111 protein-coding genes (1 of these 111 running past the window's edge) are annotated in these 113,208 nt (G+C 65.9%); 51 read left to right on the forward strand and 60 right to left on the reverse strand.

Annotated elements, in window-relative coordinates; all coding sequences use genetic code 11:
- Together AC4ELS_RS17735 and AC4ELS_RS17740 are read left to right on the forward strand one after the other, a co-directional pair.
- Positions 1 to 209: the 3' portion of a phage holin family protein gene (locus AC4ELS_RS17735; protein WP_064882151.1), read on the forward strand. Its footprint begins 202 nt before the window's first position; 209 of the gene's 411 nt are visible here — the last part of the coding sequence; its start codon lies off the left edge, out of view; its stop codon occupies positions 207 to 209.
- On the forward strand, positions 196 to 489 hold the full coding sequence (locus AC4ELS_RS17740; protein WP_064957889.1) for a DUF3618 domain-containing protein: 294 nt from the start codon (positions 196 to 198) through the stop codon (positions 487 to 489). Before AC4ELS_RS17735 ends, AC4ELS_RS17740 begins: the two co-directional genes overlap by 14 nt.
- A 4-nt stretch (positions 490 to 493) precedes the next feature.
- Here AC4ELS_RS17740 and AC4ELS_RS17745 read toward each other — a convergent pair whose 3' ends face one another.
- Positions 494 to 1,120, reverse strand: coding sequence for a TetR/AcrR family transcriptional regulator (locus AC4ELS_RS17745; protein WP_463793995.1), 627 nt, complete (start codon positions 1,118 to 1,120; stop codon positions 494 to 496).
- Positions 1,121 to 1,257: 137 nt separating this feature from the next.
- Between AC4ELS_RS17745 and AC4ELS_RS17750 the strand changes: the two genes are divergently transcribed.
- Positions 1,258 to 1,704, forward strand: a complete 447-nt coding sequence (locus AC4ELS_RS17750; RefSeq protein ID WP_055119681.1) for an MmpS family transport accessory protein — start codon at positions 1,258 to 1,260, stop codon at positions 1,702 to 1,704.
- The gene (locus AC4ELS_RS17755; protein WP_499048451.1) at positions 1,701 to 4,604 is read left to right on the forward strand and encodes an MMPL/RND family transporter; all 2,904 of its coding nucleotides are present in this window, start codon (positions 1,701 to 1,703) and stop codon (positions 4,602 to 4,604) included. Before AC4ELS_RS17750 ends, AC4ELS_RS17755 begins: the two co-directional genes overlap by 4 nt.
- A gap of 10 nt (positions 4,605 to 4,614) precedes the next feature.
- On the opposite strand, the gene AC4ELS_RS17760 is transcribed toward AC4ELS_RS17755, so the two are convergent.
- From AC4ELS_RS17760 to AC4ELS_RS17770, 3 genes are all read right to left on the reverse strand, one after another.
- A complete protein-coding gene (locus AC4ELS_RS17760; RefSeq protein WP_499048455.1) occupies positions 4,615 to 5,553 on the reverse strand; it encodes an aromatic alcohol reductase in 939 nt (312 codons plus the stop codon).
- Positions 5,554 to 5,658: 105 nt separating this feature from the next.
- The gene (locus AC4ELS_RS17765) at positions 5,659 to 6,570 is read right to left on the reverse strand and encodes a TIGR03564 family F420-dependent LLM class oxidoreductase (protein WP_064882142.1); all 912 of its coding nucleotides are present in this window, start codon (positions 6,568 to 6,570) and stop codon (positions 5,659 to 5,661) included.
- A gap of 416 nt (positions 6,571 to 6,986) precedes the next feature.
- Positions 6,987 to 8,288 (reverse strand): acetyl-CoA C-acetyltransferase, encoded by a 1,302-nt coding sequence (locus AC4ELS_RS17770; protein WP_499048458.1) that lies wholly within the window; start codon positions 8,286 to 8,288, stop codon positions 6,987 to 6,989.
- A gap of 109 nt (positions 8,289 to 8,397) precedes the next feature.
- Between AC4ELS_RS17770 and AC4ELS_RS17775 the strand changes: the two genes are divergently transcribed.
- Together AC4ELS_RS17775 and AC4ELS_RS17780 are read left to right on the forward strand one after the other, a co-directional pair.
- Complete coding sequence (locus AC4ELS_RS17775) at positions 8,398 to 9,750, forward strand: 3-oxoacyl-ACP reductase (protein WP_499048462.1); 1,353 nt, start codon at positions 8,398 to 8,400, stop codon at positions 9,748 to 9,750.
- On the forward strand, positions 9,695 to 10,579 hold the full coding sequence (locus AC4ELS_RS17780) for a MaoC/PaaZ C-terminal domain-containing protein (protein WP_499048466.1): 885 nt from the start codon (positions 9,695 to 9,697) through the stop codon (positions 10,577 to 10,579). The genes AC4ELS_RS17775 and AC4ELS_RS17780 overlap by 56 nt, the downstream gene beginning before the upstream one ends.
- 18 nt (positions 10,580 to 10,597) lie before the next feature.
- Here the strand turns inward: AC4ELS_RS17780 and AC4ELS_RS17785 are convergent, their stop codons facing one another.
- From AC4ELS_RS17785 to AC4ELS_RS17810, 6 genes are all read right to left on the reverse strand, one after another.
- Positions 10,598 to 11,044: a lipoprotein LppJ family protein gene (locus AC4ELS_RS17785; RefSeq protein ID WP_499048469.1), complete on the reverse strand. Its 447-nt coding sequence runs from the start codon at positions 11,042 to 11,044 to the stop codon at positions 10,598 to 10,600.
- A 110-nt stretch (positions 11,045 to 11,154) separates the two neighbouring features.
- Positions 11,155 to 12,996: an alpha/beta hydrolase gene (locus AC4ELS_RS17790; protein ID WP_499048472.1), complete on the reverse strand. Its 1,842-nt coding sequence runs from the start codon at positions 12,994 to 12,996 to the stop codon at positions 11,155 to 11,157.
- Complete coding sequence (locus tag AC4ELS_RS17795) at positions 12,993 to 13,292, reverse strand: type VII secretion target (RefSeq protein WP_499048475.1); 300 nt, start codon at positions 13,290 to 13,292, stop codon at positions 12,993 to 12,995. The genes AC4ELS_RS17790 and AC4ELS_RS17795 overlap by 4 nt, the downstream gene beginning before the upstream one ends.
- Positions 13,293 to 13,363: 71 nt before the next feature.
- Positions 13,364 to 16,726, reverse strand: coding sequence for an ATP-binding protein (locus AC4ELS_RS17800; protein WP_064882134.1), 3,363 nt, complete (start codon positions 16,724 to 16,726; stop codon positions 13,364 to 13,366).
- On the reverse strand, positions 16,719 to 17,483 hold the full coding sequence (locus AC4ELS_RS17805) for a DUF4194 domain-containing protein (protein WP_448444826.1): 765 nt from the start codon (positions 17,481 to 17,483) through the stop codon (positions 16,719 to 16,721). Before AC4ELS_RS17805 ends, AC4ELS_RS17800 begins: the two co-directional genes overlap by 8 nt.
- On the reverse strand, positions 17,480 to 18,952 hold the full coding sequence (locus AC4ELS_RS17810; RefSeq protein ID WP_448444824.1) for a DUF3375 domain-containing protein: 1,473 nt from the start codon (positions 18,950 to 18,952) through the stop codon (positions 17,480 to 17,482). The genes AC4ELS_RS17805 and AC4ELS_RS17810 overlap by 4 nt, the downstream gene beginning before the upstream one ends.
- Before the next feature lie 143 nt (positions 18,953 to 19,095).
- Here AC4ELS_RS17810 and AC4ELS_RS17815 point away from each other — a divergent pair, with 143 nt between their 5' ends.
- On the forward strand, positions 19,096 to 20,184 hold the full coding sequence (locus tag AC4ELS_RS17815) for a methyltransferase (RefSeq protein WP_448444822.1): 1,089 nt from the start codon (positions 19,096 to 19,098) through the stop codon (positions 20,182 to 20,184).
- 21 nt (positions 20,185 to 20,205) lie between these two features.
- Here the strand turns inward: AC4ELS_RS17815 and AC4ELS_RS17820 are convergent, their stop codons facing one another.
- Entirely contained in the window at positions 20,206 to 20,829 is a 624-nt protein-coding gene (locus tag AC4ELS_RS17820; protein ID WP_064933861.1) for a TetR/AcrR family transcriptional regulator, read from the reverse strand.
- Between the two features lie 52 nt (positions 20,830 to 20,881).
- Entirely contained in the window at positions 20,882 to 22,018 is a 1,137-nt protein-coding gene (locus AC4ELS_RS17825; RefSeq protein WP_064882123.1) for a glycoside hydrolase family 3 N-terminal domain-containing protein, read from the reverse strand.
- Positions 22,019 to 22,121: 103 nt separating this feature from the next.
- Here AC4ELS_RS17825 and AC4ELS_RS17830 point away from each other — a divergent pair, with 103 nt between their 5' ends.
- Together AC4ELS_RS17830 and AC4ELS_RS17835 are read left to right on the forward strand one after the other, a co-directional pair.
- Positions 22,122 to 22,295: a DUF2613 domain-containing protein gene (locus AC4ELS_RS17830; protein ID WP_003881739.1), complete on the forward strand. Its 174-nt coding sequence runs from the start codon at positions 22,122 to 22,124 to the stop codon at positions 22,293 to 22,295.
- Between the two features lies 1 nt (position 22,296).
- Positions 22,297 to 26,568, forward strand: a complete 4,272-nt coding sequence (locus tag AC4ELS_RS17835; protein ID WP_499048479.1) for an alpha-(1->3)-arabinofuranosyltransferase — start codon at positions 22,297 to 22,299, stop codon at positions 26,566 to 26,568.
- A 295-nt stretch (positions 26,569 to 26,863) separates the two neighbouring features.
- On the opposite strand, the gene AC4ELS_RS17840 is transcribed toward AC4ELS_RS17835, so the two are convergent.
- From AC4ELS_RS17840 to AC4ELS_RS17850, 3 genes are read right to left on the reverse strand one after another with little or no spacing between them, the layout of a single operon-like run.
- On the reverse strand, positions 26,864 to 27,805 hold the full coding sequence (locus tag AC4ELS_RS17840; RefSeq protein ID WP_055119657.1) for a R2-like ligand-binding oxidase: 942 nt from the start codon (positions 27,803 to 27,805) through the stop codon (positions 26,864 to 26,866).
- A 9-nt stretch (positions 27,806 to 27,814) separates the two neighbouring features.
- The gene (locus AC4ELS_RS17845) at positions 27,815 to 28,495 is read right to left on the reverse strand and encodes a TetR/AcrR family transcriptional regulator (RefSeq protein WP_064882121.1); all 681 of its coding nucleotides are present in this window, start codon (positions 28,493 to 28,495) and stop codon (positions 27,815 to 27,817) included.
- A gap of 54 nt (positions 28,496 to 28,549) precedes the next feature.
- The gene (locus tag AC4ELS_RS17850; RefSeq protein ID WP_064882120.1) at positions 28,550 to 30,142 is read right to left on the reverse strand and encodes an MFS transporter; all 1,593 of its coding nucleotides are present in this window, start codon (positions 30,140 to 30,142) and stop codon (positions 28,550 to 28,552) included.
- A 34-nt stretch (positions 30,143 to 30,176) separates the two neighbouring features.
- Here AC4ELS_RS17850 and AC4ELS_RS17855 point away from each other — a divergent pair, with 34 nt between their 5' ends.
- Entirely contained in the window at positions 30,177 to 30,497 is a 321-nt protein-coding gene (locus AC4ELS_RS17855) for a GNAT family N-acetyltransferase (protein ID WP_064882187.1), read from the forward strand.
- A 3-nt stretch (positions 30,498 to 30,500) separates the two neighbouring features.
- Here the strand turns inward: AC4ELS_RS17855 and AC4ELS_RS17860 are convergent, their stop codons facing one another.
- A complete protein-coding gene (locus AC4ELS_RS17860) occupies positions 30,501 to 31,115 on the reverse strand; it encodes a class I SAM-dependent methyltransferase (protein ID WP_499048483.1) in 615 nt (204 codons plus the stop codon).
- 130 nt (positions 31,116 to 31,245) lie between these two features.
- On the opposite strand from AC4ELS_RS17860, the gene AC4ELS_RS17865 reads away from it, so the two are divergent.
- Genes AC4ELS_RS17865 through AC4ELS_RS17880 form a run of 4 tightly spaced genes read left to right on the forward strand, consistent with a single transcriptional unit; the run spans position 31,246 to position 34,612 of the window.
- Positions 31,246 to 31,722 (forward strand): MarR family winged helix-turn-helix transcriptional regulator, encoded by a 477-nt coding sequence (locus tag AC4ELS_RS17865; protein ID WP_499048840.1) that lies wholly within the window; start codon positions 31,246 to 31,248, stop codon positions 31,720 to 31,722.
- Complete coding sequence (locus AC4ELS_RS17870; protein ID WP_064957875.1) at positions 31,719 to 32,135, forward strand: PPOX class F420-dependent oxidoreductase; 417 nt, start codon at positions 31,719 to 31,721, stop codon at positions 32,133 to 32,135. The genes AC4ELS_RS17865 and AC4ELS_RS17870 overlap by 4 nt, the downstream gene beginning before the upstream one ends.
- 19 nt (positions 32,136 to 32,154) lie before the next feature.
- A complete protein-coding gene (locus AC4ELS_RS17875) occupies positions 32,155 to 33,126 on the forward strand; it encodes a phosphotriesterase family protein (protein WP_499048487.1) in 972 nt (323 codons plus the stop codon).
- 1 nt (position 33,127) lies between these two features.
- Positions 33,128 to 34,612 carry an AMP-binding protein gene (locus tag AC4ELS_RS17880; RefSeq protein ID WP_499048490.1) on the forward strand — a complete coding sequence of 495 codons (1,485 nt, stop codon included), beginning with the start codon at positions 33,128 to 33,130 and terminating at the stop codon, positions 34,610 to 34,612.
- On the opposite strand, the gene AC4ELS_RS17885 is transcribed toward AC4ELS_RS17880, so the two are convergent.
- The gene (locus tag AC4ELS_RS17885) at positions 34,575 to 35,693 is read right to left on the reverse strand and encodes an acyltransferase family protein (RefSeq protein ID WP_207549069.1); all 1,119 of its coding nucleotides are present in this window, start codon (positions 35,691 to 35,693) and stop codon (positions 34,575 to 34,577) included. The genes AC4ELS_RS17880 and AC4ELS_RS17885 overlap by 38 nt on opposite strands.
- 238 nt (positions 35,694 to 35,931) lie before the next feature.
- Between AC4ELS_RS17885 and pgfA the strand changes: the two genes are divergently transcribed.
- Complete coding sequence (pgfA, locus tag AC4ELS_RS17890; protein ID WP_064957871.1) at positions 35,932 to 37,122, forward strand: cell envelope lipid trafficking protein PgfA; 1,191 nt, start codon at positions 35,932 to 35,934, stop codon at positions 37,120 to 37,122.
- Between the two features lie 19 nt (positions 37,123 to 37,141).
- Complete coding sequence (locus AC4ELS_RS17895; protein ID WP_499048843.1) at positions 37,142 to 38,794, forward strand: MmpA family trehalose lipid delivery protein; 1,653 nt, start codon at positions 37,142 to 37,144, stop codon at positions 38,792 to 38,794.
- Positions 38,795 to 38,886: 92 nt separating this feature from the next.
- Here the strand turns inward: AC4ELS_RS17895 and AC4ELS_RS17900 are convergent, their stop codons facing one another.
- On the reverse strand, positions 38,887 to 40,056 hold the full coding sequence (locus AC4ELS_RS17900; protein WP_499048493.1) for a glycosyltransferase family 4 protein: 1,170 nt from the start codon (positions 40,054 to 40,056) through the stop codon (positions 38,887 to 38,889).
- 48 nt (positions 40,057 to 40,104) lie between these two features.
- Between AC4ELS_RS17900 and AC4ELS_RS17905 the strand changes: the two genes are divergently transcribed.
- The 3 genes from AC4ELS_RS17905 to AC4ELS_RS17915 all read left to right on the forward strand — a co-directional run bounded on the left by AC4ELS_RS17905 (position 40,105) and on the right by AC4ELS_RS17915 (position 42,790).
- A complete protein-coding gene (locus AC4ELS_RS17905) occupies positions 40,105 to 40,863 on the forward strand; it encodes a class I SAM-dependent methyltransferase (protein WP_499048846.1) in 759 nt (252 codons plus the stop codon).
- 56 nt (positions 40,864 to 40,919) lie between these two features.
- The gene (locus AC4ELS_RS17910; RefSeq protein WP_064882183.1) at positions 40,920 to 42,395 is read left to right on the forward strand and encodes an aldehyde dehydrogenase; all 1,476 of its coding nucleotides are present in this window, start codon (positions 40,920 to 40,922) and stop codon (positions 42,393 to 42,395) included.
- Between the two features lie 173 nt (positions 42,396 to 42,568).
- Positions 42,569 to 42,790, forward strand: coding sequence for a hypothetical protein (locus tag AC4ELS_RS17915; RefSeq protein WP_064933829.1), 222 nt, complete (start codon positions 42,569 to 42,571; stop codon positions 42,788 to 42,790).
- Between the two features lie 79 nt (positions 42,791 to 42,869).
- On the opposite strand, the gene AC4ELS_RS17920 is transcribed toward AC4ELS_RS17915, so the two are convergent.
- A complete protein-coding gene (locus AC4ELS_RS17920; RefSeq protein WP_499048497.1) occupies positions 42,870 to 43,667 on the reverse strand; it encodes a crotonase/enoyl-CoA hydratase family protein in 798 nt (265 codons plus the stop codon).
- Between the two features lie 315 nt (positions 43,668 to 43,982).
- Here AC4ELS_RS17920 and AC4ELS_RS17925 point away from each other — a divergent pair, with 315 nt between their 5' ends.
- A complete protein-coding gene (locus AC4ELS_RS17925; protein WP_499048500.1) occupies positions 43,983 to 44,633 on the forward strand; it encodes a TetR/AcrR family transcriptional regulator in 651 nt (216 codons plus the stop codon).
- On the opposite strand, the gene AC4ELS_RS17930 is transcribed toward AC4ELS_RS17925, so the two are convergent.
- Genes AC4ELS_RS17930 through AC4ELS_RS17940 form a run of 3 tightly spaced genes read right to left on the reverse strand, consistent with a single transcriptional unit; the run spans position 44,611 to position 46,971 of the window.
- On the reverse strand, positions 44,611 to 45,144 hold the full coding sequence (locus AC4ELS_RS17930) for a dihydrofolate reductase family protein (RefSeq protein ID WP_499048503.1): 534 nt from the start codon (positions 45,142 to 45,144) through the stop codon (positions 44,611 to 44,613). The genes AC4ELS_RS17925 and AC4ELS_RS17930 overlap by 23 nt on opposite strands.
- 3 nt (positions 45,145 to 45,147) lie before the next feature.
- Positions 45,148 to 46,071, reverse strand: a complete 924-nt coding sequence (locus AC4ELS_RS17935; protein ID WP_499048506.1) for a helix-turn-helix domain-containing protein — start codon at positions 46,069 to 46,071, stop codon at positions 45,148 to 45,150.
- A 60-nt stretch (positions 46,072 to 46,131) separates the two neighbouring features.
- Positions 46,132 to 46,971 carry an arylamine N-acetyltransferase family protein gene (locus AC4ELS_RS17940; RefSeq protein ID WP_499048509.1) on the reverse strand — a complete coding sequence of 280 codons (840 nt, stop codon included), beginning with the start codon at positions 46,969 to 46,971 and terminating at the stop codon, positions 46,132 to 46,134.
- 55 nt (positions 46,972 to 47,026) lie between these two features.
- Between AC4ELS_RS17940 and AC4ELS_RS17945 the strand changes: the two genes are divergently transcribed.
- The 5 genes from AC4ELS_RS17945 to AC4ELS_RS17965 all read left to right on the forward strand — a co-directional run bounded on the left by AC4ELS_RS17945 (position 47,027) and on the right by AC4ELS_RS17965 (position 52,821).
- On the forward strand, positions 47,027 to 47,599 hold the full coding sequence (locus AC4ELS_RS17945; RefSeq protein WP_064882083.1) for an HD domain-containing protein: 573 nt from the start codon (positions 47,027 to 47,029) through the stop codon (positions 47,597 to 47,599).
- Between the two features lie 147 nt (positions 47,600 to 47,746).
- The gene (locus tag AC4ELS_RS17950) at positions 47,747 to 48,556 is read left to right on the forward strand and encodes a 1-acyl-sn-glycerol-3-phosphate acyltransferase (RefSeq protein ID WP_064882081.1); all 810 of its coding nucleotides are present in this window, start codon (positions 47,747 to 47,749) and stop codon (positions 48,554 to 48,556) included.
- 36 nt (positions 48,557 to 48,592) lie between these two features.
- Complete coding sequence (gene fadD12, locus AC4ELS_RS17955; protein ID WP_499048849.1) at positions 48,593 to 50,200, forward strand: acyl-CoA ligase FadD12; 1,608 nt, start codon at positions 48,593 to 48,595, stop codon at positions 50,198 to 50,200.
- Positions 50,193 to 51,437, forward strand: coding sequence for an alpha/beta hydrolase (locus AC4ELS_RS17960; protein ID WP_448448143.1), 1,245 nt, complete (start codon positions 50,193 to 50,195; stop codon positions 51,435 to 51,437). The genes fadD12 and AC4ELS_RS17960 overlap by 8 nt, the downstream gene beginning before the upstream one ends.
- Before the next feature lie 10 nt (positions 51,438 to 51,447).
- On the forward strand, positions 51,448 to 52,821 hold the full coding sequence (locus AC4ELS_RS17965; protein ID WP_064957859.1) for an FAD-binding oxidoreductase: 1,374 nt from the start codon (positions 51,448 to 51,450) through the stop codon (positions 52,819 to 52,821).
- 77 nt (positions 52,822 to 52,898) lie between these two features.
- On the opposite strand, the gene AC4ELS_RS17970 is transcribed toward AC4ELS_RS17965, so the two are convergent.
- Positions 52,899 to 53,510 carry a hypothetical protein gene (locus tag AC4ELS_RS17970; RefSeq protein WP_064882075.1) on the reverse strand — a complete coding sequence of 204 codons (612 nt, stop codon included), beginning with the start codon at positions 53,508 to 53,510 and terminating at the stop codon, positions 52,899 to 52,901.
- Between the two features lie 188 nt (positions 53,511 to 53,698).
- On the opposite strand from AC4ELS_RS17970, the gene AC4ELS_RS17975 reads away from it, so the two are divergent.
- Positions 53,699 to 54,133, forward strand: a complete 435-nt coding sequence (locus AC4ELS_RS17975) for a MarR family winged helix-turn-helix transcriptional regulator (protein ID WP_082941657.1) — start codon at positions 53,699 to 53,701, stop codon at positions 54,131 to 54,133.
- Positions 54,134 to 54,150: 17 nt separating this feature from the next.
- Here AC4ELS_RS17975 and AC4ELS_RS17980 read toward each other — a convergent pair whose 3' ends face one another.
- The 3 genes from AC4ELS_RS17980 to AC4ELS_RS17990 are packed head-to-tail and all read right to left on the reverse strand — an operon-like array spanning position 54,151 to position 57,820.
- Positions 54,151 to 55,836 (reverse strand): nitric oxide reductase activation protein NorD, encoded by a 1,686-nt coding sequence (locus AC4ELS_RS17980; RefSeq protein WP_448448140.1) that lies wholly within the window; start codon positions 55,834 to 55,836, stop codon positions 54,151 to 54,153.
- Positions 55,833 to 56,657, reverse strand: a complete 825-nt coding sequence (locus AC4ELS_RS17985; RefSeq protein WP_448448138.1) for a CbbQ/NirQ/NorQ/GpvN family protein — start codon at positions 56,655 to 56,657, stop codon at positions 55,833 to 55,835. The genes AC4ELS_RS17980 and AC4ELS_RS17985 overlap by 4 nt, the downstream gene beginning before the upstream one ends.
- The gene (locus tag AC4ELS_RS17990) at positions 56,654 to 57,820 is read right to left on the reverse strand and encodes a spirocyclase AveC family protein (protein WP_064882177.1); all 1,167 of its coding nucleotides are present in this window, start codon (positions 57,818 to 57,820) and stop codon (positions 56,654 to 56,656) included. Before AC4ELS_RS17990 ends, AC4ELS_RS17985 begins: the two co-directional genes overlap by 4 nt.
- A 124-nt stretch (positions 57,821 to 57,944) precedes the next feature.
- Here AC4ELS_RS17990 and AC4ELS_RS17995 point away from each other — a divergent pair, with 124 nt between their 5' ends.
- Complete coding sequence (locus tag AC4ELS_RS17995) at positions 57,945 to 58,547, forward strand: TetR/AcrR family transcriptional regulator (protein WP_448448135.1); 603 nt, start codon at positions 57,945 to 57,947, stop codon at positions 58,545 to 58,547.
- Between the two features lie 18 nt (positions 58,548 to 58,565).
- Here the strand turns inward: AC4ELS_RS17995 and AC4ELS_RS18000 are convergent, their stop codons facing one another.
- Positions 58,566 to 59,708, reverse strand: coding sequence for an amidohydrolase family protein (locus AC4ELS_RS18000; protein ID WP_064882173.1), 1,143 nt, complete (start codon positions 59,706 to 59,708; stop codon positions 58,566 to 58,568).
- A 16-nt stretch (positions 59,709 to 59,724) separates the two neighbouring features.
- Positions 59,725 to 61,185 (reverse strand): aldehyde dehydrogenase, encoded by a 1,461-nt coding sequence (locus AC4ELS_RS18005; RefSeq protein ID WP_165609139.1) that lies wholly within the window; start codon positions 61,183 to 61,185, stop codon positions 59,725 to 59,727.
- 146 nt (positions 61,186 to 61,331) lie between these two features.
- Between AC4ELS_RS18005 and AC4ELS_RS18010 the strand changes: the two genes are divergently transcribed.
- The 4 genes from AC4ELS_RS18010 to AC4ELS_RS18025 all read left to right on the forward strand — a co-directional run bounded on the left by AC4ELS_RS18010 (position 61,332) and on the right by AC4ELS_RS18025 (position 64,711).
- Complete coding sequence (locus AC4ELS_RS18010; RefSeq protein WP_064882062.1) at positions 61,332 to 62,597, forward strand: aromatic ring-hydroxylating oxygenase subunit alpha; 1,266 nt, start codon at positions 61,332 to 61,334, stop codon at positions 62,595 to 62,597.
- A 4-nt stretch (positions 62,598 to 62,601) separates the two neighbouring features.
- Positions 62,602 to 62,931, forward strand: coding sequence for a hypothetical protein (locus tag AC4ELS_RS18015; RefSeq protein ID WP_064882060.1), 330 nt, complete (start codon positions 62,602 to 62,604; stop codon positions 62,929 to 62,931).
- 14 nt (positions 62,932 to 62,945) lie between these two features.
- Positions 62,946 to 64,190: a metal-dependent hydrolase family protein gene (locus tag AC4ELS_RS18020; RefSeq protein ID WP_448448130.1), complete on the forward strand. Its 1,245-nt coding sequence runs from the start codon at positions 62,946 to 62,948 to the stop codon at positions 64,188 to 64,190.
- A gap of 68 nt (positions 64,191 to 64,258) precedes the next feature.
- A complete protein-coding gene (locus AC4ELS_RS18025) occupies positions 64,259 to 64,711 on the forward strand; it encodes a MarR family winged helix-turn-helix transcriptional regulator (RefSeq protein WP_064882058.1) in 453 nt (150 codons plus the stop codon).
- A gap of 28 nt (positions 64,712 to 64,739) precedes the next feature.
- Here the strand turns inward: AC4ELS_RS18025 and AC4ELS_RS18030 are convergent, their stop codons facing one another.
- Positions 64,740 to 65,837, reverse strand: coding sequence for a fatty acid desaturase family protein (locus AC4ELS_RS18030; RefSeq protein ID WP_064882056.1), 1,098 nt, complete (start codon positions 65,835 to 65,837; stop codon positions 64,740 to 64,742).
- 232 nt (positions 65,838 to 66,069) lie between these two features.
- Here AC4ELS_RS18030 and AC4ELS_RS18035 point away from each other — a divergent pair, with 232 nt between their 5' ends.
- From AC4ELS_RS18035 to AC4ELS_RS18055, 5 genes are read left to right on the forward strand one after another with little or no spacing between them, the layout of a single operon-like run.
- Positions 66,070 to 67,134 carry a 2Fe-2S iron-sulfur cluster-binding protein gene (locus AC4ELS_RS18035; protein ID WP_448448127.1) on the forward strand — a complete coding sequence of 355 codons (1,065 nt, stop codon included), beginning with the start codon at positions 66,070 to 66,072 and terminating at the stop codon, positions 67,132 to 67,134.
- Entirely contained in the window at positions 67,127 to 67,885 is a 759-nt protein-coding gene (locus tag AC4ELS_RS18040; RefSeq protein ID WP_448448125.1) for an SDR family NAD(P)-dependent oxidoreductase, read from the forward strand. Before AC4ELS_RS18035 ends, AC4ELS_RS18040 begins: the two co-directional genes overlap by 8 nt.
- Before the next feature lie 56 nt (positions 67,886 to 67,941).
- Positions 67,942 to 69,216, forward strand: coding sequence for an aromatic ring-hydroxylating oxygenase subunit alpha (locus AC4ELS_RS18045; protein ID WP_499048519.1), 1,275 nt, complete (start codon positions 67,942 to 67,944; stop codon positions 69,214 to 69,216).
- Positions 69,213 to 69,548: a hypothetical protein gene (locus AC4ELS_RS18050; protein ID WP_448448121.1), complete on the forward strand. Its 336-nt coding sequence runs from the start codon at positions 69,213 to 69,215 to the stop codon at positions 69,546 to 69,548. The genes AC4ELS_RS18045 and AC4ELS_RS18050 overlap by 4 nt, the downstream gene beginning before the upstream one ends.
- A 29-nt stretch (positions 69,549 to 69,577) precedes the next feature.
- Complete coding sequence (locus AC4ELS_RS18055) at positions 69,578 to 70,423, forward strand: TauD/TfdA dioxygenase family protein (protein ID WP_448448119.1); 846 nt, start codon at positions 69,578 to 69,580, stop codon at positions 70,421 to 70,423.
- Positions 70,424 to 70,512: 89 nt separating this feature from the next.
- Here the strand turns inward: AC4ELS_RS18055 and AC4ELS_RS18060 are convergent, their stop codons facing one another.
- Both AC4ELS_RS18060 and AC4ELS_RS18065 read right to left on the reverse strand, forming a co-directional pair.
- Complete coding sequence (locus AC4ELS_RS18060; RefSeq protein ID WP_064957850.1) at positions 70,513 to 71,436, reverse strand: NADP-dependent oxidoreductase; 924 nt, start codon at positions 71,434 to 71,436, stop codon at positions 70,513 to 70,515.
- Positions 71,437 to 71,457: 21 nt separating this feature from the next.
- Entirely contained in the window at positions 71,458 to 71,871 is a 414-nt protein-coding gene (locus AC4ELS_RS18065; protein ID WP_064934231.1) for a cupin domain-containing protein, read from the reverse strand.
- A gap of 108 nt (positions 71,872 to 71,979) precedes the next feature.
- Between AC4ELS_RS18065 and AC4ELS_RS18070 the strand changes: the two genes are divergently transcribed.
- Positions 71,980 to 72,867 (forward strand): LysR substrate-binding domain-containing protein, encoded by an 888-nt coding sequence (locus tag AC4ELS_RS18070; RefSeq protein ID WP_448448116.1) that lies wholly within the window; start codon positions 71,980 to 71,982, stop codon positions 72,865 to 72,867.
- A 13-nt stretch (positions 72,868 to 72,880) separates the two neighbouring features.
- Here AC4ELS_RS18070 and AC4ELS_RS18075 read toward each other — a convergent pair whose 3' ends face one another.
- The 5 genes from AC4ELS_RS18075 to AC4ELS_RS18095 all read right to left on the reverse strand — a co-directional run bounded on the left by AC4ELS_RS18075 (position 72,881) and on the right by AC4ELS_RS18095 (position 78,278).
- A complete protein-coding gene (locus tag AC4ELS_RS18075; protein ID WP_499048524.1) occupies positions 72,881 to 74,386 on the reverse strand; it encodes a GMC family oxidoreductase in 1,506 nt (501 codons plus the stop codon).
- 77 nt (positions 74,387 to 74,463) lie between these two features.
- On the reverse strand, positions 74,464 to 74,652 hold the full coding sequence (locus AC4ELS_RS18080; RefSeq protein ID WP_064957848.1) for a ferredoxin: 189 nt from the start codon (positions 74,650 to 74,652) through the stop codon (positions 74,464 to 74,466).
- Between the two features lie 69 nt (positions 74,653 to 74,721).
- Complete coding sequence (locus tag AC4ELS_RS18085) at positions 74,722 to 75,477, reverse strand: DUF6891 domain-containing protein (protein WP_448448112.1); 756 nt, start codon at positions 75,475 to 75,477, stop codon at positions 74,722 to 74,724.
- A gap of 128 nt (positions 75,478 to 75,605) precedes the next feature.
- Positions 75,606 to 77,024, reverse strand: a complete 1,419-nt coding sequence (locus tag AC4ELS_RS18090; RefSeq protein ID WP_064882033.1) for a WS/DGAT/MGAT family O-acyltransferase — start codon at positions 77,022 to 77,024, stop codon at positions 75,606 to 75,608.
- Between the two features lie 27 nt (positions 77,025 to 77,051).
- Complete coding sequence (locus AC4ELS_RS18095) at positions 77,052 to 78,278, reverse strand: alpha/beta hydrolase fold domain-containing protein (protein WP_448448109.1); 1,227 nt, start codon at positions 78,276 to 78,278, stop codon at positions 77,052 to 77,054.
- A gap of 124 nt (positions 78,279 to 78,402) precedes the next feature.
- On the opposite strand from AC4ELS_RS18095, the gene AC4ELS_RS18100 reads away from it, so the two are divergent.
- A complete protein-coding gene (locus tag AC4ELS_RS18100; RefSeq protein WP_448448107.1) occupies positions 78,403 to 80,565 on the forward strand; it encodes an acyl-CoA dehydrogenase family protein in 2,163 nt (720 codons plus the stop codon).
- A 13-nt stretch (positions 80,566 to 80,578) separates the two neighbouring features.
- Here AC4ELS_RS18100 and AC4ELS_RS18105 read toward each other — a convergent pair whose 3' ends face one another.
- Together AC4ELS_RS18105 and AC4ELS_RS18110 are read right to left on the reverse strand one after the other, a co-directional pair.
- Positions 80,579 to 81,394 (reverse strand): SDR family oxidoreductase, encoded by an 816-nt coding sequence (locus tag AC4ELS_RS18105; RefSeq protein WP_448448106.1) that lies wholly within the window; start codon positions 81,392 to 81,394, stop codon positions 80,579 to 80,581.
- Positions 81,349 to 82,167, reverse strand: a complete 819-nt coding sequence (locus AC4ELS_RS18110; RefSeq protein WP_448448104.1) for a MerR family transcriptional regulator — start codon at positions 82,165 to 82,167, stop codon at positions 81,349 to 81,351. The genes AC4ELS_RS18105 and AC4ELS_RS18110 overlap by 46 nt, the downstream gene beginning before the upstream one ends.
- A gap of 88 nt (positions 82,168 to 82,255) precedes the next feature.
- On the opposite strand from AC4ELS_RS18110, the gene AC4ELS_RS18115 reads away from it, so the two are divergent.
- Both AC4ELS_RS18115 and AC4ELS_RS18120 read left to right on the forward strand, forming a co-directional pair.
- Positions 82,256 to 82,618, forward strand: a complete 363-nt coding sequence (locus tag AC4ELS_RS18115; RefSeq protein ID WP_448448102.1) for a nuclear transport factor 2 family protein — start codon at positions 82,256 to 82,258, stop codon at positions 82,616 to 82,618.
- Positions 82,619 to 82,645: 27 nt separating this feature from the next.
- Positions 82,646 to 83,536, forward strand: coding sequence for an alpha/beta hydrolase (locus tag AC4ELS_RS18120; protein ID WP_064882024.1), 891 nt, complete (start codon positions 82,646 to 82,648; stop codon positions 83,534 to 83,536).
- Between the two features lie 241 nt (positions 83,537 to 83,777).
- On the opposite strand, the gene AC4ELS_RS18125 is transcribed toward AC4ELS_RS18120, so the two are convergent.
- Positions 83,778 to 85,313, reverse strand: a complete 1,536-nt coding sequence (locus AC4ELS_RS18125; protein WP_064882020.1) for an APC family permease — start codon at positions 85,311 to 85,313, stop codon at positions 83,778 to 83,780.
- Positions 85,314 to 85,498: 185 nt separating this feature from the next.
- Between AC4ELS_RS18125 and AC4ELS_RS18130 the strand changes: the two genes are divergently transcribed.
- The 10 genes from AC4ELS_RS18130 to AC4ELS_RS18175 are packed head-to-tail and all read left to right on the forward strand — an operon-like array spanning position 85,499 to position 93,315.
- Positions 85,499 to 86,779 carry a class-III pyridoxal-phosphate-dependent aminotransferase gene (locus tag AC4ELS_RS18130; protein ID WP_064957843.1) on the forward strand — a complete coding sequence of 427 codons (1,281 nt, stop codon included), beginning with the start codon at positions 85,499 to 85,501 and terminating at the stop codon, positions 86,777 to 86,779.
- Complete coding sequence (locus AC4ELS_RS18135; RefSeq protein ID WP_448448099.1) at positions 86,776 to 88,323, forward strand: aldehyde dehydrogenase family protein; 1,548 nt, start codon at positions 86,776 to 86,778, stop codon at positions 88,321 to 88,323. Before AC4ELS_RS18130 ends, AC4ELS_RS18135 begins: the two co-directional genes overlap by 4 nt.
- Before the next feature lie 4 nt (positions 88,324 to 88,327).
- Positions 88,328 to 88,933 carry a BMC domain-containing protein gene (locus AC4ELS_RS18140; protein ID WP_064957841.1) on the forward strand — a complete coding sequence of 202 codons (606 nt, stop codon included), beginning with the start codon at positions 88,328 to 88,330 and terminating at the stop codon, positions 88,931 to 88,933.
- A complete protein-coding gene (locus AC4ELS_RS18145; RefSeq protein ID WP_448448096.1) occupies positions 88,930 to 89,466 on the forward strand; it encodes a hypothetical protein in 537 nt (178 codons plus the stop codon). The genes AC4ELS_RS18140 and AC4ELS_RS18145 overlap by 4 nt, the downstream gene beginning before the upstream one ends.
- Positions 89,460 to 89,717, forward strand: a complete 258-nt coding sequence (locus AC4ELS_RS18150) for a EutN/CcmL family microcompartment protein (RefSeq protein ID WP_064882011.1) — start codon at positions 89,460 to 89,462, stop codon at positions 89,715 to 89,717. Before AC4ELS_RS18145 ends, AC4ELS_RS18150 begins: the two co-directional genes overlap by 7 nt.
- A gap of 31 nt (positions 89,718 to 89,748) precedes the next feature.
- Positions 89,749 to 90,030, forward strand: a complete 282-nt coding sequence (locus AC4ELS_RS18155) for a BMC domain-containing protein (protein WP_019347921.1) — start codon at positions 89,749 to 89,751, stop codon at positions 90,028 to 90,030.
- A gap of 2 nt (positions 90,031 to 90,032) precedes the next feature.
- Entirely contained in the window at positions 90,033 to 90,695 is a 663-nt protein-coding gene (locus tag AC4ELS_RS18160) for a hypothetical protein (protein ID WP_064882009.1), read from the forward strand.
- Positions 90,695 to 91,699 carry a phosphotransferase enzyme family protein gene (locus tag AC4ELS_RS18165; RefSeq protein WP_448448093.1) on the forward strand — a complete coding sequence of 335 codons (1,005 nt, stop codon included), beginning with the start codon at positions 90,695 to 90,697 and terminating at the stop codon, positions 91,697 to 91,699. The genes AC4ELS_RS18160 and AC4ELS_RS18165 overlap by 1 nt, the downstream gene beginning before the upstream one ends.
- A 19-nt stretch (positions 91,700 to 91,718) precedes the next feature.
- Positions 91,719 to 92,498 carry a 3-oxoacyl-ACP reductase FabG gene (gene fabG, locus AC4ELS_RS18170; RefSeq protein WP_064913152.1) on the forward strand — a complete coding sequence of 260 codons (780 nt, stop codon included), beginning with the start codon at positions 91,719 to 91,721 and terminating at the stop codon, positions 92,496 to 92,498.
- Positions 92,499 to 92,547: 49 nt separating this feature from the next.
- Positions 92,548 to 93,315: a GntR family transcriptional regulator gene (locus tag AC4ELS_RS18175; RefSeq protein ID WP_064882003.1), complete on the forward strand. Its 768-nt coding sequence runs from the start codon at positions 92,548 to 92,550 to the stop codon at positions 93,313 to 93,315.
- A 55-nt stretch (positions 93,316 to 93,370) separates the two neighbouring features.
- Here the strand turns inward: AC4ELS_RS18175 and AC4ELS_RS18180 are convergent, their stop codons facing one another.
- Together AC4ELS_RS18180 and AC4ELS_RS18185 are read right to left on the reverse strand one after the other, a co-directional pair.
- Entirely contained in the window at positions 93,371 to 93,652 is a 282-nt protein-coding gene (locus AC4ELS_RS18180) for a hypothetical protein (RefSeq protein ID WP_448448091.1), read from the reverse strand.
- A gap of 48 nt (positions 93,653 to 93,700) precedes the next feature.
- Complete coding sequence (locus AC4ELS_RS18185) at positions 93,701 to 94,693, reverse strand: alpha/beta hydrolase (protein ID WP_498884516.1); 993 nt, start codon at positions 94,691 to 94,693, stop codon at positions 93,701 to 93,703.
- A 69-nt stretch (positions 94,694 to 94,762) separates the two neighbouring features.
- On the opposite strand from AC4ELS_RS18185, the gene AC4ELS_RS18190 reads away from it, so the two are divergent.
- Positions 94,763 to 95,464 carry a UdgX family uracil-DNA binding protein gene (locus tag AC4ELS_RS18190; RefSeq protein WP_448448087.1) on the forward strand — a complete coding sequence of 234 codons (702 nt, stop codon included), beginning with the start codon at positions 94,763 to 94,765 and terminating at the stop codon, positions 95,462 to 95,464.
- 545 nt (positions 95,465 to 96,009) lie between these two features.
- Here the strand turns inward: AC4ELS_RS18190 and mceG are convergent.
- The 19 genes from mceG to AC4ELS_RS18285 all read right to left on the reverse strand — a co-directional run bounded on the left by mceG (position 96,010) and on the right by AC4ELS_RS18285 (position 113,104).
- The gene (gene mceG, locus AC4ELS_RS18195) at positions 96,010 to 97,092 is read right to left on the reverse strand and encodes an ABC transporter ATP-binding protein MceG (protein WP_418009076.1); all 1,083 of its coding nucleotides are present in this window, start codon (positions 97,090 to 97,092) and stop codon (positions 96,010 to 96,012) included.
- A gap of 75 nt (positions 97,093 to 97,167) precedes the next feature.
- Positions 97,168 to 98,127, reverse strand: coding sequence for an alpha/beta hydrolase-fold protein (locus AC4ELS_RS18200; protein ID WP_448448084.1), 960 nt, complete (start codon positions 98,125 to 98,127; stop codon positions 97,168 to 97,170).
- 6 nt (positions 98,128 to 98,133) lie between these two features.
- Complete coding sequence (locus AC4ELS_RS18205) at positions 98,134 to 98,244, reverse strand: hypothetical protein (protein WP_109757068.1); 111 nt, start codon at positions 98,242 to 98,244, stop codon at positions 98,134 to 98,136.
- A gap of 21 nt (positions 98,245 to 98,265) precedes the next feature.
- Complete coding sequence (locus tag AC4ELS_RS18210) at positions 98,266 to 98,739, reverse strand: CAP domain-containing protein (RefSeq protein ID WP_418009077.1); 474 nt, start codon at positions 98,737 to 98,739, stop codon at positions 98,266 to 98,268.
- 45 nt (positions 98,740 to 98,784) lie between these two features.
- Complete coding sequence (locus AC4ELS_RS18215; protein ID WP_418009078.1) at positions 98,785 to 99,222, reverse strand: lipoprotein LpqH; 438 nt, start codon at positions 99,220 to 99,222, stop codon at positions 98,785 to 98,787.
- 24 nt (positions 99,223 to 99,246) lie between these two features.
- Entirely contained in the window at positions 99,247 to 99,900 is a 654-nt protein-coding gene (locus AC4ELS_RS18220) for an Rv1363c family protein (protein WP_418009079.1), read from the reverse strand.
- Complete coding sequence (locus AC4ELS_RS18225; protein ID WP_418009080.1) at positions 99,897 to 100,505, reverse strand: Rv1363c family protein; 609 nt, start codon at positions 100,503 to 100,505, stop codon at positions 99,897 to 99,899. The genes AC4ELS_RS18220 and AC4ELS_RS18225 overlap by 4 nt, the downstream gene beginning before the upstream one ends.
- Complete coding sequence (locus AC4ELS_RS18230) at positions 100,469 to 101,926, reverse strand: MCE family protein (protein ID WP_448448081.1); 1,458 nt, start codon at positions 101,924 to 101,926, stop codon at positions 100,469 to 100,471. The genes AC4ELS_RS18225 and AC4ELS_RS18230 overlap by 37 nt, the downstream gene beginning before the upstream one ends.
- Position 101,927: 1 nt before the next feature.
- Complete coding sequence (locus tag AC4ELS_RS18235; protein WP_448448079.1) at positions 101,928 to 103,064, reverse strand: MCE family protein; 1,137 nt, start codon at positions 103,062 to 103,064, stop codon at positions 101,928 to 101,930.
- The gene (locus tag AC4ELS_RS18240; protein ID WP_448401344.1) at positions 103,061 to 104,365 is read right to left on the reverse strand and encodes an MCE family protein; all 1,305 of its coding nucleotides are present in this window, start codon (positions 104,363 to 104,365) and stop codon (positions 103,061 to 103,063) included. Before AC4ELS_RS18240 ends, AC4ELS_RS18235 begins: the two co-directional genes overlap by 4 nt.
- A 23-nt stretch (positions 104,366 to 104,388) precedes the next feature.
- Positions 104,389 to 105,681, reverse strand: a complete 1,293-nt coding sequence (locus tag AC4ELS_RS18245) for an MCE family protein (RefSeq protein WP_499048531.1) — start codon at positions 105,679 to 105,681, stop codon at positions 104,389 to 104,391.
- Positions 105,678 to 106,706: an MCE family protein gene (locus AC4ELS_RS18250; protein ID WP_448401076.1), complete on the reverse strand. Its 1,029-nt coding sequence runs from the start codon at positions 106,704 to 106,706 to the stop codon at positions 105,678 to 105,680. The genes AC4ELS_RS18245 and AC4ELS_RS18250 overlap by 4 nt, the downstream gene beginning before the upstream one ends.
- Positions 106,707 to 106,727: 21 nt before the next feature.
- Positions 106,728 to 108,170: an MCE family protein gene (locus AC4ELS_RS18255; RefSeq protein WP_448401074.1), complete on the reverse strand. Its 1,443-nt coding sequence runs from the start codon at positions 108,168 to 108,170 to the stop codon at positions 106,728 to 106,730.
- A 2-nt stretch (positions 108,171 to 108,172) separates the two neighbouring features.
- On the reverse strand, positions 108,173 to 109,024 hold the full coding sequence (locus AC4ELS_RS18260; protein ID WP_448401072.1) for an ABC transporter permease: 852 nt from the start codon (positions 109,022 to 109,024) through the stop codon (positions 108,173 to 108,175).
- Entirely contained in the window at positions 109,021 to 109,824 is an 804-nt protein-coding gene (locus tag AC4ELS_RS18265; protein ID WP_065072675.1) for an MlaE family ABC transporter permease, read from the reverse strand. Before AC4ELS_RS18265 ends, AC4ELS_RS18260 begins: the two co-directional genes overlap by 4 nt.
- 438 nt (positions 109,825 to 110,262) lie before the next feature.
- Entirely contained in the window at positions 110,263 to 110,625 is a 363-nt protein-coding gene (locus tag AC4ELS_RS18270) for a DUF732 domain-containing protein (RefSeq protein ID WP_171512257.1), read from the reverse strand.
- 282 nt (positions 110,626 to 110,907) lie between these two features.
- Entirely contained in the window at positions 110,908 to 111,675 is a 768-nt protein-coding gene (locus AC4ELS_RS18275; RefSeq protein ID WP_171512258.1) for a glucose 1-dehydrogenase, read from the reverse strand.
- Positions 111,672 to 112,886, reverse strand: a complete 1,215-nt coding sequence (locus tag AC4ELS_RS18280; protein WP_448401071.1) for a cytochrome P450 — start codon at positions 112,884 to 112,886, stop codon at positions 111,672 to 111,674. Before AC4ELS_RS18280 ends, AC4ELS_RS18275 begins: the two co-directional genes overlap by 4 nt.
- The gene (locus AC4ELS_RS18285; RefSeq protein WP_171512260.1) at positions 112,883 to 113,104 is read right to left on the reverse strand and encodes a ferredoxin; all 222 of its coding nucleotides are present in this window, start codon (positions 113,102 to 113,104) and stop codon (positions 112,883 to 112,885) included. The genes AC4ELS_RS18280 and AC4ELS_RS18285 overlap by 4 nt, the downstream gene beginning before the upstream one ends.
- Between the last annotated feature and the right edge of the window lie 104 nt (positions 113,105 to 113,208).

A 113,208-nucleotide genomic window follows, 5' to 3' on the forward strand; every position in this document is an offset into this window, starting at 1 on the left:
TCGCCGCCGCCGTGGCGGCGATCGCGCTGGCCCTGCCGGTATGGGCGGCCGCGCTCATCGTCGCCGCAGTGCTGTTCCTCGGCGCCGGGGTGGCCGCGCTGGTCAGCCGCAGCCAAGCCAAACAGGTACCGCCGCCGGCGAGCCAATCGGTCGACAGCGTCAAGCAGGATCTCGACGAGCTCAAGGAGGCACGACATGGCCACCGCTGATCGCCTTCCGCCCGAACCGGGGCCGGACGCCGGCATCGACGAACTCCAGTCCGATATCGACAAGACGCGCAGCGAGCTGGGTGAGACGGTGGCTGCGCTGTCGGACAAACTCGACGTCAAGGGCCGGGCACAGGACAAGGCAGTCGAGACCAAGGAAGCCTTCGTCGACCGGGCCCACGCCGCAACCGAGGCCGCGCGGTCCAAACCGGCGGTTCCGGTGGCCGCTGTGCTCGCCGTGCTCGCGGCAGTAGGCCTGCTCGTGTGGTGGCGCCGCCGCTGACAGCTCAGAACCGGGTCAGGCTGGGCATCAACACGTCGTCCACGAGCGCCCGAACCGTCTCCTCGGTCGGCGGACGTCCCGGGATCAGGGACCGGAACACCAGATACCCGGGCATCACATCCCACAACTCGTTGTGCACCGCCGCGGCGGCGATCTCACCCCGGTTGACCGCATCCGTCAGCACTTCGGTCATCAGCTTCTTGCGCTGCAGAACGAACTGATTCTGCAGCGCCGCACTCAATTCCGGGCTGTGCGCCACCTCGGACATGATCGCGCTCATCGTGCTGCCGTGCTCGCGTGCCTGTGCGCACACCGACGAGCCGATGCTCAGCAGATCGGTCCGCAGCGCGCCCGTGCGAGGCGGCACCAACTGGATCCGGGTGCCCTCGATGAAGGCTGCCAGGACCAGCTCGGTCTTCGAGGGCCACCGGCGGTAGATGGTGGCCTTGCTCGACTTCGCTTCGGTCGCGACGGCTTCCACCGTCAGCCGGTCGTATCCGTGCTGCTGCAACAGACGCAGGGTGACCGCCAACAACTCCGATTCGCGCTCGGTCCACTGCGTCGCCGGGGCCGGCGGTGAGACGTCATGCGACGAGGCGGTCGAAGCGGGTGACACTGAAAACCTTTCCATAGCGGGCAACCACGGCCACTTGCCTGTAGGCCTTGCCCTGCAATCGACTGTACCGTACGGTACCGTTCAGGTGCTTGGAACGGCCAAAGACTCTCGCCTCACGGCGCGCAGAGCGCCCGTTGTCGAAAGGCTCTGAGATGCAGGGGATCTCGGTAGGCAGCCTGATAAGGCGGCGCTGGACGGTGATCGTGGCCGTGCTCGTGGTGGCGGTCGTCGCGTTCACCGTCAGCCGACTACACGGCATATTCGGTTCCGACAACGAGGTGTCACGCCCCAGTGCCGACGCCCTGGAGAACACCGGATACAACCCGAAACGGGTTCTCTTCGAAGTATTCGGATCACCGGGCTCGGTAGCCACCATCAATTACCTGGACATCGACGCACAACCCCAGCGGGCCGAGGACGTGACGCTGCCCTGGTCGCAGACCCTGGTCACCGATGACCCGACCATGTTCGCCGACCTGCGGGCGCAAGGCGACGGCGAATACATCGGCTGCCGCATCACCGTCAACGGTGTCGTCAAGGACGAAAGGTCCACCGATAACGTGAACGGCTACATCGCATGCTTGGACAAGTCGGCATGAGCGGGCAGCACGCCGAAGGCGCAGACGTCCGCTCCAGGACGTCGCGGACCATCCGCATGCTCGCGGTACCGATCGTGCTCGTGTGGGTGGCCATCGCCGCATTGACGAACATCCTTGTGCCACAACTGGAGGTCGTCGGCGCAGCACGTTCGGTGGGGCTCAACGCGCCCGATGCACCGTCGACCATGGCGATGCGCCACATCGGCCAGGTCTTCGACGAGTTCAACTCCGACAGCGCAGCCATGATCGTGCTCGAAGGTGATCGGCCGCTCGGCGATGATGCCCACCGCTTCTACGACACCCTGGTGAAAAAGCTTGCCGAGGACACCGAGCACGTCGAGCACATCCAGGACTTCTGGGGAGACCCGCTCACCGCGGGCGGCTCACAGAGCAAGGACGGCAAGGCCGCTCTGGTGCAGGCGTACCTGGCCGGCAACCAGGGCGAGGCATTGTCCAACCAGTCCGTCGACGCCATCCGCGAGATCGTGGCGAGTGTCCCACCACCGCCCGGGGTCAAGGCCTACGTCACCGGCGCCGCGCCGCTCATCACCGACAACTTCGAGGTGGGTAGCGAGGGCACCGAAAAGGTCACCGGCATAACCTTCTTGGTCATCGCGGTGATGCTGCTCGTGGTCTACCGATCCCTGGTCACGATGCTCCTCATGCTCGTCACCGTCCTCATCGAACTGGCGGCCGCGCGCGGTGTCGTCGCCGCGCTCGCGCACTCCGGGGTCATCGGTCTGTCCACCTATTCGACGAACCTGCTGACGCTGTTGGCGATCGCTGCGGGTACGGACTACGGCATCTTCATCGTCGGCCGCTATCACGAGGCGCGTAGCCGTGGCATGGACCGCGAAGCCGCGTACTACGACATGTTTCGCGGCACCGTCCACGTCATCGTCGGCTCCGGGCTGACCATCGCCGGAGCCGTGGCCTGCCTGCACTTCACCCGACTCCCCTACTTCCAGACCCTGGGCGTTCCCGCCGCCATCGGCGTGCTGGTGACGCTGGTGGCCGCACTGACGCTCGGGCCCGCCGTACTGACCATCGGGAGCCGATTCGGACTCCTCGAGCCGAAACGCAATCCACGGGCACCGCGCTGGCGGCGCATCGGCACCGCGATAGTGCGGTGGCCCGGTCCCATCCTGGTGGTGTCGTGTCTGATCGCGCTCGTCGGCCTACTCGCCCTGCCGGGCTACAAGACCAGCTACGACGGCCGCCCCTACCTACCGGAATCAGCACCGGCCAACATCGGCTACACCGCCGCCACCCGCCACTTCTCCGAAGCCCGGCTGAACCCCGAGCTGCTGATGATCGAAACCGATCACGACATGCGCAACCCCGCGGACATGCTGGTGCTCGAACGCGTTGCCAAGGCCGTTCTGCACACCCGCGGCATTGCCCTGGTCCAGTCGATCACCCGACCACTGGGCACACCGATCAAGCACAGCTCCATCCCATTTCAGATCAGCGCGCAAAGCGCCAGCCAGATCATGAATCTGGGTTACCAGCAGGACCGCGCCGCCGATCTGCTCAAGCAGGCAGGCGAGCTGTCCAACACGATCAACATCCTCAAGCAGCAGGTCTCCTTGCAGCAGGCCAGTGCCGCCGCCACCCATGAGCAGACGCAGGCGTTCCACGACACCGTCGCGATCGTGAACGACCTGCGCGACAAGATCGCCAACTTTGACGATCAGTTCCGCCCCTTGCGCAACTACTTCTACTGGGAACCACACTGTTTCGACATCCCCATGTGCGCGGCGTTGAGGTCGGTTTTCGATGCGCTCGACGGGATCGACAAGCTCAGCGACCAGTTCGGTCAGATCACCGCGAGCCTGGACAAGCTCGACGCCCTCCAGCCGAAACTCGTGGCGCTGCTGCCGCCGCAGATCGCCATCCAGGAGCGCAACCGTGATCTGACCCTGTCCAACTACGCCACCACGGCCGGCACCAACTCGCAGTCCCAGGAAGCCCTCGAGAATTCGACTGCGATGGGCCAGGCCTTCGACTCCGCGAAGAATGACGACTCGTTCTATCTGCCGCCGGAAGCCTTCGACAACCCCGACTTCAAACGTGGCCTGAAACTGTTCATGTCACCCGACGGCAAGGCCGCCCGCATGATCATCACGCATGAGGGCACTCCCGCCACACCCGAGGGTATTTCGCACATCGATGCGCTCAAGGACTCCGCCTTCGACGCGATCAAGGCCACGCCGCTGTCGGACGCCAAGATCTACGTGGCCGGAACTGCTTCTGCGTACAAGGACATTCAGGACGGCGCCAAGTACGACCTGCTGATCGCCGCGTTGGCAGCCATCAGCCTGATCTTGCTCATCATGATGTTCATCACCCGCAGCCTGGTCGCCGCGATGGTCATCGTCGGCACGGTCGTGCTGTCGTTGGGAGCGTCGTTCGGTCTGTCAGTTCTGGTGTGGCAGTACATCTTCGGCATCCAGCTGTACTGGATCGTGTTGGCTCTGGCCATCATCCTGCTGCTGGCGGTCGGAGCGGACTACAACCTGCTGCTGATATCCCGATTCCAGGAAGAGATCGGGGCCGGTCTCAAGACCGGCGTCATCCGCGCCATGGCCGGGACCGGCCGGGTGGTGACCGCGGCCGGCCTGGTGTTCGCCGCCACCATGTCCTCGTTCATCTTCAGCGATCTCATCGTGCTCGGGCAGATCGGTACCACCATCGGCCTCGGTCTGCTCTTCGACACCTTGATCGTGCGGTCGTTCATGACGCCGTCCATCGCGGCGCTGCTCGGCCGGTGGTTCTGGTGGCCGCAGATCGTGCGGCCCCGCCCGGCCAGTCGCATGTTGCGCCCGTACGGATCTCGCACCTCGGTTCGCAAACTGCTCGAGCCGGAATCCGAGCCCGAGCCGACCACATCGACTTAGCCGCCGGACATCACGCCAGGTTCGTCCGCGCCCATTCCTCGGCGGTCGTGGTGGTGATCCCGCGAACAGCGTTGTAGGACTGGTCTTTCGGCCAGGCAACACCGTTGGTGCGGGCGAACACCGCCCGGTACTTGCTCATCGTGGACTCTGGGTGCTGCCGCAACTGCTCGGCCAGGAAGTCATCGGTCCACAGCGTGCGGTTCACCGCACTCCCACGGAGCCGTTCGACGATATCGGCGAGTTCGCGGTAGCTGATGGTGTCCCCGGCGAGATAGACAACAGTGTCGCGAAGTCGCGGTTCGGCGAAGACGATATCGGCGGTCAGTGCCCCGATATCTTCGGGAGTGGTGAGGGTGACTTGGTTGTCCCAACTTCCGAGCGCATGCACGGTACCGGCAGGCAGATCCACGACGCCGAACTCGGGTTCGAACAGGAAACTGGTGAACATGCCGGTGGAGACGATCACCCACTCCGTGGTGTGCTGGCCTCGCAGCAGGTCACGCACGTCGAGCTGCTCATCGAACAGCGGCTGCGCGCTACCGCGGCCTATCTCGTCGTAGTCGACACCGAACTGCCATGGGAAGAACCGCGGCACTCCGGCCGCGAGGGCCGATCGAGCGAGTTTGCGCTGTGTGCCCGGCCCCGCCGCGAAACCGACACAGCTGATGACGGTGTGGTACCGCCCCATTACGGCCGCAAGCTCTGCCACCGACGCCGTCGCGACGTCGGCATGTTCTACCGTGATTCCCCACTCGACCAGTTCCCTACGGCGAGCATCACTTTTCGCCGCCTCGGCACCTGCTGCCGGCGGCCGCAGCAGCACCGCGAGAGTTGCGTCTGGAGGGCGCGCGACGTGATTGGAGAGAGCGAACAACACGCCGGCGCCGAGTTCTCCTGCCCCGATCACGAGAATGCTGGGGCTGTCTGCCGCTGATGACGTTGTGGGCAATGCGGCCTCCGTTACTGGTGGTGCGTCAAGCTTGCCTCGGCAACCACATCCACTTGCGGCCACCGGCAAGGACTGCAACCGCCAGATCGGCGACAATCATCCCCGTCAGCTGTCGAGCGAGCGCAGCAGCGCCCTTGTGCGGGCCCGGTTCTCGGGCGATGCGTCGAACACCACCCCGACATATTCGTCGACACCAATCGTTCCGAGCGCCCGAATGCGTTCTGCCACAGTGCTTTCGTCGCCGATGATGGCGGCATCCTCGGGACCGGCGTAGCCCTCCCGGTCGAGCATGGCGCGGTACGACGGCAGGTGCCCGTACATGGCGAACTGTTTGGCGGCCTGGGCACGGGCGCCGTCGACGTCGTCGGTGACGCTGACCGGAAGTGCCGCGACGACGCGGACCGGGCGGTCCCCGGCCGCCTCGCGCAGTGTCGGGGACACGTGTTCGGCCAGTGTGGTCGGGCCGGTCATCCAGGTGACGGTGCCCGCTGTGCGACGGCCCGCGAGCTTGAGCAGTTGTGGCCCCAACGCGGCGATGTACACATCTGGTGCCGTCGCCCCCGGGATCTGCAGCGCGCCGCGCGTGGTCACCGTCTCGCCCGGTGCATCGGCGGGTTCGCCTGCCAACAACGGTTGTAGTCCGTCCAGATACTCACGGAGCCGACGCACCGGCTTGTCCCACGGAATGCCCCACATCCCCTCGGTCACAGCGGCATGGGTCATGCCGAGGCCGAGCAGGAACCGGCCGCCGCTGATCAGGTTGAGAGTGAGCGCACGCTGCGCCAGCAGCATCGGGTGCTGATTCTGGATCGGGATGACGCCGGTGCCCACCTCGATCCCGTCGACCTCACGGAAGGCGACAGCGAGCACGGTCAGCAGGTCCGGTTCGTAGGGCATCTGGGTCATCCAGACCCGCCGGAATCCCTCGTCGTGCAATTGCGCGAGATTCTCTACTGTGGCGTCGATCGGGGAGCGGCCACCGGTGTCACTGAGCGAGGCGATGAGGCTGGTCTGCATGTCACCACGCTACGGGCCGTATGGGCCAGACGATGCGAGGATCAAAACAAATAAGGGCGGGTTCGGGAGGACACCTGGGGGCGTTTCAATTCGTCTCACGCAGCCGGTCTTTCACCCCTGTACCGACTCTTTGGATCAGTCACTCCCGAACCCGTCGTACGCTCGATCGTACGCCTCGGGTACCCCTCAAACCAGAGAAAAGTACGGCCGAATTTGCCGAGAATTTGAAGCTAGGTCGCCCCGTGTTGCCGTCGGGTCGGGGGGTCAGACGGCAACACGGAGCTACCCGTGTATCGACCTCTATGCCGCGGCCGTTACACATCCCCGAAAGAAACTTTTCGGATGTTTTCGGCCTGGGCGTTTACGGAGGTCACGCCGCAAGCTACGCCTCCAGCCTGATGGTCGGGCTCCGCAAGCTACGCCTCCAAAATCGCGGTGACGCCCTGTCCCCCGGCCGCGCAGACAGAGATCAGGCCGCGCACCGGCTTACCCGTCTCCTTCTTCTTCTCGGCCAGTTGCTTGGCCAACTGGGCCACGATCCGGCCACCGGTGGCCGCGAACGGGTGACCCGCTGCCAACGAGGAACCGTTGACGTTGAGCTTGGCGCGGTCGATGTTGCCGAGCGCCTTGTCCAGACCCAGGCGCTCCTTGCAGTACTCGTCGGAGTCCCAGGCCGCCAGCGTGGCCAGCACCACCGAGGCGAACGCCTCGTGGATCTCGTAGAAGTCGAAGTCCTGAAGGGTCAGCCCATTGCGGGCCAGCAGGCGAGGCACCGCATAGGTCGGTGCCATCAGCAGCCCGTCGGGCCCGTTGACGTAATCGACGGCCGCGGTCTCGCCGTCGACGAAGTAGGCCAGCGGCTCGTGACCGTGCGCCTGGGCCCAGTCCTCACTGGCGAGCAGCGCCACCGAGGCACCGTCGGTCAGTGGGGTCGAGTTGCCCGCGGTCATGGTCGCGTCACCGGCCTTGACCCCGAACACCGGCTTGAGCTTGGCCAGCTTCTCCACCGAGGAATCGGCCCGGAGATTGTTGTCGCGGTACAGCCCGAGGAATGGGGTGACCAGGTCGTCGAAGAAGCCACGGTCGTAGGCGGCGGCCATGTTGCGGTGGCTGGCGGCGGCCAGTTCATCCTGGTCGACGCGCTTGATGCCCATCTTCTTGGCGGTGACGGCGGCGTGCTCGCCCATCGACATACCGGTGCGGGGCTCGCTGTTGACCGGGATCTCGACGCCCAGTGCGGCCGGCAGCTTGCCGACCAGCTTGAGCCGGTCCACGTTGGACTTCGCCCGGCGCAGGCCCAGCAGAACCTGCCGCAGATCGTTGCCGAACGCGATCGGGGCGTCCGATGCGGTGTCCACACCGCCGGTGGCCGCGGACTCGTATTGCCCCAGCGCAATGGCGTTGGCAGCGACGATCGCAGCCTGCAGGCCGGTGCCGCAGGCCTGCTGAAGATCGAAGGCCGGGGTGTACGGCGACAACGAGCTGCCCAGCACGCACTCGCGCATCAGGTTGAAGTCGCGGCTGTGTTTGAGCACCGCGCCGCCGATCACCGCACCGAGCTGCTCACCGGCCAGATCGAAGCGCTCGATCAGCCCGTCCAGCGCGGCGGTGAACATGTCCTGGTTGGAGGCGTTGGCGTAGGCGCCGTCGGACCGTGCGAACGGAATTCTGTTGCCACCCAAAACGGCAACGCGTCGCCGGGTCGTGTTGTTGGCCATTTGTTTGCCCTCCACTGTCGGGTTGTCCGGGGCCATATTACCCACTGTTCTTACTCTGGAGTAAGTTCGGTATTGACAACGCAGTACTGCGAAGCGAAAGGCAGCTGAAGTGGCTTCCGACCTGTTCTCCCAAGTGGTCAACTCCGGGCCGGGATCGTTCCTGGCCAAGCAGCTGGGCGTGCCGCAGCCCGAGACCCTGCGCCGCTACCGCCCCGGGCAGCCGCCCCTGAACGGCTCCCTGCTCATCGGCGGCGAAGGCCGCGTCGTCGAGCCCCTGCGCGCCGCACTCGCCGGCGACTACGACGTCGTGTCCAACAACATCGGCGGCCGCTGGGCCGATTCGTTCGGCGGTGTGGTGCTCGACGCCACCGGCATCGCCGACGCCGCCGGGCTCAAGGAGCTCTACCAGTTCTTCACGCCGGTACTGCGCAACCTCGCGTCGTGCGCGCGTGTGGTCGTCATCGGCACCACGCCGGACGAAGCAGGCAGCGTCCACGCCCAGATCACTCAGCGTGCCCTGGAGGGCTTCACCCGCTCGCTGGGCAAGGAGCTGCAGCGCGGAGCCACCGCGTCGCTGGTGTACCTGGCCGCCGACGCCAAGCCCGGCGCCACCGGCCTGGAGTCCACCCTCCGGTTCATCCTCTCGGCCAAGTCGGCCTACGTCGACGGGCAGGTGTACCGGGTGGGCGCCGCCGACTCGACCCCGCCCGCCGACTGGGACAAGCCGCTGGCCGGCAAGGTCGCCGTGGTGACCGGCGCGGCGCGCGGCATCGGCGCGACGATCGCCGAGGTGTTCGCACGTGACGGCGCGACCGTGGTGGCAGTCGACGTCCCCCAAGCGGCCGAGGATCTTGGCAAGGTCGCCGAGAAAGTCGGCGGCAGCGCCCTGACGCTGGACGTCACCGCCGACGATGCGGTCGAGCAGATCGTCGCCCACGTCACCGCACAGCACGGCGGCAAGGTCGACGTTCTGGTCAACAACGCCGGCATCACCCGCGACAAGCTGCTGGCCAACATGGACGAGAGCCGCTGGGATTCGGTGATCGCGGTGAATCTCCTTGCCCCGCAGCGCCTCACCGAGGGTCTGGTTGCCAGCGGCACGCTCGGCGAGGGCGGCCGGGTGATCGGACTGTCCTCCATGGCCGGCATCGCCGGCAACCGCGGCCAGACCAACTACGCCACCACCAAGGCCGGCATGATCGGCCTGACCGAGGCTCTCGCACCGGTGCTGGCCGAAAAGGACATCACCATCAACGCCGTCGCCCCCGGGTTCATCGAGACCAAGATGACCGACGCCATCCCGCTGGCCACCCGTGAGGTCGGCCGCCGGCTGAACTCGCTGTTCCAGGGAGGCAAGCCGGTAGATGTGGCCGAGTTGATCGCCTACTTCGCCAGCCCGGCGTCGAATGCGGTCACCGGCAACACCATCCGGGTCTGCGGCCAGGCCATGTTGGGGGCGTGAGCAGGTGAACAACATGCTGCGCGCCGTCGTCGGTGCCCTGCCGTTCATACCGCGCGACGACACCCTGCCCGCACGCACCGTCACGGTCGACGAGCTGTCCATCGACCCGGCCAACGTTGCCGCCTATGCGCAGGTGACCGGGCTTCGGTTCAGCGACACCCTGCCGCTGACCTACCCGTTCGCATTGACCTTCCCGACGGTGATGTCATTGGTGACCGGATTCGATTTCCCGTTCGCCGCAATGGGTTCGGTACACATCGAGAACCACATCACGCAGTACAAGCCGATCAAGGTGACCGACACCGTCAGCGCGGCCGTGCACGCGGAAAACCTGCGAGAGCACCGCAAGGGCCTGCTGGTGGACATCGTCACCGAGCTCAAGGTCGGCAATGACACGGCGTGGCACCAGGTGACGACGTTCCTGCACCAGCAGAAGACCAGCCTGTCCGGTGAACCGAAACCGGAACCACAGAAGCAGCCGAAACTGCCGCCGCCCAACGCGGTTCTGAACATCACCGCGGGCCAGATTCGGAACTACGCGTCGATCGGAGGGGATCACAACCCCATCCACACCAACGCGATCGCCGCCAAGCTGTTCGGCTTTCCTACGGTCATCGCGCACGGGATGTTCAGCGCTGCAGCGGTCCTGGCCAACATCGAGGGGCAGCTGCCCGATGCGGTCAAGTACTCCGTGCGGTTCGCCAAACCTGTGGTGTTGCCCGCCAAGGCCGGACTCTACGTCGAACGCGACGGCGACGGCTGGGAGCTGACGCTGCGCAACCTGAAGAAGGGCTACCCACACCTCACTGCGACGGTGCAGCCCGTCTGACTGCGAAGTAGCCGGGGGCTATTGCGATTCCAGCTCAGCCGTCACATCGCCGCGGTCGAACGGGTCTTTCGAGTGGTCATAGGTGTCGCGGCATTCGCCGTAGAGGGTGACGCGCGCGTGGGCGCCCAGTGGGAGAACGTACATCAGCTCCACCACTGCTTCCACGTCGTTCTTCTGCAACGTCGCGGTGCTGTGTGAGTGGAAGCCGGGGTCGCCCTGCCATCCGTGTTGCTGCAGCGCGGTAACGAGCATCGCAGGGTCCAGCGGCGCGGACCGGTCGGCGCCCGGCATCCAGAACACCAACACGAGCTTGCCTCTGAACGGGCCCTTGTTGTCATCGGTGCAGGATTCGTAGGTGAACGTCGTTCTGGTCAGGTTGCCCCGCAACCCCAGGTCCCGGACCAGTTCTTTGCCGGCGTCGATCACCTGCGCGCGGGACTGTTGCGGTGTCATCGGTTCTTTCACTGCGTTACCACCGCCGCACCCGACCATCACACTGGTCATTGTCACTAGCGCGATCGCCGTGATCACGTGTCTCCAACGCGTACCCAATCCTCATGCTCCTCCCTCAGTTCCTAATGGCGGTGGTTGTCCTGAGCGCGCCGATCCGCCTCGGGGTCGAAGGCTTGGTCGACACCCGGGATGGTGATCGAGGTGCCGGGCACCGGGATGGGGCCCATCGGGGTTGGTATCACCACCGGAACTTTGGCATACCAGTGATCCGAGCGATGTTCGGCGGTCATCCCGTTCTGTTGCAACCGATCACCGTGTCCTGAGGCGATGTCGGCCATGTTGTACAACGACTCCGAGCCCTGTTCGAAGTATCTGCTGTGATCGGTGCCGTAGTCGCGCAACGAGGATTCGGCGTCGAATCGGGTCGATCCGTACCCCTCGATCGACGGGTCGGTGCCCAGGCCCAGGCCGGGTGCATTCATGTGTTCCCGACCGAGGTAGGTGACCGGGTCGGTGCTGGCCGCCCCCACGTACAGATGGCCGTCCGGAGGCAAGTGGAAATCGGCTGCCGATTTCGCCAGATCGGTGCCCGGGCTACCGATCAGCACAATGTCGTCGGCGCGCATACCGAACCCGGCCGCCGCATCGGCCACAGTGGTCGAGCCGTAGGAATGGCCGATCACAGTCAGGTGGCTGGAACCCAAGTGGGTGGCGTCCAGAGCGTTGACGTCGGCGGCCAACAGTTCAGCACCGTGGCGGGCCATGTTCGGCACCGCGACCGCCTGGTCGTCGGGCGCGTCATAACCCATCCACATGACGACTGCGTTCGACTTGCTCGGGTCGGCCAAACTGGTCTCGTTGTAGAGGTTGACCGGATCGGGGTTGTCCAACGATCCGCCCTTCACCGAGGTGGTGAGACCGGAGACCTTCACGGTCGTGTTGTTGGCGGTGTCGGGGTTACCGATCGCGATCGCCGCCGCACCCTTGCCGCCGAACGCCTCGGGGTCGTACTTGGTCAGAAAGATCGGTGGGTGCTGATCGTCGGTCCCGGGGAGCTTGGCGTCGCGGCCATAGCGGTCCAGCGCCTTCTGCACCTCGACCGCATTGTGGTAACGCGTGATGTCTGTGGCGGTCAGACCGTACTTTTCCGGGTGCGCCCGCACCTCGTCGACGCTGACATGGTGCGCCTCAGCCGCAGAGTTGACCCGGGCCAGATCCTGTTTCTGGATCTTCAGATTGGCCTCGCTCTTCACACCGGTCGGGATGCCGTTGAGGTTCCCGATCTTGTCCGGGTGATCGCGGAGCATCTGCGCCTTCTGCTCCGGGGTCAGCGAAAGCCACCAATCATGGATCGCGTGGGGGTCCTTGGTGTCGGGGATTTGTGGCTCGGCCTTGTCACCAGGGGTGGATGCGCCCCCGCCGGCCCCGCTGCCCGGGCTGTTGGTCAGGCCGGCCACTGCCTGCCGTACCGCTTCGTCGGTCTGTTGATCCGCCGCGTCGAACTGAGCCAGCAACTTCTTCACCGCAGCGGTGTTACGAACCGCCAGCATGCGGACCATCAACGCGTTGACCGGGCTGAGCCGAGCGTAGAAATCCAGAGCGCTGCCCGGCCGCACCGACACCGTGCCATCCGAAGCGACCTGCCAGCCCTGACTCTCCAACTGCGCCACGGTCTGCAACACCGATGATCTGATCTGGGTCAACTGCGCGCCGCCGGCCTGCAGAGGAGCTTGCACCCGAAGCATGGCCTCGTGCACGCGCCGCATCTGTTCAAGGGTCTTCTGTCCGTCGGCAATTGCCGCATCCGACGCCGTGCCCTGCCATCCTGACTTCAGCTTGTCCAGGTTCGCCTGCTGCCGATCGATCTGGGCCTGGTAGGCCGCCGCAGCCGCCTCCATCTGAGCGCCGGCGCGGGTCAGCGCCTCCGGTTGCGAGGCCTTCACCTGCTCGACGGTGACCGTCATCGACTGAACTGCTGCAATCGACGACCGAAGGTGGCGTCAGTGGCCTCATACTGCTGGGCTGCCGCCTCGAGCTTCTGCGAGTGACCGTTCAGCGCCGTAGTCACCGACTGGTTGACTTCATCGAACACCGCCTGGGCCGATTGACAGCCGCCCGCGGAGCGCAATCCCGCCATGCCGGCCGCCGCATCAGCCAGCGCCGCAGCGGCTCCGGTGTTCGACGCGGCCGCAGCTACCGATTTCTCCGCTGCAGCAACATCGCGCAACGTCGGCGCGTTCACTCGCAGGCTTGGCGTCACCCTTCGAGGATAAGTGCACCGTCACGCCGGTCCAGACACCAAATTCTGGTCAGCCGGCCCCTGCGCTCGAACTAGGCGCTCGCAACCGCCTCGCCCGAGGTCTTTCGCAGATCGGCGAATTCGGAGATCGACGCCGACGTGACCGAAGCGACCGGCCGGGCATTGGGCGCTGACGCGTCCGACTTGGACACCATCACCACGTTGTCGATGTAGGGCTGGATCGTCGTGCTGTTCTGCACGGTCGACACGATCACCAACTGGAAGCCGAACTTGCGGAACGCCGACAGGGCCTGCTGAGCGAACTGCGGATCCGACTTCGAGAACGCCTCGTCCAGCATGAGCTGGGCGAACAGCGGCCGGGTGTCGTCGCTGTCGGGGCTGGCCAGGTTGAAGCTCAGCGCCCCGGCCAGACAGAACGCCATGAGCTTCTCCTGCTCACCGCCGGAGTTGTCGCCGGAGTTGCTGTAGGTCCGGATGACCTCGCCGGTCTCGGCGTCGCGCTCCTCGCAGTACAGCACGAACCGGTTACGCACATCGAGTGCATCGCGGGTCCACTGGCGGTCCTCGGGGGTGTTGCCCGCCAACAACTTTCGCAACTGCAGGATGTCGGTGTACTGCTCGAACATCGCGGTCTCGTCGCCGAAGCTCACCAGGGACACCCGCGAGGAGATGCGCTGGGCCTTCTCGTTGAGTTCGTCGACGGCGGCCAGATGTCGGGTACCGGCATGCAGTGTCAACCGGGTACCGCGGTTGAACTCCACCGCGCCCAGCCCGGTATTGACGCGGGCGATCTGCTCGGTGATCCGCCGAGCCTCGTTGTCGGCGATCATGTGCAGGTTCAGGATCGCGCCCGGCGCCTGCTCGGTGATCAGCCGCTGCATGCGCTCGTAGGCGTCGGGCAGCTCGCGCTCGTCGATACGACGGCACAACGCCACGTAGTCGTGCACCCGCTCGTCGAACACATCGCTGTCGTTGGGAATCGCATCGGGGAACGAGCTGTCGTAGGCGGCCATGATGCCGGCCAACTCGTCGTGAGACCGGTTGCGGTCCGCCCGCAGGCGGTCCCGTTCACGACTGATGACGCGGACCAGTTCGTTCCGGTAGAGCTCGGGTTCGAGCAACTCCAGGCTCAGCGCGATGTCGGCGGCATAGCCGTCGATCGTGTCCCGGGCATGTGACGGGAATTCGCCGGCACCGAGCCGCTCGGTCAAGACCTCGCTCAGCTCCAGCAGCGCCGTCCGCCTGCGGTCCAGGGTGGTCTCACGCTCGTTGAGCGAACCGATCTGTTGGATGACCTTCTCGACGCGCTCCCAGCAATCGTCGGCCCGCTGTTGCAGCCGTTCGGCGTCGGGATTGTCGGAGACCAGCAGATCGTGTTCGCCCTGCAGCCGCTCCAGCATCTCGTCCACCGAATCGGTGTCGATGTCACTCCACTGCATGTACTGGTCGCACAGCGCCCGGCAGGCCCGTTCCCGGGACTGCAGCTGGCCGCGGTGCTCGTCGAGCCGCTCACGGGCCGTGCGCGCCACCTGGTACACGTCCTGGGCTGCGGTCAGATCGTCCTGCAACGCTTCGACTTTGGCCGCTGTTCCGCCGAGGAAGATGTAATCCGAGGGGCGCAGCCGTGACCGGTCGTCCTTGATGGAGAGACGGCCGCTGTCCTTGCGCAAGCCCTGGTCGGTCACAGCGCGGGACTGCTCGGTGAACTCCCCTGGCCCGTCGACGCACACGTAATCACCCACCGCGGCAATCACGTTGAGCGCCTCCACGGCACTGTCATGCGTCGGGTCGGCCAGTTGAAGCTTGGTGGCCAGCGTGGCCGGGGGCGGAGTCCGCAACTGCGAACCGTGCTGGACGTGCTGCAGCTGGATCCGGCCGCGCATGTCGTTCTCGTTGACGAAACGCAGCGCCCGTTCCATGTGGGCGTCGGGAACCAGCAAGCGCAATCCGGCACCGCGCAACACCTTTTCGACCGCAAGCCGCCACCGCGACTCGTCCGGCTTGAGCTCCATCAGCTCTGCCACGTAGACCAGATCGCGTTCAGAGATGTCGAGCGCCCGGGCGATACGTGCCCGCATCTCATACTCGGTTCTGGGCAGCGGGGAACCCAGGCGCTGCACCCGCTCCAACTCGGCTTCCACGCTCTCGCGTGCCTCACGAGCCCGGACTTCCTTCGCCGAGGCCTCGACGTAGGGCTGATTTCCGGTGAACAACTCGCGGTGCAGCCGGTCGGCTTCCTCCATCAAAGTCTCACGCAGCGACCAGAATTCCTCGCCGTCGTCCGGCGGGGTCAACCCCAGTGCGGTGACCTTGTCCTCGTAGCCGCTGCGCCGACGCGACACCTCCTCGCTGACCCGCTCGGCCTCGGTCAGGCGCTGTTGCAGCGGCACCAGATCCACCGTGACGGTGTTGATCTGGGCCATCAGCGAGTTGTGCTCGTTCTTGAGCTGACGCTGCTGGGTACCGAACTCGTCGCGTTGGGCGCCAAGCTGGGTGATCTGATCATCGAGATTCGCGATCTCCGGGCCGGCCTGGGCCAGCCGCACATGGTCGACGTAATCGCGGATCATGGTGTTGTCGATCGTGTCGATCACCCCGAACTTGGCGGCCTCCTCGGCATAACGCGCTTGTACCGCAGCGATGTTGCCGAGCGTGTTGCGCTTCCGCCGGGCCACGTCGAGCAGACCACGGGCCTCGACCAAGGGGTTGATCTGCTCGAGCGCCTCCTCCACACCACTGAGGCTGGCCGGCTCGTCCAGCATGAACTCGCGGACGAACTGTTCAAGACCACCAACGCTTTTCAGCGATTTGGCCTTGCCCAGCAGCTGTTGGGCTGCTTCAGAGGCTCGGATACCGATGCTGGAGTACAACTGCGCCAGGTACTGGCTCTCGCTGCGGCCACCGGTCCAGCCGTCGTCCCGGAACACCGCGGCGTCATAGCCGTTGGACGCCCAGCGGTTGCACAGGCCGAAGATGTCGCGGTCGTCGTCGATCAGGTAGTAGCGGCTGCCCGGATCCGAGGTCTTCTCTGCGGCCAGCCATTTGAGGACCAACCCCGTGACCGAACGCCCGGTGCGGTCGCTGTAGGTGACCGCGACCGCGGACCAGGCCGGCCCCGTCCCGCGCAGGTACATGATCTGCCGGCTGGTGCCCTCGCGTCGCTCGCCCCACGCGCCGCGGACGTACTTGTCGACCGTGCGCTTGCCGGTGCCCGAACCCGCGGCGGTGGTGTCGCCCGAGGCGTTGAAGTTGCGGCGGTGCGACGGCAGGAAGGCCAGCGAAATCGCATCCAGCAGTGAGGATTTACCGCTGCCCGAGGATCCGGTGATCAGGGTGCCGTGTCGGCTGAACGGAATCGAGTGATACCCGTCGAACACGCCCCAGTTGATGACCTGCAGGCGCGACAGGGAGAACTGGTTGGTCGGGTCAGCCATGGGCGTCCACTTCGTCTTCGAGCCGTTCGGATACATCGGGATCGTCGGAATCACCGGGATCGTAGGCCGTGCCGTTCGCGGCCCGCTTCAGCTGCTCGAACTGCTGCTGCAACTCGGTGATCATCGACGCCGTCATGATGGCGTTGACCACCGGGCTGATGGTGAAACTGTCCTCGTCCTCCCGGTTACGCCCGAGCATCTCGATGTCAGTGAGCCGCTCGATCGCGTTGTCGATCCGCTTGTCGAACGAGGCGGTATCCCGGTCGGTGTCGTTGTTCACCCCGGCGAACAGCTCGTGGATCTCGTCGCGGCTGATCAGTACGTTCTCGTCGCGCGCCGCCGCGCGCATGAGCTTGGCCAGGTGCAGAGCCAGGATCGAGTCGTAGGTGTTGAGGGTCTCGCGGCGCAGCAGCCGACGCCGCCACTGCGATTCGTAGTCGGCCTGCTCGACGTAGGCGATGTCGTGATCATCCGAAATGCACAGCCGCATATCGAGTTCCGACAGCCGCACGGTGAGTTCGGCACGGTACCGCGTCACCCACGACCACAGCTCCGAGTGGTTGTCCTTGCTGACGTAACGACGCGACAGCAGATGCTGAAGCGCCCAGCAGGCGCGGTCGGGCAGTTCGCTGACATCCCCGTCGAAGCGGGGCGCGCGCCGCTGGTCGGTGGACCGTTCGACGGCGTCGATGCTCGGCAGGGCATCGAAATCGATGACGCCGTCTTTGACGGGCGACGATTCCGGGGTGTCGGTCATAGCATGCTCTCGCTGGCAGTAGGGATCGGGTCGTTGAAAACCAGTCGGGGGATTTCGATTTCGCGGTCGGCACCCTCCAGAGACCGGAACCGCACCCGGACCGAGGGACCGTCGCCCGGTTCTCCCACCTGTTGCTTGAGTGCCCAGGACCACAGCACGATGACGTGCCCCAGGTACGCCGCGTCCAGCATGCCGATCGCGTCGGGTAGCGACAATGGCCCGTCCGCCACCGCGCCGTTGATCAACTCGGCGAGCTCAGCGGCGTCCACCTGGGACGCCAGTGCGGAGAACGCCGACAAGTTCACCTCACCGTGCGAGGGTTCGGCCTGCGAAGGCGGGACGGCGTCACGAATCTTGAATGCCACGGCGCCAATCGAATTGAAGTCCGTTCGGACCAGCGGAACCTCGATGCCGATGCGGCTGTCGGCGAGCGAAACGCTGAGCAGCTCCTGCGCGCTGGCCAGGGCGTCGTTGAGCTGACGGGTGACGCCGCGGCTGTGTTCCAGCGTGCCGGACGCGACGAAGCGTTTGATCCGTCGGGCGCAGCGCTGGCGGGTGCGGCCCACCTCGGCCGTCTGCGCCGACACCAGGCCGAAGAAACCCGTCATCACCTCACGCAGGCCCGGGTCCAGGTGCGGCAACTCACGGGTCACCGCCTCGATGTCGGCCACCAGCGCAGCCCGCTGCTCCGGGTCCTGGATCATTCGGGTGAAGGCGCTGTAGGACGCACTCTCCCGCGAGGCGAACAGCGACTCGTAGTCGTCGAAAAGCTGGCGTTGGCGCTCCCGGTAGCCGAGATCGGTATCGGCGGAGGCATCCAGCAGTCGGGTGGTGATGCGGTTCAGCATGGCGCCGTACTGCCCGATGTCGGAGACGATCTGCTCCATCTGCAAGGCGATGGCTCGTGCCTCGTCTTCGACGTCGACCAGGTCGGGTTCCGGCCGCTGTCCCTGCTCGAGAGCATCCAATTCATCACGCAGCTTGGCGATTTCGGCTTCGATGTCGGCACGGATGCGATCGGGGTCGTTGCTGACCTGGCCGGCCACGCGGCGCAGACCGGCCGCGATCCCGGTGATCGAACCGCCGGTGGCGACGGTGTCCTCGCGTCGCATGCGGCGGGCGAAATCCAGCACGGCCCGCGCCTCGTAGGTGAGGTAGCAGACATTGCGTTCGGTGTCACCGGACTGCTCGGTGATCCGGTGCAGCCAGCCCTGGCTGGCCCAGTGCTTGATCAGGGCCAGACCCGACTGGTCCGTTTCGGAGCCGAGGTCGACGAGGTCGCGTTCCAGCCGGACCACCAGGTCGGTCTCGGTGAGCTTGGCGCCGCGGTCCAGGTGGCGTTCCATCAGGGTCAGGTAGGTGGCCAGGTTGTTCGTCACCAGGAGCCGCAACGAGCGCGAATCGGCCACCTCGCGATGGAGCTGGTAGAGCTGGTCCAGCGACGAGCTGCCGGTGCCTGCCTCAGGCATTACCGGACTCTTCGGTCGCGTTGAACATTCGCACCACTCTATGCGGCCGACGCAACAGGTTCCGACGCCAGTTCGGTTTGCTGTTGACTATCAGACCGGCCATAGTGACCGACACCTCAGCCCAGCTGCCCTAGAGTCATCCGGTGACTCCCGCCAAGGTGCCGCCGGCCGGATTGGTCCGTGCGGTCGAACGCGTTCGCCACCACCTGCGTCGCGTGCATCAGCGCGCGGTCCCGCCGCCCGCGGCGATGCTGGAGCTGATCCTGGGTGCCTGGGTCGCCCAGGGCATCACCGCCGCCGCACAACTCGGAGTGGCCGACGCGCTGGCCGACGGCCCGCTGCGCCCCGAGGAGCTGGCGCGCAGCGTCGAGGCCAATCCCGACACCCTGGACCGGCTGATGCGGGCACTGGTCAGCGAGGGCGTCTTCCGTCGCACCCGCGACGGACGCTACGCACTTAATCCGTTGGGCGACACGCTGCGCACAGACGCGCCCGTCTCGATCGCCGGGATGGCCAAATTCGTCGGCTCGCCCCAGCATCGGGAGCACTGGAGCCATCTCGCCGATGCGGTCCGCACCGGCGAGGCGGTCATCCCGAGGCTGCGCGGCAAAGGGGCGTTCGACTACATGGGCTCCGAGCCTGAACTGGGCGCGATCTTCAACGACGCGATGACCAGCGTCTCCGAGCTGGCTATTGCCCCCGTGGTCGCCGCCTACGACTTCTCCCGGTTCGGAACCATCGCCGATGTCGGCGGCGGGCACGGCCGACTGCTGGCGGCCATCCTGCAGGCCACCCCGCGGAGCCGGGGCGTGCTCTACGACCTGCCGCAGGTGGTCGACGGAGCACCGGCGATGTTGGGCAAGTACGGAACCGCCGACCGAGTCCGCGTCATCCCCGGCTCCTTCTTCGACAGCGTCCCCGCAGGCGCCGACGCCTACGTCATGAAGAACATCATTCACGACTGGCCCGACACCGAGGCACTGTCGATCCTGCGCAATGTGCGCGCCGCCGCCACACCGGGCACCACTCTGCTGCTGATCGAGGGAGTGATTCCCGACCACGACCGCGAGTTCCTGGGCAAGTGGACCGACATGGAGATGCTGATCGGGATCGCCGCGAGGGAACGCACCGAGGACGACTACCGAAAGCTGTACCAGGAGGCCGGGTTCCGGCTCACTCGCGTGGTGGAGACGGCATCACCATTCAGCCTGGTGGAGGGCGTGGCCATCTGATCCGCGTCGGCGGGCAACGACCTAGCCTGCGGTGACCGACTGTGTTCCCGCGTCCGAGGGCGTGCCTTTCAGACCGCGCCAGAACAGGTTGATCATCAACTCGGCCGCCTCGTTCACGTCGGCATCCCCGGTGCTGACCCGGCTGGCGATCGCCTCACCGGCGCCCACCAGTGCCACCGCCATCATCTCGAAGTCGCTGTCCGGCTGAGGATTACGCGTACCGGTGCTGAGCAGCCGGGCCACCAGATCGATGATCCGGTCGCGGCCCTCCCGGACCGTGTGCGCGAATGCCTGTGAGCTGGTGGCCTGGGTATAGAGCACCATCCAGGAGGCCCGGTTGGCATCGATGTAGGTGAGGAACGCCAGCACGGCACTGCGCAGCAGATCCTTGGGGCTCTGGGTGAAGTCGATCTCCCCGCGCACCACGTCCACGAACCGGGTCAGCTCCCGGTCGAGGCAGGCGCCGAACAGTTCTTCTTTAGAGCCGTAGTAGAGGTACAGCATCGGCTTGGAGATCTCGGCCTCGGCGGCGATCGCGTCCATCGACGTCTCGTGATAGCCGTTGACCGAGAAAATCTGCACCGCGGCGTCGAGCATCTGCTGTTCACGCACAGCCCGCGGCAGCCGCTTGGTTCCACCTGCCATCCGAACAGGATAAGCGTCCGGTTGAGGAACAGGGCAGCAGCTCAGCGAGCTGCTAGCAGTGCACCCCACCCTTGGCGTCAATATTGCGCTGCACCGCCGCATCCACGGCGGCCTGGTTCAGCTGACCGTCGGCCAACGCCTTCTCCAGGCCGTCGAGCACCGCGGGCACCTCGTCGGTGGTGATCCACAGCGCGTTGTCGGCCCCGGCCTGGAATGCCTTGAGCACCGCGGCAGCCACTCCGTAGCGCTGGTTGATCGCGGCCATGCTGGACAGGTCGTCGGTGTAGACCAGCCCGTTGAAGCCCGGGCCGCCGTATCCGCCCGAACGCAGCAGCTCATAAGCGGCGGGGCTGAGGCTGGCCGGATCGGTACCGGTCAGTCCCGGCACCTCCAGGTGTCCGACCATGACGGCCACCGGGGCCTGGGTGGTCAAGGTGGCGTAGGGCAGCAGATCGTTGGCCTTGAGCTCCTCGAGCGGCGGGGTGGTCACCGAGCCGGTGTGCGAGTCACCCGAGCCGTGTCCGTGTCCCGGGAAGTGCTTGAGCACCGGGAGCACCCCGGCCTCCCGCAGCCCGCGGGCGTAGGCACCGGCGTACTCGGTGACCTTGGCCGGGTCGTCGCCGAAGGACCGGTCACCGATGACGGTGTCGTCGGGATCGGAGGTGACGTCGACGACGGGCGCGAAGTCGACCGTGATGCCGAGGCCGCGCATCTTCTGGCCGCGCTCCAGCGCGATGCCGTACACCTCGTCGACGGATTTGGTCTGGGCCAGCACCCGCGCCGACGGCTGCTCGCCGATCAGCGAGGACAGCCGCGAAACCCGGCCGCCCTCCTCGTCGACGGTGACCGCCAACGGCAGCGGGCCGGCGGCCGAGATATCGCGCAGGGATCCTTCGTTGACCATCGACAGGTCGGTCCAGCTGCCGATCATGATGCCGCCGACGTGCTGGCTGCTCACCACCGAACGCGCGTCGTCCGCGTCCTTGACCCCGACGGTCAGCAGCTGGGCCAGCTTGTCGCGGGGCGACAGGGCGGCCACATCGCAGACCGGCGCGGCGGGCATCGGTGCGTGGGTGGACATCGGCTTCGTGTCAGAAGATTGAGACTCCGGCGCCGGCGTGCTCGGGGAGCAGGCCAGCAACAGTCCGGACAACGCTGCGAAAGTTGCGACGAGGCGCGGTGAAGCCATGGGGCCCGACCTTAGCCGCTGAGCAAGCCGTTATCGATTCTCTGCGTGTCGACCCACGTCCACCTGGCACTGATCGGCGGTGTTGCCGTGCTAGGTTGGCCGGGTGAACCGGTTCGTCATACCCTCCGCGGCCAGCATTGTCGTCGGCCTGCTGTTGGGGGCGGCTGCCGTTTTCGGTGTGACGCTAATGGTGCAGCAGGACACGAAGCCTCCGCTGCAGGCGGGCGACCCGGCGTCATCGGTGCTCAACAGGGTCGAGTACGGCGACCGGTCCTAGCTTGGATGTGCCGCTAACGCGGCGGGCGCTCGACGCGCCACTGTCGCGGCGCTGGTTGTGGGTGGTCGCCGCGGCGACACTGCTCCTGACTTTCGCCCAGTCGCCCGGAGAGATTTCACCCGACACGAAGCTGGACCTCACCGCCAATCCCCTGAGGTTCCTGGCTCGCGCCTTCAATCTGTGGAACAGCGACCTGCCGTTCGGGCAGGCGCAGAACCAGGCCTACGGCTACCTCTTCCCCCACGGCGCGTTCTTCCTGGCCGGCGATCTGCTGGGGATTCCCGGCTGGGTCACGCAACGACTGTGGTGGGCGCTGCTGTTGACCGTGGGTTTCTGGGGCATGCTGCGCCTGGCCGAACTTCTGGGCATCGGCAGCACCGGTTCGCGTGTCCTCGGCGCACTCGCCTTCACGCTGTCACCCCGCGTGCTGACCACCCTCGGCGCGATCTCGTCCGAGACGCTGCCGATGATGCTGGCGCCGTGGGTGCTGGTGCCGATGATCCTGGCGTTCCGCCAGGATCGGAACCTGCGGCTGATGGCTGCCCGGTCGGCGGGCGCCGTGGCGCTGATGGGCGCGGTGAACGCCGTCGCCACCCTGACCGGCTGCCTGGCAGCGATCATCTGGTGGGCCTGCCACCGCCCGAACCGGCTGTGGTGGCGGTTTACCGCGTGGTGGTTCGGCTGTACCGCACTGGCCGTCGCCTGGTGGGTCGTGGCGCTGGTGATGCTCGGTCGGATCAGTCCGCCGTTCCTGGACTTCATCGAATCCTCGGGCGTCACCACGCAGTGGATGTCATTGACCGAGATGCTGCGCGGCACCCATACCTGGACCCCGTTCGTGGCGTCTACCGCCACTGCGGCGGCGTCACTGGTGACGAGCACGGTCGCGGTGCTGGCCACGACCTTGGTGGCGGCAGCCGGCCTGGCCGGGTTGGCGCTGCGCTCAATGCCTGCGCGGGGCCGGCTGATCACCATGCTGTTGATCGGCGTGGTCCTGCTGGGCCTGGGCTATTCCGGGGGGCTGGGCTCCCCGGTGGCGACGGCGGTCCAGGATTTCCTGGACGGCACAGGCACGCCGCTGCGCAACCTGGCCAAGCTCGATCCGGTGCTGCGGCTACCGCTGGCGCTGGGTCTGGCTCATCTGTTGGGCCGGATCCCACTGCCGGGCAGCGCGGCCCTGCCGGTGTGGGTGCGGGCATTCGCCCGGCCCGAACGCGACAAGCGCATCGCGGTGGCGATCGTGGTGCTCGCCGCACTGGCCGCCGGAACCTCGCTCGCCTGGACGGGCCGGATCGCACCCGCCGGAACCTTCACCGCCATCCCGCAGTACTGGCACGACACCGCGGACTGGCTCGACGAACACAACACCGACCGGGGCCGGGTCCTGGTCGCACCCGGTGCCCCGTTCGCCACCCAGACCTGGGGCAACAGCCACGACGAGCCGTTACAGGTGCTCGGATCCAGCCCGTGGGGGGTGCGGGATTCGATCCCGCTGACACCGCCGGAGACGATCCGCGCACTGGATTCGGTGCAGCGGTTGTTCGCCGCCGGCCGCCCTTCTGCGGGACTCGCAGACACCCTTGCCCGGCAAGGCATTTCGTATGTCGTACTGCGTAACGATCTGGATCCCGACGTGTCCCGGTCGGCCCGGCCGGTGCTGGTGCACCGGTCGATCGAAGGGTCTCCCGGACTGTCCAAGGTCGCCGAGTTCGGCGACTCGTCGGGTCCCGGGACGCTGGAGGGCTTCGTCGCCGACAGTGGTCTGCGACCGCAGTACCCCGCCGTCGAGATCTATCGGGTGGACACCGGCGGAACCAACCCGGCCGCGCCCTATCTGGTCGACACCGACGCGATGACCCGGGTGGCCGGTGCACCCGAGGCGCTGCTGCGTCTCGACGAACGCCGACGCCTGGCCGGCCGACCCCCACTGGGGCCGATGCTGCTGACCGCCGATGCCGAACGGGCCGGCCTGCCGGTACAACCCGACGGATCGGCCGGGGTGATCGTCACCGACACCCCGACCGCGCGCGAGATCGACTACGGCCGCGTCGACGACCACGCCTCGGCGATCCGCACCCCCGACGACGCCCGCCATACCCACAATCGGGTCCCGGACTACCCGACCGACGGGGCCGCACCGGTCTACGGCAAGTGGAACGGCGGACGGGTGTCGGTGTCCAGTTCGGCCGCGGACTCCACCGCACTGCCCAACGTCGCGCCGGCCACCGGACCCGCTGCCGCCATCGACAGCGACGGCTCGACGTCGTGGGTGTCCAACGCCCTTCAGGCCGCGGTCGGCCAGTGGTTGCAGGTCGATTTCGATCACCCGGTCACCAACGCCACCTTGACCATCACCCCCAGCGCGACGGCGGTCGGTGCCCAGGTGCGCCGCATCGAGGTGGCCACCGCGACCGGCACCAGCAGCCTGCGCTTCGACACCGCCGGCCAGCAGTTGACCATCCCGCTGCCAGTCGGTGAAACGCCGTGGGTCCGGGTCACCGCGGTCGCCACCAACGACGGTTCGCCCGGAGTGCAGTTCGGCATCACCGATCTGTCCGTCACCCAGTACGACGCCTCTGGATTCGCGCACCCCATCAACCTGCGGCACACCGTGGAGGTTCCCGGCCCTCCAGCGGATTCGGTTGTCGCACAATGGGACCTGGGCACAGAACTCCTGGGCCGGACCGGCTGCGCCGACAGCCCGGCCGGGGTCCGATGCGCGGCGGCACTGGCGCTGGCCTCCGAGGAGCCGGTGAACCTCAGCCGCACGCTCACGGTGCCCGCCCCCACCGAAGTCGAGCCGACGGTGTGGATCCGGTCCCGCCAGGGACCCAAACTCGCCGATCTGGTCGCCCAACCCGGAACCACCCGCGCCTCGGGTGACGCCGATCCGATCGACGTGCTCGGTTCGGCCTATGCCGCCACCGACGGCGATCCGCGGACGTCCTGGACCGCGCCGCAGCGCGTCGTTCAGTTCAAGGCGCCGCCCACGCTGACGCTGAAACTGCCTGCGCCCACCGAGGTTGGCGCGCTGCGGATCGATCCCGGCGCCAGCCAACCGCCGGCGCATCCGACGCTGGTCTCGATCGACCTGGGCGACGGTCCGCAGGTACACAAGCTCCCCGGCAACGGTGAGGCTCAGACCGCGCACCTCAAACCGCGGGTGACCGACACCATCACCGTGTCGCTGCTCGCCTGGAACGACATCATCGACCGCACCTCGCTGGGCTTCGACCAGCTCAAGCCGCCCGGGCTGGCCGAACTGACCGTCCTCGACGTCCACGGCAAGCCTGTCGCCCCCGCCGACTCCGCCGCCAATCGCAAACGGACAGTGTCACTTCCGTGCGGTCAGGGTCCCATCATCGGCGTGGCCGGGCAGTTCATCCAGACCGCGGTGCGCACCACCGTGGGGGCACTGCTCGACGGTGATCCGATTGCGGCCCAACCCTGCCGGACCGGCCCGGTCACCCTGCCCGCCGGCCAACAGGAACTCCTGGTGAGCCCGGGCGCAGCGTTCGTCGTCGACGGGGTCGTCCTCAATACCCCGGAGGCCGCTCAGCTACGCGTGGCCACAACAACTCCCGTCGCCGCACCGGCGTGGTCACCGGACCGCAGGCAGGTCGAGTTGCCGGCATCAGGGAAACTGCGGGCCCTGGTGGTGCCCGAAAGCGTGAACCCGGGATGGATCGCGCGGACCGCCGATGGCACCGCACTGAAGCCGGTGAAGATCAACGGTTGGCAGCAGGGCTGGGTGATCCCGGCCGGCGAGAGTGGACCCGTCACGTTGTCCTTCCCCTCGAACCGGCCCTACCGCATCGGATTGATCGGTGGACTCGCACTGCTACCGGTGCTGGCCCTGTTGGCCCTGTGGCCGGCGCGGCGCCGCGATCTGGATCTCGATCCTGTGCAGCCGTGGCAGCCGGCGCGGCCGCTGGCCTCGGCCGCGGTACTCGCGGTGGGTACGGCGCTGTCGGGCCTGCCGGGATTACTTGTAGCGGGTGCCGCCCTGGGAGTGCGCTACCTGCTGCGTAATCGCGACGCCTGGCAGGAGAGGCTGACGGTGGCCGTGGCGGCGGGCGGGCTGACGCTGGCCGGTGCGGCGCTGAGCCAGTACCCGTGGCGGTCGGTCGACGGGTATGTCGGACACTCGCCGTGGGTGCAACTGGCGGCGCTGCTGTCGGTCATCTCCGTTGCGGTATCCACGATCACCTTTGCCCGATCACCCGAGCCGATCGTCACACCAAAAGCATCGGAGCCCACCGATCCGGAGTAAACGGGCACTTCGCCGACGGATTCAGTGGAGCTGTTGACAACGCGGGTATCCAGTACTTACGGTACCGGCACGCGTGACACAAGCCCGGAACGTCCTTTGCTGCATGGGGGACCTCAGGTTGCGGACCAGGATTGTGCAGGGCTGAGCGTATTAACTACGCAGTCAGTTGCAGCCGAGCTGTGAGGCTTAGCTGTGTTCGCGCGGCTGCGCACTATGTGGTGCGCACGGCTGCGGTGTCGGCGACGGAGGGGTTCGCCGACACCGCACCCTCGGGACCTGTCGCCGACCTTGCGGGTCAGGCGGTGGCCGCCAGCGCCCGCGCATCCTCGTCGGCGAACGTGTCCTCCAACGTCAGTGGCGAGTAGTCGAGGTCGATCTCCTCGAGCGGCCGGCCCCGGGCGCTGCTGATGGTGCCGAACCGGCGCATCCCCTTGTCGGCCGAGTACTGCATGAACTCGTCCTGCACCAAGCCGAACGGAATGTCCGGTGCGTACAGGGCGAAGCCCTCCTCGGTGAGTCGCAGCGCCAGCGGGATCAGCTCGTTCATCCGCTCCTCGAACACCGCCCAGTTGGCGTCATCGGCGGCGACGTGACGGCGACAGGTGAACGTGCCCCACGCCATGTGCCGACGCTCGTCGTCCCCGATGCGCCGGACCAGCTCCTGCATCCCGGGCAGGATCCCGCGATCGACGCAAATCTTGTGCCACGCATAGTATCCCGTGAGAGCCAGCATGCCTTCGACGATGTGGTTGTAGGTCACCGACGCCCGCACCTGGGCAGCCGGCGACGGGTCGGTGTACAACGCATCCAGCGACTGCGGCAGCTCCTCGTAGAACATCTGCCGGTAGGCCGGAAGGTCGTCGAAGTAGTTGTGCAGATCGTCGCCGATACCGACGGCGTCCAGCCACATGCGGAACACCTGGGTGTGTTTGGCCTCCTCGAAGGCGAACTGGGTCAAATACATCTCGTCGCCCAGGCGGCCCTCGGCCCGCATCGCGGACATGAAAGGCTGAATGTCCTTGGTGACAGCCTCCTCCCCGGCGATGAACTCGGCGCACAGGCGGGTGGCGTACTCCCGTTCCCGATCGGTCAGCGCCTCCCAATCCGCTCGGTCGCGGGAGAAATCGATGTCGGCAGGATCCCAGAATTTCGCGTTACCACCCGCGAAGAGCTTCAGCGGCAAGCTGTTCCAATTGAGGCCACCTTTGGCCAGCGAACCGAACTGTGTGTGTGACATGAGACCTCCTCAGGTCTGGCGGGCTGGTTGATCGGATGCCGAGAAATTGGGTACCGCGAATGCGGCCGACAACACCCCGACGAGGCGGCGTACGGCCAGGGCCGGTTGCTCAGGGCTGGGCTCATCGAGGCCCAGGATCGGATCCATCCCACGCACGTACGGCGCGAGCGCCAGGTGCGGAAAGATCATCAACATCAGCGACAGCAACGCATCGACGTCGCAGTCGGGCTTCAGGTCGCCGCGCGTTTGCGCATCCCGCACCAGGGGGCGCAGCACATCGAGGTAATGACGGTGGACCACGGCGCGCACGCTGACCCGCGCGTCGGCGTCGACCTCGAAACTGGCGGCGGCGTGCAGCGCCCGCTCCCTGGGGTGATCGGCGAAGTAGGCCACCCAGTCGTCGAGCAGGTCAGGGAGGAATTCGAAGAGCGGGCGGCTCGGATCGAGCTCGCGAATCCGGCCTTCCATGTAGGACCGCACCCGCTGGCTGCCGACATCGGCGATGAACGCGTACAGGTCGCGCTTGTCCGCAAAGTATTGGAAGAGACTGCCTTTCGCGACACCAGCCTTGCGGGCGATGACGTTGAGGCTGCCGCGGGAGTATCCGTGCGCCCCGAATTCCGCCTCGGCGGCCGCGATCACCGCGGCCCGACGAGCGGGATCGACACGTGCCCAGGTGACCGTTGGCATCAGCGCCTCCAGAGTGGATGACCACTGGTCATATTACTGTGATGGCGCTCACAGTCAAGAAGTGCGTACCGCGATCAGGTGATGCGAAACCGGCTCGCCCTCGACCCACCGCTCCACTGACTGCTCGATCAGCAGGTCGTTACCGGTGAGGCGAGTGCGGTGCTGCCGCACATGCTCGTCCCAGGACCGCACCACGAACGCCTCGACGAAGACGGCGTCACGCTCGACACTGCGGAACAGCTGCCATTGCGTGGCCCCGGTGCGCTGCCGGGACCGGCCGAGTACACCCATGGCAGCGAAGAACTCGGCCTCATGTTCGGGTTCCACCCGGTAGGACGTCAGTACCAGAACGGGGCCATCCGGCGGGGCCGGCTCGAACACCAACGCCGGTTCGGGCCAATGCGCCGACGGGGTCAGGTCCAGGTCGCCGGTGCGCGCGTGCAGCGGCCACCACCAGGCCGATACCGCGCAGAACACCAGAAGGCCGGCACTGATCAAAAGCGCCGTCACGGTGCTCGTCGCACCGGCCACCAGCCCCCACACCAGCGAACCGATCGCCTGGCCGCCCATGAACGTCAGCTGATACACCGACAGCCCGCGGGCGCGCACCCACGCAGGCAGGCTCAACTGCATCGAGGCATTGAGCGTCGACAGTGCCAACAGCCAGGACGTGCCCCCGATCACGAGGGCCGCCAGGACGATGCCGAAGTTGTGGACCAGCGCCAGAACCGCAGTGGCTCCGGCGAATCCGACGGCGGCGGCAATCAGCAGGGCGTTCAGGCCGAACGCGTACTGCAGCCGGCCCAGGACGAACGCGCCGAGCACCGCCCCGACTCCGAGCGCGCCCAGCAACAGGCCGTAGCCGGACGAGGACAGCCCGAGCTGCCTGTCGGCGATCACCGCGAGCAGGCCCCACAACGCGCTGCCGGGCGCGATGAACAACACCGCCCGCAGCAGAATCCGCCGGATGATCGGTGAGCTCCGGATGAACCGGCCACCGGCGCTGAGTGCGGCCAACGGCCGCTCGGCGGGCAGCAGGTGTTCGGCGACGGGGCTGCGCCAGAGCAGCAGCACCACGACGATGCCGGCGAAGGAGACCGCGTTGAGCGCGAACACCAGGGTCGGGCCTGACAGCGAGACCAACGCGCCGGCGATCGCCGGTCCGATCGCCCTCGCCCCGTTCATGCTCATACTGCCGAGCGCGGCGGCGGCCGGAATCTGTTCACGCGGAACAAGATCAGGTTGGATCGCCTGCCATGCCGGTGCGGTCAGCGCCTGCCCGCAACCGATCAGGAACAGCAGGATCAGCAGCACCGTCGGTGTCGCGAGACCGACACCGGTCAGCGTCGCCAGCGCAGCCACTCCCGCCGCCATCGCGCCCTGGGTGGCCAGCAGCAACCTGCGCCGGTCGACCAGGTCGGCGAGCACGCCCGACGGCAGGGCCAACAGCATCACCGGCAGCGTGGTGGCGGTCTGCACCAACGGCACCAGCACCGGGGCACGCGGATCTCCGACCAGCATCCACTGGGCGCCCACCGTCTGCATCCAGGTGCCGAGGTTGGAGACAAATTGTGCGATCCACAGCGCCCGGTAGACCGGCGATGCCAACGGCGCCCACGTCGAACCTGCGGTGACGGCCATCTGCATGATCGTGCCAGTGCCACTGGGGCATAGTTGGGACATGGCTGAAGTCCGCAACATTCCCGAAGCCCGCCATTACGAGATCACCGTCGACGGCGAACACGCCGGCCTCGCGGCCTATGTCGACTCCGGCGACCAGCGCATCTTCCACCACACCGAAATCGACGACAAGTTCGGCGGCCGCGGCCTGGCAGGCGAGCTGGTCTCCGCGGCACTGACCGATGCGCGTGCCGCCGGCAAACGCATCGTCGCGGTCTGCCCTTTTGTGAAGAAGTACGTGCAGAAGCACCACGACTTCGACGACATCCTCGACCCGATCACCCCCGAGGTCATGGCCGCCGTCGAAGCCGACGCCGGGTAGCCGCTAGACCTTGGTGGCGGTCACCAAGAAGGCCGGCATCTGGGTGCGACCTTCGGGCAGGGCCGCATACAGCTGTGCCGGCCGGATCTCGTCGACCTGCCAGCGGCGTGAGACCACCTCGCGCAATTGATCTTCGGTGAACTGCGTCGGGCCCGGGCCGTCCAGGTCACCGAATGCGCCGGCGCCGAAGGCCAGGATGTAGAACCGCCCACCAGGCGTCGCCCCGCGGTACACGGATTGCAGGTAGCCGTCGCGGAGTTCGGCAGGCAGCGCGTGCAGCAGCCCACTGTCGAAGATCGTCGAGAACCGGCCGTCGTATCCGGTGAACGAGGAGATGTCGGCCTGCGCGAATGTCGCGGTGTCCAGCCCTCGCTGACGGGCGGTCTCGGTTGCTGCCGCCACGGCGGTGGGGCTCAGGTCCAGGCCGACGACGTTGTGGCCGCGCGCAGCCAGCGCCAACGCGAGTTCGGCGTGACCACACCCCGCATCGAGAACCTCACCTCGGACCGCGCCGTCGGTGTCGATGATCGCCGCGTACTCCGGTTGCGGTGCACCGATGCTCCAGGCTGGGGTCTGGTCCTGCCGGTAGGCGTCGTCCCAGTCGACCACGTGTGTCATGTCAGGCGTCCCTTCATGTCGTTCAAATTTGTACTATATTGACTGTAGGTCGAGATATGGCGAACAGCAAGGCGATACTTCACACTATTGAGATCTGAACTAGTTGACCGATCGGAGGAATGTGACGCGAATGCTCTCCACCGCCGAGGCACGGACCTGGCGGCCCTACATCGAATCCAGCCTGCGTCTGGAGACACTGCTCGACGAGCGCCTCCGGGAGGCCACCGGCCTGAGCTTGATGGACTATCACCTGTTGATGCTGCTGTCCGCCGCTCCCGATCACCGCCTGCGCATGAGCGAACTCGCCGAGAAGATGGTGTTCTCCCGCAGCCGAATCACCTACCAGATCAACTCGATGACCAAGCGCGGTCTGGTGCTGCGGGAACCGGTACCCGAGGATCGCCGCGGCTACCGCGCGGTGCTGACCGCCTCCGGCGCCGAAGTGCTGCGCGACGCCATGCCGCTGCACTCCGAGTCGGTCCGCGAATTGTTCTTCGACCACATCCGGCCCGACGAACTCGACTGCATCGAAAGGGTATTCACCCGGCTCCACGACACCCTGCAGTACGACGAGCTGCGACCCGACGAAGAAGGACCGACATCATGAGCTTCACCGCCGCCGAGCTGACCTACCTGCGCGAGCAACCGATCGGACGCCTGTGCACCGTCGACCGCAACGGCGCTCCGCAAATCCGTCCCGTCGGTGTCCACGTGAGTCCCGATCAGGAGGGCATCGACATCGTCGGCCACGCCCTCGCGTCGACGCAGAAGTGGCGCAATGTGATTGGCAACCCGCAGGTCGCCTTCATCGTCGACACGGTGCTCTCGGTACGGCCACCAGACGCGCGCGGCATCGAAATCCGTGGCACGGCAACGGCGCTGCCCGGCGCGGGAACCACCGAAGGCGGGCTGTCCGGCGACATCATCCGTATCGCGCCGCGCCGCATCATCAGCTGGGGGCTCGACGGTGCAGGTACCACCGCCCGCGACTGGGCCGAATCCCCACACACAGCGGACTGACGCACCTAGCATCGGGCTCGTGCCGACTGTCAACACCGCCCACGGAGCCATCGATGCCACCGACCTCGGCGTCACGCTCATGCACGAGCACGTCTTCATCATGAGCACCGAGCTGACCCAGAACTATCCCGAGTCCTGGGGCGACGAAGCCAGCCGGGAAGCCGATGCGATCGCGCGGCTCACCGAACTCAAATCCCACGGTGTCGACACGATCGTCGACCTCACGGTGATCGGCCTCGGCCGCTACATTCCGCGGATCGCCCGGATCGCCGAGGCCACCGACCTGAACATCATCGTCGCCACCGGCTTCTACACCTACAACGACCTGCCGCTGACCTTCCACTTCAACGCGCCCAAAACCGGCCGTCCGGATCCGATGACCGAGATGTTCGTCCGCGACATCGAACACGGCATCGCCGATACCGGGATCAAAGCGGCAATCCTCAAGTGCGCCACTGACGAACCGGGCGTCACACCGGGTGTCGAACGGGTGCTGCGAGCCGTCGCTCAGGCCCACCGACAGACCGGAGTGCCCATCTCGACCCACACCCATGCGGACAGCCGGAGCGGCCTCGAACAGCAGCGCATCTTCGCCGAGGAGGGCGTCGACCTGTCCCGGGTGATCATCGGCCATTGCGGTGACACCACTGACATCGGCTACCTCGAAGAGCTGATCGCCAACGGGTCCTATATCGGCATGGACCGGTTCGGTGTGGATGTCTTCCTGCCGTTCGAGGAGCGGGTCGCCACGGTGGCGACCATGTGCGAGCGCGACCACGCCGAGAAGATGGTGCTCTCGCACGACACCTGGTGCTACTTCGACGCGCTGCCTGACGAATTGACCACCACGGCCCTGCCCAACAGTCATTACCTGCACATCCACAACGATGTGCTGCCTGCCCTACGCGAGCGTGGGGTCACCGAGGAGCAGATCACCACGATGCTCGTGGACAACCCACGCCGGATCTTCGAGCGGAAGGGCGGGTACTGAGATGACCGACGGCATCCCGACCATTCCTACCCAGGTCGCCGAGTTGGCAGCGGCCGGTCCTGACCGGCCCGCGGTGACCTGCCAGGGCATCACGCTCACCCGGGCCGAACTGGACCGGTCCACCAATCGACTGGCCCGCGCCTACGCTGAACGCGGTGTGCGACAAGGCGATTACGTCACCATAAGCCTGCCCAACTCGATCGGATGGGTACAGGCCGTCCTTGCCACCTGGAAACTCGGCGCGGTACCGCAACCCCTGTCGCCCCGGTTGCCGGACGCGGAGTTCGCCGGGATCCTCGCGCTGCGTCCCAGGGCCCTAGTCGTCGGCCGTGACGCGGGCGAAACCCCCTGGGTTCCGGCCGGTTTCACTCCTGATGCCGAGCTGTCCGATGCACCGCTTCCCGAGGCGGTCGCGCCGACGTGGAAGTCGATGGCGTCGGGCGGCAGTACCGGACGCCCGAAGCTGATCGAAGCCGGCGGCGACAGCCGGGTGCCCGCTCTGATCGGTGTGCCCCTGGGCGCCCAGCCCGACGACGTGACGCTGATGTCGGTACCGATGAGCCACAACACCGGTTTCACCACATTCGCCATCGCGCTGTTGCAGGGCCACCACCTGGTGTTGATGCCACGCTTCGATCGAGCCGAGTTCCTGGCGCTGGTCACCGAACACCGCGTGACGTTCCTGACCACGGTGCCCACCATCATGCAACGGCTGCTGCCGGTGTACCGCGCCGACCCGAAAGCCTATGACCTGTCGAGCATTCGGCGGTTCTGGCATGTCGGCGCACCCTGCCCACCTGCGGTCAAGCAGGCCTGGATCGACCTGCTCGGCCCCGAGGCCCTGTGGGAACTGTACGGCGGCACCGAACTGCAGGCGCTCACGTTCATCTCCGGCGAGCAGTGGCTGCGGCATCCGGGATCGGTCGGCGTGGTGGTGGCCGGAGAGATGAAGGTGCTCGACGACGACGGCCAGGAGTGCCCGCCCGGCGTGACCGGTGAGATCTACATGCGGCCCGGACCGGGCAGCGCCCCCACCTACCGCTACGTCGGCAGCACGGCCAAAAACCGCGACGGCTGGGACTCACTCGGAGATCTGGGGTATTACGTCGACGACGGGCCCGAGCGGTTCTTCTACCTCAACGACCGGCGGGTGGACATGTTCACCGTCGGCGGCAAGAACGTCTACCCGGCCGAGATCGAAGCGGCGCTCGCCGAGCATCCCGACGTCCTGTCCTGCCTCGTCGTCGGCGTACCGCACGAAGATCTCGGGCAGGTGCCGTACGCGCTCGTGCAAACGTCCGACGGATCGGACCTGAATGCCACGGCGGTGCAGGCATTCCTGCGCGAGCGTCTGTCGGGCTACAAGGTGCCGGGCGACGTCGAGTTCGTCGACACCCCACTGCGTGACGACGCGGGCAAGGCCCGGCGTACCGCGGTGCGCGACGAGGTCATCGCGCGGCTGGAGCCGGCTCGGGCTCGTCGGTGATGGAGCTGTCCAGCGGTGGCACCGGGGTCTGATTCCGGTACTCCCACCGCCGCAGGGCCTCCCGGCACGGTGACTCCACCAGCGCGTAGCTGACCGCGGCCAGCGCGAAACCGAACACCAGCGTCAGAACCAGCACCACCAGCATCTGGCCGTTGAAAAGGAACTCCCCGATCATCGGGAACACCATGGCCAGCGCCGCAAGGTGCCAGACGAACAGCCCGTAGGACCAGCGGCCCAGCGTGACCATCACCTTGTTGCCCAGAATCGGATGCCCGGTGTCGGGGTGGTCGAGGACCAGCGGGGCCAGCAGCGCGCCCGCGACGATCGCACCCATCGCCGTCTTCAACGTCACCTGGCCGACCGAGCCCGGGCGTAGCCCTTCCAGTCCAGCCAGCGGCGAGGCCGCGATCGCGAACGCCACCGCGGCGATGACACCCATCAGCACCCGGCGCCGGGCCAGCCGGTGCACCCAACCGAATGGGCTCACCGTGAGTTCAGCCAGCACCATGCCCGCGGCGAACCAGGAAAAGAACGCCGGCGGCCAGTTCCACGGGTTGAGTCCCGTGGTGCCCGAGAACGGGATGCGCACCCACAACAGGCTCAGCGCCGCCAGCGCGACGATCACGCCGACACGGGCCCGCACCGGCAGCCGCCGCGCGAGCAGCGCCAGCACCGGCAGCGCCAGATAGAAACTGACCTCAACCGACAGGCTCCACATCTGGGTGAGCCCCGCGGTCAGCGTCAGCGGCACGTAGATCTGGGTCAGGGTCAGGTTGGCCAGCCACACCGTCAGATCGGCCTTGGCCTCCGGGAGCAGCAGGATGATCACCACGACGGCCACCACATAGCCGGGCATGATGCGCACGATGCGCGAGCGCAGGTAGTGACCGGTTCGCGGGCGGGGACGCATGCCGCGGGCGGCGGCGGCATGGCCGCGCCACAGCAGGAACCCAGACAATGCGAAGAACACCGCGACTGCCAGGTCGAACCGGCCGAAGAACCGGCCGCTCACCCCGGTGGTGTGCCCGGTCTGAAAGGCGACGTGCGTGAGCACCACACCCATGGCCGCGCAGGCGCGCATGCCTTCGACCGCCGGCAGGAAGCTACGTGTCCCGCCGACCTGAGATTCCGATCCGGTTTCCGGGTCCGGTGCTCCGGTGGCCACGGCGACCAGTGTGCCGCTCGATGGCAACCCCGCCAAACTGCGGGTTAACGCGCCCGCGGGATGTCGCCGGAGTAAGTAATGGCCTTAGATAGTGCTGTTAGGGTCGAACGGGTTTGCCTCACGGCGAGTTGGCCCACACTGAAGGAGGCACGGTTTGAACCGCGCAGTGGCGCTGCGGATAGCGGCATGCGGACTGATGGGGCTGGGTGCAGCCCTGCTCATTGCCGCGCTGTTGCTGACCACCTATACCAAGGGCAAGATCGCCAAGATCCCGCTCAATCTCGATACCAGCCTGGTCAGCGATGGCACCGCGACCGCTTTCGATCCGGAATCGCTGGTGGCCGAGAAGTTCTCGGTCGACCGCAACGTGCCGGTCGCTTTGCAGCAACAGGTCAGTGTGGAATCACCGTCGAACGCCGAAGTGGTGACGCTGCAGGTGGGTAGCACGCTGCGGCGCACGGACCGGCAGAAGGACTCCGGTCTGCTGTTGGCGCTGGTGGACACGGTCACGATGAACCGCAGCACCGCGCTCGCGGTGTCCAGCGACAACAACCCGGGCGGGGCCCTGCAGAAGCCGCGGGCCATCGAGGACGAGAAGCCGCCGACCAACGTCGCGCTGCCACATGACGGCCTGACCTACCGGTTCCCGTTCGACACCGAGAAGAAGACGTACCCGTTCTTCGACGCGATCGCGCAGAAGGCGTATGACGCGAACTACGACGGCGAAGAAGACGTCAACGGGCTGACCACCTACCGGTTCATCCAGAACGTGGGCTACGACTCCAACGGCAAGCTGGCCGATCCGGTCAAGTACTCCTCGCTCTACGAGGACGACGCCGACAGCTCGGTGACCGCAAGCCCCGAGATGTGGGGCGTGCCCGGCGAACCCGACGAGCGGATCACCATGGACCGCTTCTACGCCGCGCAGCGCACCTTCTGGGTCGACCCCGTGTCGGGCACCATCGTCAAGGCGCAGGACCACGGCTACCAGTACTACGCGCGGGACAAGCTCAAGCCCGAGGTGACCTACGTCGACTACAAGGTCACCTACAACGAGGAGACCGTGGAGTCCCAGGTTGCGGCCGCTCAGGACGAGCGTGACCGCGTGTCACTGTGGACCCGCGTCCTGCCGATCACGTTCACCGCGCTGGGCCTGCTGGCACTTGTCGGTGGCGCCGTGGTGGGTTCGTTCGCGATCCGCGCCGAGTCCACGCTGATCGATCCCGGGCTCGACACCGCCGATCACGGCTTCTTCGACACCCAGGGCTTCCAAGTCCCCGGCGCCGAGGCCAAGACCGAGAAGCTACCCGCTCAACGACCATCCGACCTACCACCGGACCGGTGATCTGAGCCTGCGCTCTGCCCTGCTGCCGGCCTACGCGCTGGCACTGTCGTTATCGGTAACCGGGCCCCTGCTGGGGCCCGGTTATCTGCTTTTGCGGGACGCCGTCTCCACGCCCCGCTCATACCTGACCGATGCGGCGCTCGGCCTGACCGAAGCCGCCCCCCGCGCGTTGCCCCAGGATTTTCTCGTTGCCCTGACGTCGACCGTGCTGGACGGCGGAATCGTGGTGAAGGTTCTGCTCGTGGCGGGCCTGTGGCTGGCCGGCTGGGGCGCCGCACGCTTGGCCTCCACGGTGATGGACGCCGGGTTGCCCGGCCAGTTCATCGCCGCGACGCTCGCGATCTGGAATCCGTACGTGGCCGAGCGGTTGCTGCAGGGGCACTGGAGCCTGCTCGTCGGCTACGGCTGCCTGCCCTGGGTGGCGGCGTGCGTGCTGCGCCTGCGGACCAAGCCGGAGACGGGCCCGGTGTGGGGCTTGCTGTTCTGGATCGCGCTGGCCGGTTTGACGCCGACGGGGCTGATGCTGGCCGCCACGGTCGCTCTGGTGTGCGTTGCGGCCCCCGGCGACGGCTGGCGGCGCCTGCGCGTCGCCGCGCTCGCGTTGGGCATCTCAGTGCTGGCGGCGACGCCGTGGCTGGTGGCCGCCGCGGTCGGTGGCACGGTGTCCTCTCCGGTCTCGGCGGCCGGGGTGCATGCATTCGCGGCTCGGGCCGAGCCTGGTCTTTCCACCCTCGGCAGCCTGGCCGGCTTGGGTGGAATCTGGAACGGTGAAGCCGTGCCAAGCTCGCGCACAACACTTTTCGCGGTGGCCGCCACCGTTGTACTGGTCGGCGTCGTCGTGCTCGGCCTGCCCGTGGTGGTGCGCAACCGCAGGGCGGTGCCGCTGCTGATCCTGGCCGTGGCAGCGGTGCTGATCCCGGCCGCGATGGCCACCGGTCCCGGTCTGGCGTTCGTCGACGCGACGATCCGGGCCGTGCCCGGCCTCGGGGTGGTACGCGATGGTCAGAAATGGGTGGCGCTGGCCATGCCGGGCTATGTCGTGGCTGCTGCCGCCGCCGCGGTCACCTTGGGCCGCCTGCGGGTGCCAATGGCCGCGTCGGCCGCGGTGGCCTGCGCAGCGCTGATCGCGGTGCTGCCAGATCTCGCCTGGGGCGTCGGCAACCAGATGCGTGCCGTGCAGTACCCGCCTGGGTGGACCGCCGCAGCGGCCGCCATCAACGCGGATCCCCGACCGGTGGCGGTGTTGCCACCGGACAGTATGCGGTCGTTCTACTGGGCCGGCGCCGCGCCGGTACTCGATCCGCTGCCCCGGTGGCTGCGCGCCGAGGTGCTGTCGACCGGCGATCTGGTGATCGGTGGCCGGGTGGTACCCGGGGAGGGAACGCGGGCCCGCGCGGTGCAGGACCTGCTGCGCTCGGGAGCTGACGGCCGGACAATGGCCGACGCGGGTGTCGGCTGGCTGGTCGTCGAGACCAATGGGGTGCCGGCAGAACTGGATCTTCCGGCGGCTTACCGGGATGGCGATATCGCCCTGTACCGGATCGGCGGCGACCACCCGGCCTCACCTCACCGGGGCGTGTTGACAGCCGCACACCTGGTGTGGCTGCTGGCCCTGGTCGGCGGGGTAGTGGGGATGGCGGTCAGCTCCTGGCGAGCCAGAACTTCTTGTTGACTTTGAGCTGACGCTGCATTTTTGCGAGTAGCGGTGTGCGTGCTTTCACAGTCAACGGGCGCCGCCACGCGTCGTCGGAGTGACCGGTGTGGCTACACCAGTCCGCTGACGTAGTTGCCGTCGTGCACCGATTCCAGGACCGCCCGCATCGCGTCCGCACTGAGCGTCCAAGAGAATTCGTCGCTGCGGGCCTGCGCCTTGCTGCCCAACTGGACCCGCAGCACCGGGTCGCTCAACAGCTGGTGCAGCCCGGCGACCAGGGCATCACGATCCTCCACCAGCAGCCCGGTGACCCCGTCCACGATCGAGTCGTTCAGCCCGCCCGATGCGCGATAACCGATGGTCGGCACCCCGTGCTGGGCGGCCTCGGTGACGGCGAGTCCCCAGCCTTCTTTCCGTGACGGCAGCACATGCACCCAACTCTGCTGCAGCACACGGTGTTTGGTCTCTTCGTCGACGTGGCCGTGGAACGTCACCGAATCGGAGATGCCGAGCAGTTCGGCGTGTTCGACCAGCCGTTTCCGCCACCAGCCACCGCCCAGGATGTCCAGGTGCAGCCCGGGAATCCTGGTGCGCAGTGTCGCGACAGCTTCGAGGGCGTCCTCGATCTGCTTGTGGGGCACCAGCCGGGACAGCACCACGAGGCGCGGACTGGTCGACCGCGGCAGCTCGAGGGTGGGGCCGGGAGCCTCGTCAAGTCCGTTGCGCACCACGGCGATCCGGCCGGAATCGACCCCGAGCTCGTTGAGATCGCGGGCCGAGGGCAGGGAGACGGTGACGTATTGGTTGCGACGGTGCAGCCGCGGGGACAGTTTGGACTCGACGAACCAGCCGATGCGGCCCTTCATCGGGCCCGCCACGGGCCACAGTTCCCGGTGACAGTGGTGCACGAGCACCGCCACCCGACGGCCGAACGCCAGCCGGGCCAGGAACGGCAGCCCGTTCTGGGTGTCGATGACGACATCCGGCCGGACCTTGCGCAGCGGCCCGAGACCGACGCGGGAGGCCACCATGGACAGCCCGGCCCAGATGTACACGCTGTAGGGCCCGCCGGCCCGGTTGATCTGTACCCCGTCGACCACCTCGCGCCGAGCCGCACCCGGGTACCGCGCTGTGCGCAACGTGACGTCCATGCCGCTGTCGGCCAGGCACGCGCCGATCCGCTGTAGATAGGCCTCGCTGCCGCCGCCCTGGGGATGCCCGGTATCGCGCCAGCAGAGCAGCAGGACGCTCCGCAGGCGAGGGTCGGGACGGGCAGACATCGTGTTGAGAGTACCGGTCAGTAGGTTGGGCAGGTGCAGCCCAGCGACATCTCCGCGCGCTTCGCCCGCCGGGCAACCCTGAACAGGTCCGTACGCCTATTGGCCCAGTTCCGGTTCGAGCAGACCGAACCGGCCCGCTTCTACGGCGCGTTGGCCGCCGATACCGTCGACCTGGTCACCGATCTGTGGTCGGGCGCCACCGGTGAATCTCCTTCTGGGCGCACCGTGCTCGACGTCGGCGGCGGACCCGGCTACTTCGCCTCGGCATTCGATGCGGCGGGCATGGACTACATCGGGGTGGAACCGGACCCCCGGGAAATGCATGCGGGACCAGCCGCGGACGCGACCGAAGGCACCTTCGTCCGGGCCTCTGGGATGGCACTGCCGTTCGCCGACGACAGCGTCGACATCTGCCTCTCCTCCAATGTCGCCGAGCATGTGCCGCACCCGTGGCGGTTGGGCAACGAGATGTTGCGGGTCACGAAGCCGGGTGGGCTGGCGGTGTTGTCCTACACGGTGTGGCTGGGTCCGTTCGGCGGCCATGAGATGGGGCTGACGCACTATCTGGGCGGAGCCCGGGCGGCCGAGCGCTACGCCCGCAAACACGGTCACCGACCCAAGAACGACTACGGCTCGTCGTTGTTCGCGGTGTCAGCGGCCGATGGTCTGCAGTGGGCCGCCAGCACGGGCGCGCTGATCGCCGCATTTCCCCGCTACCACCCACGATGGGCCTGGTGGATGACCTCGGTGCCAGGGTTGCGGGAGTTCCTGGTGAGCAATCTGGTTCTGGTTCTTCAGCCGTACTAACCCGTCCACTGGAACAGGTTCTCGTTTTTCTGGGAAATCTAGGTAATGTGACGGCCATGACACAAAGCGCAGCCGCCATAAGGACGGAATTCGACAAACTGTTCATCGGCGGCCACTGGGTGGAGCCCTCGACCTCCGAGGTCATCGAGGTCTTCTCCCCCGCGACCGGCGAGAAGGTCGGCCAGGTCCCGCTCGCCGCCGAGGCCGACGTCAACGCCGCGTGCGCCGCGGCCCGCAAAGCCTTCGACGAGGGCCCGTGGCCCCACATGTCGCCCGAGGAGCGCCAGGCCGTGCTGGCCAAGGCCGTCGAGCTCATCAACGAGCGGGCCGAGGACTTCAAGCACCTGCTGAAGCTGGAGACCGGCCAGCCGCCGACCATCGTCGACATGATGCAGTTCGGCGCGGGTGTGTCGAGCCTGCAGTACTACGCCGGCGCAGCCGACAAGTACGACTGGAAGGACATCCGCGACGGCATCTACGGCCAGACCCTGGTCATCAAGGAGCCGATCGGTGTTGTGGGCGCCGTCATCGCCTGGAACGTGCCGTTCTTCCTGGCCTGCAACAAGTTGGGCCCGGCCCTGCTCGCGGGCTGCACCGTCGTGCTCAAGCCGGCGGGTGAGACTCCGCTGACCACCAACCTGTTCGCCGAGGTGCTCGCCGAGGCCGGCCTGCCCGAAGGTGTGCTGTCGGTCGTGCCCGGCGGTCCCGAGACCGGTCGCGCCCTGACCGCCAACCCCGAGCTGGACAAGTTCACCTTCACCGGCTCCAGCGGCGTCGGCAGGGAGATCGGCAAGATCGCCGCCGAGAAGCTCAAGCCCTGCACGCTGGAACTCGGCGGCAAGTCCGCGGCGATCATCCTCGAGGACGCCGATGTGGACTCGACCCTGCCGATGCTGGTGTTCTCCGGCCTGATGAACTGCGGCCAGGCCTGTGTGGGCCAGACCCGCATCCTGGCACCGCGGTCGCGCTACGACGAGGTTGTCGAGAAGCTCTCGGCCGCCGTCGCCGCCATGCCGGTCGGCCTGCCGGACGACCCGGCCTCGATGATCGGGCCGCTGATCTCGGAGAAGCAGCGTGACCGCGTCGAGGGCTACATCAAGAAGGGCGTCGAAGAGGGTGCCCGCATCGTCACCGGCGGTGGCCGCCCCGAGGGCCTGGATTCGGGCTGGTTCGTGCAGCCGACGGTGTTCGCCGACGTCGACAACTCGATGACCATCGCCCAGGAGGAGATCTTCGGGCCGGTCCTCGTCGTGATCCCGTTCGACACCGAGGAAGACGCGGTGCGCATCGCCAACGACTCGCCGTACGGCCTGGCCGGCAGCGTGTACACCACGGACTTCCCGAAGGCTGTCGAGATCGCCTCCAAGATCCGCACCGGCACCTACGCGGTGAACATGTACGCCTTCGATCCGGGCGCCCCGTTCGGCGGGTTCAAGAACTCGGGCATCGGCCGCGAGAACGGCCCCGAGGGCATCGACGCCTACACCCAGGCCAAGAGCGTGCTGCTGCCGTTCGGCTACACCCCGGAGTAAAACGCTGCGGGAGTAATACTCGCGAACAGACGCAAAGTCACCCCAGAACAACGGTTTTGGGGTGACTTTGCTGGGGGCCCCTCCCGCTTGCGGGGGACTTCTGGGCCAGGAAATGGACAGCCCGCATTCAGGTTGGGCAACTACGGTGGGCAGCCCAACAACGAGGAGGCACCGTGGCAGTTTCCGTTGATCTGGCCAAGTCGCTCGACAAGGCCTACGAGGACAAGTCGCTCAAGGAGATCCTGGACGCCTCTCCGGCGGCCCTGGCCGGGGTGACCGACGCCGATGCCGAACATCTCGCGGCCGCGTTCAACATCAAGACCGTGCGCCAGCTCGGGTCCAACAAGTTCTTCGCGGTGGCCGCGGCCCTGGTCGCGCTGGATACCGCCGGCTGATTCCCTACGGCGAGCAGACGCTGCCGTACCCGATTGCGCGTGATCCGGGGTACCGCCGCGTCTGCTCGCGCTAGAAACTTCAGCGGCCCTGGAAGTTCGCGGCCCGACGTTCGATGAAGGACTGCACGCCTTCGGCCGCGTCGGCGGTGGCGAACAGTTCAGCGACCACCGGCCGCAGCCGCGCGATCGCGGCGGCATCCCCGTCGCGGTGCGCGGTGTGCGCCGAGGCGAGGGTGGCCCGGACCCCGAGCGGCGCGGCCCGATCGGCAATCGTGTGCGCGATCGCGCAGGCCCGGGTCAGGGCCGCGTCTGCGTCCGGCGCGACTTCCTGGATCAGCCCGATGCGGTACGCCTCGGCGGCGTCGAACTCGTCGCCGGTCAGCAGCCATCGCATGGCATTGCCCCAGCCCGTCTGGCGCGGCAGCCGCAAGGTGGCACCGCCGAACGGGTAGATGCCGCGCAACACCTCGATCTGCGCGAACCGGGTGTCCTGCGCCGCGACACGGACATCGGCGGCCAGGAGCAGTTCGATGCCGAGGGTCAGGCATCGACCCTGGGCCGCGGCGACGATCGGCTTCGTCCAGTCACCGTCAAGGCGCCACGGGTCGCGGCCGCCCTCGGGCGTGGGCAGGTCGCCGCTGGCCACATACGGTGCGACGTCGACGAGATCGAGGCCCGCAGTGAAGTGGTCGCCATGGGCGAACAGCACCCCGACCCGCAGGTCGTCGTCCGATTCAAGAAGTCCGTAGGCGAGCGAGAGATCGGTGAGCATCGCGACGTTGAACGCGTTGCGTTTCTCCGGGCGGTTGAGTCCGATCAGCAGGACGTGGCCGTCCCGAAGCAACGTCAGAGTGTCGAGGGCCGGGTCCGTCGTCATGGGGGCAGTCAACGCCTGTTCACAGAATTATGCAAGACATCATAATTTGGCTGAGGTCCACCGAAGCGGGGCAGGACCTGTTCAGAAGCCGTTCACCTGCTAGTCTCTTATCCACAAGCATGTTCGTTAGATACTCGACATCATGCGAGGATTCCATCATTTCTATGGTGGATGACATAGAAGGGCGGTGCGCGATGTGGGTCGTTGAACTCAACCTCGCCGGTCACCGGTTCACCCGTCGGGTCCGCACACCACATACTCCGGTGCGCACCATCACCCCGCGGATGCTGCTTCGCTGTTCCTCGCAATTCTTGCATGACCGAGTCGCCTGACTCCGCCACGAAGCCGCGGAACAAACGCGGCTCCACCCGCGCCCGCATGCTCGGCAGCGCGGTCGAGGTACTGCGTGAGCGAGGCGCTGCCGGCGTCACGATCGACGAGGTGCTGGCCCGTAGTGGCGCACCTCGCGGTTCCGTCTACCACCATTTCCCCGGCGGTCGCCGCCAGATCCTGATGGAGGCGCTGCAGTTCGCCGCGGACACAATCGGTGATGTCGTCGGCGCCGAAACGTCGGAAAACGCGTGGGATCTGGTGCACCGGTTCGTCGAATTCTGGGAGCGAGTGCTCACCGGAAGCGATTTCACCGCGGGCTGCCCGGTGGTCGCGGTGGCGATCGCCGACCCGGACGAGGAACCGGAACTCACCGCGGCGGCCGGCGCGGTCTTCGCCCGCTGGCGCACCGCCCTGACCGCCCACTTCGCCGCCGACGGCTTCGACGCGTCCGACGCGTCCTCGCTGGCGGTCATGTGCATCGCAGCACTGGAGGGCGCCGTGGTGCTGTGCCGATCGTCGAGATCGGTCGAGCCCCTGCACGATGTCGCCCGCCAACTCGAATTTCTGATCAAGTCAAAGGAATTCGTCCTCCGTAACGGCGTCCCGCGGCTCAGCCGGCAGTCTGCGCCCTGACCCAGCGGGCGCAGACGAAATCGCCGTTGAGCGCACTCTCGGCCAATGCCCACTCGGACCGGACCGGCAGTACCGGCGACCCCGCACCCAGCGAACAGGGTGCGTAGCTGACGATCATCTCGTCGATCAGTCCGGCGGTGACGAACTGGGCAGCGACCTGCCCTCCCCCGACCACCCAGACGTCCTTGCCCGCCGCAGCCGACACCAGCTCGGTATGCAGCTCGGCGACGTCACCAGAGAACACCTGCACCGGATGCTCAGCAGCCACGATTTCGGGTCGGTGGGTCAGCACCCACGTCGGCTGCTCATACGCCCACTCATCGGGTTGGTTCTTCACGATCCATTCGTAGGTCGATGATCCCATCGCAAGGGCACCAATGGTTTTGATGAACTCGTCATAGCCGAACGCGCCCTGCTGGTCGATGTTCCGCGAGATCAGCCAATCCAGACTGTCCTCGTTGTCGACGATGAAACCGTCCAGGCTCGACGCGGTGTAGTACACGGTCTTCAACGGTCAGTCCTTTCTCATCCATTCGAGTGGGTCACCCCGGTCGACAGCGACACCGTGCCGGGCCAGCATGCCGCGCACGAGGGCACGCCGGTGCGCGGAGTACGTCAGCACGTGCGCGATGATCCCGTACAGCTGAAAGGATTCCGGCGGATCGCACAGTGCGTCGATGACGGTGTCCCCCAGCCGTCCCGCCGCCGAGTATTCGGAGATCATTGTGGTCCAGCGCTTTCCGATGTCGGCGTGATGCGCCTCTAGCTGCTCGGCAGACGCCTGGCTGGTCGCGGTCCGGGCGGGGAAGTCCCGGCCTTCGATGGTGGCCAGCCAGACCTCCTTGGTCCACACGATCGCGCCGAGCACCGCGGCGACACTTCCTTCAGGTCCGTCCCAGTCGAGCACTACCTGCCCTGGTGAGATCTCCTGCCCCCATTGCTCTTCGGAGAGCTTGCGGGCGGCGCCGATCAGGTACTCGGTGTCGGCGACGTCGTGCACGAGCATGAACTGCGCGATGTCCGGACCGGTGGCCTCACTCGGGTCGGCGTCACACCACAAGGCCTGCGGCGGATGGAAGTGCACGCCGTTGGGCGCGGTGAGCCGAAATCCCACAGCGCCGGCACGTGACGGCGGCACCCCGAACGCGCGACGGAACGCCCTGGAGAACACCTCGGCCGAAGACCAGCCCTCGGACTCGGCCACCTCGGCCACTCCGGCCCCCTGCTGCAAACGCCACGCCGCACGCTCGAGCATGACTCGACGGCGCAACGCCGCGGGCGGTTCTCCGGTGAGTCTGCGGACCTCCCGGGAGAAGTGAAACTCCGACGCGTAACTGCTGCGCGCCATGTCACCGACGCCCGAGTTCGCGTCGTCGACGACGGCGTCGAGCAGTTCCCGCAACCGGTCACGCCCGTTCGGTTGTTCCTCCACGGTCACCGAGTATGGTCGGCTGCCCGTCCGCGGGACATGACATTTCCTGCTGCGCTCGCGCGGCCCTCAGCTGTCCAGCACCTGTGCCACCCGGGCCTCGACGTCGACGCCGTCGAGATCGGACAGGTTGATCCCGAACCGCCCGGTGAGCGCATCGAGCACCTGCTCGGCGGTGTCGAAGCGGATCTTCTCGGTCCCGTCGTGGTGGTGGATGGCCAGGTTCCGGCCGCGCAGGTTGATCCTGGCATCGTCGGTGACCAGGGCCGCGGTCAGCCCGACGACGAAGATTCCGCCGGGATGCGTTGACACGTACCAGCTTCCGACTTCGAGGTCGATGCGTGGTTGCGACACGGCGGTGAATCGGTACAGCGGCTGCCACTGCCCGCGGACCTGTGCGGCCAGTTCGTATACCGGTGCGCCCTGGGTGGGCAATTCCATCAACCGGTAGGGCTCGTGGCGGGTCTGTTGCACCGCGGCGGTCTGCAAACGGATAGGGGACGACAATGTCTGCCCGCCGAAACCGACGTCGACCAGGAAGCGTCCGGCCTCTCCCGGCACCGTCACGGCGAGCACGTTGTGGGTGAGCGCGGGCAACGGCGCGTCGGGCTCCTTCATCCAGACCACCCGCCCGGCCAACCGGTCGACGCCGTATCCCAGCTCGTCCAGGACGTGGCCGAGCAGACCGTTGTGCTCGTAGCAGTAGCCACCGCGGCGCCGGGTGATCAGCTTGTCCGCCAACGCCTCTGCACTGAGGTCTGCGACCGGGATGCCCAGCAGGGGGTCGAGGTTCTCGAAGGGGATCGAGCGACCATGCGCGGCGACGACGTTGCGCAGCGTCTCCACATCGGCTGACACCGGACCCGCAAGGCCGATCCGGTCGAGGTACGCAGTGAGGTCTGATCCCATGATCGCAATGGTGCCTCAACGGTGGTCGTGGTCAATCTCGGAGGACACTGGCCCTATGGCTGCACATCTCACCGAGCGACTGCGGGAAGACCTGCTGGCCCGCTGGTCCGAATCGCACCGGAAGCACCACAACGTCGCGCACCTGCGGGAAGTGCTCGACGCGATCGGCGTCCTTGCCGAGGACGGACTGCAGTTCGACCGGGAAGCGGTCGAACTCGCGGCGTGGTTTCACGATGCGATCTACGAGATCGGTCGCGACGACAACGAAGACCGCTCCGCGGCGTTGGCCCGCCAACTGTTGGCCGAATCGCCCGACAGCGGCGAAGTCGCCCGACTCGTCCTGGCCACCAAGTCGCACAAGGTCGAGCCGGAGGACGTCAACGCGGCGGTGCTGAGTGACGCAGACCTGTCGGTACTCGCAGCGCCGGCACTGCGCTACCGGCAGTACGCCGACGCGGTCCGCGAGGAGTACGCATCGGTGCCCGACGACGTGTTCCGACCGGCGCGGGCGCGCGTGCTCGCGGCGTTGCTCGACGGACCGATCTTCCACACCGAGGCGGGCCGGCAACGCTGGGAAGCCCAGGCCCGGCGCAACGTCGGCGAGGAGATCAGTGAGCTGGACTCATAGCGACACCGCGGACCTGTGGTTTTGAGAGGATTGACCGCGGCTACTCGGCAGTAGGTGAACGACCCTGCGAAGCGAATGGGTTTTTCGCCCTCGACCTGGGTACACTAGCAAAACTAGAACACGTTCCAATCCACATAGGGGGACCCTGTGGCCGCGACCGACATCGACCCGTCCGAAATCACCAAGTGGGATCCGAGCCTGACCGAGAAGGTCATGGGCTTGCTGCGGCCGCTGATCAAGGGCTACCACCGTGCCGAGGTGCGCGGGCTGGACAGCTTCCCCAACGGGGGCGCCCTGGTGGTGTCGAACCATTCCGGTGGCCTGTTCGCCCTGGACGTGCCGGTGTTCGCGACGGGCTTCTACGAGAAGTTCGGTTACGAGCGCCCGGTCTACACCCTCAGCCACGACATGCTGATGACCGGCCCGACCGCGGCCTTCTTCAAGAAGACCGGCTTCATCCGGGCCAACCACGAGAACGCCGACGAGGCGCTGCGCTCGGGTGGCGTGGTCGTGGTGTTCCCCGGCGGTGACTACGACGTGTACCGACCGACCCTGTCGGCGAACAAGATCGATTTCGCCGGGCGTACCGGTTACATCAAGGCGGCGATCAACTCCGGCGTCCCGATCGTGCCCATGGTCGGCATCGGTGGCCAGGAGACCCAACTGTTCCTGTCCCGCGGCACCGAGATCGCCAAGGCACTCGGCCCGATCGCGCGGATGGCCCGCACCAAGATCGTGCCGGTGTCGTTCGGCTTCCCGTTCGGCCTGTCGGCGGTGTTGCCGCTCAATGTGCCGCTGCCGTCCAAGATCGTGATGAAGACGTTGCCGCCGATCGACATCGAGGCCGAATTCGGCGAGAACCCCGACATCGACGAGGTCGACGCGCACGTCCGCCGGGTCATGCAGCGCGCGCTGGACGAGCTGGCCGAAGAGCGCCGCTTCCCGGTGATCGGCTGAGCACCGGTGAATCCGCTTGATCTGCTGACTGGACCGGTGGACCGAGTGTCCGACGTCGCAGGCCTGGTGGCCACCATGCGCAGGGCCGGAATCATCACCGTGATGCGCCCGGACAAGTACCTGCGCATCGCGTCGGCCATGGCCCGCGAGAACATGAGTGTCACTTCGGGTTTCGCGGCCTCGGCGCAGCGGTGTCCGAACCGGCCGGGCCTGGTCGACGAACTCGGCACGCTGACCTGGCAGCAGGTCGATCAGCAGGCCGATGCCCTGGCCGCCGGCCTGCAGGCGCTGCCGGGTGGTGAACCCAAAGTGCTCGGCATCATGGCTCGCAATCACCGCGGTTTCGTGCTGTCACTGATCGCGGCCAATCGCATCGGCGCCGACGTGCTGCTGCTCAACACGTCGTTCGCCGCGCCGGCCATGGCCGAGGTGGTCAACCGCGAATCCGTCGACGCGGTCATCTACGACGAGGAGTTCACCGACACCGCCGCCTTGGCCCTCTCCGACCGGCCCGAGGCCGCGCGGATCGTGGCGTGGACCGACACCCACGCCCACGCCCTCACCGTCGCGAAACTGGTCGAGCAGCACCGCGGCGCCGAGCCGCGCCGTGCCACCGAGAAAAGCAAGGTGATCTTGCTGACCTCGGGCACCACCGGAACTCCCAAGGGCGCCAAGCATTCCGGTGGCGGTCCCGAGGTGCTCAAGGCGATCCTCGACCGGACCCCCTGGCACACCGAAGAGCGGGTCGTGATCGTGGCGCCGATGTTTCACGCCTGGGGCTTCTCCCAGCTGGCCTTCGCGGCGTCGATGGCCTGCACCATCGTGACGCGGCGCAAGTTCGATCCCGAGGCCACCCTCGAGCTCGTCGACCGGCATCGGGCGAAGGGCCTGTGCGTGGTGCCGGTGATGTTCGACCGGATCATGGACCTGCCCGAGAACGTCCTGAATCGCTACGACGGCCGCACGCTGCGGTTCGCCGCAGCGTCCGGCTCGCGCATGCGTCCGGACGTCGTCACCGCCTTCATGGACCGGTTCGGCGACATCATCTACAACAACTACAACGCCACCGAGGCAGGCATGATCGCCACCGCGACGCCTGCCGATCTGCGCGCCGCACCTGACACCGCGGGTAAACCGGCCGAAGGTACCGAGATCCGCATTCTCGACGCGGAGTTCCGACAGGTTCCCGCCGGCGAGGTGGGCACCATTTACGTCCGCAACTCCACGCAGTTCGACGGCTACACCTCCGGCAGCAACAAAAACTTCCACGAGGGCTTCATGTCTTCGGGTGATGTCGGTTACCTCGACGAGGCAGGCCGGCTGTTCGTGGTGGGGCGCGACGACGAGATGATCGTCTCCGGCGGCGAGAACGTCTATCCGATCGAGGTCGAGAAAGTGCTGGCCGGCCATGCCGATGTCGCCGAGGCCGCGGTCATCGGTGTCGACGACGAACAGTACGGCCAACGCCTGGTGGCGTTCGTGAGGGTCTCGGGCGCTGCCACGCCCGACGACCTGAAGGCGTATGTTCGGGAGAACCTCGCCAATTACAAAGTGCCGCGGGAGATCACCGTGCTGGCCGAGTTGCCGCGCAACAGCACCGGCAAGATCGACCGCCGTCAACTGCAGGAGATCGTGAGTGGCTGACCGCCAACCTGGACCAAGAAGGCGGCTGCTCCTTGCCGCCGCCGAGTTGCTCAACGCCGCCAATGCGGTGAAACCGCTCGGACGTAGGGGCTACACCACGGTCCAGTCCTTCGCGTTCGGCTGGCCGACCTCGGAGAATGCCCCGCTGGTGATCACCATGTCGGCCCTCGATGCGCTGCGCCGCGCCATCCGCGGCGACTACCGCTCCGCGGGTGGCCGAATCTCGTTGCTGCTCAAGGCCATTTCCTGGGGCCTGCTGGTGCTGGTGCACCGGCGCGGTGTGCAATCGCGGCCCTACTTCGAAAATCCGGTGCACGAAGCCCTGGCCGACGAATACCCCACGACAGTGCGGCCCCTGCGTCGGGGTGAGGTGTACTCCACCGCGATGAGCCGGCGCCGCTACGCCCGCAAGACCGTCCACTACGGCCCGCACCGGGCCAATCTGGCCGACATCTGGATGCGCCCGGACCTGCCGCGCGACGGCAAAGCACCGGTGCTGCTGCAGGTCCCGGGCGGGGCATGGATGATCGGGATGCGCAGGCCGCAGTCGTATCCGCTGATGAGCCACCTGGCCGAGCAGGGCTGGATCTGTGTGTCGATCGGTTACCGAATCAGCCCGCGCCACCCGTGGCCCAACCACATCATCGACGTGAAGCGCGCGTTGGCCTGGGTGAAGGAGAACATCGCCGAGTACGGCGGTGACCCGGACGCGGTGTGTATCACCGGCGGTTCGGCGGGCGGGCATCTGACCGCCTTGGCCGCGTTGACGCCCAACGATCCCAAGTGGCAGCCCGGTTTCGAGGACGCGGACACCTCGGTGGCGGCGGCGGTACCCGTCTACGGTCGCTACGACTGGTTCAGCACCACGGGTCCCGGACGTCAGGAGTTCATGGAGATCCTGGAGCGGCTGATCGTGAAGTTGCCGCTCGCCACCAATGATCAGGTGTACCGGGACGCCTCACCGATCACTCTGGTGCACCCGGACGCACCGCCGTTCTTCGTCCTGCACGGGACCAACGACTCACTCATCCCGGTGGTGGAAGGCCGCGATTTCGTCGCCGCCCTGCGCCGGGTGTCGAATTCGCCCGTGGTCTACGCCGAGATCCCGCATGCACAGCACGCCTTCGACATCTTCGGCTCACCCCGCGGGCACTACACCGCCGATGCCGTCGCGGAATTCCTGACCTGGGCGCGGGCCCGGGCTCAGCTCACCGCGAGCTCCGCTGCCGGTCGGTAAGCTCCTGAAAATGTCCGCACCGGACACCGAGATCGCCACGCTGGCCGCCGACCTACCCGACGGCGCGGTACTCACCGACCCGGCCGTGATCGAGGGATATCGCCGCGACGCCGCTCTCGATCCCGAGGCTGGGGTGCCGCGAGCCGTGGTGCGGGCCACCAGCACCGAGGACGTGCAGGCCGTGCTGCGGTGGGCCAGTTCGCACCGTGTCGCCGTGGTGGCCCGAGGCGCGGGTTCCGGGCTCGCCGGCGGCGCCAACGGCGTCGACGGCGGCATCATCCTCAGCACCGAACGGATGCGGCAGATCCACATCGACACCGCGAACCGCACCGCGGTGGTGCAACCCGGCCTGCTGAACTCCGAGGTGAAGAAGGCCGCCGCCGAGTACGGCCTCTGGTACCCGCCGGACCCCGGCTCTGTCGAGATCTCTTCGATCGGCGGGAACGCGGCGACCAATGCCGGTGGACTGTGCTGCGTGAAGTACGGGGTCACCAGTGATTACGTACTGGGCATGCAGGTGGTGCTGGCCGACGGCACCGCCGTCCGGTTGGGCGGCCCACGGTTGAAGGACGTCGCCGGACTGTCACTGACCAAGTTGTTCGTCGGCTCCGAGGGAATTCTCGGGGTGATCACCGAACTCACCCTGCGGCTGATCCCGGCACAGCCTCCGGCGTCGACGGTGGTCGCGGTGTTCGCCTCGGTGGAGGACGCCGCCGACGCCGTCGTGGCGATCACGGCCAAAGTTCGGCCCGCCATGTTGGAGCTGATGGATCACGCCACCATCAATGCAGTCGAGGACTACCGCCGCATGGGCCTGGACCGTTCGGCGCAGGCACTGCTGCTGGTCCAGTCCGATGCACCGGGCGCGGCGGCCGAGGAGATCGCCCATATCGTCGAGGCCTGCGAGAAGTCCGGGGCCACTGAGGTTTACGCGACCGACGATGCCGAGGAAGGCGCTGCCTTGACGGCGGCCCGGCGGCTGGTGGGCCTGGCACTGATGCAGCTGGGCACGTTCTATCTCGAGGACGTGACGGTGCCGGTACCCGACCTACCCGCGTTGGTGGCCGGTATCAAACACATCGCCGAGGATTGCGACGTGCTGATCTGCGTCGTCGCTCATGCCGGCGACGGCAACACCCATCCGGTGGTGGTGTTCGACGCCGACGATCCGGATATGAGCGAGCGCGCCCGTCAGGCGTTCGCCCGGGTGATGGAACTGGCCATCGCCATGGGCGGCACCATCACCGGCGAGCACGGTATCGGCCGACTCAAAAGGGATTGGCTGCCACTGCAACTCGGCGATGACGTGATCGAACTGACCCGACGCATCAAGGATGCCCTCGACCCGCTCGGCATCCTCAACCCGGGCTCAGTGCTGCGCTGAACCGACCTCCGCCGAGACTACGGTTTCTGATGCGGTCAGCCGAAATTGCGTCACAAACCGTAGTCTCGGCGGCGATTTCAGCTTTCGGCCAGCGCCCCGTGCAGAGCCTTCTTCGCCTCGGTGATCGCCGCGAGCAGGTTCGTCCGAACCTCACCGAGCTTGGCCTTCTGCTCGTCGGTCCCCGTGAACGCGATGGTGCGGGCCAGGCCCGCCACCTCGTGCAGGCCGGCACGGATCTTGATGACGTCGGCGAACTTTCCCACCTTGCCCAACAGCGCGTGCGCGGTCTCGCTGGTGACACCACGCCAGGCCAGCAGCTGGGTGCCGAATTCGGTCAGAGTGGCGACCCCGTCGGAGACGGTGACCACACCGCGGCCGGCCAGTCCTGAGATGGCCAGTTCGACGATGTCCAGCGGCGGGGTCAAGGCGCCGCCGGTGGCCTCGGTGGTGCGCTCGACGATCTGCTCGGCCGTGGCCGGCCCGTCGAGCAGCAGAGCCGCGGTGCCGATCGCCGCACGCTTGAGCGCGAAACCCGGGCCGAAACCCTTACCGAACCCACCGCCGCCGAAACCTCCGCCGAAGCCGCCCGCGCCGAACGCTCCCGGACCGAAACCGCCCTGTCCTTCATGGCCGCAGCCGCCGCCGAATCCCGCCGGACCCCAGCCGCCACCAAATCCTCCAAAACCCATGTCACACATCCTTTTCCAGGTTTAAGCCGGACCGCAGGAGTGCGGTCCAACAGGTGTATCAAGTTCCTTGATACGCTCGAGTCGGGGCCAATTCAATGAGATCTGGCTGAGAACTGGTTGAGCTGTGGGCGAAACGGCGCGGTCGATCCGGATGGCCGGCGGGGTCGGCGCATGTGAAGATGCCAGCTATGACTGCCTCGGACGGGGAGCCGCTGGGATATCTGCTGCACCGAGTGGCCGCGACACTGCGCCCGGAGGTCGCCGCAGTTCTCGCCCCGATCGGACTCGGACTGGCGGAGTTCGTGTGCCTCCGGATCATCTCGCTGAATCCCGGGCTCACCAGCGCCGAACTGGCCCGCTTCACCAATGTCAGCGCGCAGGCGACCAATCAGTTACTGCACCGACTGGAAGCCGCGGGCGCTGTTCACCGACCCGATACCGCGGCGGCAGGTAAAGCACTGCCCACCGAACTCACAGCGTCCGGCCGGGCGTTGCTCACCCGTGCCGAGGAGGCCGTGCACACCGCCGATCAGCGGGTACTTGACCGGCTGACGCCCTCCGAACAGCGACAACTCAAGACGTTGTTACGCAAAGCCGGACGCGACGACAATGCGTGGTGTTGATCAACTCCTCACGCACGTCACCGTGGCTTCGGAGCAGCCAGTTCTGCCAGTGCGGACAAGAACAACTCATCCATCCGCGGGCTCAGCTCCGACAACGTAGCGGCCCCGGCGTGACTGGCCGACCCGAAGACCCGATCGAGCGCATCAGGATCGGCAGGTGCGCCGATGGACAGGCACAGGCAGGCCACGCCGTCGGCCCGCAGTTCTTCGAGGGCCTTGGCGGCATCGGCCTGGGCATATCGTCCCTCGTAGCCGTCGTCGTACGGATACCCGTCGGACAGTACGAGCAGCAGCCGGTGTGGCGTTCCCGCTTTGGTTTTGAGGATCTCACCAGCTCCACGGATTCCGGCGCCCAGGCGGGTGTAGCCGAAGGGCTGAAGCTGGCTGAGCCGGGACCGCTCGGCGGCGCCGAAGCGTTGCCCGAAGGTCTTGACGGCGAGCAGGTGCACCGCGCGGCGGCCCTGCGAACGAAAACCGTAGACGGCCACGCGATCACCGAGTTCCTCTAGCGTCGCAGCAAGCGTCGCAGCGGCGCGTCGTTGGTGCTCATGGACGGCAAGGCCTTCGCCGTCGGCGTCGGTCGCCGATCCCGATGCGTCGACGAGGATGAGCACACCAAGATTGCGCGCGAGGCGACGGCGCTCGGTGTACACATGCTCGGGCGGTGAATGACCTGAGCGCAGATCGACGAACAGGTCGATCATGGCCTCGATGTCGACGTCATCGCCGTCGGCGCGGCCGCGTAACACTTTGGGCCCGAGGCCGACTCGTGCCAGCCTACGTCGCAGTACCGCATCGCGCGCCACCCGAACAGTTGAGACAACCTCCGCGGCGGTGATCGGATAATCGATCACACGGCACCAGTTCTCCCGATACCGGTCCCTGAACAAGTCCCATTCGGGATACATCGCGCCGCCGACCATGAGAGCCGAGCCAGGCCTGTCGGTACCGACGAAGCGGATCGGGGTGGGTGCCGGCCGCGCGTTCACCCCGGCGCGCGAGGTCCGTCGAACCGAGCCGATCCCCACCTCGGCCCCGGCGCCCTCGCTTCCGGACGAGCGAGAGCTGCCGAAGAGCGTGCGCAAGAACTTCGCGGGCGCCTGCATACCGAGGGGAGCCTCGAACAGTTTGAGGATCCGACTCTTCTCTGCCGGTCCGTCGTCGTCATCGTCCTCATCCATTTCCGACGCGTCGGGATGCTCGGCGATCGTCCGGACATCGGCATCGGTCGCCGGTGAGCCAGCTACACCGCGGGTACGGATCAGTTTGGACGGTTTGATCGTCCCGAACCAATTCGGTGGTGCGTCGAGTTCGGTTCGGCCCAAGGCGATCTGCAACGACTCCTCGCAACTGGCCGACTGTGCGGCCGAGGCGGGGGCAACCGATGCCGCCAGGGCGATCCGCGGGCCGAGTTCGGCCAGGACACGGTAGCCTTCGAGCCCCAGATAGCGGCGCGCAACCGACGGCCGCGCCCGCAGTCGCCTGACGTACTGACCGTCGAGGCTTCCGGCTCCGAGGAGTGCGCTCTGGACCAGCACCTCGCGGCGCTGCCGGTCCCGATCGGCGTTCGCCGACACGAAGACGACCCGCCCGTCGGTGTACGCGGGCTCGTCCGTGTGGCCCACGGCCACCTCGATCGGGCGCCCGGCGAGGAAACCGGCCAGAAACCGGAAGTGATGCGGTTCCGGGAGGCCGGTGCTCACTGCGGCAGCAGGACTGCGTCGACCAGTTCCCCGAGGCTCCGGATGATGTCGGGATCGTCGGACAGCACCTCCACCACCGCGGACTGGACAGCGTCGCGCAGGTTGAGTCCTTCGGCGACAAGACCACCGGCGAGAATCAGCATGCGGGTCGAGGCCACCTCGCTCAGCGCCGAGCCGTCGAGACGCCGGATGGCGTTTCCGAGGACGACCAGCGATGCCGCGGTGGATGAGTCGATTCCAGCCTCGGAGGCGACGATCTCGGTCTCGACCTCGGCTGTCGGGAAGTCGAGGCTGATCGCGACGAAGCGTTGCCGGGTCGAGTCTTTGAGGCTCTTCAGGATGCTCTGGTAACCGGGGTTGTAGGAGATCACCAGTTGAAAGCCGGGCGCCGCGGACAAGGTGGTGCCCAGCCGGTCGATGGGCAGCTCGCGCCGGTGGTCGGCGAGCGGATGGATGACCACCGTTGTGTCCTGACGCGCCTCCACGATCTCGTCGAGATAGCAGATGGCGCCGGCGCGCACCGCTCTGGTCAACGGGCCGTCCACCCAGACGGTTTCGCCGCCCTTGAGCAGGAAGCGCCCCACCAGATCCGCAGATGTCATGTCCTCGTGGCCGGCGACGGTGATGAGTTCGCGACCGAGTTCGTGAGCCATCGCCTCGACGAAACGGGTCTTGCCGCACCCGGTGGGGCCTTTGAGGAGCACCGGCGCGCCGCGGCGGGCGGCCGCCCGGAAGGTCTCTACCTCCCGGCCCGCGGCACGATAGAACGGCGGCCGTGTCCCTGATTCGGCGGACGGCCGAAACTTGCTGACCGTCGTCACTTTTCGGGCCTTTGGATCGGCACCACGGGCGGGATGCTCACCCCATCCGGCAGCACCAGTTCGCCTTCGTGGTTCACATACCCCGAGTGCTTGGTCGGCAGCGGCAGATCAGGATTCGGACACGGCCGGTCGGTTCCCTCGCCGCAGATCCCGGGGTTGAAGTACGAGCGCTTCTGGACATCTTCGGGCCACGCATCTCCATGCATGCCCAGCCAGGTCGCGGGAACGTTGTAGAAGAGGAAGAAGCACGCGCTGACACCACCGAAGATGGCGAGGAAGCGGACGAACTGCTGTTTCACGAACCCGCCGCGGACCCGGTCGATCCCCCGTTCGACCACGGTGCGGCCACGGTCATCGGTGAAGAAGCGCAGGCAGACCAGCGCCGTCTGGACACCGCCCCACATCAGCCCCTCGTAGATCGGCCACTGGTAGTAGGTGCCGGCGTTGAACGACAAGGACTGGATGGCACCGGGATAGGAGTAGAACCCGATCGGCAACATGATCAGGGCCTCCATGACGAAGTCGAAGACAAAGGCGATCGCATAGGTGACCAAGACCAGCCGCAGATTGCTGATCCCAGGCCAACGGTTCTTGATCTTTCGCATGATCGCGCAGCCGACGATGGTGAGCAGCAAGACACCGTACGCATAGCCGGGGATGTTGGTCAGCAGCGGTTCGGGCACCGTGTGGCCCGGTTCCTCGTGTGCCACCCAGCCCGGAATGTACGGCGCCCACGACCCCTGGTTGAACAGCCAGGCGTTGTACGTGCACCAGGTGCTGTAGTAGTTGAGCATCGGATCCTGGAACATCATCAGACCCATCGACACGAGCAGCATGCCGTCGAGCGTGATGCGCCGCTCACGCATCCAAGGCCGAATAATGAAGAACCACAAGGCAAACGGCAGACCCACCCAGAGCACCACAGCATTGGCCATCAGCGGGATCTTCATATACATCGGTGGCTCGCTCGGACCACCCGACACCGGCTCGAAGTAGGGGCCGGTCACCCACCGGGTGAACACATACAACGTCACCAGCAGAAAAACACCGCCGACGGTCGCCCATATTCTGTACGCATTCGACGACGGCGGACCTTGCTTTTCGAGTTCGGCGACGCCGCCGATCGATTCGGTGACAGCAGGCTTCTTGGACAGATCACTCATGTTCAGATTCCCCTTGGCGATCGTGGAGCAGCCGGTGGTGCCAGGCCCGGCCAACGGGTGCAAATATACTCATGGGTATCTGAGATTCCAATAGGTCACTCAGATTCTGTGGCAGAATTCTGCCATGGCGGAGCGCTGGACCCGAGAACGCAGACTGGAGCACACCCGCTCAGTACTACTCGACGCCGCCGAAGAGGTATTTGCCGAAAAAGGTTTCGCGCCAGCCACACTGGATGACATTGCGCGAGCCGCCGGTTACACCAAGGGCGCCATCTACAAGCACTTCACGACCAAGGAAGACCTGTTCCTGGCCGTGAGTGACCGCTACTGGCGGCGCTACTTCGACAATTTCGCCGAGGTGATGTCGAGCGCGAAACAGGTCGGCACGCGTGAACGCGACGAGATCGCAAAGCGCTGGAGGCAATTGAGCCGAGATCGCGGTGCCGAGCACGCCGCCTTGGGGCATGAGTTCACGCTCTACCTCCGGCGAAACCCGGAGTCACGGGACCGCGTCGCCGCCAAGCGTTCGGAGGTAGTCGACGCGCTGGCAAAGTTCATCGTCAACGGCATCGAGCAATTCGGCGGCACCCTGCTGATACCGCCGAAGACGTTCGCCCAAGTTCTCATCGCCACCAGCGACTCGGTGGTCCTGGGCAGCGAACTCGACGATGTCGACCTCTACCGGCCCATGGTCGAGATGTACGTATCGGCGATCAAATTGCCCTGACCGCGGCCGCGCCGAGTCTCAGAAGACCCGAACCTGCCCCTCGAGCACCGGAACAGTCTCGGGCAGCTTGTAGGTTTCGATGCCGTTGCGGAACATGATGGGCTCGCGGGCATGTTCGGGCAGATGCTTGACCAGCCAGCGGGGATCGTCGAACGTCCAGTGCGGGTAATCGCTGGAGAACAGCAGGATCTTCTCGCACTCCATCCACTCGAATGCCCGGGACAGTTCGGTCTTGTCCTCGGGGTAATCCAGCGGCTGGGTGGTGAACTTGATGTGGTCCTTGACGTATTCACTGGGCTTGCGCTTGATGTCCATCCAACCCTTGCGGGCTGCGTAGATGGCATCCATCCGCCACATCAAGGGAAGGATCCAGGTGAATGCATGCTCGACGAACACGATGCGCAGCGTCGGGAACCGGTCGAAAACCCCGTCGAAGATCAGGCTCATCACCTGGTTGGCCGCCAACAGTGAGTACGTGACCATGAAGTCGTGGTTGTAGCTGGGCAACCCGACCGGAGGGAGGGGGAGTTCGTCGTACTCGCCGCGGGACAGGTGGCAGCTCACGGTGATGTCGTGCTTGGTGGCCGCGGCCCAGATCGGGTCGTACTTCGGGTCACCCCACGACGGACGCGGCTCGGCCTTGATCAGGATCTGCGCCATGTAGGGATGACCGGCCCACCGCTCGATCTCCTGCGCCCCCAACTCCGGCGCTTCGACCGCCAGGCAGATGGATCCGCGCCAGCGTTCATGCCAGTTGTTGTGGCTGTCGAGCCAGTGATTGGCCTGCCAGTCGTTCAGCGCGCAGTTCATCACATGGTTGGCCTCGGGAATGTGGGCCGAGTATGCCGCTGGTTCCAGGACGGCGATATCCGCTCCGGCCTCCATGATCAGCTGCCGGAACGCGAGATCGGGGTCGCTGCCGGCGAATTCACCGTCGGACGGGAAGGAATCGGTGCGCATGGCGTAGGCATGCGCATAGTCGGGAGCGTCGTAGTAGATCAGGTCGCCGACATCGTGGGAGTTGAAGTATCGGGACCGCCACGGCTCGGGGATGTACTGACCGAGCTCGCCCCGTCGGGGCACCGGATGCACGTCGGAATCGACGCATCGCACCGCGATGCGCTCGGCGGCAGGAATCCTGGGCGACGTAGTAGTGGTCATCGTCATTCCCTCTCGATCACCGGGTGGCCGCGACGGCGATGGACTTGGTCTCGAGGTACCCGTCGAGCCCTTCACGGCCGAGTTCGCGACCGTAGCCGCTGTCCTTGATACCGCCGAACGGTGCAAACGGATCCATCGTGTACCCCTGGTTTACCCCGAAAGTCCCCGTTTGTACACGCTCGGCGATCCCGATTCCCCGGTCTGGATCGGCCGTCCACACCGAGCCGGCCAGTCCGTAGTCGGAGTCGTTGGCAATCGCGACGGCCTCGTCCTCGTCCCGGTATGCGATCACTGTGAGGACGGGACCGAAGATCTCTTCGCGGGCAATGCGCATCGAGTTGTCGGCGCCGGCGAACAGGGTGGGCCGGACGTACCAGCCGGTGTCCACACCGTCGGGCAGATCGGTGCCGCCGCAGACCAGCCGGGCACCCTCGCGCCCGCCGAGGTCGATGTAGTCGCGCACGCGCTGCTGTTGGCGTCGGGACACGAGTGGCCCGAGCTCGGTGGCGGGATCGGCAGGATCGCCCACGACGAGTGCGTTCATCCGGTCGGCCAGGGCGTCGACGAATTCGCGTTCCCGAGAGGCCGGGACGACGATGCGGGTCAGCGCATTGCAGATCTGGCCGCTGTTGGACAGACTGGCCGAGCGCACCCCGGCCGCGACCGTCGCCGGGTCGGCGTCATCGAGGATGATCGCCGCCGACTTTCCACCGAGCTCGAGGCTGACCTTGGTCAGGTTGGCCGCGGCGGCGGCTGCGACGGCCCGGCCCGCGGCGCTGGAGCCGGTGAACGAGACCTTGTCGACGCCTGCATGACCGACCAGGTGGGCGCCGACGGCGGCATCCCCCTGGACGACGGAGACGACGCCCTCGGGCAGGCCGATCTCTTTGAGCATGTCGCTTAAAAGCAGTGCATCCAACGGGGATTCGGGTGCAGGTTTGAGCACCACCGCACAGCCGGCCAGCAGCGCCGGCACCAGTTTGGTGACGATCAGGAACTGCGGCATGTTCCAGGGCACGACGGCGGCGACGACGCCCACCGACTGTCTCTGGATACGTATGTCCGATCCGAAGAAACCGGTGCGGGTCTCCTGCCAGGGGTAGGTCTCGGCCAGTTCGCTGAACGCGGACATCATCATCGTCGGCAGTCCGACCTGCGCCCGTTGGGCGAAAGTGATCGGCGCACCCATCTCGGCCGAGATCAGTTGGGCCATCTCGCCGCGTCGCCCGGCGTAGACCTCGGCGAGGCGCCGCACCGCCGCGATGCGCTCCGCCGGATCGAGGCGTGGCCACGGCCCGTGGTCGATGGCCGCACGAGCGGCCGCGACGGCCGCATCCACCTCGGCGGGCCCGGCTGCCGCCACCCGAGCGATGGGTTGCTCGGTGTGCGGGGAGATCACCTCCACGGTGTCGGCAGCGTCGCCGTCGAGCGACCAGTCGGCCTCGATTCCGAGATACTCCCCAAGATGTTGATCCATCCAGACTCTCCCGCCTCAGTCGAACTCAGAGTATCAACTACTTGTCATTGATGAAACCGGCGTCTACCGTCGAGCCTGAAGCCCCTGGCCGGCATTGCAGCCCCATGTCGGCATCATCGGTCGAACCACACCTCAGAGGAGCGGGCATGGCTCGGTTTCCCAAGCCGGCTGAAGGCAGCTGGACTCAGCACTACCCGGAGCTCGGCACCGGGCCGGTGTCCTACGAAGACTCGATCAGCCCGGAGATCTATGAGCTGGAACGCAAGGCGATCTTCAAACGCGCTTGGCTGAATGTCGGCCGGGTCGAACAGCTTTCACGCAAGGGCAGCTACTTCACCCGGGAGATGAAGGCGGCCAACACCTCGATCATCGTGGTACGAGGCAAGTCCGGAGAGGTCAAGGCCTTCCACAACGTCTGCCGACACCGCGGCAACAAGCTGGTGTGGGACGACATGCCGCTGGAAGAGACCAGTGGAGTGTGCCGGCAGTTCACCTGCAAGTACCACGCCTGGCGCTACGACCTGGACGGTGAGCTGACCTTCGTCCAGCAGGAGGCAGAGTTCTTCGACCTGGACAAGAGCCGCTACGGCCTGGTTCCCGTGCACTGCGAGGTGTGGGAAGGTTTCATCTTCGTCAACTTCGCGAAGGTGCCCGAGCAGTCACTGCGCGAATTCCTGGGCCCCATGATCACCGATCTCGAAGGCTACCCGTTCGACAAGATGACCTCGAGATTCACGTATCGCTCTGAGGTGAAGGCGAATTGGAAGCTCTACATGGACGCCTTCCAGGAGTTCTACCACGCACCCATCCTGCACGCGAACCAATCCCCCACCGCCTACTCCAAGGCCGCCGCGGAGTCCGGTTTCGAGGCCCCGCACTACCGGATCGAAGGGCCGCACCGGCTGGTGAGCACGTCTGGCGTGCGCGCCTGGGAGATGCCGGACGAGATGCGCAAGCCCATGGAAGACATCTGCCAGAGCGGACTTTTCGGACCGTGGGAGAAGCCCGATCTCGGCGAGATGCCGGCCGGGCTGAACCCCGCCAAGTGCGATCCGTGGGGGCTGGACTCGTTCCAGTTGTTCCCGAACTTCGTCATCTTGTTCTGGGGACAGGGCTGGTATCTGACCTACCACTACTGGCCGACGTCGTTCAACACGCACACTTTCGAGTGCACGCTGTACTTTCCGCAGCCACGCACCCCGCGCGAGCGGTTGGGCCAGGAACTGGCCGCGGTCTCGTTCAAGGAGTACGGCCTGCAGGATGCCAACACCCTGGAAGCGACGCAGACCTCGATCGAGACCCGGGTGGTCGACGAGTTCCTGCTGTGCGATCAGGAGATCCTGCTGCGTCACCTGCACAAGGAGACGGCGTCGTGGATCGAGGACTACCAACGCAAGACCGCGGGAGTGTGAACCGATGAGCGTCAAACTGCCGGCCGAATTCGCCGACCTCGAACAATTTTCGGACTGGTGCCTGTCCAGCGAGCCGCAGCGCTACAGCAAGCGGTTGGCCAGCACCATGACCGAGATGCAGGCCTTCTACGACGCGATCACGCCGCGGGCCGAGGAGGCGATCAGCTTCTGCGACAAGTTCAGCCTCGACGCCTTGCCCGAGGACGTGCTCAACCTGATGCACCTGCTGTATTCGATGATCACAGTGTCGTTCCCGGTGGAGTGCTGGAAACAGCCACGGGTACCCGACTCCGGTGCCACATCGTTGGACTGCGTCGCCGAGCCGGTGCCGTGACCCAGACCGACAACGTGAAAACGACAGTCCTTCGCGCCGCCCGTTGGATCGACGTGGCTGCCGGCCAGGTCCACTCCCCGGCCGTCGTCGTCGTCGAGGGCAACCGCATCAAGGCCATCAACCCCGAAGGGCCACTACCGGATTCGGCTACCGTCATCGATCTGGGCGACGCCACCCTGCTGCCCGGGCTGATGGACATGGAACTCAACCTGCTGATCGGCGGTCCGGGCAACCCAGGCGGCCTGCCGACCCCGATGCACGGTGTGCAGGACGATCCGGCGTACCGGACGCTGCGCGGCGCGGTCAACGCCCGCACCACGCTGGACGCCGGGTTCACCACGGTCCGCAACCTCGGCCTGATGGTCAAGACCGGCGGCTACCTGCTCGACGTTGCGTTGCAGCGGGCCATCGACCAGGGCTGGCACCAAGGGCCGCGCATCTATCCGGCCGGCCACGCCGTCACCCCCTACGGCGGACACCTCGACCCCACGGTCTTCCAGCGGCTGGCGCCGGGCATCATGCCGCTGTCGATCGCCGAGGGCATCGCCAACGGGGTTCCAGACGTCATCGCGTGCGTGCGCTACCAGATCCGCCACGGCGCCAAGCTGATCAAGGTGTCGGCCTCCGGTGGCGTGATGTCCCACAGCACCGCGCCGGGCGCCCAGCAGTACTCCGATGCCGAGTTCGCCGCGATCGCCGACGAGGCCCATCGCGCAGGCGTCAAGGTCGCTGCCCACGCGGTCGGCGACACCGCGATCCAGGCCTGTATCCGCGCCGGCATCGACTGCATCGAACACGGATTCCTGGCCAGCGACGAGACGATCCAGATGATGGTCGACCACGGCACGTTCCTGGTGTCCACCACCTATCTCACCGATGCCATGGCCATCGACCGCATCGCCCCCGAGCTACGCAAGAAGGCACTCGAGGTGTTCCCCCGGGCAAAATCCATGCTTCCCAAGGCCATCGCCGCCGGGGTCCGGATCGCCTGCGGCACCGACGCCCCGGCCGTCCCGCACGGCGAGAACGCGAAGGAATTGTGTGCGCTCGTCGAGCGGGGCATGACCCCGATGCAGGCGTTGCAGGCCGCGACCCTGGTGGCCTCGGAGTTGGTCGATGCCGCCGACGAGCTGGGGCAGCTGGCCCCGGGCTACCTGGCCGACGTCATCGCCGTCGCGGGCGATCCCAGCGTCGACATCGCGACGACGCTCGACGTCCGGTTCGTGATGAAGGACGGCGCGATCTACAAGCACGTCTGAGCGGCTCGCCGCGAACCAGGTGACGTGCGCTAGCGTCGAAAATGACAGGCACGGCAGGAGACGAGAGCATGGACCTCACCGAGAACACCTTGTGGTGGCTCAAACAGGCGTTCTACTTCTCGCTCACCGAGGTCAACGAGTCGGTCAAGGACCACGGGGTCACCACGGCCCAGATCGGTGTCCTGCGCCAGCTGACCAATCAACCGGGTTTGTCGGGCGCCGAGTTGGCTCGTCGCCTGCTGATCACCCCGCAGGGCGTGCAGCTCGCGCTCACCGCGCTGGAGAAGCGTGGCCTGGTCGAGCGCAAACAGGATCCCCAGCACGGACGCATCCTGCAGGTCTTCCTCACCGACGAAGGCCGGGCGGTGGCCTCGGCGGTGGTCGCCGACGCCGTCGCCGCCCATGAGCGGGTGTTCGGCGTGCTCAGTGACGACGAGCAGGAGCAACTGAAGGCGCTCCTGCGTCGGGTGATCGAACAGGGGACGGGCAACACCCCTCAGTCCGATCACATCGACCCGTGACATCTCCGCCTCCCGACGAGGCGATCGCCTATTTGCGGCGTCGCCGGCCGATGCTCAGCATCCAGTCGGGAAACGCCAACCCGTGGATGATCCGCTGGGTCCGGAAGTACTGGCGCGGAAGCGACGCCGTGTTGTAGGGCAGGTCGTACTTCTCGCACAGTTCCCGTACACGAACGCTGACCTCTGGGAGGCGGTTGCTCGGCAGGTCAGGGAACAGGTGATGCTCGATCTGGTAGCACAGGTGACCGCCTGAGAACGCCAGCAGCCGGCTCGCGTTGAAGTTTGCGGTCCCGACCATCTGCCGCAGATACCACTCGCCTTTGGTCTCATCCTCGACCACCGCCGGATCGAAAGTTTCGGCGCCGTCGGGGATGTGCCCGCAGATGATGTTCACGTACACCCACAGGTTCCGGACCACATTCGCGGTGATGTTGGCAGCCAGGGTCCGACGCCACCGGCGCAGGCTCAGGGCGGGCAGGACCACGTAATCCTTGCTCAACTGGCGGGCGATCTTGCCGAAGAACTTCCGCTTTTCCACGGCGAGGCCGTCTGGCGTCTCGTGCCGCAGACGCTCGGAGTGCAGGCCGTGCAGGGCGATGCCCCATTCGAACATCGCGGCCAGCACCAGGTTTCGCACCGGTGTCGCCAAGTGGACCCAGCGCCACGGCTGGTCGGTGGTGACCCGATGCAGGCGGTAGCCGATGTCCTCGTCCATCCCGAGCACGTTGCTGTACACGTGATGCCGGTAGTTGTGCGAGTACCGCCACTGCGCGGAATGTCCGACCATGTCCCACTCCCAGGTGTTGGAGTGGATCTCAGGGTCGTTCATCCAATCCCACTGGCCATGGGAGATGTTGTGGCCGAGCTCCATGTTTTCGATGGACTTCGCATATGCCAGTGCGCACGTTCCCACCAACCATCCGGTCTTCGACCGGGTGCCGGCGATCATCAGTCGTGCCGCGACGTCGAGCGCCCGCTGGAAGTGGATGACCCGCCGGATGTAGGCCGCGTCCTGCGCCCCGAGCGACTCCTCGACGTCTCGGCGGATGACCTCGAGTTCATAGGCGATCTCTTCGACATCCTCCCTGCTGAGATGCAGGTAGGCGGGAACATCGGCGATCGCCATCAAGGTGTCCTCGGGGTGTGTGCGGCAGGTAGAGCGGCACAATCACCGCGAGCGTCAGACCGCAGCCTAGAGCCTAGGACTTACCGACAGGTAATCGAGGTGCACCGAACAGGCGAAATGGTGGTGCGGACGTATCGCCTGCGCACCTCTACGGGAGTGGGTCAGGCCCCCGCACCGTCGTCGATATCTACCACTTGAGATTAATGACAAGTACTTGATATTGTTGACCGCGATGGAGACATCTACGACGACGCCCCGCACGGAATCCGCCGACGTGATCGACGCCGACGGGTTCACTCCCGTGCGGATCAAGCAGGTGATCCGGGAGACCTCCGACGCGGTATCCCTGGTACTCGACATCCCCGAGCCGGCCAGAGACCGATTCCGTTATGCGGCGGGGCAATTCATCACCATTCGGCCGAGAATCGCCGGGGCCGAACATCGCCGGTGCTACTCGATGTCCTCGTCGCCGACCGTCGATCCCGATCTGCGGATCACCGTCAAGCGTGATCGCGACGGCCTGGTCTCCAACTGGGTCAACGACACCGTGAGCATCGGCGACGAACTGCACGTCGCACCGCCCGAAGGCCGCTTCGTCCTTACTGCAGGCGAACGCAACATCGTCACCTTCGCCGGCGGCAGCGGCATCACCCCCGTGTTCTCGCTGGTGCAGTCGGCGCTGGCCGCCACCACCCGCAGGACTCGACTGTTCTACGCCAACCGCAATCTCGACTCGGTGATCTTCCGGGAGGCGCTGGCAGCCCTCGTCGACAGCCACAGCGAGCACCTTCAGGTGCACCATCACCTCGACGATCTGGACGGCGTCGTCTCGCCGCAACAGATCGCCGATTTCATCGCCAACGACAGCCATGCGGCTACCGATTACTACGTCTGTGGACCCGCCCCGTTCATGGACACCGTCGAACGGGTCCTGCTCGACACCGGGGTCCCCAAACAGCACGTGCATCTAGAGCGGTTCAGCGTCGCTGCGATCCCGCCGCCCGACGCGGACGAACCTGCGGTCACCGAAGAGGTGACGATCGAACTCGGCCGCAGCACCGTCACCGCGCCGTACCGCGCAGGTAACACCCTGCTTCAGACCGCGCGGCTGGCCGGCCTGAAGGCGCCGTCCTCTTGCGAAACCGGTTCGTGTGGAACCTGTATGGCTCAGGTGGTCGAGGGCAGCGCGCGCATGCTCAACAACGACGCCCTCGACGACGACGAGATTGCCGAGGGCTGGGTGGTGACGTGCCAGGCACTGCCCACCAGCCGCACAGTGAGAGTGGTCTATGAGTAAAACCAGTGTGAACAGGGTGGCCGTGGTGACCGGCGGGGCATCAGGCATGGGCGAGGCGACGTGCCACGAGTTGGGTCGGCGTGGACATCAGGTCGCCGTGCTCGACGTCAATGCCGATGCCGCCCAACGCGTCACCGACGACCTGCGGTCGGCCGGCGCCACCGCCTTCGCGGTCGGCGCCGACATTACCGACCGGGCTGCGGTGGAAGAGGCCTTCGGCAAGGTGCGCAGCAAGCTCGGGCCGGTCGGCATCCTGGTGACCAGCGCGGGCATGTTCGGGTACGCCTCGTTCGCGGACATCACCGAACAGTCCTGGGCGCAGATGATCGACGTGAACCTGAGCGGGACGTTCCGCTGCTGCCAGGTGGCACTGCCGGACATGGTCGAGGCGGGGTGGGGTCGCATCGTGATGATCTCCTCGTCGAGCGCGCAGCGCGGCACCCCGTTCGCGGCCCACTACGCCGCCTCCAAAGGCGCCCTGCTGACCCTGACGAAATCGCTGGCGCGCGAGTACGCCGCGAACGGCATCACGGTCAACAACATCCCGCCATCGGGTATCGAGACCCCGATGCAGCACCACTCGCAAGCTGCGGGTTACCTGCCGCCCAACGAGACGATCGCCGCCAACATCCCGCTCGGCCGACTCGGTACCGGTGCGGATATCGCTGCCGCCGTGGGGTTCCTGTGCTCCGAGGAGGCCGGATTCATCACCGGTCAAACTCTCGGGGTGAACGGCGGCGCAGTGATGTAACGGCTCCCGAGCCGTCCGAGCAGTCCGAAAACGCACTAGTCACCACGGAGGTTCACATGGCAACCAAGTGGCCCAAGCCGGCTGAGGGCTCCTGGACCGAACACTATCCCGATCTGGGTACCGGCCCGATCCCGTTCCGGGACTCCATCTCTGAAGAGTTCTACGCCCTGGAACAGGAGGCCATCTTCAAGCGGGCCTGGCTCAACATCAGCCGGGTCGAAGAGACGCCCGAGGTCGGCAGTTTCATCACCCGGCAGATCGAGGCCGCCGAAGCGTCGCTGCTCCTGGTGAGAGACCACGACGGCGGTATCCGCGCCTTCCACAACCTGTGCCGTCGACGCGGGCACACGCTGGTGTCACCGGACTTCCGCGCCACCGAATTACGCAGTACCGGAGCCGAGTTCGAATGCCGGCACTGCGGCTGGCGTTACGGCCTGGACGGAAGGCTGATATCGCTGCCCGACGCGGACCGTTTCAGCGACCTGAACCCCGATGACTACGGACTGGTTCCGGTGCACTGTGACGTCTGGGCGGGCTTCGTGTTCGTCAACTTCGACCGCGAACCACGCCAGAGCTTGCGCGAGTTCCTCGGCCCCATGGTCACCGCGCTCGACGACTACCCGTTCGACAAACTCACCGAGCGATACGACTGGGTGGCACACAACAACAGCAACTGGAAGATCTTCGCCGACGCCTTCCAGGAGTACTACCACGTGCCCTCGCTGCACACCCAGCAGGTGCCGCCCGAGGTTCGGGATCCCAACGCCGGCTTCACCTGCGGCCACTTTCAACTCGACGGCCCGCACCGCCTCGTCTCGACGGCCGGCACCCGACGCTGGCTGCTGGCACCGGAATACATGTACCCGATCGAGCGCGCCACCCAAAGCGGGCTGGTGGGTCCCTGGCGGACTCCCGACATCGGCGAACTGCCGATGCACGGACTCAACCCGGGCAACATCGATCCCTGGGGGATCAGCAACTTCCAGATCTTCCCCAACCTCGAGATCCTGATCTACGGCGGCTGGTACCTGCTCTACCGTTACTGGCCGACCTCACACAACACCCATCGGTTCGAGGCGTTCACCTATTTCCACCCGGCACGCACGGTGCGGGAACGCGTCGAGCACGAGGTAGCCGCCGTGGTGCTCAAGGAATTCGCCCTGCAGGACGCCGGCATGCTCGGCGGCACCCAGGCCGCGCTCGAATACGACGTCGTCGACGAGTACCCGCTCAACGATCAGGAGATCCTGGTGCGGCACCTGCACAAGATGGCGGTCGACTGGGTCGAGGCCTATCAGCGCGACCGCACGCCGGTGGGGACGTCACGATGACCTCCCCTCGACTCCCCAGCGCCTTCGCCGAGCTGGAGCCCTACGCCGAAATCTGGTGTCTGCCAACGGAGACCGAGCGCTGGGAGCGCCGGCTGGCCAGCACCATGCCGGAGATGCACGAGTTCTACGACGCCTTCTTCCCGCGCGTCGAGGAGGCGATCGAGTACTGCGACAAGTTTCCGCTCGACGACATTCCCGACGATGCGCTCAACCTGCTGCACCTGATCTATTCGCTGATCATGGTCGCCATGTCGGTGGAGATCATGCACCAACCAGCTCCGACCGATTCCGCCGACGCCGTGATGATCCGCACCGGCGAGCCACGGCCGTAACACCACCGAACCCCGAAAGGACGCACCCGATGAGTGTGTTGACCATCAACAAGCTGACCACTTCGGTGGGCGCCGAGGTTGTCGGCGTCGATCCCGAACGCCTGGGCACCGACGACAGCCTGGGAGCCGCGGTACTCGACGCCCTGGAGGACAACGGGGTGCTGGTGTTCCACGACCTGCATCTGGATCCCCAAGCCCAAGTGGCTTTTTCACAGCGCCTCGGCGAAATCGACCGCTCGGCAGATGGCCATCACCCGGTCTCGGGTATCTACCCGATCACGCTGGACAAGACGAAGAACAAGGCCGCCGAATACCTCAAGGCGACGTTCGACTGGCATATCGACGGTTGCACCCCCATGCACGACGAATGCCCGCAGAAGGCGACGGTGCTGTCAGCCCTGGAGGTCGCTGCCCGGGGCGGTGAAACCGAGTTCGCCAACACCTATGCGGCCTACGACTCGCTCGATGAGGCCGAGAAGGAGCGCTATCGCGGGTTGCGGGTGGTCCACTCCCTGGAAGCGTCGCAGCGGCGGGTCTATCCGGATCCGACACCCGATCAGCTGAGCCGTTGGCAGGCCCGACCTACCCACGAGAACCCGCTGGTGTGGACGCACCGCAACGGGCGAAAGTCGTTGGTACTGGGCGCTTCGGCGGACTACATCGTCGGGATGGAACGCGACGAGGGTCGGGCCCTGCTCGCTGAGCTCCTCGCCCACGCCACCACCACAGACAAGGTGTACAGCCACAAGTGGTCGGTCGGTGACACCGTCATCTGGGACAACCAGGGTGTCCTGCACCGGGCCGCGCCGTACGAACCCAACTCACCACGCCACATGCTGCGCACCACGGTGTTGGGAGACGAGCCGATCCAGTAGCTCACTCACCCACCACCGCGAGCGTGCGTGTTTGTCGCCCGACACGCCTTGAAACGGCCGCATTATGCGCACGCTCGCGGTGTGCGGCTTCAGCTGCCCTCGACCACCCGGATGATCGTCTTGCCCGCGACGCGTTTCGCCGGGTTGAACGCCGACACCGCATCCGAGAGCGGAAGGACCGCACCGACAGTCGGCCGCAGTTTGCCGTCGCGCAGTTTGCGCTCGAGCATCACGAGTTGCGTCCGGTCGGGTTCGACGACGAAGAAGACTGCCCGAGCGTCCGCCGGTTGAACCCGGGGTGGTTCGGCGATGGTGACCAGGGTGCCACCCGCCCGCACCAACTGCGCTGAGCGATCCAGGATCTCACCGCCGATCACGTCGAACACCACGTCGACCTGGCCGACGGCCTCTTCCCACCCGCCTTCCAGCTCGAGGAAGGCATCGGCCCCCAGCTCGAGCGCGGCGTCCCGCTGCGCTGCCCGACCGGTACCGATCACCCGGGCTCCGCGTTCGCGCGCCAGCTGCGCCGCGATCGATCCGACAGCACCGGCCACGCCGTGGATCAGCACGGTCTGCCCGGCCGCAAGGTGCCCGTGGTCGAACAATCCCTGCCAGGCTGTCAGTCCCGAGATCGGAAGTGCTGCCGCAGTGGTGTGGTCGACACCGGCCGACAGCGGCGCAAGATTTCGCGCCTCGACCGCGACGTACTCGGCGAGAGTGCCGTTGCGGGCCCAGTCGGTGACTCCGAAGACCCGTTGCCCGACCGTGAGGCCCGTTGTGCCATAGCCGAGTTCGACAACTACGCCAGAGACTTCATGACCAGGCACGGCGGGCGTCCTGTCCCGCCCGGCGCGATCGACCCAGGTTCCCGGCCAGTCCAGCTCACCGGGAGTGAAAGCGGCCGCGTGCACCGCGACGATGACGTCGTTCTCGGCCGCATGCGGGTGGGGGATCTCGGACAGCGACAGTCCGTCGGCGCCCGCAGCGCGGTCGCCGGTGATCAGGGCTTTCACGGTTGTTTCCTCGTTCCTCGGTCAGCCGATGTTGATTTGACGCGCGTCCGGATGACGCAGGTGGTCGCGGGCCTGGATCTCGTCGGGACCCAGCATGGTGATCATGTCGACGCCCGGAGCGCAGATGCAGACCGCCAGGAAAACAGCGCGGTGGTGCGGGTCCAGATTCGCGACCTGGTAGTGGACCACATCTCCACCGGGCTCCCAGAACGCCTCTCCCGCAGCAATGTTCCGGGGTGCCTCACCCTCCAGCTCGAAGAGGATCGTCCCCTCCAGCACGTAGCCGAAGACGGGTCCGGAGTGACGGTGCGGCTGCACGCCAGGGTCGGCCGGCGGGATCTCGATGATCTGCGTCATCGCATGCGCGCCCTCGGGAATCCGGGGCGGGGTGACGCACAGCAGATCGGTGACCGTGACATTGCCTGCAGCCAGCATGTTCACTTCCTTCGTTCGAATCTTGCCCTTCCATCAGACCAATGCCAATCCATCAAGTCCAACGAACAATATTGATCATCTCTATCGCGAAACGAGATAGTCGAGGTCATGGAACTTCGCCAGCTTGAGTACTTCATCGCGGTCGCGAGTGAGATGAGTTTCTCCCGGGCCGCGAACCAGACACACGTTGTCCAGTCGGCCCTGTCCACGGCAGTGGCGAAACTGGAGAAGGAACTCGGAGTGGATCTGTTCGACCGCTCCAAACACCAGATCAGGATCACACCTGCGGGAGAGCTGTTCCGTGAGCATGCCCGCCGAGTGGTCCAGACCGCGCGACTGGCAAAGGACGCGGTGAGCGCGTACCACGGAGAGCTGACCGGAACGGTCGACCTCGGGTCGCTGATCTCGTTCGGCACGCTCGACGTACCTGAGATACTCGGCGACTTCCACCGCGAGTATCCGCTTGTCCGCATCAGGCTGCGGCAGAGCCAAATTGGTTCCATGGCCTATCTTTCGGCGATCACCGACGGCTCACTCGACCTGGCTCTGGTATCGGCACCGGACCGGTTCCCCGCGCGCGTTCAGATGCAGTTGCTGTGCCGAGAACCGATGGTGTTCGTCTGCCGCAGGGATCATCCGTTCGCAGACCGCAATGACGTCGAGGTCGCTGAACTCTGCGACGAGGATCTGATCGGGTTTCCGCGCGAATTCGGCCTCAGACGTCTCGTCGACACCGCTTTCGCGGCTGCCGGCGTCGACGCCCGGGTGTCTCACGAGGTGGCTCTCGAATACTCGATTGCCGGCCGTCTGGTCCGACACGGCCTCGGCACCATCGTGATGCCCGCCAGTGAGGCCGCGCACTATCCGGACCTGCGCGCCATCGAGATACGACCGGCGATTATGTGGGACATCTACCTCGCCTCAGCCGAACAGTCACGGCTCGGCCCCGCCAGCGCCAAGCTGGCAGAATTTCTCCTCGCCTCCGCCCCGGCGTGAGCGGCGAGCAAAGTCACACTCCGAGTAGGAGATCCGCAGCGCGGTGCGCGATCATCATGGTGGGCGCGTTGGTGTTGCCCGAGGTCAGTGTCGGCATCACGGATGCGTCGATGACGCGGAGTCCGTCGATGCCGTGCACGCGCAACTCGGGGTCCATGACCGACGCGTCATCGGTACCCATGCGGCACGTTCCGACCGCGTGGCCGATGCTGGTCTCCCGGCGGGCCAGCCATGCGTGATCCTGATCGCCGGTGTTCAGGTACGCACCCGCAATGCCTTTCATGGCCGAGGCACCCTCGACGACGTCACGGGCATGGCTCATCCCCTTGCGCAGCCGATCGATGTCGTCTCCGTCGCCCAAACGCTCGAACTCGATCCTGGCCTTACCGTCGTGCAGTCCGACCCGGCCCCGGGTCTGCGGATGCATGAGCACGGTGTAGACGGTGAACCCGTCGACGCGCTCGATGGCCGTGCGGCCCGTGCTCCCGTCGAGCTCGTAATGTATGGGGCTGACCGCGATTTGGAAATCGTCGGTGAAGATCTGGGCTTCGAACGGCGACATGGTGAGTACCCCGGTGCCGCCGAGCAGCAGTGAGCCGACACCCTTCAGCGCCCTGATCGGCCCGAGTGTATTTGCCGTCGGCACCTTCGATTCCCAGAACTGAGTGCCGACCAGGTGGTCCTGGAAGTTCTCGCCTACGCCGGGAAGCTCGAGCACGGTGCCTGCCGGTCCGATGCCCGAGCGCAACAGCAGCGTCGGTGAGCCGATGGCGCCTGCGCTCAAGATAACGTCCTGGCGGGCAAGCAGTTTGCGACCCCCGCACTCGACGCCGACAGCTCGACCGTTCTCGATGAGGATCCGCGACACCGTCGTTCTGGCCAGCAGCCGGGGCCGTCGATCTCGGGGCAGCGACCGGAGGAAGCCATGCGCCGAGGAGACTCGCAGGCCTCGACGCTGGTTGACCTGGGTTCGAGATACTCCCAGTTGCGACCGTCCGTTCTGGTCTGGGTTGCGGTCGTGTCCGGCCTCGGCGGCGGCAGCGATGAACGCCTCGTCGACCTCGTGGTGGTGTCCACACCACGACACCGGAATCGGGCCGGCGTCGCCGCGATACTCGTCACCGCCGCCGATCCAGTTCTCGATGGCCTTGAAATGCGGCAGAACCTCGTCGTACGACCAACCTTCGCATCCGGCCGCGGCCCAGCCGTCGTAGTCGGCGGCGCGACCGCGCACGTAGACCATGGCATTGATGGACCCGCTGCCGCCGATGATCCGTCCACCGGGGAAGTGTTCGGCGATGTCGCCCTTACTCGGATCGGGCGCGCACTGATGTTTCCAGTTCGCCGTCAGGTAGAGCGAGGCAATCCCGGTCGGCACGGGAACGTCGGGCCGACGATCAGTGCCGCCGGCCTCGATCAGCACCACATCGGCACCTGCCGACGCCAGTCGCGACGCGACGATCGATCCGGCCGAACCCGCACCGACCACGATGAAGTCGGCAATGTCGGCGGCAGGCATGGAACGGAGGCTAACCAGTCCTCCCGCGATGCGCGGCCAGTTCGATCATTTGTCCGACAGGAAGATTCAGAAACTGTCTAGCCGCGCCGCAGTGCCGCGCGGGGGCATTCCTCGATCGCTTTTGCGGCGACTTCTTCCAGCCCGGCCGGCACCGGATCGAGTTGGACCACCGAATAGTCGTCCTCATCGAGTTGAAACAGCTGCGGTGCGAGTTTCACGCAGATGGCATTACCTTCGCAGCGGTCCAGGTCGACCTCGACGCGCACGGCAACCTCCCGAGGAATTTCTCCAAGTTCTATTTGTAGAAATGATACCCCTCATGAACGCCTTCGGTACTACAAACCGCCGCCGCGTGGATTGAACAGAGTGCCCAGCCACCGCACCGGTGCCGCCCAGCTCCGGTTCTGCTCCTGAGGCATGTCGACGGCGCGGGGTGACAGCGGCTTGCGCCACTCCCTGATCTCCACTTCGATGCGTTCGTGGCGTGATCCCGACCAGTACGTGGTCAGACCAAAACTCTCGGCCACTGCGACGATTCGCTGCCCCACCATCGTGTCGGTACGGTCCTTCACCTCCTCGGCCGCCGCTTCGTCCCCGTCGTAGGAGGCCTGGACCAATGCCTCCGGCAAGTCGGGATGCGCACGAAAAGAGCTGTATCCCAATGCCAATTTCGGCGGGTATTCACCTAGCCGCAGTGCATCCTGCTCGTGGAAAAAGGTGTAGGCCCACTCGCGGTAGCGATACCAGGCCGGCGGATTCGGATTGAGGGTGCGCTCGTCATCGATCTCGCTGGTGCCACAGGTCATGCAACAGGAGAAGCACATCCGACCGAGGATGCCCTCCGATTCCAGCTGGGTGAACGCGTCCTTCAACCGACCGTAATCACCGGTGTCGAGCCAGGCGGCCTGCTCGGCCACCCGCTCATCCCACATCGATCCCACCAGGAGCGCCGCGTCGTCAGGCTGCAGCACTTCGGAATCGGATGCCCATTCGAGCAAGTCGTCGTAGTCCCAGAACCCGGCGATCAGTCGAAGCCTGAGCTCCTCCTGCAGTTCGGCGAGATCACCAGTCTCCGAGTCTGGGCTGTCCATTGGCCACATCCTTCCGTTTGGCCGGTTCATCCAGAAACCCGGTTGATGTGCGACTACGCGAGCGTGCGGCAACTGTCACTGTTGCACGGCGAGTAGGCAGACAAACACGCACGCTCGCGGTGCAGAAGTCACTGCGGCATCGCCGACTCGACCACGGTCAACTTGTCCGAAAGTCCTGCGACCCTGCGAATTTCGCGGAACTCGTCGACCATGCCCTCGGTGACCTCGTGCGGATCGTCGACCGTGGCATCGTCGGAGAGCACCGAGATGTTGAGCTGATCGACGTAGCTCCACACCGTGATGTTCAGCCCGCTGCCCGTCGTGATCGGCCCGACCGAGTAGATCTCGGTGACGGTGGCCCCGCCGACCTTGCCGCGTTCCCGCGGTCCCGGCACGTTCGAGATGTTGAGGTTGAGCACCTTGTTCTGACCGTCTTGATGTGACAGCCATTTGAACGCTGCCTCGACCGGCGCCGGCGGCATGTAGGCGGCCCAGCGCGCGATCAGTTCCGGACCGATCAGTTGATGACTTTCCTTCGCCAGCGCGGCTGCATCGTGCGCGCGCTGCACCCGCTCGGCGGTGTCGGCGATATCTACCGGCAACGCCACCAACACACCGCTGAAGCGGTTACCCGAGATGCGGTCCGGCGAGAAGTCGAAGCTCATCGGCACCGAGGCCAGCAGCGGATGGTCGGCCTTGCCGTCGTATTTGAGCGACAACGTGCGCAGCGCCCCCGACGACATGGCCAACACCAGGTCGTTGATCGTCACCCCGAGTTTCTTGCTCGTTTCCTTGACGTCAGCCAATGCCAGTGTGGCCGTGGCGAACAGGCGCTTCTCGTCGAGGATGTGGTTCATGAAGCTGGGCGGCGGGGTGAACGGCCGGGTCAACTCGGGTGACAGCTTGCGGCTGCTGCGTCGAACCCGCCCGAACCCCTTGGCCGTGTATCGCATGGTCCCGGGCAACCGGCCGAGCTGACGCATGTGATCGGCGAACGCGGAGCGCACCAGTTCGGACTTGCTGGGCGCAGGATCGGTGGCATACGAGTCGTCGTCGCGGTCCGGGCCGTCGCGTAGATCCATCCCGCGGGCCAGGAGATTGGCCGAGGCCACCCCGTCGGCCAGGGCGTGGTGGATCTTGCCGACCACGGCGATGCGCCCGTTTGCCAGGCCTTCGACGAAGTACATCTCCCACAACGGCCGGCTACGGTCCAGCGGGGTACTGCCGATCTCGCCGATGGCCTCGTCGAGTTCACGGCGCCCGCCCGGAGCCCGTACCCGCCACGGCCGGACGTGGTACTCCAGATCGACGTCGCAGTTCTCCCGCCACATCGGGTGATGGAATTTGAACGGGATGTCGACGAGCTGGTAGCGGAAGGGGTCCAGCTTGTGCAGCCGTCCGCGGATCACCTCCCGGAACTCGTCAATTCCGAAAGTCCGCTCACCCATGTCTTCGAGCGCGATGACCGCGATCTTCAACGTGTGCATGTGCACGTTGGGCGTCTCTGTATACAGCAGGAACGCGTCCCACCCACTCAACCGCTTCACGGTGTCCCTCCCCAGGTGTGGAAACGTCTATATGACCGCTTTAGCCTCGTCCATCGCCCGGTTTCGGTGAATCTGGTTGAGGAACAAGCCGATTGCCGTAGCCATCGTCCCGGTTCTGGCCCCGTCCGTCATGTCGAAGGCATGTCCGGCGCCGGGCAACTCGATGTAGCTGACCACGGCCCGCGACACCGCCCTGAGCTTGTCGACGAAACTGCGTGCCTGCGCGACCGGGATGACACTGTCGCCGGTGCCGTGGATAACCAGGAACGGCGGTGCATCGGGATGGATCTGCGCGATCGGTGAGGCCTTCCGGAAGATCTCCGGATACCGATCGAGCTTGCGGCCCACCACGATCCGTTCCAGGAAATCGACGAACCGGACCCGCTCCTCGGTGGAGCGGTCCTCCCAGTCGTAGCGCCCGTATATGCCCACTACGGCATCGACCGAGGTGTCGGCGCCCTCCGGCAGGTCTCCCTGGAGCTCGGGGTCGTTCGGGGTGAGCCCGGCCAGCGCGGCCAGATGACCGCCGGCCGAGCAGCCCGCGAGGGCGACGAAGTTGCGGTCGCCGCCGAACTTGTCGACATTGGCCCGCGCCCAGGCGATGGCGGCCTTGACGTCGGTGATGTGGCGCGGCCAGCGATGATGCGGGGCCACCCGGTAATCGATCGACAGACACACCCAGCCCTGCTGGGCCAGATGTGACAACAGCGCGTAGCCCTGGAGGATCCGGCCACCGTGTACCCAGGCACCGCCCGGCACGAACAACAGGACGGGAGCGGGGGCTGCGCTGGGCAGATCCTTGGACCGCCACACATCGAGCAGTTGGGTCGGGTCGTCGCCGTAGCGCACCGAGGTTCGGTACACGTCGCGCCGGTACTCGTAGGTGTGCCACAACGGCGCCACGCTGTCGGGGGCCGGCCAGTCGATGGCCAGGTCAGCCGGCGAGACCACCCCGCGCAGCGCCTCTTGGGCAACGGCGTTGGTCTGCTCCCGCTCCGCCTGCCGCAACTCGCTGTTGTCCGGGGCGAACCATGACTTCGCCGAGGAGGCGACGAACTCGGGCAGATGGCGGAATCCCCACACGCTCATGGCAGCAAGAGCGCCGAGCGGTTCCAGGTGCTTGCCCACGACCGGCAGCGAAGCCGATGCCACGCTGAGCGCCAGCATATGGTCGGAAGGCTTGGCATGCAGCAACCATTTTGCTCGATCAGCGAGCGTCGGTGCGGGGTACCGGTTATCCGGTCGTGCCGTCATTGCGCGAGCGTACCCCGCAGCCTATTGACTCAGGCGACAACTTCGCCGACTTGTCCACCCGGCGTCGGATTGTGACCTGCATCACGTCGACTTGGCCGCGTAACCCCCGTTAGCTTCGCTAACCATGACTAAGTCTGCGCTGGCCATCACCGAAGAGCACCTGGATCTCGCCGATGCGGCACTCGGGCAGCTGAACCGTCTCGACAGCCGCGCAGCCGCCCGCGCCACCCTGGAGAAGGCGGGCAGCTATCCCGACGAGATCTGGGCGGCGGGCGCCGCACTCGGCTGGAACGGACTGGCCGTCTCCGAGGAGTACGGCGGCTCCGGGTTCGGTCTGCCCGAGCTGGCCGTGGTGGCCGAGGTCGCCGGACGCGAACTGTCCCCGGGACCGTTCCTGCCCACCGTGTCCGCGGCTGTGGTCATCGACCGGTATGCACCGGATTCCGTTCGCGCCGAACTCCTCCCGGGCCTCGCCGAGGGAACGACCGTGGCAGCACTCGGACTGGCCGGCTCGGTGAGCATCGACGCCGACGGACTCCTCGGCGGACAGGCCCGCGCGGTGCTGGGCGCCCCCGACGCGCAGGTGCTGGTCCTGGCCGCCGGCGACGACGTCGTCATCCTGGACGCGATGGCGGACGGAATCACCGTCACCGCACAGGATTCCCTGGACACCACCCGGAGCATCGGCGCGGTCGACCTGCGTGCCGTGGCCGTCGACGAGAGCCGGATCCTGCGTGGCGCGGCGCGCGGGGCCCGCACGGTGTTCCGCATCCTCGGCTCAGCCGAGGCGGTCGGTGTCGCCTGGGCCGCACTGGACATGGCCGTCGAGTACGCCAAGGTACGTGAGCAGTTCGGTCGCACCATCGGCACCTTCCAGGCCGTCAAACACCACGCGGCCAACATGCTCGTCGACGCCGAACAGACCACCGCAGCAGTGTGGGACGCCGCCCGCGCCGACACTCTCGACGGTGCCCGGTTCGCCGCCGCGGTGGCCGCCGCCCACGCCATCCGGGCCCAGATCTTCTGCGCCCAGACCAACGTTCAACTGCACGGCGGCATCGCCTTCACCTGGGAGCACGACGCGCACCTGTACCTGCGCCGGGCCCGGACCCTGGCCGCAGTGCTCGGTGACGGCGCCGATCCGCTGGTCGACGTCGTCGACGGGCAACGCAGCGGGCAGGCGCACGGGGCGTCGTTCACACTGCCCGAAGACGCCGAGCAGTACCGCCAGGACGCACAGGCCGCCGCATCGGCGGTGCGGGCGCTGCCCGAGGACAAGCGCCGCGACTATCTGGTGGATTCCGGCTACCTGGTGCCGCACTGGCCCAAGCCCTACGGGCGCGCCGCAGATGTGTTGGAACAGTTGGTGATCGAGGAAGAATTCACCGACGTCGAGCGCGCAGACATGGGCATCACCGGCTGGGTGACTCTGACCATCGCCCAAGCCGGTACCGACGATCAGCGCGAGCGCTGGGTGGAACCCGTGCTGCGCGGTCAGGTGATGTGGTGCCAGCTGTTCTCCGAGCCCGGAGCGGGTTCGGACGCGGCCGCCGTGCGGACCGCCGCCAAGAAGGTCGACGGCGGCTGGCGGGTAACGGGTCAGAAGGTGTGGACCAGCCTGGCTCAGCACTGCCAGTGGGGCCTTGCCACCGTGCGCACCGACCCCGACGCACCCAAGCACGCCGGCGTCACGATGATGGCGATCGACATGAAATCACCTGGAGTGACGGTGAATCCGTTGCGTGGCCTGACCGGTGACGCACACTTCAACGAGGTGTTCTTCGATGACGTATTCGTTCCGGACGCCGACGTGGTCGGCGACGTGAACAAGGGCTGGCTGGTCGCGCGGGCCACCCTGGGCAATGAGCGCATCTCGATCGGCGGCGGGTCCGCGGCCCCGACCGGATTCGACGCCGACGAGCTGGTCGCCCTGATCGACGCCGACCCCGACGGCGCGCGGTACGTGCGCCGCGCCGGCGAAGTGATTGCCGTCGGCCACACGCTCCGGTTGCTGAACCTGCGCCGGGTCAGCCGGGCCATCGCAGGCACCGAGCCAGGACCGGAGGGCAACGTCACCAAGCTGCTGGTGGCCGAGCACTCTCAGCATCTGACGGAACTCGGTATGGACCTGGTCGGCACGGCCGGGGTGACCGGACAGACGTCGAAGCTGACCCGGGCCTACCTCGGCAACCGAGCGATGACGATCGCCGGTGGCACATCGGAGATCACCCGCAACACCATCGCCGAACGCATCCTCGGCCTGCCCCGCGACCCGCTGCTGAAATAGCTCGCGGGCGCGTCTACACCGTCGGGACGGTACCGCCGTCGACGACAATGTCGGCACCCACGATGGAAGAGGCCGCATCCGACACCAGAAACGCGACCACTTCTGCGACTTCGGCAGGCTGGGCCGGCCTGCCGAGCGGGATGCCACCGAGCGCGGACATCAGCGATTCGAGGGCGTCCTCTCGGGATCCGTCGGTGGCCGTGGCAATGCGATCGATCAACGCCTCGGCCGCCGTGGTCTGGATGAACCCGGGTGAAACGGTGTTGACCCGAACACCTTTGGGCGCCAGTTCATTGGCCAGGCCCTTGCTGTAGGCCCGCAGCGCCGCCTTGGCCGCGGCGTACCCCAGGGTTCCGTCGTAGAGCGGCATCCGGCTCTGGATCGATCCGACGTGCACCACCGCACCCCGGCCGTCGTCGATCATCGTCGGCAGCAATGCCCGGTCGAGCCGGACCGCCGCCAGCAGGTTCAGGTTCAGCTCGTCGGCCCAGTTCCGATCGCTCAGCGATGCGAACCCTCCGGGTGGTGCGCTGCAGCCGCCCGCCGTGTGGACCACGATGTGCGCGCCGCCGTTCTGACGGATGTGCGACGCCAGGTCGGCGATGTCGGCCTCCGAGGTGAGGTCCGCGGCGAGGAAATCGTCTGCCGCCGCGGCGCCGTCACGGTCGGGGCGACGAGCCACCGCGGTGACGTGAGCGCCGGCGGCCCGCAGTCGGTGGACGATCGCCGCGCCGGCACCCTTGGTACCGCCGGTGACCACCGCGCGCCGCCCGTCGAGGGCGTTCATGCGTCGGCCCGAAAGACCGGCCAGCACAGAGTGGTACGCCACTGCGCGGAATCATCTGTGTCCCAGACGAATCGCTCGTAGTACTCGCGCAGCGGACCCTCGACACTGATCTCCCGCTGTGTCGCATACTCGCCGAGTGCGCTGTATGCCAGGTCCACATCATCGTGGGGACCACGGTGGTTCACCACCGCGAGTTCGGCCGCCGGGACGGTCTGCCGTTCGACCCGGCCGACCGGGCGAACGCGGCCGTCGACCGGGATGAAGACCGTCGCGGCGCCGCGGTCACCGCTGAAGATGTCGAACCCGAACAACGCGCCGGGTGCGCCGGTCGCCACCAGCCCGGGATCGGCGTGGACCGTGGCGCGAAGTTCCCCGACCGCGCCCTGCCACCAGGCCGGCAGATCGTCACGATCCACCGTCGCCGTGATCGCGGCGGCCGCAACCGCCGGGACACTGCGGTACTCGATGCTCGACGTCTCATCCGGCGGCTCCAGGATGGCCCGCAAGGACTCGACGGCGCTGCGGGTGGCGGTAAGCCGATCCTCCAGCCGTCGCAGATGATCACTGATCAACGCATTGCGCTCGGCCGGTGCGACAGCGAGCACCGCGCGTAAATCGGCGATCGGCATGTCGAGCTGACGCAGGCGGCGCACCACTTGCGCAGTGGCCACCTGCTCGACGGTGTAGTAGCGATAGCTCGAAGAAGAGTCGATGCGGTCGGGTACGAGCAGGCCTACCTCGTGGTAGTGCCGCAGCGTCTTGACCGGCAATTGCGTCATCCGCGAGAAGTCGCCGATGGACAGGGCGATGTTCACGTGCCCAGTGTGGCGTCTCCCCCAGGGGGAGACTCAAGCACGGCGCCGGGGTTGACTCTCCCGCCGCCGACGACGCGAGCCTGACGTCATGTCCCGTGATATCTCAGATCAGCTCCCCGCAGTCGTGCGCCGCTACGTCGACGCAGTCAACGACTTCGACACCGATACCGTGCTAGCCACCTTCACGGCGGACGCCGTGGTCAACGACAACCACCGCGAGTTCGCCGATACCGCGGCCATCCGCACTTGGATCGCCCGGGAAATCACCGGTGACCGCGTCACCATGGAGGTCACCGACGCCGACGTACGGCCAGGGGTGATCGTCGTGTGCGCCCGCTATGACGGCGAGTTCGACAAGACGAACCTGCCTGACGAACTGATCCTGACGAACTACATCGTGGTCCGTGACGACGCGATCGCGGCACTGTTTATAGCCTTCAACAACAGCTGACCAGACCGGCACGGTAGAACTGACGGTGTGACCGTCAGCACAGCCTTTCACCCCGATCTTGAACGCATCGCCCGGTTCATCCCGCGCCAGCTGGTGACCAGGCGTTCGCTGCCGTTGCTGCAGCGGCTGACCCGCCTGCAGAACCGGCAGACACCCAAGGACGTCGAGGTGTTGACCCTGAGCTCGGGAGCAGGCGTCCGGCTGTTTCGCCCGAAGGGAGTCACCGAGCCGACGCCGGCGCTGCTGTGGATCCACGGCGGCGGCTACGTGCTGGGTAGCCCGGCACAGGATGACGCCCTGTGCCGGCGGTTCGCCAAGGAACTCGGTGCCACCGTGGCCGCCGTCAAGTATCGGCTGGCGCCGCAGAATCCCTACCCGGCCGGGTTGGAGGACTGCTATGCCGCGCTGAAGTGGCTGGCGGGGCTGCCCGCGGTCGATCCCACCCGGGTCGCCGTCGCCGGTGCCAGCGCCGGAGGCGGCCTGGCCGCGGCGCTCGCCCTGCTGGCCCGCGATCGCGGGGAGGTACAGCTGGCGGCCCAGATCCTGGTGTATCCGATGCTGGACGACCGCTCGGTGGGCCCGGAGCTGGAGAACCCCGGTCATCGGCTGTGGACCCAGGGCAGCAACAGATTCGGCTGGTCGGCCTACCTCGGCGGCGCCGATCCGGCCGTCGCCGTACCGGGTCGCCGCCAGGATCTGGCCGGGCTGCCGCCGACCTGGATCGGGGTGGGCACGCTGGACCTGTTCCACGACGAGGACCTGGCCTACGCCGAGCGGCTGCGCGCGGCGGGGGTGGACTGCCAGGTCGAGCAGGTGTACGGAGCTTTCCACGGGTTCGATCAGATCGCAGCGAAAACCCCCGTGGCCCAAGCCTTCATGGCCAGTCAAGCCGGCTATCTACGGGCGGCGTTCGGCTAGTTCGCGGCGGTGACGCAGGTACACGCAGGCCCGTTCCAGCAGACAGCGGTCGGCTCTCGAGAGGGAACCGGCCCTGGGCACCAGGCACTGGACGGTCCGGGCGAAGCGCAGGCATAGCTGGTCGGTTGTCATACCGAACTCGAGCCAGACGTCGTCCTCGCGCGGACCCCCGTAGGGAGCCCACGCGAGGACGAACTTCAGCAGGAGACGCTCGAAGGAGTCCATCTACCGGTCGAACGCGTCAATCTCGAACAACGTTGTCCTCGAACACGATCCGGCCGATCAACTCGTAGCGACGCGGATCGCGCAGCTTGAAGTAGGTGGCCATTCCAGCGCCGAGGACGAAGATGCCCACCACGATCCACGGCGTCAGTTTGAACAGCAGGGTGCCGGATGCGGTGCCCGCGGCGGCGTCCTTGTGTTCCCACAGCAGGTACACGACATAGAGCATGCCGATCCCGCCGAGGCCGGGGGCGATGAGCGTCTTGAACCAGTGCTTGGACACCGGGTGGTTCTTCCGGATGTGGAAGTAGCTGATCACCGAGAAGGCACACAGCGACTGCACGATCAGGATCGCCATCGTCCCGAGGATCGCGAGCAGCGTGTACATGTGCACGTAGGGATCCATTCCGGCGAACAGGAAGGCCAGGATGATCACCAGTGCGATACCGCTCTGCACGAACGAGGCGATGTAGGGCGAACCGTGTGTGGGATGTGTTGAGCCGATGGTCTTCTGCAGTCCCTTGGACAGACCTTCGCGACCGAGCGCGTAGAGGTAGCGCGAGGCACAGTTGTGGAATGCCATCCCGCAGGCGAACGATCCGGTGACCAGCAGCACGTTGAACACGGTGATCGCCCATTCGCCGTAGGCATCCCGCACCGGGGCGAAGAAGATCTCCGAGGACGTGGCGGAGTCCTGCGCGAGTTCCACCGCGTGCTGCGGACCGGTACCGGCGATCGCCATCCAGGACACGAACACGTAGAACACGCCGACACCGACGACGCTCAGCATCGTGGCGCGGGGGATGATCTTCTTGGGGTTACGCGACTCCTCGCCGTACATGGCGGTCGACTCGAACCCGACCCATGACCAGAATGCGAAGAACAGGCCCAATCCGGCGCTCGCACCGGCGATTCCAGCTGCCGGAGAGAAGGCGCCAATCGGGTTGATGGTCTCGGCGATCGCGAATCCCTGCGGGCCGCCGCCTTTGAACAGCACCGCCACCGCGCCGAGCGCCAACATCACGATCTCGGTCACCAGGAACACGCCGAGCACCTTGGCGGTCAGGTTGACATCGAAGTAGGTCAGGGCCGCGTTGATCACCAGCATCAGCAATGCCGGGATGATCCAGTGGATATGGACACCGAGCTGGGATTGCATGAAGTTCTGGAAGAAGAACGAGAAGATCCCGATGAGCGAGGCCTCGAAAACCACGTAGGCCATGGTGATCAGCCCGCCGCTGGCCATCCCGACGATACGGCCGAGGCCGTGGGAGATGTAGCCGTAGAACGCGCCGGTGGTGGTGATGTGCTTGGCCATGGTCGCGTAGCCGACGGCGAAGAGGCCGAGGACGACCGTCGCCACGATGTAGCCGGCTGGAGCGTGTGAACCATTTCCGAAGCCAACTGCGATCGGGACATTGCCGACCATTGCGGTGATCGGTGCAGCCGTCGCCACCGCCATGAAGATCACGCCGACCGTCCCGACGGCGTTGCGCTTTAGTCGCTGTACATCGTGAGCTGCAGATTCGCTCTTTGCGACAACTTGTTCGGTCATCTAGCGGAATACCTTCCAGGTAACAGTGGATGCTCGATGTGGCCTGGGCCACAGTGCGAACCTAAGGCATATTGGCACGACCAAAAGCGGTTCGCAAGCGCTACTCGCAACCATTGACACAAATGGTTGCGACCGTTTACGGTGAGGGCCATCACAGCTACCGGGTAGCTACTCAAGGGAGCCGCATGTACGACTACGGCACGTTCACGTTCGAATCCAAAGCCGAAGTGCTGGATAGGGCGAAGACGTTCTGGAATCCAGACAAGACGCAGTTCTGGACCGATACGGGTGTCGATCTGGTGATCGACCGCAGGGAAGGCTACTTCCTATGGGATATGGAGCAGCGTCGTCTCATCGACATGCACCTCAACGGCGGCACCTACAACCTCGGTCACCGCAATCCCGAAGTGATGCAGGCGATTACCGAAGGCATGCAACACTTCGACGTCGGTAACCACCACTTTCCCTCGGTGGCCCGTACCGCCCTGGCGCAGCGCCTGGTCGAGACGGCCCCGGCATCGATCAAGAAGGTCGCGTTCGGGTCAGGTGGCGGCGAGGCCATCGACATCGCGCTCAAGAGCGCCCGGCACGCGACCAAGCGCCGCAAGATCGTCTCGATCGTCAAGGCCTATCACGGCCACACCGGCCTGGCGGTGGCCACCGGCGACGACAGGTTCGCCAAGTTCTTCCTGGCCGACCAACCCGATGAGTTCCTGCAGGTGCCGTTCAACGACATCGCCGCGATGGAGAAGGTGCTGGCTCCCGGCGATGTCGCCGCGGTGATCATGGAGACCATCCCGGCCACCTACGGATTCCCCCTTCCCGCACCGGGATACCTGGAAGCGGTAAAGGCCGCGACCGAGAAGCACGGCACGCTCTACATCGCCGACGAGGTGCAGACCGGTCTGATGCGCACCGGTGAACTGTGGGCCATCACCAAACACGGCATCGAACCCGACATCCTGGTCACCGGCAAGGGCCTGTCCGGCGGCATGTACCCGATCACCGCGGCCCTGCTCGGCGATCGGGCAGCGCAGTGGCTCGATGAGGACGGCTTCGGACACATCTCCACCTTCGGCGGCGCCGAACTCGGTTGTGTCGCGGCGATCAAGACCCTGGAGATCTGTACCCGCCCCGAGGTGCGCTCGATGGTCCATTACATCTCCGACATCTTCGACCAGGGCCTGCGCCGCATCCAGGCCGACCATCCGGACTGGTTCGTCGGGATCCGGCAGAACGGTGTGGTCATCGGTCTGGAGTTCGACCATCCCGAGGGCGCGAAGTTCGTGATGCGCGAGCTCTACCAGAACGGGGTCTGGGCGATCTTCTCGACACTGGATCCCCGTGTGCTGCAGTTCAAACCGGGTCTTCTGCTCTCGCGCGAGTTGTGCGAAGACGTCCTGGACCGCCTCGAAGTAGCGGTGAGCCGGGCCAAGACCGCCGCCATCGGACGGAAGGCATCATGACCAGTACTGCACAGGCGGGCCACATGCTCGAACGGGCCAGATGGGCCGCCGCGGCCTACGCCGACTACGACGCAGCCGCGGTGAACAACATCGTCAACGCGGTGGCCGAGGCCGGCTACGCCGAGGCCGAGCGCTTTGCCGCCGAGGCGGTCGCCGAGACCGGCATGGGTGTGGTGGCTGACAAGGTCACCAAGAACCGGGCCTGCTCGCGCGGCATCGTCGATTACTACCGCGGAGAAGACTATGTGTCACCCCGGATCGACGAGGCTCGCAAGATCGTCGAACTGCCTCGCCCCGCGGGGGTGGTGCTGGCACTGACGCCCACCACCAATCCCGTTGCCACCGTGTATTTCAAGGTGATCCTGGCACTGATGACGCGCAACGCCGTCGTCGTCGCGCCCCATCCCCGGGCCAAGCAGTGCTCGGTCGAGGCCGCCCGCGTGCTCGCCGAGGCCGCCGTCGCGGCCGGTGCGCCCGACGGCATCGTGCAAGTCGTCGATGAGCCGTCGATTCCCCTGGTCCAGGCGCTCATGGCCGACGAACGCACCGACGTCATCGTCGCCACGGGCGGCACCGGCGTGGTCCGAGCCGCGTACTCGTCGGGCAACCCGGCGCTCGGGGTCGGCCCGGGCAACGTCCCCGTGTTCGTCGACGCCAGTGCAGACATCAACGCCGCCGCCAAGCGGATCGTGGACAGCAAGGCATTCGACAATTCGGTGCTGTGCACCAACGAGTCGGTGCTGATCGTCGAAGAGGCCGTCGCCGACAAGCTGCGCTCGGCGCTGACCCGGGCCGGGGCGCACATCCTCGACGAGGACGGCGCCCGGCGGCTGCGGGCCTACATGTTCGCCGACGGCCACCTCAACACCGATGTGGTCGGACGGGACGCTGCGTGGATCGCCGGGCAGGCCGGCCTGCGGGTGACCCCGAAGACCCGCGTGCTGATCGCGCCGTTCGACGACGTGATCACCGAGGAGATGCTGGCCCACGAGAAGCTGTCCCCGGTGCTCGGCATGACCACCGCTGCCGACGCCGCGCGAGGCATTCGCGCGGCCCGGGCCGTGGTGCGGATCGGCGGGGCCGGGCATTCGGCCGCCATCCACAGCGAGAACCCCTCGGTCATCACCGATTTCGCCGCGCAGGTTCCCGTGCTACGGGTATCGGTCAACGTCGGAAACTCCACCGGAAGCTCCGGGCTGGACACCAACCTGGCACCGTCGATGACCATCGGCACCGGGTTTGTCGGTCGCAGTTCGATCGGAGAGAACCTGCAGCCGCAGAACCTGGTCAACTGGGCCCGTGTCGCCTACAACAGCGACGCCGGGGTGCCGATGGGCAATTTCGCGGGCATCAACCCGTGGCACTCCCCCGCCGGTCCGGTGCCCGAATATCCCCGCGCCACCAACGACCGCGACGGCGTACCCGTCACGCCGCGCCGTTCGTACCCGGCTGCCAACCGGTCCTCGGACCCCGGGCTGGACACGCTGCGGGCCGAACTGCGCGCACTGGTCGTCGAAGAACTCGCACAACTGATCAAGAGGTAGGGCTGTGGCTGAACTTCGTTCCTTCATTTTCATCGACCGGCTGCAACCGCAGACCATGTCGTATCTGGGCACCTGGATCAAAGGTGCCCTGCCCCGGGCCGACCAGGCCGCCCAGATCATCGAAGTGGCTCCCGGTCTGGACATCGAGGGCGTCACCGACGTCGCCCTCAAACACGCCGAGGTCAAGGCCGGAATCCTGGTTGTCGAACGGCAATTCGGCTACCTGGAGTTCCACGGCGAGACCGGAGCGGTCAAAGCCGCTGCCGACGCCGCGCTCGACGAGCTGGGCGGCGACACCGGAAGCGCTGTGGCACCGAATGTGCTGGCCTCGCGGATCATCTCCAGCATCGACCATCAGCACGCATTCCTGATCAACCGCAACAAGATCGGGTCGATGGTGCTGCCGGGTGAGTCGTTGTTCGTACTCGAGGTCCAGCCCGCGTCGTACGCCATCCTGGCCACCAACGAGGCCGAGAAGGCCGCCGACATCAAGGTGGTCGACTTCCGGATGATCGGCGCCACCGGCCGGGTCTACCTGTCCGGCACCGAAGCCGACATCCGCACCGCGGCCGAGGCCGCCCAGGACGCACTCGCCAGGGCCACGGCATGAACCGTGACGAGCTGCGCGCCCTGGTGCGCGAGGTGGTGCGGGAGGCCGTCCGGGATGCCGGCGCCGCCGCCAAGACTCCGGGGCCGGTGGCTGTCCCCCCACCACCGGCTCCGGCTCCAACAGCACCGCCGACGGTCGCAGCATTGTCGGCACCGCCGACGGTCGCAGCCCAGTTCGGTGTGGAACCCACCGGGCCCCGCGCCGTCGACGGCAAGAACCGCACCGAGACCGTGCAGCTGGCCAACGACAGGGACCTCGACACCTTCGTCCGGAAGTTGTTGCGTCTCTTCGAAAGCCCCAAGACGCGCGCTGATCTGAAGGCCGGCCGGCTCAGGTTCCGGCTGGCCGGAGCATCCCGCACGTCGGCCGGCGGGGCCAGCAGGCGCATCGACAGCGGCGCGGTCACCGAACGCCAGATCGCCGACATGGCCGGCGGCACGCTCGTGCTCGGTCGCAAGGCGGTGCTCACCCCGCTGGCCCGGGAGAAGGCCCGCACCTTGGGAATCAAGATTGAAAAGGAGCCAAAGTGCTAGCAGCGACTGTCACCGGCAACGTGTGGTCGACCCGGCGCATCGACGGTATCCCCGCAGGCGCCTTCCTCGAGGTCGAGGTCGACGGCACCGGATCGAAGCTGATCGCCTTCGACGTCCTGGGTACCGGCGTGGGCGAGCACGTCCTCGTGGCCCAGGGCTCGGTGGCGTCGGGTTGGTTCACCGGAACCCCGCCGCCCGTCGACGCCCTCATCATCGGATCCATCGATATCAATACAGACACCCAACCCTGATAGCGAACCCAACAAATAAGGAGAAACACCTATGTCCAGCAACGCAATCGGATTGATCGAAACCAAAGGCTTCGTGGCTGCGCTCGCTGCCGCCGATGCCATGGTGAAGGCCGCCAACGTCACCATCACCGACCGGCAGCAGGTCGGCGACGGCCTGGTCGCCGTGATCGTCACCGGTGAGGTGGGTGCGGTCAAGGCCGCCACCGAGGCCGGCGCCGAGACTGCCTCCCAGGTGGGCGAACTGGTCAGCGTGCACGTCATCCCGCGTCCGCACAACGAGCTCGGCGCACACTTCTCGGTCGCCAGCAAGTAGTCATGCCTACCAAAGCGGAGGAGAGCACGCGGATTCGCACCCAGATCCGCGTCTACCTGTTGGTGGAGGACCTGCAGCGCCAGTTCGCTGCGTACCTCGGAACGCCGACCCGGGCCAGGGGATACCCGCCGTACGAGGGCGAGCATGCGCTCATCGTCGAGGTATCCCCCGCCCTGGCCATCGAGCGGGTGATCGATCTGGCCCTGCGTGAAGTCCCCGGCATACAGCCCGGAATCCTTTACGTGGAACGCCAATTCGGAGTCCTGGAGATCCACTCGGCCAACCTGGACGATGTCCGGCGGGCCGGCGAGGCGATCCTGGCCGGCACCGGCAACAAGGCATCCGATCAGTTGCGGCCGCGGGTCCTCTACCACGACATCATCGAGAGCATCACCGATCAGCACGCGGTGATCCTCAACCGCAACCGGCAGGCATCGATGATCCTGCCCGGGCAGTCGCTGCTGGTGTACGAGATGACCCCGGCGTTGTTCGCGGCGGTCGCGGCCAACGAGGCGGAGCGCGCCGCACCCGGGCTTACCGTGGTCGACGTGCAGATGATCGGCGCTGCTGGAAGGCTCTACATCGGTGGCAGCACCGCGGATGTCACGGTGGCACGGGACCGGATCACTGCAGTGCTCGACAGTATCGAAGGACGGGATCACTAATGGTCATCACCGACGAGATCGATGTCGCACAACTGGCGTTACGCCAGTACGACATCGGGACAGACGCGACCCTGAGGTTGCTGAACCTGTCCGAGAATGCCACGTATCTCGTCGAGGACGGCAGCACCCGGTCCATCCTTCGAGTGCACCGGCAGGACTACCACCGGCCCCACGAGATCGAGTCCGAACTGGACTGGCTGCAGGCACTTCAGACTGACAGTGACGTCACGGTGCCCTCGGTGCTACCGGCCAGAAACGGTCGGCGGCTGGTCACGGTCCAGGGCGAGGAGACCGGAGGAGTCGCCCGGCATGTCGTACATTTCGGCATGGTCGCCGGGGCCGAACCCGACGAGGGGTCGTTGACCCTCGACGATTTCCACACGCTGGGCCGGATCACCGCTGCGCTGCACGACCATTCGCAGCGGTGGGAACGCCCGCCCGGGTTCGGCCGGTTCTCGTGGGACTGGGAGCACAGCCTCGGCGCGAAACCGCGCTGGGGCCGCTGGCACGATGCCGAAGGCGTCGGCCCGGCCGAGCAACAGGTGCTCGAACGCGCCCAGGCACTGCTGCATGACCGGCTGCAGGCGTACGGCACCGGGTCCGACGTCTACGGGCTGATCCACGCCGATCTGCGGCTGGCCAACCTGTTGGTTGACCCTGATCCCGCAGGAACTCCCAACATCACCGTCATCGACTTCGATGATTGTGGATTCGGTTGGCACTTCTATGATTTCGGCACCGCCGTATCGTTCATCGAACACGACCCAGCCCTGCCGGAATGGCAGGACGCCTGGGTGAGCGGCTACCGCACGCGACGCGACCTGCCGGCCTCCGACGAGGACATGCTGGCCTCGTTCGTGCTGCTGCGCAGGCTATTGCTGCTGGCCTGGATGGGCAGCCACAGCCACTCCAGGGAATCGGCCACCAAGGCCATAAGCTATGCCGCGGGTAGCTGTGAACTCGCCGAGCGCTATCTGCGCTCCAACGGCCTCACCTTGACCTGACTCTCAAAGGATCTCAACCATGTTCGCATCGCTTCAGGGCCGCTCGGCCATCGTCACCGGCGGCAGCAAGGGCATCGGCCGCGGCATCGCCCAGACCTTCGCAAATGCCGGCGTGGACGTCTTGATCACCGGCCGCAACCAGGCCGACCTCGACGAGACGGTCTCGGCGCTCGCCGGCACCCCGGGTCGGGTCAGCGCCCTGCGCGCCGACGTCACCAGTCCTGAAGACGCCCGCCAGGTGGTGGACGCCGCCGTCGAACGGCACGGCGGCCTGGACATCGTCTGCGCCAACGCCGGCATCTTCCCGTCCGGACGCCTCGAAGACCTCACCCCCGACGACATCGACCAGGTCCTTGCGGTGAACTTCAAGGGCACCGTCTACATCGTGCAGGCCGCCCTGGCGGCACTGACCGCCAGCGGCCACGGACGCGTCGTCATCACCTCGTCGATCACCGGCCCGATCACCGGATACCCGGGCTGGTCGCACTACGGTGCATCCAAGGCCGCCCAGCTGGGCTTCCTGCGCACCGCGGCGATGGAACTGGCACCCAAGAAAATCACCGTCAACGCGGTCCTGCCGGGCAACATCGTCACCGAGGGGCTGGACGAAATGGGCCCCGATTACCTCAACCAAATGGCCTCGGCAGTACCTGCCGGTCGCCTCGGTTCGGTCGCCGACATCGGTAATGCGGCGTTGTTCTTCGCCACCGACGAGGCCGCCTACATCACCGGACAGTCGCTGGTCGTGGACGGCGGACAGATTCTGCCCGAATCGCACATGGCGATCGCTGAACTCTAGTTCAACCTGGATAGAATTGGCTGGACCAATACACGGGCAGGGGGCCGGGGTGGCAGTTCACAGCGAAGAGTTGCGCAGGCACATCGTCGCCGACATCAACGCGGGCACCCCCGGCGCCAAACTCGGCAGCGAGCGTGACCTGGCCGAACGCTACGGCACCAGTCGCTCCAGCCTGCGCCAGGTGCTGGCCGCGCTGGAAGAAGCCGGGATGGTGCACCGGGTGATCGGCCGGGCCGGCGGCATCTTCATCAGCCACGGTCAGGTGGAGCGGCACCTCTCCGACGTGGTCGGTGTGCCCGCCTTCCTGGCCAACCAGGGATATGTCGCCGGCACCCGGGTGCTCTCGACGCGCATCACCACCCCCGACGACGCCACCCGGAGCGCGCTGCGTCTGGGCGCAGGCGATTACGTCATCGAGATCCAGCGCGTGCGCCTGGCCGACGGCTCGCCCATCTCGCTCGAACACGCCCAGTTCCCCGCAGACGCCTTCCCCGGCCTGCTCGACCAGCAGTTGGGTGGGTCACTCTACGAAATCCTGCAATCCCAATACGGTTTGGTCACCGGCCGGGCCGATGAGCGGATCGAGGCAGTCAACGCCACCAGCAGTGAAGCCACTCTGCTCGGCATCAAGCCCAAGGCGGCACTGCTGCTGATCACGCGGGTCACCTACGACCAGAACGGTTCCCCGTGCGAGTTCTCCCGCGACCTGTTCCGCGGGGACCGCACGGCGCTGGCCGTCACGGCGAAGGGCAGCGGCATCGCCACCCACGCCGATGCCAACACCGCCTCGGTCACACTGCAGCGCCAGGCCGGCTGAGACGGAATTCGCCGCCGCCCGTGCTGATTTCGCCAGCTTCGTCAAGGAGCGGCTGTCAACCGTCCTGAGACTCGTCGTCGGGGCTCACGATCCGGAAGCCGCCAGGCTCGGCGATCGCCTCGTCGACGTCGCGCGCAGGCCCCGGCCCGGCCGGCCGGTCGGGCCGCTCCGCATCCAGCTTGCTCTCGAGCGATTCCGGCTCGCCCGCCCGGTCGGCGCCGTGCCACTGCTCCGGCGGATCGACCACGTCGTCGCCGTCGGCGTTGGCGACTTCGTCGGAATCGGTTGACTCACTCGGCGAGAGAGTGTCGCCCGGGCCATTTTCGATATCGCTCATAGTGGTGGGATGCCCACGGCACCGCCGCGGGAAACTCCGGCAGATCGATCAGGCTGCACTCTGAGCAGGTGCTGCGGTCACACCTTTGACGAAGTCGCCCATGTAGCCGATGGCCTGCCTGCCTTCCGGCAGGATCTCGGCGGCGAGCGGGAAGTCGTGGATCTGGCCGCTCCAGACGTGAAGCTCACACGATGCATGCGCGGCGGCCAGCCGGTCGGCGACCAATTCCGAGTCTGCCAAGAGTAATTCGTCTGCGCCCACGTGGATCATGACCGGTGGCATACCCGTCAGATCCGCCGTGGCCGGATCGATCAACGGCTCGGCGTCACAACGGTTGGGCTCACATTGGCTGCGCCGCACACAGCGGGCGAAGGCCGACAACGCCGCCCCGGTGAACATCGAGCACCGAGAGACGTTGCGGTGAGCCAGTTTTTGCGCGGGGTCCAGATCGATCAACGGCGAGATCGCGGCCAGACCGGCCGCCGGCACCACACCGCGGTCCAACGACCTCAGCGCCGTCCCGAAGGCCAGGTATCCGCCGGCCGAGTCACCGGCGATCACTGTCCGCTCGGCGCCGTAACCCCGCTGTCGAAGCCAGGACAACCCGGCCAGGGCATCCTCGACGGCGTCGGCAAGGCCGCACACGGGCAACATCCGGTAGCCGACGTTGAGCACCAGTGCGTCTGCCGCAGCCGACAATCGAGAAGCCAGAGCACGGTGGGTGTTGAGCCCACAGGTAAGAAACGCCCCACCGTGCAAGTACAGAATCGCGTTACGCCCCGATGTCCCCGGTGCGCGCACCAGTTCCGTCGGGCAATTCGGCAGTGCCACGGGCTGCACCGACACCGACGATCGCCGCGGGACCACTCCGACGAGATGATCGATGGAGCTGAGCGGCCACGCCAGATCAGGCTGCAACGCCCAGGCACGGATCGCGTTCTTCACGGCGAATCGACAGCCGAATCCCAGGACCGCGGCCTCAAGGCTGCTCCTGCGATGCAATACCCGTTTAGCCGCGTATGCCCCGGTCATGTCGATCATCTCCTGTTGTCATGACAACGAATACCCGCACTTGCGCGTGGCAAACGGTTGATCGGGTATTCCACGGCAATGCACAGCGCAGCGCCATTCGTCCCCGAGACACATGAGTTGTCCGAGCTGGCCGGTGCGGCGCGGCACTGTGAAGGCTGTCCGCTATATCGCGACGCCACTCAGACTGTTTTCGGGTCCGGACGACCGTCCGCGCGGGTGATGCTGATCGGCGAGCAGCCGGGTGACCAGGAGGACCGGGCAGGAGAGCCCTTCGTCGGCCCGGCCGGCCGCCTCTTGGACAAAGCCCTGGCCGCTGCCGAGATCGACCGCGACGAGCTCTATCTGACCAACGCCGTGAAGCACTTCAAGTTCACCACCAATGAGCGCGGCAAACGCCGTATCCACAAGACCCCCAGCCGCACCGAGGTGGAGGCGTGCCGGCCATGGATCTTGGCTGAATTGGACACGGTTTCCCCAGAGGTCGTGGTCCTTCTCGGAGCGACTGCGGCTAAATCACTGCTGGGCAATGACTTTCGGATCTCGCGTCACCGAGGGGAGATCCTCCACATCGCAGGCCTGCCGTCCGGCGGGGACCCGGCGCTGGTAGCGACGATTCACCCGTCGGCCGTGCTGCGCGGACCGTCGGAGACCCGCGACGAAGCGTTCGACGGACTGGTGGCCGACCTTCGCACCGCCTACGCGACGACGCGCACCGTGCGCAGCGAAGGGTCGGCGGGGTCCGGCACGTTCATCCCTGCCGCCAAACCGGTGCGCAGGTAATCCAGGACAGCCTCGTTGATCCGCTCCCCGGGAACACCGCGGGAACACCCGACCTCATCTGCCCGGGCAGCCGTTAACGCACTGCGGCCGGAACAGTCTGCTGCACGAATGGGGACGATAAGTGCGACGGAGAGAAGCCTTGCAGTACCACGATGTTCAGTGTCAGAATCGCTCCGCTTCAACGAGTCGCCGTGCGGAGTGACCGCTCCGCCGGGGTACGCGCAGCAACGGTGGATGTTCGCCAACCACAGGCACGTGTGGCTTAGAGGCGTTCGAAGGCCGGATTCGGCTTGCCAGATCCCGCAGCGACATCTCGGAGTCGCTGCCTACGAAGCCGGTCATCCACGTCCGAAGTGAAACCGACAAGGCTGGTAATAGCACCGTGCCGCTGGATGCGAAACGTTGTAGCAGGTCAATAATCGTCTCTCGATACTCGCCAGCACCAATTCGGATACACAACTTTGCGCGTTCTGCGTCATCCAAGATAACGCCAGCTTCATCGAGGAGCCCCCACACGAACGTATATTCCTCGGCTCGATCCACAGCTATACCTCCGTCGCCGCAATCGAGATCGTTGAGGTCTCGTCCTCGACCGGGCGGTGGTGGCGTGCGTTGGGCTCGTCGCCGAACTGGTGCACCGGCAACTTGTGCGTGCCGTCGAGGTCGTCGAGGATGGCGGCCTGGGCGGCCGGGGGCAGGGTGTGCAGGATCTCGCGGACCCGGGCCTGACGCCGGGCCACACCCGCACGCTCGGGCATCCCCGGGGTGGCGGTCAGCTGCGGGGGCACACCCTCGATCTCCTCGACCCCACCATCGTGCTGACCGGCATCTAACATGGCCTGCTCGGCGGCCGCGGTGGCCTCGTCCTTTTCCTCCGACATCCCGATCGGCCCGATCCGGCGGCCGTTGAGGAACTGCTTGACCACCGGCTCCTCACTGGTCAACAACACCTCACGGGGACCGAACATCACCAGCTGCTTGCGGAACAGCATGCCGATGTTGTCCGGCACGGTCCGGGCGATGTTGATGTTGTGCGTCACGATCAGCACCGTGGCGTCGATCTGCGCATTGATGTCGATGAGCAGCTGGCTCAGGTAGGCGGTACGCACCGGGTCCAGACCGGAGTCCGGCTCGTCGCACAGGATGATCTGCGGGTCGAGCACCAGGGCGCGGGCCAGGCCGGCACGCTTGCGCATACCACCGGAGATCTCACCGGGGAACTTGTGCCCGTCATTAGGCATACCGACCAGTTCGAGCTTTTCCATCACGATGTTGCGGATCTCGGACTCGGACTTCTTGGTGTGCTCACGCAACGGGAACGCGGTGTTGTCGTAGATGTTCATCGACCCGAACAACGCACCGTCCTGGAACAACACCCCGAACAGCGTGCGGATCTCATACAGCTCCTTGGCCGAGCACTCCAAGATGTTGGTGCCATCGATCACGATCGAACCGCGCTCCGGACGCAGCAGACCGATCAGCGACTTCAAGAACACCGATTTACCAGTACCCGACGGGCCCAACAACACGCTGACCTCGCCAGCGGGAATCGACATCGTGACGTCTTCCCAGATCTTTGACGACCCGAAAGATTTACTCAATCCCGCCACATCGATTTGGACACCCATGGTCATCACCTCTCAGGGGTTTGTCGGGGACCTGTTCACCGCGCCGGCGCCGCAACGGAACCCGTGATCGAAAAGCTATTTCGGCTGGCCTATGGTGGCGACGAGATCGCCGGACATCGCACCGAGCTGAGGGCCCCAGCTGGACCAGTCGTGCTGCAGTCCATCCGGAAAATCGAAGTGTCCGTTGCGGCCACCGGCCGAACGGTAGTGCGCATAGAAGCTCCGGTTGCTGCCCTGGGCCTGGTCGCAGTAGCCGATCATCGCCGCCGGGTCACTGCAGGTGAGCGTCGACGGGCTGAACACCCACAGCCGGGTGTTGTTGTCGACCAACAACTGTGCGTGAGAATCGGGATCGTGCCATTTCCAACGACCAAACTGCGGGGCACCCCACATGCCGTAGGTGTCGACGCCACCAAACTGCGCCATGCCCGCGGTGATTGCACCGTTGAGCGTCGTCGAGGACGGAGTCAGGAACCCGGATAACGAACCGGCGAACCGGAACCGAGCCGGATGGAAGGCCGCCAGCGCCATCGCCGCTGTACCGCCCTGCGCCGCACCAACCACACCGTGGCCGTTCGGCGCCAGCCCCTTGTTCGCGGCCAGCCAATCCGGCAGCTCCCGAGACAGGAATGTCTCCCACTGCTTGCTGCCGTCCTGTTCCCAGTCGGTATAGAAGCTGAACGCGCCGCCAGCCGGAGCCACGACCGAAATTCCCTTACCGGCAAGGGTGTCCATCGCCCCGCCGGCCGACACCCAGTTACTGATCTGGGGACCGGCGTTGAACGCGTCCAGCAGGTACACCGCGTGCGGACCGCCCCCCTGGAACGCCACCGGGATATCACCGGCCATCGCCGCCGACGGCACCATCAGATACTCCACCCGTTCGGCCGCCGTCGCCACAACAGCCGTCAACAGCGATACCACCAGCGCCACGATCGCCAGCAGCGCACCCGCCACGGTGATCGCCGCTCGATTCAGCCGACCGGCGTCGCTCGTTGGCGCTCCCGGTCCGAGATTCACCACGGAACTCGACATGTACGCCTACACCGGCGGGTAGGCCGGCGGCGGGTAGTTGCCGCGGAGCCCCCACGCCAGCCAGTTGAAGAAGTACTCGACCTCATCGCTAGCGTCATAGTCCGGATTAGGATCCATTGCTGCTCACCTACTTTCGATCTATTCTGGTGTTCCGTACACAGCCACCACCACGGTCCGGTCGAGGCTGTTTTCCGACCACACACCGATATCGGTGTTGGCGCAGTTGCTCATGATCGCCATGTAGGCCTCGTTGTAGTACCACTGCCGCAGAATCTCGATTCCGTTGATGGCAATGGCGGGGTTGATCGCGACCGTCTCGGCGACGGTTCCGCGATATCCCGCCGCGACCGCCCGGTCCGCCGCGGTGGAGCCGTCAGACCCGATGTCGCCGTCCAGATTCCGGTTCGCCATCAAGTCGGCGACATGCCACTCGGCCGCCTGGCGAAGTTGCGGATTCTTGCGCACTTCGTTGGTACAGCCGGCCTGGTGCTGGATCGTGTAGACATTGGCTACCACACCGTCGTTGAGCCGTTTGTTGTCGGCGTGCGCGGTAACCGGTAGCGCGAGCGCGACGGGAAGGACGCCAAACGCCACCAATGCAATAGTTTTCATGCTGATCCTGAAGTCGCCATGAATCCGTGACCCTTTCCTGGTCGGTTAACAGGACACCTCGATCGCGAATTCTGCGGTAGTCGGTTGACTCGGCGTGCCGGCGTTGAAACCACGCGCAACACCGGAGATCTGGTAGGCCGATCCACTGAGCACAACCTGCGCCTGCCCGCCCAGGCCGACGTTGTAACTGCCGGTGAAACCATTCGCGTCCCGGAATCGGACCCAGTCGACCGTGAGGTCATCCAGGTTTGAGATCGTCGCGGCTGCGACCGGGTCTCGGTCTCCGATGGTGATCGCCGTCGTGTGTTTGGTCTGTGTGCATTCCACCGCCTCGATCCGTCCGGCATCGGCACCGTCGATGGTCAACTGCGCCATACCCGGCGACATCCGGCCGGCCTGACGATCACCCGTTTCCGGTCCCGGCGAGCAGCCTGCCGCCCCGGCAACAAGTAAGGCCGCCGCGGTGAGATATTGGGTCCTCATGACACCTCCCTGGTGACCGATGGCCTAGATGGGTTCGAACTCGGAGACCAGCCAGCGGTCACCGACCCGGTCCATCGACACCCGGACCACCGACGACGAATCCGTCGGCGCCTCATCGCCAATGATCACGGTCTGGTTGACGAACAACAGCACCACCGCGTGCTTTGGCGTCAGCGACACGGAACCCGCGGCCGGGACCTGTGCCACGGCCGATATCCGTTGCGCCTTGGCGCCGGGAATCACCACGTCGTTGGTCAACTGGGTATAGGAATCCTTGAAGGACCCCGTCAATCGGTCCTGCGCGGCCTGCAGATCCTGCTCGACCGAGTCAGGCTGATAGGACAGCATGGCCGTGGTCGCCTCGGTAGCGGCTGCCACGGTTTCGGCCGTGCTGTGCTCGGAGACCCGAAGTGAGGAGTCCTGCCACTTCAACCAACCCGCCGTGATGGCCAACAGCAACGCCAGACCGGGCAACAGACCGTAGGTGATCGCCCGGGACCAGTTGGTCCGACGTTTGGCCGGCGCCGCTTCCGCTGCGCCGACACCCTCGTCGGTGTCCTCGGCATCGGCCGGCAAACTGTCCTTATCCTCTGTTTCGGCCGGCGGGACCTCACTGCCGGCATCGACTTTGCGTTCCTCGGTCGTTTCCACCGTGCTACCAATCTGGGTTGTTGTCATGGCACGAAGGCGACTTGAGAGATCTTCATCTCGTCGCCTACCTTCTGGACGGACATCCGCATCCGCCATCGTCGTGGCTCCTGCTCAGCCGCACCGGCATTTGTGATGGCGACACTGGCGACCACCAGCACCTGAGCGATGTCCGGCGACTGCGATTCCAACGCCGATTCGGTGATGGAGCCCTCCGACCGTGAACGCGCCTTCTTGACCACGTCGATAAACGGTTGCGAGCGTTGGGCGAAGTCCTCCCGGAAAGAACCCGTTGCGGAATCCAGCACACGCTGGACATCACGGTCGGCGTGCTCCCAGTCGATCGTGGTCAGGTTCAGCGCTCCCTGCCGCGCCGTCTGCACGAACATCTCACGCTCGGCAGTGTCTTTGTGCGCCTGGGACAACCGAAAACCCTGCCAGCCCACCAGGGCGCCCAGCGCGACCGTGATGGCCACGCCTACAGCCAGCGCCTTTCGTCCGTGCGAGGTCAGCGGGGCGGCCGGCGCGGCTGAATCCGAGACTCCGTCAGCTTCGACCCCAAGCGAGCTGTCGCAGTCCTCGGTGTCGGTGGTGTCGGTCATTGTCCCGTCGGCGGTATCAACATGTTCTCCCATGACTTCTCCTCTCCGGGATGTTGGGCCAGATCGCGCTGGGTGTGACGCATCCCGTCCGGCCCGAGGTAGCTGCCCGTGGCCGGGTCGTACTCGACGACCGCCAGCGGCGGAATACCGGCACCGGTGGGCTCGGGCGGCGCCTCGCCTGGGGCGAACTGCGGGATTCCCTGGCCCGACAACGTCGCATTGGGATCGCCCTTCCAGTTGAAGCCGTCGTTGAGTGGGATGTACTCCTCGTCGCTCTCGCACATCTTCACCGTCGGGGCCCGCTTGCCCGGACGGCCTGCGCAGGGCAGGTTACGGGCGCCGCGGACGGTGGTGAGCTGAGAGTCCTGCGGTATCCGGCAGTAGACGTTGCCTTCCGGAACATCCGGCGCGTCTTCAAAAGCGGGCGCCCGCTGCTGTTGGACCGGCAGGAAGCCGGTGGTGCAAGGCGGCGGCGAGTTCAGGTTGAGGTTGAAGCTCAGATACGCGCCGACGTAATCCTGTTTGGTGCCGGTGTTGGCCACCAGGATCCCCTGCACGTTGCCCACCGCCTGCGGCACCGCCACCAGCAGCGTTTCGATGTTGTCTCGGTAGGTCAGGGCCACGTCCCCCACGCTGACCAGGTTGGCCAATAACACCGGCAGAGTCGGCTGTAGCCGGTCGACCAGCATGCGCACCTCCTCGGTCGATTTGGCGCCCTTGGTCAGCAGGCCTCCGACGGACGAGTCGTTGTTCTTCAGCTGAGTCGTGACGGTCGCCAGGTTGGACGCCCAGGTTTGGATTGCGTTCGATGACTGGACCTGGGTGTCCAGCAACGGCTTTGACTTGTCGATCAGGGTCACGAAGGAGTCCAGGTTCTCCCTGGCACCACGCGACAACGAGATCGTACTGTTCAGCAGCCGGGAGAGGTCCGGGCCCAATCCTCCTACCGCAACGTAGGATTCATCGACCACTGTCTTCAGGTTGTCGTTGGGAATCGCCTTCAGGCCGGTGTTGACTTCGGCCAACAGCGAGTTGATGTTCGGCGGAATGCTGGTGCGGCCGGCCGGTATGACGTCACCGTCCTTCAGCGGCGTCGCGTTTCGGCTTCGGGGCAGCAGTGCGACGTACTGTTCGCCCACCGCTGAAACGCTGTGCACCTCGGCGTCGAGATCGGCCGGGATGTCAATGCCGGATTTGAGACTCAGCACCGCTGCGGCGCCAGAGTCGGTCAACCGCACGTCCACGACCCGCCCCACGGAAACGCCGCGGTAGGTGACGTTTCCTTCGGGGTACAGCCCGCCGGCATGGGGTAGCTGCACCGTCACGGTGTATCGGCCGACACCGAAGAACGCCGACGGTACCTGCATGTAGCCGAAGAACATGAATGTGACGCCGACAGTGGCGATCACCGCGAACACGATCAACTGGATTCTGACTGCGCGTTTCAGCCGCATACTAACGCCCTTGATTGAAATTGTAGGGAGCGACCAACGGATTTCCCGCGGTGTACGGACTGGGCATCTGACCGATGGTGCGGCCCCACTGCATCTCCAGTTCGGTGAGATCGCCTTCCCATCGGGTGCCGGTGAACAGCGCGGCGTCAATCCGGCTCAATGTGAGGTCGACTACCGCGGTGAGGTTGGCATAGTCACCCCGGATCCACTTGTCCAGGGTGGGCTTCGGGAAGGGCAGCGTGGAGAGCAGGTCCATCGAACGGGTCAATGCCGGCCCGGCGTCCGCCAGGGACTTCAGCACCGGACCGAGATCGGCCAACTCCTTGACCAGGTTTTCCTTGGTCTGATTGACCGTATCGGTCAACAGTGCGCTGAGCTTGCCGCCCTGATCGGCCGCCTCGGTGATGGTGTCCCGCTCATCGCGCAGTACCGCGAGCGCGTCCGGCACGGTTTCCAAAGCCCGGTCGATGACGGGTTTCTGATCGGCGAACTGGCCGACCAGTCTGTCGAGACTGTCAGTGGCGGCGATGATGTCGTCTTTTTGGTCGTTGAGATAGCCCACAAAGGTGTTGGACTGCTCGAGCAGGCTTCTCAGTTCTTCCTCTCGACCGTCGAGCGCCGTGCTCATGGCCCAGACGACGTCTTGAATCTGACCCACTCCACCGCCGTTGAGCACCATGGCGAGCGCGGCCAGGGTTTGTTCCGTCGACGGGTTTGCCCGGACCGATTCCAGCGGTATCAGCGAGCCGTCCTTCAATTTGCCTTCCGCCGGAACCTCTTTCGGTGGCGCCAGCTCGATGTGTACCGAACCGAGGAGGCTGGTCTGGCCGAGCGTGGCGGTGGCGTTGGCGGGCAGGTCGACGTTGCCGTCGAGCGTCATGGTGACCAACGCGTGCCAGCCCTGCACCTCGATATTCGACACATTGCCGATCGTCACGTCGTTGACCCGGACCCGGGAGTTCCGTTCCAGGTTCTGCACATCGGGCAGTTGCGCCTGGATGGTGTACGAGCCGGGGCCACCACCTTTGGTGCCGGGCAGCGTCACGGAGTTCAGGCCCTGGAAGTCGCTACAGGCCGGCAACCCGGCGACGGCCACGACCGCCAGCAGTTTCAGGCCGATAGGGCGCCACTCTGTCATTGCCCCGCCCCCGAAGGAATCATCAATCCCAACAGACCTTCTGCGGGGTCCGTCTCCGCCGGTGCCGGGTGGAGCGGCGGAGCACCTGCCTCGGCCGCCAGCGGCGCGGCCTCGATGGGAGCCGGAGTGGGCGGCGGCGCCACCGGTGGGATGTAATCCGGACGCAACCAGTCCTCGCTGTAGGTGAGCTCGTTGGGGCGTGCCGTGGCCCCCACGAACGGGTTCAGGCCGAGCGGAGGGAAGTTGTACTGACGGTTTTTCACAATCGGCGCCAGGTACTGCGCGCACAGCTTCGAGGCTTCCTCGGCGCCTCGTCTCGATGCCGCCTGAATCGCGCCGCACAAGAACTGGATCGGGTTGGCGAAGTTGTTGGCCGCCAGGATGCCGCTCAACGTGCCTTGTGCGGGTTGGTAGATGTTGACGAAGTTCTGCGCGGTGGTCGGAAAGACGTGCAGTGCCTGCTTGACGTTGTCCAGATTCTTCACGATCGCGGTGGAAATCGACGCCAGCTTGTCCGAGGTGATGCCCAACGCTTCCCGGTTGTCGGCCACAAAACTCGTGACATCACCGGCGACGTCGCTGAGATCCCTTACCGCATCCCCAATCTCGTTTGGGTTGTTAGCGACCAGATTTGTCACCGAAGCCAGGTTCTGGTTCAGCGTCGTCAGCAGGTCACCGCTGCTCTCCAAGGCGGACACCAGGATCGACAGGTTCTTGATCGTCGAGAACAGGTCCTCGCGGTGATCGCCGAGGGTGGAGACCGCCCGCGACAACTTCGTCAGGCTGTCGCGGATGTCCTGGCCTTGGCCGCGCAGGTTGTCGGCCGCGGTGTTGACGAAGCCGCCCAACGTACTGACCCCGCCGGGTTTCGTCGGTTGCAGGGTTTTGGCCAACTTCTCCAGGTTGACTCGCAGGTCGTCCCACTCCACCGGGACAGCGGTGCGCTCCTGGGGAATTACCGCGTGGTCCTGCATCGCCGGGCCGGTGGTGTAGGCGGGGGTGAGCTGGATGGCCCGTGCGGTGATCAGGGTCGGTGACAAGATCACCGCCTTGGCGTCCGCCGGCACCGCGTGCTTGCTGTCGTACCAGAACGAGACCTTCACGCGATCGGGCTCCGGCTCGATCTTGTCGATCTCCCCCACCGGCACACCGCGGATCACCACGTGATCGCCGACGTAGATACCGTTGGTGTTGTCGAAGTAACCGACGACATGGGTCCGGCCAGCACCGCCGGCAGCCCGCACGGCAACGGTGATCCCGCCGGCCAGCGCCACGGCCAGGACAACGGCCGCTCCGATCATCGCGTATCGGGATTTGAGGAATTTCACTGCTCACCTCCTGGCGCTGGTTGCGGACGATCACCGGACCCGGCCTGGCCGTCGGCGGCCTGCGGTGCGCTGTTGGCGGGTAGCGCAGGCGGTCCCGGCGGGGGTCCGCCGGGCGGCGGCGCGGGCAGGGGCTCGCGGTACGGATAGCGCGGATCGCCCGGCTTGCCGGTGATCGCATCGGGAAGGTTCAGATGCGGCTCGCCACCTTGTCCGGTTCGTGGGTACGGAACCGGAAGGGGCGGTGTCGCCGGTTGGCCGGTCTGCGGATCGGCGCGCTCCGTGGGCGCCAGTACATTCGGGTCCAGCCCGAGGTCGGAAAATGCCGCGTCGACGAAGGGCTGCACGAACTGCCCGGGTAGCAGGTTGACCACATAGGCCTTGAAGAACGGGCCCGAGGCCACCGCTTCGCCCAGCCCGAGTGCGTAGGAGTTGAGTTTCTTCAGCGCCACCAGCACATCGTCCTTGCGATTGTCGACGATGGTCAGCACGCCGTTGAGCTTGTCCAACATCGGCTTTAGCGATTGATTGTTTTCGGCGACAACGCCTTTCAACTCGCGAGCCAGCGCCGACAGGTTGGTCGATATGTGGTCCAGCGCGCTGCTCTGGGATTGCAGTTCGGCCAGCAACGCATTGGTGTCGCGTACCAGCGAGACCACTTTGTCGCTGCGGTCGGCCAGCACCGTCGTTGCCTTGTTGGCGTTCTTCAGCAGGTTCCGCAGCTGATCATCGCGCTTCTCCAGTGTTTCGGACACCCGGGCCACGCCGTTGACAGCTTCCTTCAAGGCCGGCGCGGTATCGGAGAATGTTTCCGACAGGACGGCAAGCGAATCCGACAATTGATCGGTGTCCAAGCCACTGATGGTTTTGGTGAGATCGCCCAGCGCCTCGGGCAGCTCGTATGGCGGTGTGGTCCGGTCCAGCGGGATCGGCTGGTCCAGTTCGCCATCCCCGTATGAGGTGAGCTCGAGGTGTCTGGTGCCCAGCAAGCCCTCCAGCCGGATCGACGCCTCGGTCCGCTCCCCCAGGTGCACGCCGGTGACCCGGAATTTCACCAGTACGCCCGGTCCGTCGAGTTCGACGCTGGACACCTTCCCGACGTCATAACCGGAGACCGCGACGGTGCTGCCGGACGTCAGCCCGCCCGCCTCGGTGAAGTAGGCCGCATAGTCCCGCCCGTCGTTGACGAACGGCAGCTTCTCGTAATTCAGCGCGACCAGCACCGCGGCCAGGGTGATGCTGACGCCGATGGCGCAGACCTTGTAGGGGTTGCGTTCGGTGAAATTCTTCATTTCGGAGTGCACCTCCCGGAATCCTGGCCCGCCACCTTGACGTAGGTCGGTTGGCCGCCCTTGCCGTTGAGCTTCAGCACCACGTCGCACATGTAGAAGCTGAAAAAGTCGCCGTAAAGCGCCAGTCGGTCGAGTTTTTGGTAAGCGTCCGGCAGGGTCCTGAGCAGCTCGTCGACATACTCGTGATCCACCAGCACCGTCCCCGCGGTCCGATCCGCCTCCTGCACCACCGTCTTGATCGGCGCGCGGGCCTGGCTCAGCAGATCGGCGATCGACGCGGCCGCGGCATTCGCGTAGGCGATCCCGTTGCTGATGTCCTGCTTGCGGGCTGCCAAACCGGCGGCCAGTTCAGACACCGAATCCACCGCCTTGGCGAACTGCCCGGTCTGGTCACCGAGTGAAGCCAGCACCGTATTTAAGCTCGTGATGACCTGGCCGATCAGATGGTCGCGATCGGCCAGCGTGTTGGTCAGTGCTGCGGTCTGGGTGAGGATGGAGCTCACGGTCACGCCCTGGCCCTGGAAGGCGGCAATCAGTTGCTCGGTCAAGGCATTCACCTGCTCGGGTTCGAGCGCACGGAATAGCGGACGGAAGCCACCCACCAGGGCCTCGAGATCCAGGGCCGGCTCGGTACGGCTCAACGGGATGGTGGTCCCGCGATCGAGTTTCTTGCCTCCGCTCGCACCCTGTTCGAGCGCCAGGAATCTGCCGCCGATCAGGTCGCTGAATCGCACCGCGGCCCGGCTGCCATCGGTCAGGGTGATCGAATCCTTCGCCCCGAACTCGACGAGAACCGTCGAGTCCCGCTGGACCGTGATTCGCTCGACCTTGCCGACCTCGACGCCGGCCACCCGAACGAAGTTGCCGGGCCGCAGTCCCGACACGTTGGCGAAAACGGCCGAATAGCTGGACTGCGGCTGAAATCGCAATTGAGCCAGCACCGCAATGAGCGCAAACGTCAACGCCGTACAGACCGTCGCGTAGACGGAAAGCCGCACAATCTTTGAAAGCAGACCTTTTTGCATATTCGTGTGCCTGTTCCGTTGTCAGGGGACCGGTGCCGGGATCGGCGGCAAGGGCGTCGGTTGTGCTCCTGGATGGGCCGGCTGGAACGGCTCCGCTCCCTGCGGCGGCGGACCTGGATCGCGGGGGCGGCCGGGTTCGGGCGCAGGTGGTAGGCCCGGGTACAGCGGTGTGCCATCGGGTCCGTACAGCGCCGCACCGTACGGTGGCGCGCCGGGGTATGGAATCGGGCCTGGTGCCGGGCCACCCGGACTGCGGATGCTGGGCGGCTCCGGGACCGCGCGGGTCACCGGGAAGTAGTTGGCCCATCCCGGGAAACCGATACCAGGGTTTGGCCGGACGTCCAGTCCGGTGCCCCAACCGGTGTCGGTGACCAGGTACCGCTGCGGCCAGTTCTTCGAAACATCGGGCAGTGAACCACAACTGGGCTCACCGCCGGGACCGCCCTTGGCACCGTTGATCGGAAGATTGTCGGGGTACCGGTAGGCGTCGTCGCCGGGTAGCAGGGCGACATCCAGGATGATCGACTTCCCGTTGTGGCCGCCGGCCACCTCGCCCCAGCCCATGTCCATGGCCTTCTTGGCGCCGACCAGGGTGCAGGTGAGTTCGGGATCGTACTTCCTCAACAGCCGCACGGTCGGCTCCAAGGTGTTGACGCCGTTCACCAAGTCGTCCTTGCTGCGGCCGATCACGTCGATACCAGTGCGGGAGAGCCCGATCAGATTGAGCAGCAATGTGTCCAGCGCTTCAGCGGAGTTGGTGATGGTGGCACTTGTGGTGGTCACCGCATCCACGGTCGTCAGAATGTCGGGCGCGGCGGTCCCGTAGGTATCGGCAACAGCTTTCAGCGAGCGATAGTTTTCCCGCATGGTCTCGCTGCGCGGATTGATGGTTGTCAGCACCTCATTGAGGTCGGTGATCATGCCTCCGAGCCCCTCACCCTTGCCCTGGAATCCCTCGGCCAGGGCCGACAACACCGCGTTGAGTTTCGCTGTGTCCACCTGGTTGAGCACGTCGACCAGGTTCTGGAAGACCGTGTTCACTTCGATGCTGACGTTCCGCGACTGCACCACGGCTCCAGCGGCAAGCCGCTTCGGACTGGGATCCTGCGGCGGCAGCAACTCGACGAACTTGGCGCCGAACGCGGTCGGTGCCGCGATCTGAGCATCGACGTTGGCCGGAATGTACTTCAGCTGTTCGGGATAGAGCTCGAGCTCGAGCCGCACCGGGTTGTCCAACTGGATCGACGACACCCGACCGATCTGAACCCCGCGCATCTTCACCTTGGCGTCGGTCTCCATCACCAGGCCCGCGCGGTCGGTCGTCAACGTCACCTTGGCGTAGGGCCGGAAATCTCGGTTGAACATGCCGACCGTGATCACCACCAGCCCGATGATCACTGCCACTTCGATGGCCATCCAGATCGCCGGATGCAGACCGGCCACTCGCCACTTCGATTTCGTCATCGCTATCCCGATAGGTTGAAGTCGCCGGTATTTCCGTACACGGCCATGCCGATCATCAAGGTGGTGGCCACCGAAACGATCAGCGACGCCCGCACCGCGCGACCGACCGCTTCACCGACACCGGCCGGTCCGCCCTTGGCGGTAAATCCGTAATAGGTGTGCAACAACATCACCACGACCGCGGTCCCGACGGCCTGGACCAGGGCCCAAATCAAGTCGAGGGGTTTGAGGTAGGTGTTGAAGTAGTGGTCGTAGATGCCGGCCGACTGCCCGAAGACGAAGGTGTACACGAAGCGAGTGGTGAGGTATGCCGCCTCGGCGGACAGACAGAACAGCGGGATGGTGACGAGCACACCGGAGACCACCCGGGTGGACACCAGATACGACATCGCGTTGATGCTCATCACTTCGAGCGCATCGATCTCTTCGTTGATCCGCATCGCCCCGAGTTGGGCGGTGGCCCCGGCTCCGATGGTCGCGGCCAACGCGATGTTGACGATCAACGGCGCGGACACCCGGGTGGTGACGTATGCCGAAAAGAAGCCGCCCACGGCGTCCGCCCCGACATGGCTCAACGACCGGTGCGCCTCCAGCCCGTTGAGGGCGCCCAGGGATATCAGCAAGAACGTGACGACGACGACGGTTCCGCCGATTGCCGCCAAGGCGCCGACACCCAGGCTGGTCTGGGCCATCACCCGCAGGGTCTCGACCTTGTAGCGGACCAGCGCATTCGGGATCAGCCCGATCGACTTCGCATAGAACGCCGCTTGGGTGCCGGCGTGGTTCCATTTGTCGCCGAAATCCTTGGCAACATGGGTGATTCGCGAGAATGGATCGTGAGTGGGGGCGCTCATGATGCCATCTGCGCATTCATCGCCGTCAACACGATATTGATGGCGAACAGCGTCATGAACGAGAAGACCACCGTTTCATTGACGGCGTTTCCGACGCCCTGGGGTCCGCCACCCACCGTGATGCCCTTGTAGCAGGCAATCAGTCCCGCGGCGATGCCGAAGAGGACGGCCTTGATGATCGCGATCACCGATTCGCGAAGTCCGACCAGCAGGGTCAGGCTGGAGGCGAAGGCACCGGGGGTGACGTTCTGCAGGTAGACGGTGAAGGCGTAATCGGCGGCCAGGCCGGTGGCCGTCGTGATGGAATTGAGCAGTAACGCATTGACGGTCAGTGCGGCCACCCGCGGAACCAGCAGGCTGCGGACCGGATCCATGCCCATGACCCGCAGGGCGTCGATCTCTTCGCGAATCGTTCGGGCACCCAGGTCCGCGCACATGGCAGTGCCTCCGGCGCCCGCCACCACCAACACCGTCACCATCGGCGCGATCTGGGTTACGCAGGCGACGCCGGCCGTCGCACCGCCGAGGTCCGCCGCGCCCAGCTCGACGAGTAGCGCGTTCAGTTGGAAAACCGCGAATGCGTTGAACGGAATCGACAACAGGATGGCCGGGAGAATCGCGACCCGGGCCACAAAGAGAGTCTGGTCGACGAACTCGCGCCAGGCGAACGGCTGTCGGAACATCTGCACCAAGATGTCTAGCGAAACGGCGAAGAAGTTGCCGACCTCGCGTACCGGCTTGGCCGCCACCCCGATTGCCGCCGTTGAGCGGCTTTTTGGGACCTCTATCAGTGCTGCCATGCCAGCAAGGCCTCTCCTTCGCAGCGAACAATGTTCGGGATTTCGAATCCTGGATACAGCAGTTGGCTCAACCTACAACGCGGCGATGGTGCCGTCAATCCCCGCATTCTGGCCAAGAACTCCCGGCGAGCGGCAGCCCGTGAGGATTGCGCCGTCACAGAACCCGTTGCGGCACTTACTCAAAGACTTCCACGCGTTCTTCACCTCGCCGGCGTGGGGCGGCCCCGACAACCGCGAGCGCCCGGGGCGCCGAGCTCAAGTTGCCTGGACTTCAAGGGGTTCCACATTTACGTGATGGCCATTGACTGCCCGCGGCGACGGGCACGCGAATTCGCTCCACCCAGCGAGAGCCCGCTTGGCGGAACTCGGGTTCGGCAATAAGGGCGAATACCGTTGGCGACGAAGCGGAAACGGCCGCAGAAGCACGGCCGTTTGGCTTTACCCCGCCGGGGGCTGGTACTGGGCAGCAGAGTTACGCAGCTGCCAGATCTGGGCCGGGCAGAGAATGCCGACCGCGTACGAGACCAGGTAATTGGCCGACGCCTCGTCGTTCGGCGCGACCTCTTTCTTCACCTCACCCATGACCTGCGGATAACTGGTCCCAGTGCTCACCTTGTGGCAGATCTGGTGACCATAGCCGATCGCATCATTGTTCGGGAAGGCGTAGTGCCGACGCACCATGACGTTGTATGTGTACTCCACCTCGGGTGCCGGCACAGCGTGCGCCAAGGGCGCCGGCGCAACAGCACCGAGTGCGGTAGACCCAATCATCAAGGCGAGTAGCGTCTTTGCCCGCTGCATGCAGGTGATCTTAGGCGACAAGTCGGGCTAATTCTAGATTATGGCTAAAATGTCGACTGCACCGAACGCCCGGCAGAAAGACGCTAATAGTAAGCGGCACTTCATATTCCGATTCTAGCTCGGTTTGCCGCGACGCAAACGAGCAACCAAACGCGGACACCAAGCGGTTAATTATCCACCCCGACAATAGGTTTGGCCGACGCGCCGGCGAACCTGTGGGGCGGCCGTGCGAGATCCCGATTGTTCATCGGGATGGGGATCGCTCGACACGGCCGCCGCCGGTCAGGAGAACGACAAGCCCGAGGTCCAGGCGCCGTCAGCGACAAATTCCGCTCCACTGCAGTACGAAGACGCGTCGGACGCGAGGAAGCCCACCACTTCGGCGACCTCGGCCGCCGAGGCCACTCGCTTGAACGGAACCAGCGGTGCCAACGCCTCTGCGGTGCTCTTGCCGTCGCCCGCACCGAGATCGACTTCTTCGAGCATCGGCGTGTCCATGGCACCTGGGCAGACCGCGTTGACCCGGATTCCCAGCTCGGCCACTTCCAGGGCGACCGAGCGAGTCATACCGATGACAGCGTGTTTGGTGGCACTGTAGATCGACTCCCCGGGCATCCCCCGGATGCCGTTCATCGACGAAACATTCACGATGGAACCGCGTCCGGCCTTCGTCATCACCGGCAGTACGGCACGCATACCGAGATACGGACCGGTCTGATTCACTGCGACGAGCCGGTGGTAGTCCGCCAATGAGGTATCTACCAATGGTGCGATCCAGACCAGCCCGGCATTGTTCACCAGCACGTCGATTCGCCCGAACTTTTCCATGATCGCCGAAACCGCGCTGTCCCAGGATTGCTCGCTGGTCACGTCGAGTTCGATGAAGGACGTCCGCTCGCCGAGGTCGTCGGCACATCGTTGACCATGGACCGAATCGATGTCAGCCGCGACGACGGTTGCGCCCTCCTTGGCCATCCATTGACAGACGGCGGCGCCCAGCCCTCGGCCGGCGCCCGTCACCACGGCGACCTTGGACTCGAGTCTGGTCACTGCGCTGATCCGGCCTTGAACGTGATCGGGACCGAGCTGTAGCCCTGCACCTGACCGGGGTTCCACCGCACTTTCGAATCGTCCTCGATTTCGAAGTCGGGGATGCGGCGCAGGAATTCCTCAAGCAGGATGCGCATCTCGAGTCTGGCGATATGCGCGCCGATGCACTTGTGGATATGTCCGCCGAAGGTGAGATGACGGTTGGGGCTGCGATCAGGCACGAAGGTCTCCGCATCCGGGAACTCACGCTCGTCGCGATCAGCCGCGCCGATCATCATCAACACGATGTCGCCGGCCTTCAACTGGTGTCCGCCCAGCTCGGTGTCGCGGACCACCACCCGGCTCGGTTGCGATGGGGACCAGAACCGCAACATCTCGTCGACCGCGGTGGGGATCTTCGACGGGTCGGCGGCCAGTTGATGGCGCAGGTCTGCATGCTTGGCCAGGTGCCACATCATCGAGCCGATGGCCTTCTGCGTGGTGTCGATACTCGCCAACAGCAGGAGCAGGCAGAATCCCAGCAACTCCTCCTGGGTCAGGCGCTTACCGTCGACCTCCGCGCGGATCAGTCTGGAGAGAACGTCATCGCCGGACGGGTCTGCGCGACGCTCGTCGAGCTTGGCCGAGAAGTACTCGTACTGGCTCTCCATCGCGCGTCTGGGTGCTTCGGGATCCGACGGCGAGTTATCGACTATTGCCGACACCCATTCCAACAGGCGGGGCGCATCTTTGTCCGGGAGACCGAGCAATGTCGTGCCCATGTAGCACGGGACCGGCTCGGCCAGCGTCTTGTACGCGTCACACCGGCCGCTGTCGATGAACCCGTCGATGAGTTCATTGACCACCTCGCGGATAGGGTCCTCCCACATCTCGCGGGTTCGGCGCGGGGAGAACGCCGGGGCTAGCAGCGACCGGTACAGCGCGTGGTCTGGTGGATCCAGCTCGATCGGGATCATCGGCGCATCCTGTGGGAACGCCGGAAACGTGATGCTCCGAGAGGAGTAAATCTCCGGGTTGTGGAGTACCTCGTAACACTCCGGGTAACCGGTGACAACCCAGAACCCGCCGTACTCCTCACTGCGTCCTACCGGGCAACCGGATCGAAGCTGACGGTAGACCGGGTATGGGTTCTCCCCGTTGGGATCCGCCGTCATGTGGTCGAAATCTGAGTAGCCCATAGGGCATACAGCCGCTTCGGTCAGCTCGGTCATCTCTGCGCACTCCCACTCTCGTCGATCGTGATTGCATGTTCCGGGCAGTTGGCACTGGCCTCAATCACCTTGGCCAGCAGATCCGCGTCATCCGCGAGCTGCTCGTGGAGGAGAAAGGCCGCATGGCCGTCATCGTCCATGGGCTCGAATATTTCGGGCTCGATGGAATAGCAGCGCCCATGTCCCTGACAGCGGTTCTCATCGATTCGAACCTTCATCAGTTGATGTCCTTTGTTTTCCGGCTCTTTGGTGCTCCGGTTCGTCTCGGCCGATGGTGGTGGCCGGTCGCCGATACCGAACCGTTGCAGAATCCTGGATACAG

Source organism: Mycobacterium shunyiense, assembly GCF_058270035.1.

Coding starts and splice junctions, on each gene's coding strand:
- AC4ELS_RS17945 (WP_064882083.1), top strand. CDS start 47,027: ATGGCTGCACATCTCACCGAGCGACTGCGGGAAGACCTGCTGGCCCGC.
- AC4ELS_RS18025 (WP_064882058.1), top strand. CDS start 64,259: ATGGACCTCACCGAGAACACCTTGTGGTGGCTCAAACAGGCGTTCTAC.
- AC4ELS_RS18030 (WP_064882056.1), bottom strand. CDS start 65,837: ATGGCGATCGCCGATGTTCCCGCCTACCTGCATCTCAGCAGGGAGGAT.
- AC4ELS_RS17800 (WP_064882134.1), bottom strand. CDS start 16,726: ATGGCTGACCCGACCAACCAGTTCTCCCTGTCGCGCCTGCAGGTCATC.
- AC4ELS_RS17770 (WP_499048458.1), bottom strand. CDS start 8,288: ATGGCCAACAACACGACCCGGCGACGCGTTGCCGTTTTGGGTGGCAAC.
- AC4ELS_RS18160 (WP_064882009.1), top strand. CDS start 90,033: ATGCCTACCAAAGCGGAGGAGAGCACGCGGATTCGCACCCAGATCCGC.
- AC4ELS_RS17740 (WP_064957889.1), top strand. CDS start 196: ATGGCCACCGCTGATCGCCTTCCGCCCGAACCGGGGCCGGACGCCGGC.
- AC4ELS_RS18190 (WP_448448087.1), top strand. CDS start 94,763: ATGCACAGCGCAGCGCCATTCGTCCCCGAGACACATGAGTTGTCCGAG.
- AC4ELS_RS18255 (WP_448401074.1), bottom strand. CDS start 108,170: ATGACGAAATCGAAGTGGCGAGTGGCCGGTCTGCATCCGGCGATCTGG.
- AC4ELS_RS18280 (WP_448401071.1), bottom strand. CDS start 112,886: ATGACCGAGCTGACCGAAGCGGCTGTATGCCCTATGGGCTACTCAGAT.
- fabG (WP_064913152.1), top strand. CDS start 91,719: ATGTTCGCATCGCTTCAGGGCCGCTCGGCCATCGTCACCGGCGGCAGC.
- AC4ELS_RS18180 (WP_448448091.1), bottom strand. CDS start 93,652: ATGAGCGATATCGAAAATGGCCCGGGCGACACTCTCTCGCCGAGTGAG.
- AC4ELS_RS18235 (WP_448448079.1), bottom strand. CDS start 103,064: ATGACAGAGTGGCGCCCTATCGGCCTGAAACTGCTGGCGGTCGTGGCC.
- AC4ELS_RS18245 (WP_499048531.1), bottom strand. CDS start 105,681: ATGAAGAATTTCACCGAACGCAACCCCTACAAGGTCTGCGCCATCGGC.
- AC4ELS_RS17840 (WP_055119657.1), bottom strand. CDS start 27,805: ATGTCACACACACAGTTCGGTTCGCTGGCCAAAGGTGGCCTCAATTGG.
- AC4ELS_RS17870 (WP_064957875.1), top strand. CDS start 31,719: ATGAGCTTCACCGCCGCCGAGCTGACCTACCTGCGCGAGCAACCGATC.
- AC4ELS_RS18265 (WP_065072675.1), bottom strand. CDS start 109,824: ATGGCAGCACTGATAGAGGTCCCAAAAAGCCGCTCAACGGCGGCAATC.
- AC4ELS_RS17745 (WP_463793995.1), bottom strand. CDS start 1,120: ATGGAAAGGTTTTCAGTGTCACCCGCTTCGACCGCCTCGTCGCATGAC.
- AC4ELS_RS18070 (WP_448448116.1), top strand. CDS start 71,980: ATGGAACTTCGCCAGCTTGAGTACTTCATCGCGGTCGCGAGTGAGATG.
- mceG (WP_418009076.1), bottom strand. CDS start 97,092: ATGGGTGTCCAAATCGATGTGGCGGGATTGAGTAAATCTTTCGGGTCG.
- AC4ELS_RS17765 (WP_064882142.1), bottom strand. CDS start 6,570: ATGCAGACCAGCCTCATCGCCTCGCTCAGTGACACCGGTGGCCGCTCC.
- AC4ELS_RS18285 (WP_171512260.1), bottom strand. CDS start 113,104: ATGAAGGTTCGAATCGATGAGAACCGCTGTCAGGGACATGGGCGCTGC.
- AC4ELS_RS18145 (WP_448448096.1), top strand. CDS start 88,930: ATGAACCGTGACGAGCTGCGCGCCCTGGTGCGCGAGGTGGTGCGGGAG.
- AC4ELS_RS18040 (WP_448448125.1), top strand. CDS start 67,127: ATGAGTAAAACCAGTGTGAACAGGGTGGCCGTGGTGACCGGCGGGGCA.
- AC4ELS_RS17965 (WP_064957859.1), top strand. CDS start 51,448: ATGTCCGCACCGGACACCGAGATCGCCACGCTGGCCGCCGACCTACCC.
- AC4ELS_RS17900 (WP_499048493.1), bottom strand. CDS start 40,056: ATGTCTGCCCGTCCCGACCCTCGCCTGCGGAGCGTCCTGCTGCTCTGC.
- AC4ELS_RS17860 (WP_499048483.1), bottom strand. CDS start 31,115: ATGACACACGTGGTCGACTGGGACGACGCCTACCGGCAGGACCAGACC.
- AC4ELS_RS17855 (WP_064882187.1), top strand. CDS start 30,177: ATGGCTGAAGTCCGCAACATTCCCGAAGCCCGCCATTACGAGATCACC.
- AC4ELS_RS18260 (WP_448401072.1), bottom strand. CDS start 109,024: ATGAGCGCCCCCACTCACGATCCATTCTCGCGAATCACCCATGTTGCC.
- AC4ELS_RS17845 (WP_064882121.1), bottom strand. CDS start 28,495: ATGCCAACGGTCACCTGGGCACGTGTCGATCCCGCTCGTCGGGCCGCG.
- AC4ELS_RS18045 (WP_499048519.1), top strand. CDS start 67,942: ATGGCAACCAAGTGGCCCAAGCCGGCTGAGGGCTCCTGGACCGAACAC.
- AC4ELS_RS18035 (WP_448448127.1), top strand. CDS start 66,070: ATGGAGACATCTACGACGACGCCCCGCACGGAATCCGCCGACGTGATC.
- AC4ELS_RS18270 (WP_171512257.1), bottom strand. CDS start 110,625: ATGCAGCGGGCAAAGACGCTACTCGCCTTGATGATTGGGTCTACCGCA.
- AC4ELS_RS18100 (WP_448448107.1), top strand. CDS start 78,403: ATGACTAAGTCTGCGCTGGCCATCACCGAAGAGCACCTGGATCTCGCC.
- AC4ELS_RS18165 (WP_448448093.1), top strand. CDS start 90,695: ATGGTCATCACCGACGAGATCGATGTCGCACAACTGGCGTTACGCCAG.
- AC4ELS_RS18135 (WP_448448099.1), top strand. CDS start 86,776: ATGACCAGTACTGCACAGGCGGGCCACATGCTCGAACGGGCCAGATGG.
- AC4ELS_RS17885 (WP_207549069.1), bottom strand. CDS start 35,693: ATGCGCGCCTGCGCGGCCATGGGTGTGGTGCTCACGCACGTCGCCTTT.
- AC4ELS_RS17780 (WP_499048466.1), top strand. CDS start 9,695: ATGCGGTCACCGGCAACACCATCCGGGTCTGCGGCCAGGCCATGTTGG.
- AC4ELS_RS18250 (WP_448401076.1), bottom strand. CDS start 106,706: ATGCAAAAAGGTCTGCTTTCAAAGATTGTGCGGCTTTCCGTCTACGCG.
- AC4ELS_RS18015 (WP_064882060.1), top strand. CDS start 62,602: ATGAGCGTCAAACTGCCGGCCGAATTCGCCGACCTCGAACAATTTTCG.
- AC4ELS_RS17940 (WP_499048509.1), bottom strand. CDS start 46,971: ATGGGATCAGACCTCACTGCGTACCTCGACCGGATCGGCCTTGCGGGT.
- AC4ELS_RS18185 (WP_498884516.1), bottom strand. CDS start 94,693: ATGATCGACATGACCGGGGCATACGCGGCTAAACGGGTATTGCATCGC.
- AC4ELS_RS17750 (WP_055119681.1), top strand. CDS start 1,258: ATGCAGGGGATCTCGGTAGGCAGCCTGATAAGGCGGCGCTGGACGGTG.
- AC4ELS_RS18215 (WP_418009078.1), bottom strand. CDS start 99,222: ATGAGGACCCAATATCTCACCGCGGCGGCCTTACTTGTTGCCGGGGCG.
- AC4ELS_RS18205 (WP_109757068.1), bottom strand. CDS start 98,244: ATGGATCCTAATCCGGACTATGACGCTAGCGATGAGGTCGAGTACTTC.
- AC4ELS_RS18005 (WP_165609139.1), bottom strand. CDS start 61,185: ATGGATCAACATCTTGGGGAGTATCTCGGAATCGAGGCCGACTGGTCG.
- AC4ELS_RS17990 (WP_064882177.1), bottom strand. CDS start 57,820: ATGAGTGATCTGTCCAAGAAGCCTGCTGTCACCGAATCGATCGGCGGC.
- AC4ELS_RS18210 (WP_418009077.1), bottom strand. CDS start 98,739: ATGAAAACTATTGCATTGGTGGCGTTTGGCGTCCTTCCCGTCGCGCTC.
- AC4ELS_RS17880 (WP_499048490.1), top strand. CDS start 33,128: ATGACCGACGGCATCCCGACCATTCCTACCCAGGTCGCCGAGTTGGCA.
- AC4ELS_RS18010 (WP_064882062.1), top strand. CDS start 61,332: ATGGCTCGGTTTCCCAAGCCGGCTGAAGGCAGCTGGACTCAGCACTAC.
- AC4ELS_RS18155 (WP_019347921.1), top strand. CDS start 89,749: ATGTCCAGCAACGCAATCGGATTGATCGAAACCAAAGGCTTCGTGGCT.
- AC4ELS_RS17805 (WP_448444826.1), bottom strand. CDS start 17,483: ATGACCGACACCCCGGAATCGTCGCCCGTCAAAGACGGCGTCATCGAT.
- AC4ELS_RS18130 (WP_064957843.1), top strand. CDS start 85,499: ATGTACGACTACGGCACGTTCACGTTCGAATCCAAAGCCGAAGTGCTG.
- AC4ELS_RS17975 (WP_082941657.1), top strand. CDS start 53,699: ATGACTGCCTCGGACGGGGAGCCGCTGGGATATCTGCTGCACCGAGTG.
- AC4ELS_RS18115 (WP_448448102.1), top strand. CDS start 82,256: ATGTCCCGTGATATCTCAGATCAGCTCCCCGCAGTCGTGCGCCGCTAC.
- AC4ELS_RS18085 (WP_448448112.1), bottom strand. CDS start 75,477: ATGGACAGCCCAGACTCGGAGACTGGTGATCTCGCCGAACTGCAGGAG.
- AC4ELS_RS18200 (WP_448448084.1), bottom strand. CDS start 98,127: ATGTCGAGTTCCGTGGTGAATCTCGGACCGGGAGCGCCAACGAGCGAC.
- AC4ELS_RS18065 (WP_064934231.1), bottom strand. CDS start 71,871: ATGCTGGCTGCAGGCAATGTCACGGTCACCGATCTGCTGTGCGTCACC.
- AC4ELS_RS17810 (WP_448444824.1), bottom strand. CDS start 18,952: ATGCCTGAGGCAGGCACCGGCAGCTCGTCGCTGGACCAGCTCTACCAG.
- AC4ELS_RS17920 (WP_499048497.1), bottom strand. CDS start 43,667: ATGACGACGGACCCGGCCCTCGACACTCTGACGTTGCTTCGGGACGGC.
- AC4ELS_RS18125 (WP_064882020.1), bottom strand. CDS start 85,313: ATGACCGAACAAGTTGTCGCAAAGAGCGAATCTGCAGCTCACGATGTA.
- AC4ELS_RS17820 (WP_064933861.1), bottom strand. CDS start 20,829: ATGGCAGGTGGAACCAAGCGGCTGCCGCGGGCTGTGCGTGAACAGCAG.
- AC4ELS_RS18230 (WP_448448081.1), bottom strand. CDS start 101,926: ATGCGGCTGAAACGCGCAGTCAGAATCCAGTTGATCGTGTTCGCGGTG.
- AC4ELS_RS18050 (WP_448448121.1), top strand. CDS start 69,213: ATGACCTCCCCTCGACTCCCCAGCGCCTTCGCCGAGCTGGAGCCCTAC.
- AC4ELS_RS17910 (WP_064882183.1), top strand. CDS start 40,920: ATGACACAAAGCGCAGCCGCCATAAGGACGGAATTCGACAAACTGTTC.
- AC4ELS_RS17865 (WP_499048840.1), top strand. CDS start 31,246: ATGCTCTCCACCGCCGAGGCACGGACCTGGCGGCCCTACATCGAATCC.
- AC4ELS_RS18225 (WP_418009080.1), bottom strand. CDS start 100,505: ATGGGAGAACATGTTGATACCGCCGACGGGACAATGACCGACACCACC.
- AC4ELS_RS17995 (WP_448448135.1), top strand. CDS start 57,945: ATGGCGGAGCGCTGGACCCGAGAACGCAGACTGGAGCACACCCGCTCA.
- AC4ELS_RS18075 (WP_499048524.1), bottom strand. CDS start 74,386: ATGCCTGCCGCCGACATTGCCGACTTCATCGTGGTCGGTGCGGGTTCG.
- AC4ELS_RS18055 (WP_448448119.1), top strand. CDS start 69,578: ATGAGTGTGTTGACCATCAACAAGCTGACCACTTCGGTGGGCGCCGAG.
- AC4ELS_RS18220 (WP_418009079.1), bottom strand. CDS start 99,900: ATGACAACAACCCAGATTGGTAGCACGGTGGAAACGACCGAGGAACGC.
- AC4ELS_RS18240 (WP_448401344.1), bottom strand. CDS start 104,365: ATGATCGGAGCGGCCGTTGTCCTGGCCGTGGCGCTGGCCGGCGGGATC.
- AC4ELS_RS17755 (WP_499048451.1), top strand. CDS start 1,701: ATGAGCGGGCAGCACGCCGAAGGCGCAGACGTCCGCTCCAGGACGTCG.
- AC4ELS_RS18095 (WP_448448109.1), bottom strand. CDS start 78,278: ATGACGGCACGACCGGATAACCGGTACCCCGCACCGACGCTCGCTGAT.
- AC4ELS_RS17925 (WP_499048500.1), top strand. CDS start 43,983: ATGACCGAGTCGCCTGACTCCGCCACGAAGCCGCGGAACAAACGCGGC.
- AC4ELS_RS18000 (WP_064882173.1), bottom strand. CDS start 59,708: ATGACCACTACTACGTCGCCCAGGATTCCTGCCGCCGAGCGCATCGCG.
- AC4ELS_RS17850 (WP_064882120.1), bottom strand. CDS start 30,142: ATGCAGATGGCCGTCACCGCAGGTTCGACGTGGGCGCCGTTGGCATCG.
- AC4ELS_RS17825 (WP_064882123.1), bottom strand. CDS start 22,018: ATGGCTTCACCGCGCCTCGTCGCAACTTTCGCAGCGTTGTCCGGACTG.
- AC4ELS_RS17970 (WP_064882075.1), bottom strand. CDS start 53,510: ATGGGTTTTGGAGGATTTGGTGGCGGCTGGGGTCCGGCGGGATTCGGC.
- AC4ELS_RS17790 (WP_499048472.1), bottom strand. CDS start 12,996: ATGACGGTCACCGTCGAGCAGGTGAAGGCCTCGCAACCGGAGGCGCTG.